Raw genomic sequence first — 115,343 nt, forward strand, 5'->3', positions numbered from 1 at the left:
TGCCTGTAACAGGAACCAGCTTAACATGGTTCCTGCAATTCCCTGCCCTATGATAAGGTAATCTGCTTTCCTCATATCCTCAAAAATAGCAATAAAAAAAGGGCTGATGGAGATGTCCATCAACCCTTCTGAAACTATATGGCAATAATTTACTCGGTTACTTTTACATTAAGACCGCTGCTATGTGCCGAAAACTCCGGCGCATACATACACTGGGCGGTGCTGATACCGTTGGAAAATTTACCCTGGTGGGTAACAAACAACGAGTATTCAAACACATAAGTTCCCTTGGGCAGATAACTGAAGAAGAAATCTGTGGAGGCATCCCGGGTGCTTTCATAGTAGCTTAATCCATCCTGCCATTTGCTGGCGCTGATTACATTGACAGGCTCAAAACAGGCCGCCCGCATGTCTTTCAGGTGGATGTACTCCATTTGCCTGTCGGCGCGTAATACGATCCGCACCTTCACCTTATCTCCTACTTTCAGCTCATTGCCATCGGTGATTTTGGTAAGCACCGGTCCTTTGTCGCTGTTCACTTCTTTGAACAGTTCTTTTTCCAGCACCAGTGGTGTGGCGGCGGCGGTAATTTTATCGAGGTCTTCAAAGTACTGCCAGTACACGGCGCCCCAGGAAGGTTGTCCTTTGCTGCCGCTCACCGTTACACTGATGTTGCCCATATCCGGCTTTACTGCTTTGGCGTCTATCCTTTCTTTAAAATAGCCGGTACCTGCTTCTGTGGCGGCGGGTTTCACGGTAGTATTTCCAAGTTGTATAGTTACTTCCGGAGAAGCGGCCAACCAGTTACTGCCGTGCAGCAGCATAGCATAGCAGGCATCTGCAGTAGATTTGGTGGTATGCCAGTTATTGGTTTGTTTGTTTTTCAGCAACCAGGTTTTCATATCCGCCACTGCATCGGCGTCTTTCCCTGCCACCTGGAAGGCTTCAATCAGCAATGCCTGTGTTTCAATAGGCGCCTGGTACCAGTTGTAACCACCGGTTACATCTTTCCAGTACATACCCATTTCTTTACTGTTCATAGCATTTTCCTTCAGCGATTTTAATATAGCCGCCGGCGTTACCTGGTCGTTCTTTTTAAACTGCGATAACGCAATCATGCCTTGTGCATAGCGGCTTTGCTTTGTCCAGTATTTCTGCTGTTGTGCTATGAAGAAGTCAAACGACTTCTTCATAGCAGCTGGTATGGGTTTGTCGAAGAAACTGCGGGCATACAGGTAGTGGATCTGTATCTGGTCGATCTGTTCTTCTTTCAGGTTAGCCTTTGCTTTGATTAACTTATAATAATCTGCATCAAGCTCTTTATCGAGATAGTCGATGGCCTTCAACGCCATGTCGGTAGCCAGCGGATCTTTTTCTGTTGTAAGCTGCTGCAAATGACCTAAGCCTGCAACAATGTATTGTGTGAGGAAGCGGTCTTTCCACATACCGGTAAACCAGGGGAAAGCGCCATCCGGCAATTGTTTCGCCGCCAGTTGATCTAAGGAAGATTTTTTTTCCTTCTGCATGCGTTGCAGATCAAAGAGCAGGGCGATATTCTTTTTCTGCTGTGTTTCATTTTTTGCTTCCAGCACCCACGGTGTTTGTTGCAGCAACACTGATTTCAGTTCTTCATTCTTTGCCAGGTTGCTTTGTAACGCAGCGGTATCAGTAATCTTCCATTTATCAAAAATGGCTTTTAAACCGGGTGTGGCGTTGGTAATATGTGTAGCCAATGCGTTGGCATAATAGCGGTTAAATACCTGCTCCGCGCATTCATATGGGAACTCCATCAGGTAAGGCAATGCCTGCACGGCATACCAGGCAGGGTTGCTGGTATATTCCACAGTAACGCCATGCTGTACAATTGTTTGGGAAGAATCGCTGTGCAGTAATTTACCGAAGGTAAAGTCATGTTTGCCATCGCCGCGAACCGGTAATGGGAGCGATTCTGTCACCAGCATCCGGTTGGTTAACACCGGCAGTGCATTTTCTTCTCCATCGCTGAAGTTTCCTGCCTGCGCGGTAACCCGGTATATGAGCGCACTCTGGAATCCGTGCGGGATCTGGATCGGGAAGGTTACTACAGTACTTTGTCCTGCTTTGGCAGTAAAGTGTTGCAGCGGGAAAATGTTCTGGAACCATCCGTCTACCGGTTGCATGGTAGTGGCATCCAGCAGTTCCAGGTGTGCCTGGCCTATCAGCTGGGAGTCGGACAGGTTGCTCACTTTAGCCGTGAATTCCATTTTATCTCCTTCGCGTACAAACCGGGGTGTATTGGGCTGGATCATCAGCACTTTCTGCGTAACAATACTGGTGCTGGTATAACCGAAAGCCAGTTCTTTTGTATGTGCCAGGCCCTGGAAGTTCCATTTGGTAAGGGCTTCCGGAACAGTAAACTCAAAGGTGATATTGCCGTCTTTATCCGTGCGGAGATCCGGGAAGAAGAAAGCAGTTTCCTGGAAGTTTTTACGGATAGAAGGAGCAGTAGGTTCCTCTCCGTGTGCCGGCTCTTTTTCTCCGGCAGTTTTGTTAGCGGGGGCTGTATCAGTAATTCTGTCGTCAGCCAGTGCTGCTGCCGGAGCGGGGGCCATTTCCTGCACTGCTATGCCACCTACCGCTGCAGAGGCCTTCATTCTTTTTGTGCCTGCAGCCCCCCTTATCAGGATCCGTTGTCTGCCGGCGCCATCCATCATGTTCCAGTCGAACAGGTTCAGCATTTCATAAGTCTTTTCCTCAGTAGGATGCGCTTTCCCCTCGTGGTCATACAGTCCTGTGGATACATCCATTTTGAAATTCTCCCTGCCGTTGAACCTTAGTATATTATTTACATAAGGGTAGATAGCCGGCTGATACCATTTGTGTGGTATGAATTCATCCAGGGATGCATCATACATAGAAGCCAGCATCTCAGCGGCTGCTTTTTCATTCTTATAACCTGATATCTGTGCGGTCCACTTTTCCTTTTCTCCCGGTAATAATTTATCACGATGGGTGCCCAGCTTTATTTGCAGGTCTTTGTTGTCCCAGGTGACCGTTACCGTTGGTTCAACAGTAAATACCCGGTTATCTTTTACAAACACATACGCCAGCGATATATTTCCGCGATCGTTTTCTGTTACAGGGAACTCCAGTTGCTTTACACCGGAGAGTTCCAATGTGGAAAGTACTTCGGGCGCAACTACCGTTTTCTTTGTTTGAATCACGTGCACATTACCGGCAGAAGACCCCAGCAGGATAGTGGCCGTTTTACCCGGCGACACCACAGCAGAAGAAGGATACGACCATAAATATGCAGGCGCCGGTAATGTTTTCGGATGAACGTCTATCAACTCGAAAGTTGTTTTCTGCACCACCAATTCGTTGTTCTTGTCTTTCGCACTTACTTCCAGTTCATAAAATCCCGGGGCCAGCTTTTTGGTGTCCAGCACTACTTTTCCTTCCGGGTTACCGGCAATGGTTTGCTGGAGCACTGCCGCCTGGCGGGGCCAGTTTTTACGGTCGTCTTCTGCCTTGTAGATATCTACCGGGAACGCCTGTACGTAACTGGCTTCGTCCATTACAAACTGATCAGGCGCTTCCCAATAGCGGGGACGCAGCAGGCGCTTGTTAGGAGTGAGCGGTTTTATCTGCACAGTAAGGTTCGCAGGTTCAAAGGCGCCGTTCAGGTTGCGGGAATAGATCTTCAGCTCCTTAAAATCTTCGGGTTGCAGGCGGTCCGGCGCATTCACCACAATTTCCATCGACTGGTAGCCCACGCTGATGGATTGGTCACCGCTGCGGGTTTCGCCGTTAAGATCTGTTACATCTGCATGTACTACGTAGGTAAATACCGGTTTGGTGGCGGGGTCTACAGATTTGTCGCTGAGTGCGGGAAACTGTACACGGAAGGCGCCGTTGGCGTCGGTAGTTGTTTCTCCATGAACAATTTCACGGGAGGAACCATACGGCGCGGCTATCTTATAAAATAACCATGGGTAAGGATAACGTACCTGTCGCTCTACGCGGTAGGTCACTTTGGCGCCGTCGATATTGTTACCGGCAAAGGCCAGGGCTTTGGCATTGGCAGTAACGGTGTCCCCTATACGATAAGTGCTTTTTATGGTATCAAACTGCACATAGAATTTAGGGCGCTTGTATTCTTCTACCTGGAAAGCGAGGTATCCGTTGCCATCTTCATCTCTCAGGCTGTAACCTCCGTTCATGCGGCCTTCCGGCAATATAAATTTCCCGGAATAGGCGCCGAATTCGTTGGTGGTTACTTTAATTGAGTCTGCTTTATCACCATTGGCGTCGTACAACGACAAGGTGGTTTTGTAATTAGTGAGTATATCGCTACCGGTTTCATTGACGCGTTTCTTTAAAACAATCCCTTTAAAATAAATGGTTTGTCCGGGGCGGTAAATGCTCCTGTCGGCAAACAGGAAGGTTTGTGCCTTTGGTTCTTCCTCTCGTTCATAGTTGGTATAATAGTAACTGTGTGAGTCGATATACAACTCATCCTGTCCATTTTTCCAATGCAGCCGCAGGTTATTATTTTGCTTGAGTGGAGCAGACTTTACGCGGCCATCGTTACCGGTGGTAAGGTTTTCCACCAGTACCCATTCTTCTGTATTATTGTTATTCTTATTTCTCAGCAATTGCAGGTTGATGCCTGCCAAAGGTTTACCAGTGGTACGATGCAGGGCATAATACGTGTTGCCGTTTTCTATATAGCTTATATTGGATACCCAGGTCATTTGCATGGCCATAGGATTGTTTTTCAGGGCAAACTGCGGATCCGCACTGGATAACAACATATAATGGCCGGCAGGCAGGGCGTCTATTTTAATTTCTGCTTTATGGGTGATATAATCCTGCGGATCGGGCAGGGCCTGTTCCCATGATTTTATGGTGGAGCGCGACAACATCAGCTGCCAGTAGGTATTGGCCTGGTCGCGGTAGTTACTCTGTGCCTTGCGCAACAGCTTCAGGAAGGTTTCATCCACTTTAAAAACGCGCAGATAGATCTTATTAAGATTCTTATATCTTACCAGGGTTCTGAATGGCAGCTCCGGAACATTCACGGTTTCTGTTGCCAGCTCCAGGAATTGCTCGCTGATCTGGTCCAGCATGTAAGCGCAGGACACACCTCCGGTAGATTTAGGAGCCAGTGCTACTGCTTTTTCGCAAATGGCTTTCGCTTTCCTGATATTATCTCCTTTGTCGTCCTTAGCAGCCTCTCCTTTCTGCATGTAATAAGAAGCCTGCATTGCCATGACGGAAGTCACTTCTTTTTCACCGGCGTAGGCCAACGCCATCTGGTCGAGCGCCTGGAGGTAAAGCGCATCTTTATTTTCCGTTACTGCCACCTGGTTCATCCAGGCAACTCTTTCCACATCCACATCCAGCAACGCGGCTTTATTGCCGGCATGCAGGCGGATCAGTTCCTGCAGGATCAGCAGGGCCTGATATTGCAGGGAAGCACTATCGGTGCTGGTGAAGTGATGCGCGGCAAAAGTAGCGGCAGGCGCAAAGGCGGCAGGGTCGTTAAGTTCAAACTGGTTGGTGGGATTGGTAATGGTGGCTTCTCCCGATTTAAAATAATCCAGGGCGCGGTGGGCCAGCAAATCGTACAGGGTTGGCCGTAGTTGCCGGGTAGTCCCTTTAACGATAACAGGTTCAAAGGCCGTGAGGCTTGTTTTTTCAAGCATATCCCGGTTGGACAACGATGCCTGGTAGGCGGCAGTAATTTCCTGGTGCAGCCGGTCGGCCCCCCAGGTGCTTACATCCGTTCCCTCGTCGCCGGCAATGGCGGTGCGGTTATAAAACCGGTACCGGTTATTCTGAAAATACCGGTACAGCATTTCGGCTTTGATGCTTTGGAGGATGGCCTTCTGTGCGCCGGTAGCAGCGGTGATTTCCCCGTCTATTTTCTGCATATTGAGCAGGGTGCTGCTATCGTTGATCTCCGCGTTGTATTTCATCTGGTAGATGAGCGCTTTGATCTGTTGTGCCGTAGCCTTGGCCTTTACAGCGTGGGCATAAATGTCATTGACTACTTCCAGGGCCGATTTAGGCAATCCCTTTTCTTCCAGCGTGGTAATTTTCTTCCAGGAGTTATCGTAGTTGAACTGGGCCATCATCTTGTTGCTGCTAAAGATTAAAACAATGAATATTCCAATGAATAAACGCATATAGGATCGTTATTTACAGTAAGTTACTTTTTTTACTGAGGATGCCGGTGCGGGCATGGTTTCCATAAAGGGGAACAAAAAAGGTGAAAAGTGTTGGAATAGATCTCCTTCACTTTTCACCTTATATAATTTTACCGGCAGATAATTATGCCAGGACTGCTGCTTTGCTTAATACTTCTGCCATTGTTTTACCAATGTTGGCAGGGCTTTCCACTACGTGAACACCACATTCTGCCATAATCTTCATTTTTGCAGCGGCGGTATCTTCAGCACCACCAATGATAGCACCTGCGTGACCCATACGGCGTCCCGGAGGCGCGGTTTGGCCGGCGATGAAACCAACAACCGGTTTAGTACCGTTTGCCTTGATCCACTGGGCTGCTTCTGCTTCCATGCTGCCACCAATTTCACCGATCATGATGATACCTTCTGTTTCAGGATCGTTCATCAGCAGTTCCACAGCGTCTTTGGTAGGGGTACCGATGATTGGATCTCCACCAATACCGATGGCGGTAGAAACGCCTAAGCCGGCTTTTACCACCTGGTCGGCTGCTTCATAGGTTAAAGTACCGGATTTGGATACGATACCGATCTTACCTTTTTTGAAGATAAAGCCAGGCATGATACCTACTTTAGCTTCATCTGCGGTGATAACGCCAGGGCAGTTTGGTCCGATGAGGCGGGTAGTTGTACCCTGCAGGAAATTCTTCGCCTTGATCATATCCTGTACAGGAATACCTTCTGTGATACATACCACCAGAGCAATACCAGCTTCGGTAGCTTCCATGATTGCGTCAGCTGCAAATGCAGGAGGTACAAAAATGATAGAAACATTCGCACCGGTTGCCTTTACTGCATCGGCTACCGTGTTGAACACCGGGCGTTCCAGGTGCGTGCTGCCACCTTTACCGGGTGTAACACCACCCACTACCTGGGTACCATATTCGATCATCTGTGTAGCGTGGAAAGTACCTTCAGTACCGGTAAATCCCTGAACAATCACTTTGCTATCCTTATTAACTAAAACACTCATCGCGCTTGTTTTATTGGTTTAATATTATATGTCTGATTCTTCTGGACGGCAAAAATAAGCCGATTTCCATAATTCTGCAATTTAGTGCCTTTAAGATAAAGCTACCAATTGGTTTGGAAAATAATTGGCAATAAATAGGAGTATTCGCAAGCCAGCAGTGCCAATAATAACAGATCTAAATACTATATATTATCTTTTTTACTGATAATCATATACTTTACTGTTCCCCTTGTTCCTTTTTCAGCTGCTCCCGCCACTTTCCGTCTTTAAATAATTCCAGCTGCCGCATTTCTTTTGCTTCCCGCAGGAACTCGGAGGCGAAAATGAAGTCGTTTAATTTCTGGTCCTTGCTGAATACGATATCTTTATTACTACCCTCCCACTGCTTCTGGCCCTGGTACATATATACAATATGGTCGCCGCTTTCCATTACGGTGTTCATATCGTGGGTGTTAATAACAGTTGTGATATTATATTCCTGGGTGAGTTCTGTAATGAGCTTATCAATAAGCAGGGAGGTTTGCGGGTCCAGACCGGAGTTGGGCTCATCGCAGAAAAGATACTTCGGGTTGAGCACAATAGCGCGGGCAATGCCCACCCTTTTCTTCATCCCGCCGCTGATTTCAGCGGGGAACTTTTTAGCGGCTTCTTTCAGCTGTACCCTTTCGAGGCACTCTGCTACCCTGGCTTTTTTCTCTTTCAGCGTGCCTTTGCCAAACATTTCCAGGGGAAACATCACATTCTGTTCAACGGTCATACTATCGAACAGGGCGGAACCCTGGAACAGCATGCCTATTTCCTGGCGTATTACCTTCTTCTCTTTTTCATCCATCGCGGTAAAGTCCTGTTTATCGTACAGTACTTTACCTTCGTCCACCCCCATCAGTCCTACAATGCACTTCATCATCACGGTTTTACCGCTACCGCTGGCGCCAATGATGAGATTTACTTTACCGGGTTCCATTATTGTTGATACGCCCTTCAGTATTTCCTTATCCCCAAAACCCTTTCTTATGTCTTGCAGTTCAATCATGATTACAGTAATATGGCCGTTAATGCGTAGTCCATGAATAATATCAGCACGCAGCTTACCACTACGGCAGTAGTGCTGGCTTTACCTATTTCCAGTGCGCCACCGGTTACGTTATAGCCGTAATAAGCAGATACGCTGGCAATAATAAACCCGAAAGTATAGGATTTGGCCATCGCAAAAAATACGTTGTATGCCTTGAACTCCTGCCGGAGCCCCTGCATAAACTGCTCGGAAGAAATAATGCCCGAAAGCTCACCTGCTTCCTTGCCACCCCAGATACCCAGGAAACCCGCAATGGCTACCAGTACCGGTATCATCAGCACTGCGGCCATAATTTTAGGCGCTATCAGGTATCCTTTGGTATTGATCCCCATAATTTCCAGGGCGTCAATCTGTTCAGATATCCGCATATTACCCAGTTCCGAAGCTATTTTTGATCCGATTACGCCCGCCAGTACAATACAGGTAAGCGTTGGCGCAAATTCCAGGATAATAGTATCTCTTACCACCTGTGCGATGGTACTTTTTGGAATGATAGGACTTACCAGCTGATACGCCGTTTGTAAGGTAGTTACCCCTCCCATAAACAGGGAAATAATAAATACTATCCCAAACGACCCTACGCCGATATCCACACATTGCTGCATAAATTGCTTCCAGTACATCTTCATGTTTTCCGGGCGGGAAAACATGCCTTTGAGCATGAGCAGGAAGTTTCCGAAATGATAGAAGAATTTGAACTCCATAACTGATCAAAGATAGGAAGGATTTTTTCAATCATATCCTAATTTAAGATTTAATGCAGGGCTTAACGTAAACTACTCACCAGCAAACGCTTCAGGCTACGCTCAATAATCTCCCCCATCGTTTTACAACGGGAAAATACGGCATCATGATAATATTCCGCCAGCTCATCGCCCAGCTGCTGGATCTTTTCGGGGAAAGAAACGCGGTCGGTCATGATCACATCCCGCAGGTCTTTAATGCGGTGCCGCTGCACTTTAATACGGCGGGCAATTACCGCACGTTCTTCCTGCTGATACTGTTTTACTACTTCTGCATTGAGATGTTTAATGGCGAGGTCCACAAATACCCGGTTCTCTTTAAAGTACTGTGGCATATATAAAGTACGCCTGCCTTCGTAAAACTGCTGGTCAAAATCAATGGCGCGGATACGGAACTGTACATCATCAAAATCCGGGGTAATATCAAAAATGAAGTTATAGGAACGCATGTCGCCCAGCAGCCGTACAAAGCACCGTTCATTGAACTTTACAAATTCCTTGGCGATACGTTTCGGGTTAAATTCGGGCCTGTTCAGATAGTGCAGAATAAACTGATCGCCGGGCACCCCGGCAATATGTTCTTCCACGAGGGTATTACCATCGATCAGGAAGTTCATCCAGTAGGGAGATAAAATATGCTCCAGTTCCAGGCCGTAAATACGGGAGGCATCGGCAATCTTGATATAAAAATAGTCGTATACTTCGTTGTAATTATTGACAATCTTAATCCGGAAAGGATGGGAATTCCCAAAAGTGCAGTAGTCGATCCGCTCAATATGCAGGTGCTCTTCCGCTGTTTGGTCGCCACCGGCCTTCAGAATGGAGTACACCCGCTTTAACCCTGCGTGGATAGACCCCACCATACTCTGGGGATAAAAAACGGTTTCCCACAAAGTATCTTTCCCTTCCTTGTCGTACACCGATATCGCCTGATCATAATACCGCAGCTCCTCGTAAGATATAGGCAGCTTCACTTCCCGCTCATACATTTTAAGGTAATTGCGGAAAGCGGAGTTGATCGGAAAAAATATCTTCTTTCGGGAAATAGTTTGCATAGGATAAATATAGCGGATTTTGTCTTTCTCAGGATTAAACTGATTTTACTGATTTAGGGATTTGATCACTTTTGATTTTAAAAGATTCGGGGAGATATAAGCGGGTATATTCGCTTATATCTCCCCAAATCTTTTAAAAATCTGAAAAACTAAATCAGTAAAATCAGTTTAATCCTGAGAAAGACAAAATCCGCATCGCCGAAGGCGATTTACTTCTTTTTCTTCTTCTTGCCCTTCTCTTCTTTCTGCTCTCTGCAGCATTTCTCCTGGGCGTCTACCACGGCGATGTTCACCATGTTAACAATTTGTCTTACTGTGCTGCCCAGCTGGAGGATATGCACCGGCTTCTTCATCCCCAACAGGATAGGACCGATGGCGTCAAATCCGGCCACTTCCTGCAACAGGTTATAAGCGATATTACCAGCGGCCAGGTTAGGGAAGATGAGGGTGTTTACTTCTTCTTCCAGTAACTCCGTGAACGGATAATTATCTTTCAGAATTTCCTTATTGAAAGCCATTGCTGCCTGGATTTCTCCATCTACAATGAGGGAAGGATCACGTTGTTTTACTATTTCACGTGCTTTGCTCATGGTTTGCGCTTCCGGCGTCTGGCTGCTGCCAAAGTTGGAATACGACAGCATGGCAATGCGCGGCGTCATATTAAAATGCTTTACTTCCTTCGCTACCATCATGGTGATATCCGCCAGTTCTTCTGCCGTAGGGTTGAAGTTGACAGTGGTATCCGCGAGGAACAAAGGTCCGCGTTTGGTTTGGATGATATACATACCGGCTACACGTTTCGCGCCTTCTTCCATACCAATTACCTGCAAGGCCGGGCGGATGGTATCGGGGTACTTACGGGTGAGGCCGGAAATGAGCGCATCCGCCTCCCCGGTTTCCACCATCATACAGCCAAAGTAGTTACGTTCGCGCATAATTTTACGCGCTTCGTAGAGGTTCAGCCCTTTGCGCTGGCGTTTCTGGAAAAACAGATCTCCAAAGCGGTGACGCATTTCCTTCATCTCTTCACTCTTCGGATCTATGATCACCACATCATCAATTTCGATGGCGTTTTCCAGCATCAGTTCGCGGATACGGGCTTCATTACCCAATAAAATCGGGTAGGCGATGCCTTCGTCATTCACTACCTGTGCGGCTTTCAGCACTTTCAGGTTATCTGCTTCCGCAAACACAACCTTCCTCGGATCGCGGCGGGCTTTGGTACCGATTACCCTGAAGAGCTGATTATCCAGCCCGAGGCGGTGATTCAGTTCATTCCGGTATGCTTCCCAGTCGGTGATGGGGTGATGCGCCACGCCGCTGTCCATTGCTGCTTTAGCTACGGCAGGTGCTACGGTGCTGAGCAGGCGTGGATCCAATGGTTTAGGAATGATATATTTCGGTCCGAAGAAAATATTTCTTTCGTTATAGGCCAGGTTCACGATATCGGGTACCGGCGACTTTGCCATATCGGCCAAAGCCCTTACTGCGGCCAGTTTCATGGCCTCGTTAATTTGTGTGGCTCTCACGTCGAGGGCCCCACGGAAAATGTAAGGGAAACCCAGTACATTGTTCACCTGGTTGGGATAATCGGAACGGCCGGTAGCCATGATAATATCCGGGCGTGCCGCGATGGCTGTTTCATAAGCAATTTCCGGATCGGGGTTTGCCATTGCAAATACGATCGGGCTTTTAGCCATGCTCTTGATCATTTCGGCTGTCACCACATTACCTACAGATAAGCCCAGGAACACATCTGCTCCCTTCATGGCTTCTGCCAGTGATTTAACTTTCGTGCTGGTAGTGAATTGTTTATGTCTGTCGGAAAGATCCTGGCGGTCTTTATTCAATACGCCGTCTTTATCAAACATGATAAAGTTTTCCGGTTTGGCGCCCAGTGCCACATACAGCTTTACACAAGCCATAGCAGCGGCTCCTGCGCCATTTACCACTATTTTTACTTTCTCTATTTTCTTTTTTACCAGTTCCAGTGCATTCAGCAATGCGGCAGAGGAAATGATGGCCGTACCATGCTGGTCATCGTGCATGATCGGAATTTTCAGTTCCTTCCTGAGCCTGTCTTCGATTTCAAAGCACTCGGGACTTTTAATATCTTCCAGGTTGATCCCCCCGAAAGTAGGCTCCAGCGCCTTTACAGCGGCCACAAAGGTATCCGGATCTTTTGCATCCAGTTCTATATCAAATACGTCAATATCAGCGAATATTTTAAACAATACTGCTTTCCCTTCCATCACCGGTTTGCCGGCTTCAGGGCCAATATCTCCTAAGCCCAATACAGCGGTACCATTGCTGATAACGCCCACCAGGTTGCCTTTCGCGGTATATTTGTAAACGTTTTCTACATCATTGAAAATTTCTTTGCATGGCTCTGCCACTCCGGGAGAGTATGCGAGTGAGAGATCCCATTGTGATTTTGTGTCTTTCGTAGGTATGACTTCTATTTTGCCCGGCCTGCCCTTTGCATGATAATCCAACGCATCCTGCTTATTCAGTTTCTTTGCCATATAAATATAAGATTGTTATTGGGCGTGCAATATACGAACTATTGAATTAAGGGCAGCCACCCAAATAGTGGGATATCCTCTCATAATTACGCCTGCTAACCATTAAAATTACTTACTTTTACAGCGTTAAACATTCGTAAATATCATGATACAACGCATCCAGAGTCTCTATCTGCTATTGGCTGCCGCCGCAGGCGCTGCTGCTCTGTCTTTCGATTTGTGGAGAGCTACCCTTTCCAATGGCGTAAAGCAATCTGTAAACGCTTCCAGCAACTATCTCCTGTTTGTACTGTACATCATTATTATCCTGCTGGCCCTCGTCACTATTTTCCTTTTTAAGAAACGTAAACTGCAGTTCCGGCTGACAATATTTAACATTCTTTTTGGGTTCGGAGCGCTGGCATATCAATATTATGTGGTGCAGCAAACGGCCAATAAGCTGAACACCGGTGGCATTACCATTACCTCAGCGTCTTATTTGCCCGCATCTTTCTTACCCATCGTTGTCATCATACTTTTATTCCTCGCTGCCAGGGGAATTTATAAAGATGAGAAACTGATCAAATCACTGGACAGACTCAGATAAACAGGATGTAAAGTCCTTCGCATAAAAAAGCCATTGTCTTTACGTGTGTAAAGACAATGGCTTTTTTAAATCTATATCCTTATTTCAGGAACTTCCCGGTATAACTTTCTTTTACTTTTTTCAATCCTTCCGGTACGCCGGCATACAGTAAATTACCGCCACCAGCACCCCCTTCAGGCCCAAGATCAATTACCCAGTCGGCACTCCTGATCACATCCAGGTTGTGTTCAATGACCAGTACGGTATGTCCCTGTTCAATAAGGGCATTGAAGGAGTCCAGCAATTTTTTAATATCATGAAAATGCAGGCCGGTGGTAGGTTCATCGAAAATAAACAGGATATGTCCCTGGGCTTTTCCTTTACCCAGGAAAGAGGCCAGCTTCACACGCTGTGCCTCGCCGCCACTCAGCGTATCACTGCTTTGTCCGAGTTTTACGTATCCCAGTCCCACACTGCTCAACGGGCGTATTTTATTGCACACATCTTTTTCCTCTTTGAAAAAGTCCAGCGCTTCGTCTACTCCCATTTCCAGTACTTCGTAAATATTTTTCCCTTTATAGGTTACTTCGAGTACTTCGTCTTTAAAGCGTTTACCACCGCAGCTTTCGCAGGTAAGATGTACATCTGCGAGGAACTGCATTTCCACAATCACTTCCCCTTCGCCTTTACATGCGTCGCAACGGCCGCCATCTACGTTAAAGGAGAAATGTTTTGGCTGGAAGCCGCGCATCTTGCTCAGTGGCTGTTTGGAGTACAGATCCCTGATCTCATCATACGCTTTAATATAAGTTACCGGGTTGGAACGCGACGATTTTCCGATTGGGTTCTGGTCAATCATTTCCACCTGTGTAACGTCATCCAGCGCACCTTTGAGGGCTTTGTGATTCCCTACCCTTTCTGCAAATTCACCTTTCAGTTTCATCAGCGCCGGGTACAGGATTTGTTTAACCAGCGTGGTTTTACCCGATCCGCTCACACCACTGATCACGGTTAATACCTGTAAAGGAAAATCAACGGTAATGTCTTTCAGGTTATGTTGACGGGCGCCTTCAACGGTAATTGCTTTTTTCCATTTACGCACTTTCGCCGGCGGATCAATCGTAAACTGGCCGCTGAGATATTTACCGGTAAGGCTTTTACCATCTTTTAAGATCTGCGGATAGGTGCCTTCAAAAATAACTTCACCACCCAGGTGACTCGCCAGTGGCCCCATATCGATGATATAGTCGGCTTCCTCCATCATCTGCTCATCATGTTCCACTACCACCACGGTATTACCGAGGTCACGCAATTCTTTCAGTACCGCAATCAGGCGGTGGGTATCCCGCGCATGCAGTCCTATGCTTGGTTCATCAAGAATGTACATGGAATTGGTGAGGTTACTTCCCAGGGTGCGGGTAAGCTGAATACGCTGACTTTCGCCCCCACTGAGGGTATTGGCCACACGGTTCAGGGTAAGGTATCCTAAACCTACATCCAGTAAGGTTTTAATCCGGTGATTAATTTCAAGCAGGATACGCTTTCCGATCTGTTGTTCGAACTCATTGAGTTGCAGGTTGTCGAACCATTCCTTCAGGTTAGACACCGGCATATCTACCAGTTCGGCGATACTGCGGTCACCTACTTTTATATAAAGTGCTTCTTTGCGTAAACGTCCGCCGCCACAATCCGGACAAACGGTGCGTCCGCGGTAGCGGGCCTGTAACACGCGGTATTGCACCTTGTACAGGTTTTGTTCCACCATTTTAAAGAACTCGTTCAACCCGTAAAAGTGTTCGTTACCCGTCCAGAGTAATTTCACCTGTTCATCGGTAAGTTCTGCGATGGGCTTATGCACCGGGAAACCAAACTTGCGCGCGGTTTTAATGAGCGCTTCTTTGTATTCGCCCATTTTTTCCCCGCGCCACGGGGCTACGGCGCCTTCAAATACGCTTAACCGTTTGTCGGGGATCACCAGGTCGGCATCGATGCCCAGCACCTGTCCGAAACCTTCACAGGTAGGACATGCACCGTATGGATTATTAAAAGAGAACAGGTTGGGGACAGGTTCTTCAAACTGGATACCATCCAGTTCAAAGCGGTTGGCAAAATGCTGCATCTCCTTACCATCAATTTCCACGTAGCAATCGCCTTCACTTTCATAAAAGGCGGTTTGTACGCTATCGGCTATACGATGTTTATCATCTTCCTCAAAATCCTTTGCTACCAAACGATCTATGAGCACCCATGCATTATCGGGAACCGTTATTTTCTTCTGTTCCAGCAGTTCTTCTATACGTACCAGTCCGGAGCCTTCACTACCGGGCATGTATAAACGGGAAAAGCCTTTCTGCACCAGGATGTTCAGTTCTTCTTTTACCTCTCTTTTGGCATGCCTGCGGAAGGGAGCAAGGAGTAACACCTTTGTGCCATTTTTCAGTTTTGTGATATAATCCACCACATCACTTACTTCATGTTTTTTTACCAGTTTTCCGGAGATGGGGGAATAGGTTTTACCCACCCTTCCATACAGCAACCGCAGATAGTCATAAATTTCCGTCATCGATCCCACGGTAGAACGGGGTGTACGGGTAATCACTTTCTGCTCAATCGCAATCGCGGGACAAATTCCCTTGATGTAGTCTACATCCGGTTTGTTCATCCGCATCAGGAACTGACGGGCATAAGAACTTAAGCTTTCCGCATACCTGCGCTGGCCTTCCGCGTACAGCGTATCCATAGTGAGGGAGGATTTCCCGGAACCGGACACACCAGTAACAACTACCAGCTTACTGCGGGGAATGGAGACGCTTACATTCTTAAGATTATGTACCCTGGCTCCTTTTATGAAAATATGGTCCTGTGGGCTAACTTCCTGAGGATCAATTATGCTTGTTTGTTTCTTTACTTTTGTTGCCATGACAGAACAAATTTAAGGGAAAAGATGTTAGTTCGGCGGCTTGCTTTTTACAGATGTCCGCAATACGCTAAAAGCTAATACCTATGCGCTGAAAGCGATTTTTTATTATTTGTTTTATTGAACTAATCTTTTATATTTGCATAGGACCAGATCTATCTCGCTGGACAATCCAAAAATCATCATTAACTAAAACTGTTCAATATCGCTTAAACTCTACTTAATTAAAACAACCAAACTGGCTGTAAAGTCTGTAATTATTTACTAACCCGCCTAGTTGTAGAAGTTTATGCAAGTAATGTACAAATTGTGCGATGAGCAGTTGATTACCCTCTTTAAAAAGGGGCATTCTTCCGCATTAGAAGAGTTGGTTCACCGTCATAAAGATAAGGTGTTCACTTCTATCCTGTTACTGGTGAAAGATTCATTCCTCGCGGAAGATATTTTCCAGGACACCTTCATTAAGATTATTGACACCATCAGGGCCGAACGTTATACTGAAAAGGGAAAGTTTTTACCCTGGGCGATGCGCATTGCGCATAACCTGTGTGTGGATCATTTCCGGAAGATCAAGCGTACACCAATGATCAGGACCGGAGATGACAAAGACATCTTTGATGTGCTGGGCTTCAGCGACAGCTGTGCAGAAGAAAAGCTCATTACCCGTCAGAGTCATGACCGCGTTCGCAGAATGCTGGACATGCTTCCGGAAGAACAGCGGGAAGTAATTATCCTGCGACACTATGCCGAATTAAGCTTTAAAGAAATTGCCGATCTCACGCAAGTGAGTATCAATACCGCACTAGGTCGGATGCGTTATGGTCTGATCAATCTCCGGAAAATGATGACGGAGAAACAAATCTGTCTATGAGGAACCCTTTTTTTTGCTTGCCAGCAACGAGCGGCCGGATGTAATGTCCGACCGCTCGCTATTTTAGGGAAGGTCTGTTTTTATAAACGTTCAAATATCATAGCAGCGCCCTGCCCCACTCCTACGCACATGGTAGCCAAACCATATTTAGCTCCGTCCCTTCGTTTCATTTCATGCAGCAGCGTAGCCGTAATCCGCGCACCACTACACCCCAGCGGGTGACCAATAGCAATAGCGCCCCCATTTACATTCACGATATCCGGATTTAATGCCAGGTCGCGCATACAGGCGAGCGACTGTGCCGCAAACGCTTCATTCAGTTCAGCCAGGTGCAGCTGGTCCGCCGTGATGCCCGCGCGCAGCAAAGCCTTCTTCGATGCCGGCACCGGGCCTATCCCCATAATTGAAGGATCTACTCCCGCTACTGCCATGCTTTTTATTTGCGCCAGCGGCTGAAGATTAAACTGCTTCAATGCCTTTTCAGATACAATTAATACCGCAGCTGCGCCATCGTTGATACCGGAAGAATTACCGGCTGTAACAGAGCCGCCTTTTGCAAATGCAGGACGTAAGCCGGCGAGCTTCTCCAGTGTGGTATCGCGCGGATGTTCATCTTTAGAAAAAATCACCTGCTCTTCTTTATTGGGAGTGATGGGCACCGGGATAATTTCATCCTGCCATTTACCGGCATCCAGGGCTTTCCTGTAAAGCGTTTGACTTCTTAACGCAAAAAGGTCCTGCTCCTCCCGGCCAATATTCCACTGGTTCGCTACATTTTCTGCGGTTTCTCCCATAGAAAAAGGATAATACATATCGGCCAGTTTTTTATTGGTGAAACGCCAGCCAATAGTGGAATCATACATCTCTGTTTTACGGCTGAAAGCACCGTCAGATTTACTCATCACAAAAGGCGCACGGGTCATGCTTTCCACGCCGCCGGCCAGGTACACGTCTCCTTCACCACACATCACTGCACGGGCGGCATCCATGATCGCCTGCATACCGGAAGCGCATAAACGATTTACAGTATTACCGGCAACAGTTACCGGCAAACCAGCCAGCAATGCGGCCATACGCGCCACATTCCGGTTATCTTCACCGGCCTGGTTGGCAGCGCCGGCAATTACATCTTCTATTACAGCAGGATCGAGAGAAGGATTTCTTTCCATCAACGCCTTCAGCAGATGAGCCAGCAGATCATCCGGGCGGACGGTACTTAATGCGCCCCCGTAACGGCCTATCGGCGTACGCACCGCATCTACAATATATGCAACTTGCATGTGGTTGTTTTGGTTTATATGCAAATAAAACACATCCCGCCAACTCAACCAATAAAACATAACGTCCCTTTTGCACAGAAATTCGCAAAAACCGCCAGATATAACCGGATTCCCGCCTTTCAGTAATTGTCGCTTGACTCCTCCCCTTGCCGGGCCTAGTTTTGCCGCTGTCATTAATTCTATCAAAAAATAACCCCAAAATGAAACACCTAAGTAGCGTGGTGTGGCTGGCAATCTGTTTGCTCAGCACTACACCTGTAATTGTGAAAGCCCAACAACCCGCGGGTGAAAATGAGGCGAACCTCTCCGAACTTTTATACAGACCCATTAAATCCACCGCCAAAATCATGGAAGGCCCGGAACCTTCCCGGCAGGTAGCAACACCCCGTGGCGCCGTAAACGTAAGAAACCTCCGCGCCGCCCCCAGATGGAACCTGGCTGCAGACAACACCACCGCACGGCAAATCAATATCGATAACCTCCAGTTGCTGCCGGACAAAGTGATCACCGTTAAAAAAGTGAATGCACCGCTCTATTGCACGCCTCCAACCGTAACTATCGGCTGCTGCAGCTATTCCATCAAAGATGAAGTAGCCAATAAAAGCCTGATGTACGCCTCTCCTGCAGCGGTGTTCAGCAACGAAAACGATGCACGCACCTTTGCCAGCAGCCTGTCGCCCAAAGTTCCTTTCTTCCTCCCGTATACCAACAGCAAAGTGTATCCGGCAGGCGCCTGGAAGTATGATAATGGCAATGGCCACGGCTCAGTGGATTACCTCAAAACCAGCGACGCCTATGGCCCTGGCATCGACCCAACCTTTGGCGTATACGCTTCCGCCGCCGGAAAAGTGGTGACTGCCATGTGGGACCCGTTCTTCGGAAATGTGGTGATCATAGAACATAAAGCAGCAGACGGAACATCTTATCGCACCGGCTACTTCCACCTCCGTGGCGGTTTTGATCATGATGTGGCGAACGCAAAAGTCATTAAGGTGAATGACCCCAACGACAAAGACGCCCGCGATACCAAGTATAAAAAATTTGCCAACCTGCCCAACCCGTCACAATTACTGTGGGGTACCAACGCCCAAAAGCTGAAAGTAAAAGCAGGAGATTATGTATACGCCGGCCAGCAAATTGCCTGGGCTGGTAACACGGGCTTTGGTGGCGCCGGCTGGGGACTTAACCAGGACGGCACCCCTACCAATCCCAATACCGGCAACAACCACCTGCATTTTATGCTCTGGGTGAAAAGTCCCGGTACTGGCGCCGACTGGATGGAAGTAGACCCCTATGGCGTGTATGCTACTTCAGAAAGCAGCAACAGCTCCTGCTATGAAATAGGCGCCAACGGCGGATTTAACCGCTTCTTTGCACCTTTCTATCCTTCTTTCCACAATGTACCGGTGCAGTATATCACCCAATACTGGGGCTACTATACCGGCATGGGCATGGCACTGCAAACTTTGAGCGTACATAAATCCGGTAACCAGTACCTCGCCTCCGGCTCTTTCCAGCAGGGACTCCCCGGCGCCTGGTATTGCCGCATTAACATGAACAGCACCCAGTACCAGCAGTACTTCGACGAATATTATGGCAAAGGATATATTCCCCGGCAGATCTCCATTACCAACGATAACGCCGGCAATCCATTGTTTACCGCTATCTGGCAGAAAAGAGGCAATGAAAACTTTGCCGCTGTACACAATGCTACAGACGAAGTATACGCCGCCAAATGGAAAACCTATGTGGAACAGCAGAAAATGCGCGTAACCGAGCACGTGGTATACTATGCCGGTGGTAAACGCTATCATGCCGGGGTATTTGGCAGCAGCAATCCCGGAGGGTTTTACATGTATTATGGCATGAATACCAACGACTTTACAAAGAAGTTCGAGGAATTAAATAAAGCAGGTCTGATGACTGTGAATGTAAACATCGAGGAAAACGGGAGCCAGAATAACGTAGGTGGGCTCTGGTGGCCTAAGAACAAGGCGTACTATTCGTATATGAATATGACTCCGTCCGACTACCAGGCTAAGTTCACCGACCTGACAGCCCAGGGATACCGGTTGTTCAGGATCCAGGGATACGACAATTCCTCCCATTTTGCCGCTATCTGGATGAAATAAGCCGAATACGCCTTTATAAGCGGATGCCACAGCTGGAAACGGCTGTGGCATTCAGTTTTAAAGGACATTCTGTCAGTACGCCAATATTACGTATCTTTGCCGTTACTTTCCGACTGCCGTAAGGCAGCCAACTGCTCAATTAATGATAATGAAGTCTGACAATAAAAATATCCGGCATTTAAGTTTACCGGCTTTACAGGAATATTTCGGGTCAATAGGCGAAAAGCCTTTCCGTGCAAAACAGGTATACGAGTGGCTTTGGCTGCGGCATGCCGATAGTTTTGAGGCAATGACCAACCTCTCTAAAGAATTACGACAAAAATTAACGGAGCATTTTTCCCTTCCTGCTGTAAAGGTGGATACCGTACAGCAAAGCAATGATGGTACCATCAAGAGCCGTTTCCGCTTACACGATAATCACCTGGTAGAAGGTGTGCTGATTCCGACCGACAGCCGGCAAACCGCTTGTGTATCCTCACAGGTAGGCTGCAGCCTGAGCTGCAAGTTTTGTGCTACCGGCTACATGGAGCGCAAGCGCAACCTCGATTACGATGAAATTTATGATGAAGTGGCGCTGCTGAATAAGCAAGCCCTGGAATCATCCGGCAAAAAGCTGAGCAACATCGTGTTCATGGGCATGGGCGAACCCCTGCTTAACTACAAGAATGTATTACAGGCCATTGAGCGTATCACTTCCCCCGACGGACTGGGCATGTCGCCAAAACGTATTACCGTTTCTACCGCCGGCGTGGCCAAAATGATCCGCCAGCTGGGCGACGATAAAGTACGCTTTAACCTGGCACTGTCTTTACACGCCGCCAATGATAAGAAACGCAGTGAAATTATGCCTATCAACGATTCCAACAACCTGAAGGAATTGATAGACGCGCTGAACTACTTCTACAAGGCTACTGAAAACGAAATTTCTTTCGAATATATCCTCTTCAAAGATTTTAACGACTCAAAAGAAGATGCTGATGAGCTGATTAAAATATACAGGCAGGTTCCCGCTGATCTGGTAAACATCATCGAATACAACCCGATTGATATGGCCCGGTTCCAGAAACCGGACGCCAAAAAAGCAGAAGAGTTCATGGAATATCTTGCCAAAAACCGGGTGAATGCAAGATTGCGTCGCAGCCGTGGTAAAGATATCGATGCGGCATGCGGACAACTCGCCAATAAAGGCTGATACTATAACAATATTCCTATTGGTCATGCACGCATGATCATCAATCAATAATAATTTATGAAGAAAAAACAACCTGCTAAAAAAGGGTTTGGTCCATCAAGGGATAACAAATTTGGTAAAAGCGACAAACCAGCAGGCAACCGCAACCGCTCCTCCGCTGATGGCGAAAGGCCAGGAAGAGCATCTGCAAAAGATAACCGCAGCGCTGACGACAGCTCCTCATCCCGCAGGCCCCGTTTCGGTGGCGAAAGCGCCGGTGATGAAAAACCTGCTTTCCGCAAACGCACTTTCGACAGCAACGGCAGACCGGCCCGCAAAAAAGGACCAGCTACCGATAGCTTTGGAAATGATAAACCTCAACGCGGCAAACGCAGCACCGGCAGCAGCGAAGAGAAACCTCCGTTCAAACGCAGCTTTGGCGAAAAAGGCGAAGAAAAACGTTCTTTCGGCAGAAGTGATGATAAACGCTCTTTTGGTAAAAGCGACGACAAACGCTCTTTCGGCAGAAGCGATGACAAACGCTCCTTCGGCCGGGATGAAAAACCAGGCGCCCGTAAACGTTTCGACAAAGACGAAAAGCCTTTCCACAAACGCAGCAACGATAACGACTTTAAAGACAAGAAAGATAAACCCGATGGCGAACGCGCATTCAGCGCTTTCAGAAAAGATGGTGAACGTCCGGAACGTGTACGCAGCTTCGATAAAGAAGAAAGCCGTGAAAGAGCCCCGCGCAAACGTACCTACGGTGCAGGCGCCGCTAAGAAAACGGACGACAACAGCGCTTTTCACTTCCACGGAGAAAAGAAAAAAGGCGGAAAAGAAACACCCAGTGGCTTCAACCGTAAAAAGTTCTTTGATAAAACCAACGAACGCTTCGCCGATAAACAGGATAAAAAAAAAGGCACAAAGGTAAGAGGCGCTAACGATCACGAACATACGAACGAAGGCAAAGAAAGCATATTTGGCCCCGGCGAAATGCCGCTGAACAAATTTGTGGCCCATTGTGGTCTTTGCTCCCGCAGAAAAGCAGTAGACCTGATCAAGGAAGGCAAGGTAACCGTGAATGGCAAAGTGGTAACAGAACCCGCTACCAAAGTAACCAGCAGCGATGTGGTAACTATGCAGGATAAAAAAATTACCCCGACTAAAAACCTGGTATACATTCTCCTGAATAAACCCAAAGGCTACATTACTACCACCGATGATCCGGAAGGCCGCAAAACTGTAATGGACCTGATCCAGGATGCTGCAGAAAACGAAAGGGTATACCCTGTAGGACGCCTCGATCGTAATACCTCCGGCCTGTTGCTGCTCACCAATGATGGTGAACTGGCACAACGCCTGGCTCATCCCAAACATAACATCAAAAAGATTTACCAGGTAGAACTGGATAAACCACTGACTAAAACCGACTTCGAGCAAATCATTGCAGGTGTAACCCTGGAAGATGGCGTTGCCCTGGTAGACGCGCTGGGTTATGTGGATCCGAAAGATAAAAAACAGGTGGGCATTGAAATTCACAGTGGTAAAAACCGCATTGTCCGCCGCATCTTTGAACACCTGGAATATACAGTAGAAAAGCTGGACCGCGTAATGTATGCGGGTCTTACCAAAAAAACACTGAACCGTGGACAGTGGCGCTTCCTCAATGAGAAAGAAGTAATCCTGCTGAAACACTTTAAAAAATAACTGCCGATTTACGGAATGCGATTATCAGAACATATTATACTCGAAACGCCTGATTTTGTTGTAGTCAACAAGCCTTCAGGAATGCTTACGTTGCCCGACCGTCATGATAATGAGCTTACCTCCCTGATAGCCATCATGAAAAAAGCTTACGGGGAAATATTCACGGTACATCGGCTCGACCGCGAAACCAGTGGCATCATCCTGTTTGCACGCAACGAAGCAGCGCATAAATATTTCTCGCAGCTTTTTGAAAGCAGGGATGTAAAGAAGTTTTACCTCGGACTGGTAAGTGGCCAACCAGTACCTAAGCAAGGCAATGTGAGTGAAGGGATCATGGAACATCCTGTACAAAAGGGTAAGATGGTGACTAACCGCAAGGGTAAGCCATCCTCTACAGATTATGAAGTACTGGAAGAATTTGGCCTTTACAGCCTGGTAAGGATGCAGATCCATACCGGCCGTACCCACCAGATCAGGGTACATATGAAGTACCTGGGACACCCCATTGCGGTAGATGAATTTTACGGCAGCGCGCAACCGGTGCTGTTATCTTCTATCAAGAAAAAATTCAAGTTAGGCAAACATACAGAAGAAGAGCGGCCATTACTCAGCAGGCTGGCCCTGCATGCGTCTATGCTGATCTTCAAAGATCCTTCCGGCAAGGAATATACGATTGAAGCACCGCTGCCAAAAGATATGAGTGCCCTGCTAACGCAACTACGGAAACACCGTGGTAAGCAGCCCGCAGGCGAAGAATAAAATTAAAAGAGCCGTGTATTGTACACGGCTCTTTTAATTTTATTTTACCAGCTCTGTTATCTTCCCCTGATTGGCTGTTATGGTATGACCGTTTTCAAGATAGATCTTACCATCCCTGTAAACAGCCGGGTAAGTTTTTCCATCTCTGAAATAATTCCCGGGAACCGGGATATCTCCTTCTTTCCCAAGCTTTACCGGTTCTTTAAACCTGTCAATGATCCATTCACCGGTGGAAGGACGAAACACCGCCATTTCTGCTCTGCCATCGCCATCGTAATCACCGGGAACAGGAATGTCGCCGGGGATATGCTTTACCTGCAACGGAATATTACCCAAACTTGTTTGCCATAACGAATTGTCTGTACGAAATACGCCTACGTCCAGCACGCCATCTCCGTCATAATCCGCCGGAACGGGAATACCATTTTTATGTCCGAACCGGATACTGTCCAGGCCATCAAAATACCAGGTAAGCGTAGCTGGACGATATACCGCCACCTCTGCAAAACCATCGCCGTCGTAATCTCCGCACACCGGGATATCACCTGCTTGTCCAAGTGTAACTACTTCCCCTCCCTGGAGATAAAACTTACCTTCGGAAGGCCGGAATACAGCTAACTCCGTTTTACCGTCACCGTTATAATCCGCCGGTGCAGGAATGTCTCCTTCTTTTCCAAACGCTATATCGGGCTGCCCTGCTATCTTCCATACACCACGGGAAAAGAAGGCAATGTCGGTATGCTGGTCATTGTCGTAATCATGATAACGGGCTACGTTGGTATGATGAAACCACGGCAGTGTAAACTCACTATCTGCATCCTTTTCTTCTTCACCTGTGTAAGGCGAAAAAGTACGTACACTGATCAGGTCTTTCGATTTCGAAAACTTCATCAAACGCATTAACCCATGACCACCATCCGGCCGGCTCTGGTAGTCGGATAAAAACGACCGGATAATATTCCCGGCGTAGCCATCCTGACGGTATCCCTCGCCGTTATCGCCCACATGTCCTGATAAGGTTAACATCACGTTAGGGTAACTTTTCAGCCGGTCGAACACACGTTGCGCCTGTTTTGAAAATTTCGGAAAACCCTTCTTGTTAGTACCTGTTGTTTTATTAAAATGAATAATAGAATGACTCACAAGAATTGCCTTCCTGTCGCTGTATTTCTCCAATAGCTGGCTGGCCCATTTGTTCATCCCCTCAATATCTTCTCCATAAGAATCATACTCTAAAAAGATGCTGATAAATTTAATACCACCGGCTTCAAAAAGATCGTAGTGACTATCATTATTATCGCCATAGTGCCCCCCGTACCATTTTTTACCCTTAAAATGTTCGATGCCGAAATATTTGTTGTATTGATCTGTTTTACCACTCAGCGGATATTGACTTTTAGTCTGGTCGTGATTTCCTACGGCCATGCCATACGGAATACCCTGCGGATACCCGGGTTGCGGTTTCTCCAGCAAATACATGGATGCCGCTGCATTGACCCATTGTTGCGGAAATTTTTCACCGTCCTCAGAGATGTCTCCCAGATGGATCACATATCTGATGTTTTCCTTTGCCGCATTTTTTACGATCCACTCCGTTTGTGCAGTAAACATTTCTTTCTTTCCACCATTTTTCTCTGCAGTGTAATACTGGGTATCCGGGATTACGGCAATAGAAAACTCATCTTCTCCTTTTTGTTGTGCATTACTAAAGCCACCCATCGTTAACAGTAGCAGTATACAAAAGCCTCTTTTCATCGTCATGATATGCTGGTTTGAAAACTATTAAAAGTAGCCGGGGTTCTGGATGATCTTTGGATTGAGTCCCACCTCATTCTGAGGTATGGGAAATAACAGGTGATGCTGATCAATCACGTACGCATCTGATGAAAGATATGGCAGTTGTTCCCTGATCTTTACGCCAAAGGCATTGATCACAGATAGCGCCTTACCGCTTCTGAGCAGATCTGTCCAGCGATGGTTTTCAAATGCCAGTTCCACCCTGCGTTCATGAAAAATAGCGGCACGCAGCTGGGCGGGATCTGTATTAGTGAAATCGGCCAACCCTGCTCTTCTCCTTACCCTGTTCAACGGTGTTAGTGCATCGGAAGATTTTCCCTGTTCATTTAAGGCTTCTGCCAATAAGAGCAACGCATCAGAAAAACGGTAGATAGGAAAATCATCACCGGAGCCGGTAGGTGATTCCAGCGGAGCATGCAAATACTTTTTTATGTAGGGCACACCAATTTTTCCCGTGGCAGGAACGTAATTGATAATGCTTTTTGCGGCTGAATATTTAAAGTAGTTGCTGGCATCATAGGTACCTTCTGCAATACCGATAGAGGCTTCCAGGCGGTTGTCGCCGGCTTCAAAATCACTGATCAAATCATTGCTGGGCGTATTCCATCCACCTGTGCCGGTATTGTCAATAGAAATACCCGTTAGCAGTTTAGTGTCTTTACTTCTTGGTAAAAAATGAAAAGACAACACATTGGGCGTAGCACCTGTTAATGTACCTCCGAGAAACTGGATTTCAAAAACCGATTCCTTACTATTCTTATTCGCTGGCATAAAGGCATCTGCGTAGTTTGCATTAAGATCGTAGCCCATAGTCAGCATACTGTTTAGCAGTTTCTCCGCATCTGCCCATTTTTTCTGCGTGGCATACACTTCGGCAAGCAGTATAGTCGCAGATCCTTTGGTGGCCTCTCCTGTTTGCGGGAACTTTGCTGGTGGCGCCAGTTCAGCGATAGCGTCCTGTGCATCCGCAATGATCTGGGCATATACTTCTGCTTCGGTGGCACGGGCCTTAAATGCCTCATCTGCCGTAGTCACTTCTTTTATAAACAGAGGAACGCCACCGTATAAACGCACAAGTTTAAAGTAGTTGAGCGCCCTTAAAAATTTGGCCTGTCCATCGAGGTTTGCTTTTACTTCGTTGTTAAGATCAGCGCCTTTCAATCTTTCGATAATGATATTACAACGCGAGATGCCGGTGTAACTATGCTGCCAGGTGGCCGCTACATAAGCATTGGTAGAGGTATTGGTAAAGTCGGAAATGTTTTCACGTTCCACAATAGAAGTACCCCTGTTACCTGGTATAGCCTGATAAATGGTGTTATCAGAGTGCATTTCTGAAGTAAAATAATCATTCACCAGCACATCCCGGAGAGGTGCATAGGCGGCCACTACAGCCGATCTGAATTGTTGCTCTGTTTTATAAAATACGTCGTCGGTATATGCATCTTCAGGCGACCGTTCGATAAAATCCTTGCTGCAGGATATTGTCACTGCACACAAAAGGACCATCACTGTATATAGCTTTTTCATATTTTGTCAGCGTTAAATGATTATTTAAATGTGGTGGTGAATCCAAGAGAAAACGTTCTTGGTATAGGATAGGCATTTTCATCTACACCAACACCCGACGTAGGATCAGAGCCGCCCACATTTATTTCCGGATTCATACCTGAATAGCCCGTTAATACAAACGCCTGTTGTATAGATGCAAAAACCCTCAGGTTTTTTATCATCGCGTTTCTTAAAGGCACGGTATATCCAAGTGTTATATTTTTAGCAGTGAGGTAAGATCCATCTTCTATCCATTGACTGTTTACCTGTCTTCCCATTGCGGTGGTACCTGATTTGGTACGCGGATAAACGCCCGATCCCGGGTTTTCTTCTGAGCGCCAGCGATCGGCAGCTGCGGCCAGCGGAAGACGGGAACCATCCATATTTGTTTGATAGGCCCATTTAGCCGCGTTCAGGATTTTTCCGCCAACAGAAAAGGTCATGTCAATGTTCAGGTCAAAATTTTTATACCTGAAGTTGTTCACGATACCGCCGGTAAATGTTGGCGTAGGATCGCCAATAAAGGTGCGGTCGTTCACATCATCAATAACGCCATCACCGTTGATGTCCTTCACCTTGATTGTTCCGATATCGGAGTTACCATTTGGCTTGGCAGTAGTACTTAAATACTTGGGAGAGTTGGCAAGGTCGGCAGCATCTTTATATAATCCTTCAAAAACAAATCCGTAAAACTCACCCAAATGATGTCCTACCTGCTGACGGTAATAATCTGAACTCACCGTTACATTTCTCCTGATATAACCGGGATCTACGAGGTTGGTAATCAGGTTCCTGTCGAACGATAAAGCCAGGCTGGTATTCCATTTCAGGCTACCGGTGAGGTTTTTAGAACTCACAGAAAATTCATGCCCCCACATTTTAAGTTCACCCACATTAAAAATGATTTGGTTAAACCCGGATGATGTAGGTATGGAGCGTTGCTGAATCAGTCCGTCCGTTAATTTGCGGTAATAATCGTAGGTAAAAGTGAGGCGGTTATCCAATACGCCCAGTTCCAGACCGATATCGAACTGCTTGTTGCGCTCCCATCTCAAATCCTTATTAGGCAGCCGGTTGATGGTTTGTCCCTGGGTGATTACGTTATTAAAGTTGTAGTAATAAGTGCCGATAGTGGCCTGTGGATCATAGTTACCGGCGAAGAAGTTATTACCGGTAATCCCGTAACTGGCCCGTAGTTTAAGGAAGTTAACGCCTTTTACATTCTTCATAAATGATTCATCACTAACGATCCAACCCGCAGCTACTGACGGGAAGCTGCCCCACTGTGTATTCTCTCCGAATTTTGAAGAACCATCGCGTCTGAGTGCTGCAGACAAAAGATACTTCCCTTTATAATTATAATTCACCCGGCCTATGGTCGACAATAATGAATAGGATCCCGCACCACTGCTACCGGTAACACTGGTGGCGGCACCGAGGTATTCAATATCATCACTGGTGAAACCGAGGCCTGTCAGTGTGTTATTATAAGTGCTGAATTCCTGCGCCGAGTAGCCTACCAATGCTTCTATATTATGATCTTTAAAGAAGGTTCTGTTATACACCAGGTTTCCTTCTGCAGTCCATGAGCCGTTATCAACCGCCGAGCTGGTTCCCGTGGTTTGTCCCTGTGTGCCAGTAACCAAACCCGACTGGAAATACTTGCGTGTTTCAGCGCCTTTATCTGCCGCCAGATTGCCCTTGATGCTTAATCCCGGCAGGAATTCATAGTTCAGGTAAATGTTACCGAGTATGCGGGTTGTTTTATAATCGTCGTTGGTTAATTCATAGGTAGCGAGTGGATTGATATAGGCCACCATACCGGGAGAAGAAACGTTGCGCGTGTAGGAACCATCTGCATTGTAAGGACTTACCAATGGACTGGCCTCGAAGAACCTTTCAAAGTATCCGCCCACACCGTCACTATTCAACCTGTTGTTATGATCCATCCGGTAGCTTGGCGCCAGGTTAAAACCTATTTTGAGCTTATTGTTTTCGGTAGTAAAATCCTGGTTAAAACGCATTGAATATAACTTGGTGCCGGTATTGATCAATACACCTTGTTGCTCCTGGTAGCCTGCTATTACAGTGGATGAAGAGTGTTCACGCGCTGTTCGCACAGTGAGGTCATAGCTTTGAATAGGCGCCGTTCTCGTTAACAGCTTAAACCAGTTGGTGCCTTCTCCATACTGCTCCGGGTTGTCGTAAGCGGCGTGATAATCGGCAGAAACGGAATAGCCAGGTTCATACTTCAGTCCATCTTCTGCACGCTCTTTCATGAAGGTAGCAAACTCTCTTGCAGTCATCATCTTCGGCAGTTTACCGGTAGGGATCTTCTGTAAACCATAGTAGCTGGAGAATTCAATTTTTGCGTCGCCTGGTTTTGCATGTTTGGTAGTAATAAGCACTACACCGTTTGCGGCTCTTGATCCATACAATGCAGTGGCGGATGCGTCTTTAAGAAAACTATAGCTTTCTATTTCTGCAGGGTTGATGTTATTGATACTTCCTGTAATGGGGTTACCATCAATTACAAAAAGCGGTTGATTGCTTGAGTAAAAAGATGCCGCGCCCCGGATAATAAACCCCATACCGCGCCCGGGCTGGCCGCTGGTTTGAGATACCTGAACACCGGCTACTTTTCCCTGCAGTTGCTGGGCAAACTGGGTTACCGGCATGTCCTGCAAAGACGACGCATCAACGGTGGCAATCGAGCCTGTAATTTCGCGGCTTTTCTGCTTACCATAACTCACCACTACTTCTGTCAGTTTGTTATCGGCCAGCTGCATGGAAAAATCAAGCGAGGTGGTTTTTCCTTCTTTTATAACAACATTATTCGATTTCTGCGACCTGAAAGAAACGTAAGTTACTTCAAGTGTATAGTTGCCTGGTTTAAGGTTGAATGTGTAATCGCCGTTAGCGTCACTTTGAACAACCTGGCCGGTTTCCAGCGCCCTGATTGTTGCGCCGGGCAAAGGCGCGCCTTTTTCGTCCACCACTCTTCCTGATAATTTACCGGGCGCTTGTGGAACAGGTTTGGTATCAATCACCACATAGCCTTCTACCAGCTTATAGTCGAGATTGGTTGACTCCAGCACCTTTTCAATCAGGTATTTTACGGTTGAGTGGTCTGAATCAATAGTGATTTTTTGTTTGAGTCCTGCCAACAACTTTTCCGGCAGTACAAACCTGATTCCGCTCTTTGCCTGAATAGTTAACAGGCTTTCTTTCACGCCGGCGTGATCCAACTTAACAGCAATCACTTTGTCCAGTTGCTGGCCACGGGCGTTTCCGGCCAGCAGTACGCCAATAAAAGTAAGTTGCGCGATTAAAAGTATACATGAACATCTCATCATAAACTTAGTTGTGGGATGTAATCCTTTTTGCATTAATTTTTGTATTAAGGTTGGCCGGCGTTAGCCGGAATCGTTGTTAATTTCCTTTCGCTTTATCCTGTTGCCTTTATGGGCGTGCAGTTTCACGACATCACATGCGACGTCCCTATCCAATGATGGACAGCTTTTTTTTAATACATATCGTTTGTTTATTTTAAGTTTAGCGAATAACGATTTCCCCGTTTTTCATTTCGTAGCTGAAATGGCCTGCGGCGGCCAGCACGTTTAATATTTTATCTATTGGCACCCTGGCGTCCAGTGTCAGCGTCATTTTTTCCGCTGATTTTGTGTGTTGTTTAAACGTGATTTTCACATTGTACCACCGCTGCAATACCTCTGCAATATCATTGAGCGAAGCATTGTTGAATGTTAACCGGGCTTCCTTCAGGTCCTGTACTTCTTCCGGATCAACTGTTTCTCTTTTAATTTCACCATGATCAAACAGCACTTTCTGCCCTGGCGTTAAAACGGCCAGTGATCTGGAAAAATCGGCAGCTACCTGGTCCACCTTTACTTTCCCGGTGGCGACTTCCACCAGTAAGGGTTTATTTTTAAATGCTTCTATTTTAAAAGAAGTCCCTAATACTTTGGTTTGCACATCGCCGGTATGAACGGTGAACGGCTTATGTTTCTCTTTCGTTACTTCAAAAAAAGCTTCTCCATACAGATAGATATCCCTGGTATCTCCGGAAAAATTCTCAGGATATTTCAAACGGCTGCCTGCGCCCAGGTATACCACACTGCTATCAGAAAGAATTATTTTTGACCGCTGCCCGTTTGGGTTGTTGCTTTCCACAAAAGCCATCTGCGTTCCTCTTTTATTACTTAAATAACTGATGGTATAAATACCCATAGCTGTCAGGATCAGGCCAATCCAGATGGCAGCATTGCGCAGGTGCAATAAGTTCCTGCTACGCGCAATATTCACATGGCCTATCCTTTCCTGCATGGATTTTTTCAACTCCTGCTGCCGGGGATGAACAGATTTGTCGTTCTCAAATACGATCCAGTCTTTACCAGCATTTGCAGACAGGATGTCCTCCAACAATTTTTCTGATGCAGGATCTTTCAGAAACAGGTTTACCAGTCGCTCCTCCTCGGCAGAACATTTGCCTGCTAAAAATTTCTCAATTAATTCCCGGTTTATTTGTCTTGACATGCTGGTTTAACAGAGCATAAAAGGTCCCTGTTAATCATATAGGGACAAAAAAGAAGACGAAGGGCTATCCGATGTTGAAGAAAAAACAGAAACATAATTTACCGGGGGGACCGGGTATTATTATATGTAAAATAATTATTCTGTATGGGGTATAAAAAAGGGGGTAAGTGTATTGGGAGTGTATGGGAAGTGTATCATGAGTGTATGGTGAGTGTATGGGAACAGTATGGGGAGTGTATGGGAAGAGTATAGGGACTGTATAGGAACTGTATGGGGAATACAACACATACACGACTCCTAAGTATCCGAGAAGTATCAGAGAAGTATGGGAGAAGTATGCAGGAAGTAATGCCAACCGCCTGCTTAAATATTATTTTTAATATATTATGAATGCAGAAAAAGCAGTAAAACCCCGGTAAGCGCCGGCAACACCGTATCGCTATGGTTATTGAGCTGCTTTCTGAAATGATTCAGGGAGAATTTAATATGGTTCTTAACGGTATTAATAGAAATATTGAGGTCGTTGGCAATTTCGGCGTGGGAGAGGTCGCCTTCCCTGCTCATTTGAAATACAATTTTACGCTGGGGGCTTAATGAATCAAGATGGAAATGATATTTTGCTTCCAGTTCCCTGGTGTCCAGTTGGTGGTCGGCCGGGGTAGCCACAAAGGAAAGGTTATTCTCAATAAATTCTATCGGGGCTATGGAAACGGCTTTTTTACGGATCGCCTTGATAGTGGCGTTTTTGGCGGCTCTGAAGATATATGGTTTAAACTCGCCTTCTATCTGTATGGTATGTCTTTTATCCCATATCCACATCATCAGGTCCATGATGGCTTCTTCTGCAAAGTATTCATCCTTCACATAGCCAAGTGCGTAGTTATACAATCTTCCAAAATAACGATCAAATAAAGTATTAAATGCTTTGAGATTGTTTTTGGTACATTCTTCCAGTAGCTGCTTATCTGATTGTAAACGATATTCCATAAAAATGGATTGAATGTATTTTTCAGCAAAACTAGAGACCAGAGTTTGTTTTTCTGCTACGTGGGATGTTAACTGTGCATTAATAAACTGTTACCTCAGTAATAATATCTGGCAGGGGTAGGGGCATAAAAAAAACGGGGAGAAATCCCCGTTTCGTAAAAATCAAAAACCAACCATTAAAAAATCTTTATAGCAAAGCCTTACGGCTCTTTAAATATTATTTGTTGGGCTGTGGTGTTGTTCTCAGGTAAGGCTTGATAATTTTGTGGCCTTTCGGAAAACGTGCAGGAATATCTGCTGTTGGCACCGCTGCCGTAACGATTACGTCTTCACCATCTTTCCAGTCGGCTGGTGTAGCTACGCTGTATTTAGCAGTCAGCTGCAGGGAATCCAGTACACGGAGCACTTCTACGAAGTTTCTGCCGGTAGAGGCCGGGTAAGTGATGATGAGTTTTACTTTTTTATCCGGTCCTATGATAAACAAGGATCTTACTGTAAATGTTTCAGAGGCATTTGGATGAATCATATCATACAGGTTTGCCACTGTTTTGTTTTCATCTGCAATAATAGGAAAAGTTACGTCACACTGTTGTGTTTCGTTAATATCATTTATCCAGCTCAGGTGTTTATCTAATGGATCTACGCTGACAGCCAGTACTTTAGTATTACGTTTTGCAAACTCTTCCTTTAATAAAGCCGTTTTTCCCAATTCGGTAGTACATACCGGGGTAAAATCTGCCGGGTGGGAAAACAAGATACCCCAACCTTCGCCGAGGTAATCGTAAAAATCTATTTCCCCTAAAGTGGTATTGGCTTTGAAATTAGGAGCAACATCTCCCAGTCTTAAACTCATAGTTCTACGATTTAATTGACCAAAAATAGCATTTTCCTACAAAATTTATAGACTTTAAGGGATTTTTTTCAGAATTTTGCGCTTTTTTTTTCCGGGGCAAAGGTTTTGGGGGCTAACAAACAATGGAAATTGGGGGTTCATTCAAACGGATACCAGGGGCTAACACCAATGGGTATCAGGGGTTAACATAAATGGATGCAAGGCTTGGCGGTTAACGTAAATGGATACCGGGGTTAACATAAACAGATGTCCGGGAATTAACATACATGGACACCGGGGCTAACATAAATGGATTCTTTTTCATCTTTGTGTCTTTCAGGGTTAACATAAATGGATCATCAGGGTTCATCAACGGATAGAAATATGGTTATAAGTATTTATGTATTTGAGGTGTACAGCTGCCAGGCATAATATGCCATACTGAACTTGTTATCGTCTTCCAGGGCGGCCATTACCCGGGCAGCGTCTTCCCCCAATTCTAATTCGATAAAACCGAGATACAGGTTATAGGCGTCATGAAGCATTTGAATGCAATACTCCATTTTCTCATTGGCGTCGTTTGAGTTGTACCGGGCGGCAGGCGGCAATGTAGGCACGGTGGGTACCGGCATCTGGATCACACGCTCTATATAATAACACTCTTCATCGGCATATGCCTCCCAGTTATCGTCCTGCTGCAAACAGGGCCGCCTCATGTGAAATACGAGGTGATCAAACACTACGGCGCCACCCAGTTCCGCTTCCAGGTCAATAATGTCCGGCGTGCGGCGCATATCTTCCAGTTTTTTCACAATCGTCATCTGCACCGCATCGTGCTTGTCCTGGCTGAAACGCAGCATGGTGTTCATTACTTCGTAAGTAGTTACAAAATCGCAGGGATACCACACCTCATCCAGTAGCGCCTGGCCCCAGAGCGTCAGGTAATTGGAATCATCCATAATGATCTGCCCAATTGAAATGGCCTGTACCTGCGTAATTGCTGTAGTTGTATTTACCTTATTCATAACCATCAGGTTTTAATAACACTACAAATTTATCGGCGCCGCACGCAAGGGATTTGCGTAGTGATCTTTTGATGATAATTTTTTTAATCCTCGTCGCAAAAGCGGGAATTGTTTATTTTTATTATCTAAATTTTATCTTTTGCCAAAGAATAAAGACGCGGTGTCGCGCTACCGCTGGATCGACGAGCGGTTGCGCAGTAAGCAGAAACCAAAACCTACCCTGGATAACCTGATTGAATATGTATCGGACAAGATGGGAACTGCAATTTCTACCCGCACTATCCAGAAAGATATCCAGGATATGCGCCAGGACCCTGAACTGAACTATATGGCGCCTATCGTATATGAGCGCAGCAGCGGCACCTACCGCTACTCAGACGATAGCTTCTCCATCAGTAATTCCCCTATAGAAGAAGCAGATCTGCAGGGGCTGGAAATTGCCATTGGCATACTGGAACAATTCCGGAGCCTCCCGGTAGTACAGCAGTTTGAAGATGCTATCCTGAAAATTGCTGCCAGTCTCAAAATGAACAGGGAAGCCCTCCAGCATAAAGGACTCATCAAATTTACCCGGGCATCCCACTACAAAGGCGCAGAACATATCCCCGAAATAGTAGACGCCATCAAAAACCTGGAAGTGATCCGCATCGCCTACCAGAGCTTCGACCGCGATGAGCCTAAGGAACACTGGGTGGAACCCTATCACCTCCGCGAATACCAGCACCGCTTTTACCTCATCGGGAAAAGCCAGAAAACCCGCGGTGGCGCTGTAGTTACCTTTGCCCTCGACCGGGTGGTGAAACTATGGCCTACCAATAAACACTTTGATGAAAAGAATTTCGACGAAGCCAGCTACTTCCAGCACGCAGTAGGCATCACCGTACACGACGGAGATCCCGAAAATGTATTGCTGAGCTTTACACCACGACAGGGGAAATATATTAAGTCGCAACCCATCCACACTTCCCAGGAAATAGTGGAAGACAACAGCGATGAATGCCGTATATCCCTCAACGTTGTTATTAACCCGGAACTGACCATGACACTGCTGAGTTATGGCGCCCAGGTGAAAGTGCTGAAACCCGCACACCTGGCTAAGAAAATGGCTGAGGAAGCCAAAGCGATGGCGGCGTTGTATAAATAATACCGTATTCCGCTATTGCGCCACAGGAAATATATCCCCCGGCCCAATAGCGGAAATGTTTCTTAAGGATTTGGTTTGGTAAACAAACTATCTGCTACCGGCTGATTCATTTCTATCTTCAGAATATTAACTTTAACCCCACCCGGGTCCTGCTCTGTAACACCCGGATAAGTAAGTCCCTCCGGCGTTTTCTTATAATCAGACAACAACGTTACCAACTCCATATCCTGTCCCTGTACGTTCATATGATTGGTAGCCTTCACCAGCAGGTAAGTGTTGGCATCCAGGTAAGCAATACCCGATGTACCATCCGCAGCAGTGATCTTCAGCTTATACGCCGGCGACCCGCTCACGGTATCCTTTCCTAATAATTCTATCTTTTTTCCCTTGCTCTTGTAGTCATACAACTCTCCTCTCACATCCAGCTGGGTTTTCATCAGCTTCAGCATTTCCGGGTTCATTTCCTGCGGCGTTGTTTGCTGCATCACCGGCATCAGGCTCCAGCCTGCATTACGGGTTACTACCTGCACATTGCTGGTGCCATTCACGGTAAACTCCAGCCGCATCGCTTCATCCTGCTTCACCCACCGCTTAATGGGAACGGTTTGCCCCTGCACTTCCATATTTCCCTCTACGTACTGCGATTTAATCCCTTTCAACTTCGCCTCACCTCCCATCGCTACAATATTCTTTGCTATCAATTCATCGGCAGATTGTGCACTGGTGCAATAACCGGCAATCAGAAAAGCTGTTAACAGCGTATAAAACCTGGTTCCTGTCATCATAAAAATTAATTTTCCGTTGATAAATAAGATATCCTAAAACAACTCCGGCATCTCTTTTCAAAAAATACGCCAGCATTGAAAATACGACCTATTCCTTAGCTTTGCAACATGAATACATTCCAGCTCTCAGGCAACCTGGTAGATATACTGCAACAGGAAATATATCCGGCCACTATACATATCACAGATGGCTATATCAACCGCATTGAACGCAACAACAATCAATACACCACTTACCTGCTTGCGGGCTTTACGGATGCGCATGTACACGTGGAAAGCTCCATGCTCATCCCTTCAGAATTCGCCAGGCTGGCCGTTGTGCACGGTACTATCGCCACCGTGAGCGACCCGCACGAAATAGCGAATGTGATGGGCGTAAAAGGCGTGGAATACATGCTCGAAAATGGCAAAAAAGTTCCCTTCCGGTTTAACTTCGGCGCCCCATCCTGCGTACCGGCCACCGTTTTTGAAACCGCCGGGGCAGTAGTAACCGTGGCCGATATTGAAACATTCCTTCAGAGAGATGATATCAGGTACCTCACAGAAATGATGAACTTCCCCGGCGTGCTGCACAAAGATCCGGAAGTACTCGCTAAAATAGCCGCCGCCCAAAAAGCCGGCAAACCCGTGGATGGCCACGCTCCCGGCCTCCGGGGCGAAACCGCCGCCGCATATATTGCCGCCGGTATCAGCACCGATCACGAATGCTTTACCATCGAAGAAGCACTTGATAAACTGCAATACGGCATGCATATCCTCATCCGCGAAGGAAGCGCTGCCAAAAACTTTGAAGCATTGTACCCGCTGCTGCACGACCATGCTTCACATATCATGTTTTGCAGCGACGATAAACACCCCGATAACCTCGTGGAAGGCCATATTAACCTGCTGGTGAAGCGCGCCCTGGCCTATGGTGTTGATCTGTTCAAAGTGTTAAGGGCGGCCTGTATTAACCCGGTACTGCATTATAAACTCGATAATGGATTACTGCGGGTAAATGATCCGGCAGATTTTATTGTGATAGATGACCTGCAAAACTTTAACATTCTCACAACATATATCAACGGCGTGAAAGTCGCGGAAAACGGACATACGCTGATACCTTCCATCCCTTCATCTCCCGTAAATAATTTTATAGCAGATCCTGTAACGGCTGCCGATTTTCGTATACCCGTTAACGATAGCAATGCAAAAGAAATAACGGTGAAGGTAATCGGCGCGATGGATGGACAACTGATCACCAACACCCTCACCGCGGTACTACCCGTTGTTAATGGCGCTATAGAAAGTAATACACAACAGGATATACTCAAACTGGTAGTAGTAAACCGCTACAAAAAGGCGCCGCCGGCAGTGGCATTTATCCATGGCTTCGGTCTGCAACATGGCGCCATCGCCTCTTCTGTGGCACACGACAGTCACAATATCATTGCAGTGGGTACCGATGATGAAAGCCTCGCAGCTGCCATCAACAGCGTGATTGCCGCACAGGGCGGCATCAGCGCAGTGGGGAATAATACAGTGCAGGAACTGCCACTACCCGTAGCCGGACTAATGAGTAACCTCGACGGATATACGATAGCAGCCCGGTACAGCGCGCTGGATAAAGCTGCAAAAGAGTTGGGATCCACACTGGCATCGCCTTTCATGACATTATCATTTATGGCGCTGCTGGTAATACCGCATTTAAAACTGAGTGACCTCGGGCTGTTCGACGGAGATAGTTTTCAATTCACGACAGCTCACTAATACATAAAAAAAGCAGCGGTTACATCCGCTGCTTTTTTTATGATTGTAGTAATCTGTTAATGGGTTGTCCACAACGCACCGTTAATAGAGTCGCGGGAAGCCCCGGTAACCCCGCTCAGCACATTATCTTCCTGTCTCCAGCGCAATGTTCCGATAAGCGCCATGATCAACGCCTCCTTGAAACTAACGGTTTGCTCATCCGGCACCTCCACCGTAATGTCCAGTGGCTCCAGCTGTTGCCGGATCGTATTCACCAGGAAAGTATTAAACGCGCCGCCACCGGTTACCAGCATCTTGCCAGGCCCTTCCGGCAGCTGCGCTTTCAGCGCTTTTACAGCTTGCGTGATCTGTGCCGCAATATGCTCTACATAGGTGCGGAGCTTGCCCTGTACAGAAATGCGCAAAGGCGCTATCAGCGGCAATATGGTATCGGTACCAAAATCGTTGGCCAGTGATTTCGGCCAGGGTTTGGTGTAATAATCCAGTTGATTCAGTTGTTCCAGCAGGTTGCTGTCGGCCACTCCACCCGCCGCCAGTGCGCCGCCATCGTCATAAGGTTTATTCAGTGCGGCTGCCAGGGCATTCAATACCCTGTTGGCCGGGCAAATATCAAATGCCACAAACTGTTCGGGCAGCTGCGCCGAAATATTAGCGATACCGCCCAGGTTAAGCCAGTACTGGTATCCGGGCAACAGGTACTTTTCACCAATAGGAACAATGGGAGCTCCCTGCCCGCCCAGCGCCACATCTACCGCCCGGAGGTCGCTGATAACGGGTAATCCTGTTACGGCGGCAATGGCTGCACCATCACCCAGCTGGGCGGTCATTTTCTGCGCGGGTATATGAAAAGTAGTATGACCATGTGAGGCGATAAAATGAATTTTATGATCCAGCTGGTTCTTTTCAATGAAATTCAGGATACGCCGGCCGGTGTAATGCCCGTATGCGGTATGTAACAGCAGGTAATCCTTTGCCGGCAGGGAAGTGGCCTGCGACAGCTGCTCCACCCACTCCGGCTCGTAAGGCAGGCTTTCCGACGCCCTGATAACATAGGTCCATTGTCCGCGTATCTCGGTCAGTTCTGCAAAAACTATATCTAATCCGTCTAATGAGCTACCAGACATGGTGCCAATCACGTTATATACCATCGACAAAAAATTTCAGCAAAGGTAGTTTTAAAATATTTTTTTTACGATTTATGGAAACCGGACCGCCCGGCACATCCTGCAGGTAGAAAAACTACTTCGCCATGAAAAAATATCTCTCTTTACTATTGCTCAGCTGCCTGGTGGCATTTACTGCCTCCGCCCAACAGGTACGGGTTATTACAGGTATTGTAACAGACAGTTTGCTTAAAAGCCCCCTCGCCAATGTGGTAGTACGGGTAAAAGGTACAGATGTATTAACGGCCACCGATAAAAAAGGGCAGTTCAGCCTGAAAACCGCCACAGGTGCGCTAATCCTGGAAGTAAACGCTGCCGGCTACCCGGCGGTTGACGTAGCTGTGAAAGACGGGCAGAATAAAATAACAGTACAGCTTACCAAACTGCAGCCACTCGATAAAAAAAGGAACCAGTATGTGATGCAGGGCAATACCAACGATGCATTGCAGGGCAAGGTGGCCGGGGTTAGTAGCTCCGCGCTGTCTGAAGTAGTGGTGGTGGGCTATGGCGCACAGAAACGAAGAAATGTAACCGCTTCTGTTAGCACTATCAGGGGTACCAGCAAGAACTACGCCCCCTCCCCTGTTTACAACACAGAAGACTACAGTCCGATTAACGAAAACATTTTCCACACAGCTACAGACCAGCCCCTCAGCACCTTCAGCATTGATGTGGACAGGGCCTCCTACAGCAACGTACGCCGTTTCCTGAACCAGGGCATGATGCCGGAGGCGGACGCAGTGAGAGTAGAAGAGATGATCAATTATTTTGATTACCAATACAAAGCGCCTGAAGGAAAAGATCCCGTGGCTATTTATACCGACATGGCGGTTTGCCCCTGGAATACTGCCCATCAGCTGGTACGCGTGGCCCTGAAAAGCAAACAGGTGGATACCCGGGAACTTCCTCCTTCCAACCTTGTTTTCCTGATAGATGTGTCAGGCTCCATGTATGGTGAAAACCGGTTACCACTTGTTAAGCGCGCGTTTGCGGTTTTAACAGAACAGCTCCGCCTGGAAGATAAGGTAGCCATTGTAGTATATGCCGGTGCAGCAGGCGTAGTACTGCCAGCCACCAGCGGCAGCGATAAGAAAAAGATCCTGGCCGCACTGGATCAGTTAGAGGCCGGCGGTTCCACTGCCGGTGGTGCAGGCATACAACTGGCCTACACCATTGCCGGTGAACTGTATTCCAAAAACAGCAATACCCGCGTAATACTCGCTACCGACGGCGATTTCAACGTAGGCGTTTCCAGCGATGGAGAACTTACCGGGATGATCGAAAAGGAAAGGGAACGAGGTATATCTCTTTCTGTGCTGGGTTTTGGTATGGGTAATTATAAAGATAACAAACTGGAACTGCTGGCAGATAAAGGTAATGGCAACTATGCTTATATCGATAACTTTGAAGAAGCCCGCAGAACCTTTGTAACTGAATTTGGCGGTACCCTTTTTACCGTAGCAAAGGATGTAAAACTGCAGATAGAATTCAACCCGCAATTCGTGCAGTCGTACCGGTTAGTAGGCTATGAAAACCGGGTGCTCGCCAATGAAGATTTCAACAATGATAAGAAAGACGCCGGGGATATGGGCGTAGGCCATACCGTTACTGCCCTGTATGAAATTATCCCTGCCGGCACAAAGGGAACCGCCGTGAACTGGGTAGATCCGCTGAAATACCAGGAAGGCAAAGTGATTGGCAATAAATCCGAAGTGCTCACCGTAAAATTGCGGTACAAACAACCGGATGCCAACAAGAGTTTATTGATGGAGAAAGTGTTGCATTACAGCAACCAGGAGATCACCGCCGCGCCGGAAGATTTCCGGATGGCCGCTGCTGTAGCCGCTTTCGGGCAGTTGTTGCGCAATTCAGCCTTCAAAGGCACCGCCACCTACGACCAGGTGTTATCCTGGGCCGGTAATTCCAAAGGAACGGATACAGAAGGCTATCGCGCTGAATTCATCCAGCTGGTTAAAAAAGCGATGCTGCTGGACAAAGAGTAGTTCCACTATTTTTCGGTAATTTGCGGCCTCAAAGGGATAGCTCATGATTATCAATTTAAGTGAAACCAATTCATTGGTGGGAGAATGGTTAAGCGAGATCAGGAATATAGATGTTCAGCAGGACCGTATGCGCTTCCGGCGTAATATGGAACGGCTGGGAGAAGTAGCGGCATATGAAATCAGTAAAACACTGAGTTACGAAGAAAAGGAAGTGACTACCCCTATGGGTATTGCTACCTGCCGGGTGCTGAAATCACAACCGGTGCTGGCTACTATCTTACGCGCAGGACTGGCACTGCATCAGGGATTGCTGCACTACTTCGATAAGGCAGATCATGCCTTTGTTTCTGCCTACCGCAAACATAATCACGACGGTTCTTTTGATATCAGCCTGGAATATGTAAGCACTCCTTCTATCGACGGGCAGGTGCTGATCCTTTCCGACCCGATGCTGGCTACCGGCTCTTCATTGGTGAAAACCATAGAGCACCTGGAAGAAATAGGCAAACCCAGTCATATACACTTGGTGGTGGCCATTGCCTGTACCGTAGGAATCGAATATGTATTACGCAATACCAAAGCGAGTCTGACCATCTGGGCCGGCGATATTGATGATGAATTAACCGCTAAAGGCTATATAGTACCGGGGCTTGGAGATGCCGGCGACCTGGCTTTCGGAAATAAATTACAACAATAACCTGGAATAATCGTTTTACGGATAGCAGTTTTGTATCTTTAAAGAGAACAAAGCTGCTATTTGTTTTTTGCTAAGCCGGATCGTTTATACATGAATTTAATTTGAGATATGATTTAATTGATGTACCTTCACCCGTATTGCATAAACCCTATGCTATAAGCTTAATGATATGAAAAGAGCTTTACTATTCCTGGCCATATTACTTTATTTTAATCCTTTGCGGGCGCAGGACCCGCACTTCTCGCAGTTTTTTGCGTCGCCGCTAACCCTTAACCCAGCGTTTACAGGTTTATTTTCAGGAGATTATCGTTTATCCGGTAACTACCGGTCGCAATGGAGGAGTATTTCTACCCCCTTCGTAACAGGTACCGCTGCCATTGATTTTGGCATTTTGAAAAACGTAATTTCCTATACCGATATCTGGGGCGTGGGTCTTATGGCGATGTACGACAGAAGCGGCGGCGGTGCGCTCACCTCCAGCTACCTTTCCTTCAGTACCGCGTACCACAAAGGACTGGACCCTGAAGGCAACCACACCCTGGCCATCGGCTTACAGGGTACGCTGGTGCAGAAAAGAATAGACAATACCAAACTGCAGTTTGAAAACCAGATCGATAACAACGGGTATAACCCAATGATTCCCAGCAATGAAACACTGGTAAATCCTAAAATATCCTACTTCGATCCCAACATCGGTATCTTATACAACGGCTTAATCGGCGAAGCGTCCAATATTTACATGGGTGCCTCCTATTATCATATTACCCAACCTACCGAATCATTCATGAACCTTACCCAGAACAGGCTCAGCTATCGCTGGACCGTACACGGAGGAGGTTCAGTTCCGGTAAACGGGCAAGACAGGTTTCATGGCAGCATCCTCTACATGAAACAAAGCACTGCTTCTGAATTCACCTTTGGTGGCGCCTATGGCTTCATGCTCAACGACATGGACGATAATCCCACCACTTTTTACCTGGGTAGCTGGTATCGCCTCAAAGATGCCATTATCCCCTATGTGGGCCTTGAAATCAAAGGCTTCCAGATTGGCCTTACCTACGACACCAACGTATCCAGCCTGAAACCAGCCTCCAACTACCGCGGCGGCCTGGAAATTTCACTCATCTATATCCACACCCGGAACGAAAACAATAAATATAAAACGCTCTGTCCACGTTTCTAGGACAATGGCTTTTGTGATATAATAATTATCCTGATTTAGGAGTTCATAACATCTTATGATCTCCTAAATCAGGATAATCATTTAAAATCATGATAATCATTGTTAATTTTGCGTTAGTTTCGTTACTCTTTCATAAAACCAGGAAAAACACACATTCAGTTACAATAAAATATTCAGGCGTTGTTTTCATTCAGAGAAGTACTGTCGGCGATCCAGTCTTACGGAAAAGCCCACCAATTCATACTACAGCATAAATTATGGAAATGGATACTGATTCCTGGAGTGATCTATTGCCTGTTATTTTTTGCAGGATTTTACTTTGTATGGGGCTACTCTGGCGACTTTGTGGAATACCTCACCCGGCTTATGCATATCACAGAATGGGTACAGGAACTGGAAAGCAGCTGGCTAAGTTTCCTCTTTATCCTCGTCGCATTTTCCATCCGGATTGTATTTGTATTCTGGTACTTTTCCTATTTTAAATACCTGTTCCTGATAGTAGCTTCCCCCGTGTTTTCTTATTTATCTGAGAAGACAGAAGCCATCCTGGATCATAAAGACTTCCCGTTCAGCTGGTCGCAGCTGGGCCAGGATATCCTGCGCGGGATCAAAATGTCGTGCCGGAATATTGTTTATCAAACCGCCGCCATCCTCATTCTCTTACTGATCTCTTTTATACCGGTGATCGGCTGGCTTACCCCGATGCTCGGGTTCTTTATTGAATCCTATTTTTATGGCTTCTCCATGATGGACTATAGCTGTGAAAGACATCGTTTAAATATGTCGCAGAGCATCGACTTTATCCGCCAGCACCGCGGCATGGCTATCGGTAACGGCATGGTGTTTTACCTGTTCATGCTGATCCCCATACTGGGCTGGATGCTGGCCCCTTCTTACGCAGTCATTGCAGCGACCATTGACTTACAAACAAAAAGACTGAAATAATGAATACCACCGGCAAAGTGTACCTGGTTCCAACTGTTTTGAGCGCCGACGCCCTATTCAGCATTCCCGCTTATGTAACCGCTATCGTGCAGCAATTATCTGTTTTTTATGTAGAAAATGAAAGAACAGCCCGCAGGTATCTGAAGTCGCTGGACAGAAACATCGTGATAGATAACCTGCAGCTCCTGCTGATGAATGAAAACCAGGCGCCCGATCTGGTTCTTGCAAAAAAATTATTACTCGAAGGAAAAGATATCGGCATTCTCAGCGAAGCCGGATGCCCTGCTATCGCTGATCCCGGCCACCTCATCGTAAAGCTGGCACAGAGCATTGATGCCAGGGTGATCCCGATGATTGGCCCCAACTCCATGCTGCTGGCCCTCATGGCCTCCGGTATGAACGGACAGAATTTCCAGTTTGTAGGATACCTTCCCATCAAACCACCCGAAAGAACAAAGATGATCCGGGAACTGGAACAGGAATCGGAAAAGAAAAAGCAAACACAATTGTTTATTGAAACGCCTTACCGCAACAACCAGCTGCTGAAGGATATACTGGATAACTGTAAAGACTATACGCAGATTTGTATCGCAGCAGATATCACTGCTCCCACGGAGTATATTAAAACAAAAACGGTAAAGGAGTGGAAGAAACAATTACCTGATCTTCATAAACGACCGGCTATCTTCCTGCTGTACGCAGGCAACGAATAAAAAAAGGGGAATTACGGCTTTCGTAATTCCCCTTTATATTTTAAGGCAGCTCCGACTTCACCGGATCCTTGATGGAAATAATACTGTCTACAATAAATGCGCTGTATCCCCTCCATGGAATGGCTCCCAGGTACTCTTTGTAGTGCAGTTCCACCATCTTTCCGCTGGCCGTCATCAGCTGCTGTGCAATCCGTTCGCTGCTCACGGAAAATTCAAATTCGTTCGACTGGATAGTACCGGCTACCTTGCCCCGGTAACCCGACTGGATCACTTTGCCTTCATAGGTTTTAAAGATGTATCCCTTCTGCACAAAATAATTCAGCTCCCCGGCTTTAACGCCCTGTCCGAAAACAAAATAGTATTTATAGAAGAAAATACCTCCCAGTACCAGTATAATAACAGATACAATGATAAAGACAAACCGACCCATAGTTAGTTTTTAGTGATGGATGATCAGAAATTCTGATCTACAAGATAAATGAAACCTGCCATACCAAACGCACCCAATTCCAGTTCTCTTTTATTCACCGCTTCAAACACATCGTTCGCGGCATGATGAATATCAAAATAACGCTGCGAATCAGGAGAAAGTTCAGCCATCGGCGTACCGATTGCCTCATTTAACTGGCCTACATCCACCCCGCCCCCTGGTTCGTCAAAGTCGTAAATGCCATAAGGCGCAAAAAGTGGTTTCCAGCTGTTCATTTTTGCTTTGTGGGCAGCGTCCATTGTGGTAGTGAAGCCACGTGGCGTAAAGCCGCCGGCATCGCTTTCCAGGGCAAAAACGTGCTTCTCCTGGCGGGTTTTAGCTACTTCCGCGTATTTCTTACCGCCACGGGTACCGTTTTCTTCATTGGCAAACAACACCACGCGAAGGGTATGCTCCGGCTTCATGCCCAGTGCCTTAAAGGCACGCAGCACTTCTATGGACTGTACACAACCGGTACCATCATCATGCGCACCTTCCGCCACATCCCATGAATCAAGATGCCCGCCAACAGTGATGTACTGATCCGGGTATTTGCTGCCTCTCAGTTCAGCGATCACGTTATGCCCGATGGTGTCTTTCTTCATTTCGCAATTGGTGCGCAGAAATACGCTGGCGCTGTTATCATCTTTTAAGCGTTGGCTCAAACGGTCGGCATCTTCCAGCCCGATGGCCACCGCCGGAATTTTGGGGTACGCGCTGTCGTACTGCATAGCCCCGGTATGCGGGAAGTTATTGGCGCCATGCGTCATGGATCTTACAATAACTGCCACTGCGCCGTATTTGGCGGCCCGGCTGGCGCCCTGGCCACGATACTTTACGGCATCGCCATAGGAGTAAAATGTTTTTATGAACGTAGGGTTGAAATGATAGTTATAGAAAACGATCTTTCCCTTTACCTGGTCCTTTTTGGCTTCGAGGTCGTCGAACGAGGCCACTTCCAGTACCGGTGCGTTTACGCCATCCGGTCCGCTGCCCACCGAGTTGCCGAGGGCCAGTACTTCCAGCGGCGGTATAAAGTCGCGGCGTTTGGAGATAATACGGGCTTCTTCTTTGGCGCCCCTTATCCAATGCGGCACAATACATTCCTGGAGATAAACGGTATCCGCGCCGGCGGCTTTAAGCGCCTTTACGCCCCATTGCTCGGCTTTCACCATTTGCGGGGACCCGGCCAAACGGCCGCCTATCTGCTTCGTGAGGATCCGCAGGTTTTCGTAGGCAGTGCTGTGGGTTAATACCTCATCAGCCAGTTTTCTCAATGTTACTGAATCCTTCTCCTGTGCCACCGCCAGGGCCGGCAGGGTACAGGCTAACAAAATTGGCATTATATAGTTTCTCATGCAGCAGGTTAATTTATGGTTAAAACTACTAAAAAAGCTGAAGGAGAAAAGCATAAAGGTATCAAGTGGCCAACTCTTTTGCCCGGCAGCCCTCCCGGCTACCGCTTATCCCTCTCCTCAGGCATTATGCGATATCGTTCTGCTTTTTAGTACCTTTGCAGAATGCAAAAAATTAACTCATGCGCATAGGAATAGTATGTTACCCCACTTACGGTGGTAGTGGGGTGCTGGCCACAGAGCTGGGGAAAGCCCTGGCCGACAAAGGCCATATGGTCCACTTTATTACATATCAACAGCCGGTAAGGCTTAATGCATTTCACGCTAATATATATTATCACGAGGTTCAGGTTCCTACATACCCGCTTTTTGATTTTCCACCTTATGAATCTGCCCTCAGCAGTACTATGGTAGACGTTATCATTAATCAGAAACTGGACCTGCTGCACGTTCACTATGCCATTCCACACGCATCTACCGCCTATATGGCCAAACAGATCGTAAAAAAGCATGGCAGAACAGTGCCTTTTATCACTACACTTCACGGTACAGATATCACCCTGGTGGGTAAGGATAAAACCTACGAACCGGTGGTTACCTTCTCCATCAACGAATCAGATGCTATTACCGCCGTTTCCGAGAACCTGCGGGATGAAACCTATAAATCGTTCCCGATAGAAAAGGATATCACGGTGATCTACAATTTTGTGGATACCCAGCGCTTCAGCCGCCGGGAACTACCTCATTTCAGACAGGCTATTGCTCCCAACGGTGAAAAGATCCTCCTGCATGTATCCAACTTCCGTAAGGTAAAGCGGGTACCGGATGTGGTAAAGATTTTTGCCCAGGTACGCAAAGAAGTGCCGGCCAAACTGCTGCTGGTAGGCGATGGCCCGGACAGGCCGGCTATTGAATGTCTTTGCCGGGAATTAGGTATTTGTGATGATGTAAGATTTGTAGGTAAACAGGAGCAACTGGAAGATGTAATGTCTATCAGTGATCTGTTCCTGCTGCCATCGGAATATGAAAGTTTTGGTCTTGCAGCGCTGGAAGCAATGGCGGCACGTGTGCCTGTGATCTCCTCCAATGCAGGTGGTTTACCGGAAATCAATATCCCCGGACAAACCGGTTATATGAGCAACGTAGGCGATGTGGACGGAATGGCTGCCCATGCGATCAAACTGCTGAAAGACGAAAAGTTACTGGAGCAGGTACGGCAGGGAGCATGGGAACAGGCACAACGCTTCCATATCGATAATATCATTCCACAATACGAAGCTTTATACGAAGAAGTGCTGCAAAAACAAGTGCAGTTGCTTTAACGGGCACGTATCCATTTTTCCGGATTCTGTTTCACCATATTGCGGTATATCTGTAATTCTATCTCCCCGGTATTGCTACCTGCACCCGGTGCGGCCACACCAAGTGTTTGTCCACGTTTTACAGAAGCTCCTTTGCTGACACGAACATCCAGTAATCTCACATAATTGGTAAAATATTTTCCGTGGCGCAGGGTTACCATATACCCTGCGCCCGGTACCATAAATACCATAATTACTTCCCCGTCGAAAATGGCCTTCACTGCGGCGCCCCTTGCGGTAGCGATGATAGTGCCGTTGTGATCCACTTCAATTTTACCAACCCTGCCAGCACCGAAATGACCCGTAACACGGCCAGCATCTACCGGCCAGGGCAAACGACCACGGTTGGCTTCAAAATCGCGCGACAGGGAAAGCGCCTCCGGAGTGGCTACCAGCGCATCTTCACTGGAAGTTTTAGCTTCCGGTGCATCGTCTTCTTCCGCTTCTTCTTTCTCCACTTTTGCAGGCGGTTTCTTACCTGCTTTTTTTGCAGCAGCAATAGCGGCTCTTCTGCGGGCAGCGGCCTGTTCGCGCCGACGGGCATCCGCAGCCTTTTTACGGGCCAGCGCCTGTGCGGCCGCCTTCTTCTGCGCCGCAGCTATTTCCCGCCGGATGGCATCCTGGATGGCCTGGTCTACCTGCCGCGCCTCCGCTTTACTTTTATTGATACGCTGCTGTAATTCCTGCTCCTGGTCTTTCAGCTGGGCAATGGTTTTATCTGTCTCTTTCTTATCCTCCAGCAGATCGGTCCGCTGCCGTTGTTCTGTTTTCAATACCCCCGTTTTCTGCGCCCGTTGTTGCTCTAACACCGCCAGCTTCTCTCCCAGCAATGCTTTGGTAGATAGCAGGCTTTCTGCTTCCTTGCGCCTGTTTTCACGGTATTGCTGCAGGTATTGATACCGGCGGATGGCGTCATTAAAACTGGTGGCAGAAAAAAAGAAGTTCAGCACCTCATACGAATCACGGGTTTTATAAGCGTATACTACCAGCTGTGCATACCTTGCCCTGAGAGAATCCACTTCTCTCTCCAGCGTTTGTACGTTGCTGTTAGTATGGCTGATATCTCCTTCTATTAAACTGATTTCGTTGTTAATGCTAACGATCTGCGCGTTGCGGGTAGAAATTTTCTGGAGTAGTTCCCGCTGCAGGGCAACATTTTGCCGGGTGGATTTCCTGGTTTGCTGCAAGGATTTGTTCGCTTCTTCTATTTCTTTCAATAGCTCCTGTTTACGGTTTTCCAGTGCCGCGCGCGATTGCTTACTACCCCGCTGAGCATACAACAGCGCAGGCAGTAGCCACAGAGCCATCAAAAGAGGGATCAACTTTCTCAAAAAAAATGCATTTGGTTAGTAAGCGCAAAGCTGAAAGCATCCTTAAAATGCTTTCAGCTTTATCTCGTATAGTTTCAGCTATGTTTAAATTATCTTCTCCTGATCCACTGTTCAGGATTCTGTTTGGTAATGCCTTTCCATATCTGCAGCTCCACTTCACCGGTATTTTCAATATCGTTGGTGCTGGCAGTACCAATTACCTGCCCTGTTTTCACATTATCGCCTTTCTTCACACGGGTAGTTTGCAAACGTACATACGTAGTAAAGTATTGTCCGTGACGGATAATAATTACATATCCTGATCCCGGCATTACCACTACCGATTTCACTTCCCCGTCGAAAATAGATTTCACGGCGCCGCCCTTATTGGTGGCAATCACAATACCATCTGATGGTACCTGTATATGTTCCATTACCGCATGCTGGTGTATACCAAAATGCTCGATGATATTACCTGCATCCACCGGCCAGGGCAATTTACCCCTGTTGGCTTCAAAGCTCTCCGACAATGCCAGCGCTTCCGGTGTTGCTTCCAGCACGTTTTCTGTGCGGGTTACTGTTTTTTCAGGTTCCGGTGCGGGCTCCGGTGCTTTCACAGGAGGTGGTGGCGGTGCCGGCGTATTGTTGGCAACGTTGTTATTGTTGTTATTGGCGGCAGCAGCTTTTGCTCTTTCTGCAGCAGCCAGTGCAGCGGCTTTACGGGCTTCTTCTTCACGGCGGCGTTTTTCTTCCGCTGCTTTACGGCGGGCCGTTTCTTCTTCTATTGCTTTACGACGCGCTTCTTCTATTTCCCTGCGGATTACCGCTCTGATTGCCAGCTGTACTTTCTGGGCATCTTTCTTACGCTGGTTAATATCCGCTACCAGCTCTTTCTCACGCCCCTTCAGCTTATTCAACACTTCATCTTTCTCTTTCTTATCCACTTCCAGCGTATTGCGTTGCTCCTGCTCTGTTTTAAGCGCATCAGAACGCCTTACCCGCTGCGACTCCAGGTTCTGGATCTTCTGATTCAGCTGCTCCTGTGTAGACACAATGTTATCTGCCTGCCGGCGACGATACTCACGGTACTGCTTTAAATACTGAAAACGTTTTACTGCATCGTTAAAATTCTCTGCAGAAAATACGAAGTTCAGCATATCATAAGAAGAACGGTTTTTATAAGCGTAGATCACCAGCTGTGCATACTGGGCCTTGAGGGTATCGAGGTCTTTCTGCAGGGTTTTAACATCCCGCGCAGCAGTATTGATATCCCCGTTAATGAAGTTGATCTCCTCGTTGATGTTATTGATCAAACGGCTGCGCAGCGTAATCTTATCGCGCAATGCACGGAGTTGACCAAGACTTTCTTTGGTAGATTTCTTGGTTTCCTTCAGTTGTTCGTTTGCCTCATCTATTTCTCTTTGCAGCTCCTTCTTTCTTCGCTCCAGTTCTTCCCGCGACTGTTGCTGCTGCCCAGTATTCTGAGCAACCAACATGGCTGGCATTAACCATAGCACCAACATAAACGGGATAATCTTCTTCAAATACAACATGACTAAATTTAGTAACTGCAAATTAAATAAATATACAACGTTTATTAGTTTAATGAATACGACATTTACTCAATTAACATTTTACATACGTTTATAGCTGGCGGGCATGCTGAATGGAAAGGTGAGCGGCACATCAAAATCATAGCGTGTAAAGTCCAGTGCAACTTTCGTCACATTCTTTTCTTCTATGTAAATACGACGTGTAGTAGGGAATTTGCGGCCGGCTACTTTTGTGTAGTCGCCATAGGTCAGCTCACAGGAACGTTTTGCAGCACCGCTGCTGTCTTTATCCATCACTTTGCTTTGCTGCAATCCGTAGTCATCCGCAAACACATTAAAGAGACTGATAAACTTTGCATGATCGCAGCTGAAAGAAATAATGGCCGGCGTTTTCACTACCTGGTACACGGAATCCGTAAGATATACCGGGTTACCGATCAGCATGTCCTGAAGGGTATTGAAATCGAAGGGGATATTCAGCAACTCTTCAGCGTCCGACATCCTCCGGAGAAATAACTGTTTATCCAGGCGGTTATACATTTTAAGACTATCCGGTGTGATCACAGCCCTTATCACTTCGTCTACAATCGGCGCCGACACGGATATCCATATGATGCTGTCTTTCTTAATACGGAAAGTAGCATTCAGGTTATTATGGCTCTTCTTGTCTGTTTCAAATGCCAGCTTCATTTTGCCTGAAAAAGTATTAAACTCAATATGATTGGCATGAATACCTTTCAGCATTTCGCTGGTAAAACGGGTCAGTTCCTCGTTTGTGGAACTATCTTTTCCCAGGGTTACTTTGTTGGTATCGGCGGCCGGGAAAGACGTACGGGCCAACTTTTTAGGATGGCGGCAAGCCATCATTCCCAAACCGACAGTTATAATTAAAAGTGTGACTTCTATTTTTCTCTTCATTGAGCGATGACTTATAGCAAATGCTTATTGAATATATCTTTTTTCAGCGATCTTTCGGGCCAGGTCTACAGAGGATGCTCCCTTGTCTTTAGCCATCTGCCAGTATTCCACCGCTTTTGTAACTTCTTTCAGATTAAACAGGATATCACCGTAATGCTCCAGTACGTTCGGATTTTTCTGTGCTTCCGGGTATTGCAGCGCTTTCTCGATCCACTCTTTTGCTTCTGCAAATTTTTCCTGGCGGAAAAGGATCCAGGCGTAGGTGTCCATGTAGGTTGGACTTTCCGGTTCCAGTTCCAGCGATTGTTTCGACATTTCTGCTGCCCTCTCGAGGTTCTCTCCTCTTAACGAAAGATAGTAGCTATAATTGTTCATGATCAGTGCATCTTTCGGACGGAGCAGTAAAGCGCGTTCGTAGCTGCTGTCCGACTGCCGGTGCTGCCCGGTAGCATGATAGGAATCTCCCAGCAGGGAATAAATATCTCCCAGGAATTTCTTCTCTCCATTACCTATTTCCAAGGCAGTATTCAACGAACTGATCGCCGCAGGATACTGTTGCAAAAGAAAACTGGCCACCCCTTTAAAGTAGTAGCCCATAAATTCTTTCGGGAACTTGCCGGTTACATTGTTGCTGAGCGCCAGTAACGCAGTGGGATCATCTTTGCGGGAATAAATCCACATCAGCTGATACCATACCGAGAAACGGCTGTCATCGAGGCTCAGGGCTTTTTTATAGCTTACTTCTGCACTGTCCAGCATATCGGCCTGTGAAAACATATCACCGCGGAGGGCATATGCTTTTGCATCCGACGGGTGTGCTTTAATGATGAGGGAAGTAAGCTGCAATCCTTCTTCCAGCTTGGTAGTATCCATGTTCATCATCTGCAGGTACGGATATACATACGCTACTTTTTCATCGATGCTGTAACCCGGATTGGCAAATGCTTTGGTAAGATTTGCCCAATAAGTAACGGTGTCGTTGTTTTTCTTTGCGTAAGAAGCCAGTGCAATCAGGGCTCTTGGATTATCAGGATCTTTGGTAAGAATGGTATGATACACCTGCGCTGCTTCCTGCACACGGTCGTTGGCATCATATATTTCTGCCAACAAATAATAATACCTGATTTCCTCCGGCTCCTGGTTGATGAGTTTTTTTATTTCTGTTGCCGCTTCATCCACCATGCTCATTTTCAGCAGCAGTTTCTGTTTCTGGTAAATGAGTTCTTCCACTACGCCCACCTTTTTTTCCAACTGGTCAAAGGCAGCAAGTGCGGAGGCAGGTTTATTGGCTTTTGCCAGTAAAATTCCTTTGTTATAAAGATAATCTTCGTTATCGGGGTATCTGCTGGTAAGGCCCTCAAAAACATAGGCAGCGCTGTCAAATTTTTCATTAACTGCGTAGGCATCTGCAAGGGTTACCTGGAACCAGTGATTCTGCGGGTCCAGTGCTGCAGCGCGACGGGCAAAGATGAGCGCATTACCGGCATTTTGTACTTCTATAAAAAGACGGGCTAATTCGTAATTAACGGTAGGATTATTTTTATTCAGCCGCAGATAGTCTGCATACTGGGTGATAGCCGTACGGTAGTCACCCAGCATTTTGGAACGCTGGGCGGCAAAAAAGAGGCTATCCGCCCGCTGTGACAACACAGTGGCGTTATTAATGGTTGTGTCTTTACGTGATGCTGATGATTTGGCACCACTACAGGCTCCCATTAATAAAATACCAGCCAGCCCTATAACGGTGAAGTATATCCGCATTTATCAGGATTTACCGGTATGTCCAAATCCTCCTACACCTCTAACGGTTTCTGTCAGCACGGTTACCGGTTCTATGACCGCCTGAACAAAAGGAGCGATGATCATCTGAGCAATACGGTCGCCAGGTTGTATGGTTTGCGGTTCGTTGGATAAGTTGATCATGATAATCTTAATCTCTCCACGATAATCTGCATCTATCGTGCCAGGCGTGTTTAGGAGCGTAAGTCCCTGTTTGATAGCCAATCCGCTACGGGGGCGGATTTGCGCCTCATAGCCAGCCGGCAGTTCCATGAATAAACCGGTAGGGATCAGCATCCTTTCCAGTGATTGCAGGGTAACTGCTGTTTCCAAATGTGCGCGGAGGTCCATTCCTGCCGCATCTGCCGTTGCATAAGCCGGTAATTCATTACCCGACTTATTGATTATTTTCACAATGATATCCGCCATTGAACAAAGATATTTTAAAATAATTATGAATGGTGAATTACTGGGTGATATGCTCCAGCAATACCACTGCGTGCGCTGTAACCCCTTCCTCACGGCCTACAAAACCCAGTTTTTCTGTAGTAGTTGCCTTAACGGACACGTCTTCTGTACTCACATGCAGGATTTTGGCAATCACGGCCTGCATTTCGGGCACATATGCTTTTATTTTAGGCGCCTCCAGGCACAGGGTACTGTCCACATTTACCACCTGGTATCCTTTCTCCCCGATCAGCTGCGCACACCGGGCTAATAATATTTTACTGTCGATATTCTTGTAAGTGTTATCGGTATCCGGAAAATGTACCCCGATATCTCCCAGGGAAAGCGCTCCCAGCATCGCATCACAAATGGCATGTAACAATACATCGGCATCGCTGTGCCCCAGCGCTCCTTTATGATGTGGTACCAGTACGCCTCCAAGCCAGAATTCACGTCCTTCTGTCAGCTGATGGAAATCTACTCCCAATCCTATACGTATCCTACTCATATTTGTAATAATTTAATCATTTTGCCAATCCGCAAGGTAAGCCAATAAATATAAAAATCCCCCCGTTTTGCGGAGGGATTAAACCAGATAATTATTTAATGCTTCAATCATTTATATAATTAAACGACTAAATATGTGTTACCATCCTGTACGGCTTTCCTCATCTCTCGGCCCCAGGTCGAATGTAAGGGTGAAGCGCAGTGTATTGGAAAGCGGGTTACGCTGTATCCCTGATCCCGAAGGAACCAGGTAAGAGAAATTGAGACCGAAGATATCGTACTTAACACCGATACCTGCAGTAAAATATTTGCGGTTTCCTTTGTTCTTGTTTTCGTTGAAATAGCCGGCTCTCACTGCAAATTGCTGGTTGTACCAGTATTCCATACCCACAGAGTACATCAGTTCCTGTATTTCTTCCTTGAGAGGAGCGTCGCCAAAGGAACTGAACATTCCTTCCAGTGTGCTTTTCTCTTTATACAATCCGGCAGAATCCGGGGTAGGTACCAGTAATTTATTGATATCCAGTGCAAAGGTCAGCTGATTGGCCTCATCCAGTGATACCGTATAGGCGGTACCGATACCCAGGTTGGTGGGAAGGAAGTCTTTATTGGCAGCAGAACTGGTGTAAGAAATCTTGGTACCGATATTTGTAATAGCCATACCAATATTCAGCCTGTTTACCAGGCCATCATCTTTCTCAAAATCCTTGGTGTAAAATCCTGATAAATCGGCAGCAAAGGCTTTGCCTGGCTTAATGCTTACGCTACCATTGCTTTGTCCGCCTGCCAGGTTGGAGTAAATATAACGGGCGGTTAAGCCAATACCAAAATGATCCGACAATTTACGGGCATAACCCGCATCCAGTGCAAATTCCCGCGGACGGAAATCGCCGGTAGGCGTACCAGTTATATCTGTGAAATTGATTGTTCCGAGAGAGAAATATCTCAAGGAACCGGAAATGGCCTGCTGCTCATCCAGCTTGGTATAACCAGACACAGTAGCCAGGAAAACGTCGTTTACCAGTTCTTTTAACCAGGGAGTATAAGTAACTGCCAAACCGCCATTTTTTTCCGCAAAAGGAAGTTTGGAGAGATTGTTATAAATGGAAGATGCGTCCGGGGATATGGCTACTCCCACGTCGCCCATAGCTCCACTGCGTGCATCCGGTGTAATTCTCAGAAAAGGAACCGCGGTATTTATTGCATTTGTACGCCCGTCTCTTTCACCGGAATTCATTTGAGCTGAGGTTTGTAAACTTATGAAAGTACCGTAAATGAACACAAGGCCCATTGTTACCTTTCGGATCATGCAGATTTTGTATTTGATAAGGATGTAAAAATAATCTTATTTATTAATATAACACAGAAAGGGGTTTATTTGGGATAATGGTAAAAATTATTTTCCTGCATAGGCTATAATAACACCAGCTTACCGCCCTTTATCTTCGTACCTGTGGAAGTCCTGATTATTAACCTGTACACGTACAGTCCTGAGGACAGTTTTGCTCCCGAATCATTACGACCATCCCAGGGCATGCCCTCAAAACGGCCGGCTGTGGAAATTATTGTGCTACGCATAGTTTTTACCAGTCTTCCTCCCAACGTAAACACCTGTAATGTAAGTTCCAGTTCTTCTCCCTGCCGGTTATGCAAAAAGGAAAACCGTGTTACATCATGAAAAGGATTCGGAAAGTTCCTTACTTCATCTACAGTCAGTATTCCCTGCTCCGCTACTTTAAAATAAATGGTTGTAGTAGCCCCATTGTTCCGGGAATCCCATGCTTTGATTGTAATCCGGTGTTCTCCTGTTGACAATCCCTTTAACGGGAAAAGTACGTTACCTTTTTTATAGCTATCCAAAGATGCCCCAAAATAATCATTTAACACAATATATTCTGTACTATCCAGAATTGCCGTGAGCTGGTAAAGCCCGTTATTCCCCGAAATATTAATACCGCTGCTATCTGCCAGATCTACTATCAGCAAAGGATCAGGGCCTGTAATATCTCCGCTCCGGAAACTGCGGCTATCGAGCCAGGCATTTACCGACGGCCCATTCACATCAGCTACCGGCGGGGATGCCTGCCCCCCGGTGGTGAAATTATCAAAATAACCGTTACCATCCAGCTGCTCATTACTGGTATAATAACTGATTTTTCCTCTACCATCACCTTCCCTGATATCCACGGGGGCCACAAATGTAAAAGAAAATCTGCCACTATTCACAGTTTGTGTACCCTGGAACAATACATTGCGCTGCAACTTATAGCCCGCCACCTGGCTGCCGGCATCGTTACCACGGGTTTTTAACAGGGCCGGCTGATCATATACGGTTGTATACAAAACACCATTATAGGCTGTTACCCGGTTGCCCTGTGCATCTTCTATATGGCCTTTCACGGTGTACATACCCAGTCCTTTCACGGTATCGGGTTGCGCTGTGGCAGCCCTGCCGTTAATAGAATCCGTGATTACGCGGTAAGTTGGGAATGCCAGGGTGAGCGCCGGATCTCCCAGCAGCTGGAACTTCCGGTTATTCACCGCATCGCCGGAACTACTATAGGTAAGGTTCTTGGCCAGCATCGCAGCTGTTCCGAGTGCAGGCATACGCCCATCCGCTAATGGCGTGAACGCCACCTTCATATAATTGGCGTTCATCAATTGGTTCGAGGCCGAAAAAACCGCGCGGGTGGTGGTCATCAGTGCAATAGCGCCGCTGGTGTGCTGCAGTAATACTTTATGCCCCAGTGAGGTGATACCCGGATCATCATATGGTGCAAAATCGCAGGTGGCAGTAATAAACAGCGGGAGTTTATTTTCATTATGCCAGTCGCTGATACTGCCCGCATCCATAATATTTTCCGCGGCCAGGCGCGAGTTGCTGCCATGACCGGTATAATTCAATACCAGCGTTCCTTTATTAATTTTCCGGGCAATTGCTTTGTTTACTTCCGGGTAGATGGCGCCGGAGCTGCCCGTTTCCTGCGGATAGGCATCTGCATAGATCTTATCTGTATTCAGCAGCTTCGCATCAGCGGAAAGAATGGCGCCCATTTTTTCTGCATCTTCAAAATGCAGGTTATCATCTTCATCATCTGCCAGTAGCGTTACCTGGTTGCGCCATGCGCCGAATGCAGCAGGTTGCCGGTACCGCAGGATCTTATCCACTGCCAGCCGGGCTTCCGCTTCATTACGCGCAGGAATGCGGCCAATACCAATATCCAGCAGATCGGGTTTAGCCGTTCCCGTGATATCCCCCTCATCTTTCAGTATACCAAAGTAATCATCGGATACGTACGACCGGATAGCGTCAAGGGAAGCCTCGCTTTGCCAGGAGGGGATGTCGTTGGTATTATTTTTTACCCGTTGCCGGTAATCATAGGAGGCGGCGCCAAACAACAACAGGTAGCGGGGCGCGGGCCCCCGGTCATAAAACATTTTTACATAATCCCGCAGGGCGGTGGGATCAGGCGTTCCGGATGCAAACTCCTGGTACACCTGGTCGATGGTGGTTACCTGCACCGACAGCTGATCAGCCGCCCTGTGCATGGCCGCCAGCCGCTCTGCCTGTGGCAGGAGCGTGGGGGTGGTAACAATCAGCATATCTGCCGGACCGCTGCCATGCAGGTCCTGGTTAGGTACTGTTCCGGCGAAGTCCGGCCGGCCTGCGGCAGCAGCGCGGAAAGCGATGTATTCATGCAGCCGGTCGTTTTTGCCGGTAAAGAGCAGGGAATCGCCCTGCAGGGTTGTTTTCATCACCACCGGGTTCAGCGGATCCGTAACGTCCCAGATATACGTTTGCGCGTTGGCGTTATGCACGGCAAAACGGCCGGGTTGCCCGCTGCCGGCGTAACGGGTACTGCGGAAATCCAGCACCCCGGCGGCCGGCAGTACCGGCGCGCAACGCGTCTGCACTTCCAGGTAGTCCAGCCAACCCTTGTCGTTGATATTTCCCGGTAGAAACTCTACCCCTATTTCCAGGTCCGGCTCACCCACATCCGCCCCGCCGGTAGCGGCGGCAGCGGTAGCCACTCCCTCAAAAATATTACCGGTAACCGGCAGCAGGTACATATTGGTTATTGCCGGCACTTTATTTACAGTAGCATTGAAGTTACTCCCGGCGCTGCTCCGTGCGGCTGCCCGCATAGTTACCCACACTTTTCCTGCTGCGGCGGAAGGTAGGTTAAACCGGTAGCCGCGTGTTAAGCCCACTACTTTACTGAACTCCTGCCCCCACCATTGTTTACCGCTATTCAGGAAATTCAGGCTGTCTCTTTCATAAAAGGCATGATAATCAAAAGTATATTCCGGCACTGCTCCCGCCGGCTCATCGCCTGCGGTGGTTACCCGGAGCCCTGTTCCGGTAGTGGTGATGTAATACCAGGCGGTATCTGCATACAGGTGCTGCTGATGGGTAAAGGTTTTGGTGCTGCTGTTATACAGCCAGCAATGCGGACCGGGGGCATAAAAAAGGGCATAATCGCTGCCATCCAGCACCCCGTCGCCGCCGTCTTCCACCTGCAGGGCTATTTCCGGCAAATCGTCGTACCGCGGGGCTGCATTAGGCTCCCCCAGCATCTGGCCTCCGGTTCCAAAAAGCCGCAACCCGGCAGATGGCAGCCCCGTGATCCCCATACTTTGGAGGAAGGCGGCATCTATTTTATAGATCCCGGCGGCGCTGATACCTATCTTATACCAGCTGCCTGCTGCCAGCACAGAATTTTTTTTATACTGCCGAAGGCTGCTTTGGGCATATATTTCCCCTCTTCCTAAAAAAGAAAGCAGGAATACACCTATAAAAATATAACTGAGTTTCATTACCTTAATCGCAGTTTTTCGGCCGGTTGATGTAGAAAGACCCTTATCAGCGGGAACGATTGGCAGCAAATTACAAATTAATTTTTTTCGCCATAAAATAAAAAAGAGTACATTTGCGTTTACTGTAAATATACTAGACTAAAGCTGTATCGCATGCGTAGATTAACCTCTTTATCATTGCTCGTAGGTACCAGCGTAATGCTATCCATGAGTGCCTGTCATAAGGACGGCGGGGGACTTTTCGGCAAGAAGAAGGAAGCTTCTTCCGCTACGGGCTGGAACTATAACGACCAGAAAATGGGCGGTTTCAGCGTAGCTAAAAACGTGAACCAGCAAACTGGTCCGGGCCTTGTTTTTGTACAGGGTGGTACATTCGCTATGGGAGCCACCGAACAGGATGTAATGGGCGACTGGAATAATATTCCGCGCCGTATTACGGTTTCCTCCTTCTATATCGATGAATCTGAAGTAGCCAACGTACATTACCGCGAATATCTCTACTGGCTGAACCGCGTATACGGGGAATCATTCCCGGATGTATACCGCAACGCAATGCCGGATACCCTGGTATGGCGTAGTGAACTCGCCTACAACGAGCCACTGGTAGAATACTATTTCCGTCACCCGGCTTACAACGACTATCCCGTAGTAGGTGTTACCTGGAAACAGGCAACCGACTACTGTAAATGGCGTTCTAACCGTGTGAACGAAAAACTGCTGATGGATAAGGGTCTCCTCTCCAAAGCAGATGTGGGCAACCAGTCAGACGACAACACCTTTGACACCAAGTCTTACACAGCCGGCTTATACGAAGGTACGCCCGGTAAAATGTCGAAGAGTGCAAAAGACCAGTTCAAAAATTCCGACGGTACGCCCCGTAATGCTGCCTTTGAAGATGGTATCATGTTACCAAACTACCGTCTCCCGACAGAAGCAGAATGGGAATACGCCGCACTGGGTTATATAGGTCAGAACCCTGGCCCTTCCAAAAAAGAAGGCAAACACGGGGAAGAGCTGATCATGAACAAACAGGTGTACTCCTGGGGCACCAACACCAGCGGCTTACGTGATATCCGCCGCGGTACCATGCAAGGTCAGTTCCTGGCCAACTTCAAGCGCGGTTCCGGTGATAACATGGGTGTGGCCGGTGGTTTGAACGACCGTGCTTCTATCCCTGGTCCTATCCGCTCCTTCTACCCTAACACATTCGGCATCTATAACATGTCCGGTAACGTGGCAGAATGGGTACTGGACGTATACAGACCACTGAACCCAATCGATGGGGAAGATTTCAACTACTTCCGTGGTAATAAATTCCAGACTGTTTACCAGAACGAAAATAAAGAGTTCGAAAAAGATAGTCTTGGTCACCTGAAAATGCGTGATGTAACAGACGAAGAAAGTGCTAACCGTCTTAACTACCAGAAAGGTGATGTAATCAACTACCTCGATGGTGACTCCCTTTCACAGGTGGAATATGGTTATGGTATCACTACCCTGATCAATGATAAATCACACGTGATTAAAGGTGGTAGCTGGAACGACCGTGCTTACTGGCTTTCACCCGGTACACGCCGTTACATGCAGGAAGATATGGCCACTAACACCGTTGGCTTCCGCTGCGCGATGGACCGCGTAGGTAGCCCTGAAGGTAACAAGTTCAAAACAGGTAACCTGTTTAAGAAACAACGCCAGAAGAGATAACACTCAACAGATATAAAAAGAGAAGGGAGATAGTTTCGCAACTATCTCCCTTCTCTTTTTTAATATCCTCTTACTTCCACAATTCCAGGATCTCTTCTGTATGATTTTTTGTGTCAGGCTTTTTGATGATGTGTGCAATCACACCGCTTTCATCAATGAGGAAAGTAGTACGATGAATACCATCATACGTTTTACCCATCATCTGCTTTTCGCCATACACACCGTACTGGTGTACAATCTTTTTATCTTCATCTGCCAGTAAGGTAAAAGGCAGTTCGTATTTCTCAATAAATTTCTGGTGACTCTGCTCGCTGTCGGTGCTTACACCTACTACCGCATATCCTTTTTTCAGCAGGGTGTCATAGTTGTCCCGCAGGTTACATGCCTGGGCCGTACATCCCGGGGTCATATCTTTCGGATAAAAATACAGCACTACCCGTTTGCCTTTAAAATCAGTCAGGGATACGGTTTTGCCATGCTGATCTTTTCCTTTGAAAACGGGGGCTTTATCGCCTTCTTTTAAGTTTCCCATATTTACGGTTTTAGCTGTTTGAAATGATATCTTAACGTTTGAATGATAATCTGTAGATGCCTTCATTTCCTGCCACATCGGTTACTTTCAATACCAGCATATGCGCTCCCGGCGGACAATGTTCATCAAACGTATAGGTAAGTACGTTACCCCTCCGGGAAAACAACAACCATTTGCCATCCAGTTCTGCACGGTAGCTTTTGATACCGCTGGCATCATTCATGGCAAAAGACAGTTTAGCGGCTTTTGAAAGAACAGCGCCCGGCTTCACGCCCAGTGGCGTTACCTTTGGCGCCACGGTATCCACTTCCAGGTGGAAGTTGCCGAAGTCGCGGAAAGTGCCTTTGTACCAGCCGTTTTCCAGCGTGGTGGCGGAAGTGCTGTTGCTGCCCTGTGCCTCTCTCACCATCACTATTTTCGATTGCAGGTTTTCCGGAACAGCCCGGGTAGCGCGAAGACGTACATCAAAGAAATCGTGTACGGGCACCAGTGCGTTGTGCAGGTGGTACACGTTGGAATATGCTTTGGTGCTTACAGACGCTGTTTCCAGGTAATTGAAACACACCTGGTCGTACAGCGCGGTTTCATCCAGGTAAAACTCCACCTGGTTGTTTTCAAAGATATTGCGTGAATCGGCGTACATGGTATTGGCGCATGCTTTCTGCGCGTCGTCCACGCCTGACTGCTGCAGGGCCAGTTTCACGGTGGAAGTATTGCCGTATGCATCCTTTACCAGCAGCTTTACATTATGCACGGCACCGTCGGACAAGTGGATGGTACCATCGCCTTTCAGATCGTGGTAAATATCCAGTTTATTGCCGGGCAGGGAAAACACCAGCTGGTAGTACGGACCGCCATCTTTTTTTGTTTTATAATCGATGTGTGCATTCAGGTAACGGGTTTCCTCGTAGCCGATGTTATCCAGCTGGAAGTCGATATCCGGTTCATTATTCTGGAACAGGGTCACTTCATAAATGCCGTAGATATTACCGGTGTTCATCCGGTCGATAGCACTTACGCCGATGCCTGCCTGCGCAGCGTTAATTTTAACCACCGGCTGGGTGGTAACATATTCGCCGCCCACTTTTTTTAATGCTACTACGAGCGGCTTTTGTTCATAAATACTTTTTTCACGGTCGTATATCGCCAGGCGGTATACATCCGGGGCTTTGGTATCTGCAATGTCAAAACCAAAGAGCAGTGGGTTCAGTGGTTTTTCTGTTGTGGTATTCCTGATTTCAAAGTGCAGGTGTGGTCCTGCAGATCCGCCTGTGTTACCGCTCCAGGCTACAAAGTCACCTTTTCTTACAGGAAACATGCCGGCGGGGATGGTGAGATCGCTGGCCCAGCTTTCGGCCTGGTATTGCTGCTTCTTCACGTACTGCTGCAGGGCAGGAAAAAAGGCGTTAAGGTGGGCGTAAACCGTCGTATAGCCATTAGGGTGAGTAATGTAAAGTACATTCCCGAAACCGGTATGCGATACGCCGATGCGGCTTACATAACCATCTGCCGCAGCGTGTACCGGCAGATTTTCTTTTTGTTGCGTTTTAATATCCATTCCTGAATGGAAGTGGTTGGGCCGCAGCTCCCCAAAGTTACCGGCCAGTATGATCGGAACATTCAGCGGGTTCCTGAAATAGCCTTGCGGATAGTCCTTTACCGGGATGGATTGCGCCTGTAATAGTTGCGGAAGCAAACAAAGTAGACCGATGACTCTCTTCATAATATGCAAATGTAGGGAAAAGCGGATTTATGCGGATTTTGTCTTATTCAGGATCACACTGATTATGCTGATTACTTTGATTTTATTTTTATTTTCCGGGAGATAGGAAAACAAGGTTCATGCCAGTGGCCGGCAATTTATTTTCGTATGCACGTATACGTATTAAGCATGCCTGTTGAAAAGCCCGGAAATGAGTGCCAGCATATCCGTTATCCATCTCCCTGAAAATAAAAACAAAATCAAAGTAATCAGCATAATCAGCGTGATCCTGAATAAGACAAAATCCGCATAAATCCGCTTTTTTAAGTACATTAGTTCCCGCAAAACGTGCAAGCATACATGTCTATCCAGGTATCAGAACTCAGTAAAGTATACGGCGAACAACGGGCAGTGGATGCTATTTCCTTTGAGTTAAAAAAGGGAGAGATCACTGGTTTCCTGGGGCCCAACGGCGCAGGGAAATCCACTACCATGAAGATGATCACCGGTTTCCTGCCTCCAACGAGCGGGAAGGCCAGTGTGTGTGGTTTTGATATTGTATCGCAATCGCTGGAAGTACGGAAAAGGGTAGGATATCTGCCGGAATCCAATCCCCTGTATTATGATATGTATATCCGGGAGTTCCTGGAGTTTGTGGCGGGCATCCATCAGCTGGGAAAGGCAGGCGCACAGCGGATTACCTCGGTAATTGAGCTAACAGGACTGCAACCTGAGCGGCACAAAAAGATCGGCGCATTATCCAACGGCTATAAACAGCGGGTGGGGCTGGCACAGGCCCTGCTGCATGATCCGGAAGTACTGATCCTGGACGAGCCCACTACCGGGCTGGATCCCAATCAGCTGGCCGATATCAGGCGGCTGATCAAAGAGCTGGGCGCCAACAAAACAGTGATCCTCTCCACGCATATTATGCAGGAAGTAGAGGCGCTGTGCGACCGGGTAATCATCATTAACAAAGGAAAAATCATTGCAGACGATAAATTATCGTTAATCCAGCAAAACAACAGTGGGAATGGTTATTTACAGGTTACCTTTGCGGAGCCGGTAAGCGAAGCCGAATTGATGGCAATTCCCGGCATAAGCCGTGTGGTGGCCAGGGAAGACCATAGCTGGCAGTTATTTACCAGCCAGGTAGATGAGGTGCGAAAAAACCTGTTACAATTTGCTTTGATTAATAACAGGAACATACTTTCTTTGCAGAGCAATTCACAAAGCCTGGAAGCAATATTCCGGGAACTGACATTGACAAAAGCTTCCGGCAACTAACTGTGGCCTTTGGCAACCCGAGAGTGGTGAGGGACTAACAGCTGCAGCAAACGCCAGATGCTAATTAAATAGCTAACAATAATAACTTTTCGAATTATGAGTATTATTTCAGAAATCCATGCCAGGCAGATCCTCGACAGCCGTGGTAATCCTACAATTGAGGTTGATGTAACCACAGAAGACGGACATTTTGGCCGCGCAGCAGTTCCATCCGGTGCTTCTACCGGTAAACACGAAGCAGTAGAACTGCGCGATAATGATAAGGCTGTTTACATGGGCAAAGGCGTACTGCAGGCTGTAAGCAATGTAAATGATATCATCGCTGAAGAACTGATTGGCTGGGAAGTAACGGATCAGGCTGGTATCGATAAAATGCTGATTCAACTTGATGGTACTCCTAATAAAGCTAAACTGGGTGCTAACGCTACCCTGGCAGTGAGCATGGCGGTAGCCAAAGCTGCTGCTGAAGAAAGCAACCAGCCACTGTACCGCTACCTCGGCGGTGTAAACGCTTTCACCCTCCCTATTCCTTTAATGAACATCATCAATGGTGGTGCACATGCGGATAATAAAATCGACTTCCAGGAATTCATGATCGTACCGGTAGGCGCTCCTTCTTTCTCTGAAGGCCTCCGCTGGGGCGTGGAAATTTTCCACCACCTGAAATCCGTACTGAAAAAGAAAGGATACAGCACCAACGTAGGTGACGAAGGCGGCTTTGCTCCTGAAATCCAGAGCAACGAAGAAGCTATCGAAACCGTACTGGAAGCCATCAAAGCAGCCGGTTACGAACCAGGTACCCAGGTAGCTATCGCCCTGGATGCCGCCAGCAGCGAAATGTACGATGACGCTACCAAGAGCTATAAATTCTACAAAAGCTCCCAGAAAGTAATCAGCAGCGACGAAATGGTGGCTTACTGGACTGAATGGGTAAATAAATATCCGATCGTTTCCATCGAAGATGGTATGGCTGAAGACGACTGGGATGGCTGGAAAAAACTGACTGAATCAGTAGGCAACCGCGTACAGCTGGTAGGCGACGATTTGTTCGTAACCAACGTACTCCGCCTGAAAGAAGGTATCGATAAAGGTATCGCTAACAGCATCCTCGTAAAAGTAAACCAGATCGGTACCGTAACAGAAACCATCGATGCGGTGAACATGGCGCACAAAGCCGGTTACACTTCCATCATGAGCCACCGTTCCGGCGAAACTGAAGATACCACCATCGCTGACCTCGCCGTAGCCCTGAACTGCGGTCAGATCAAAACCGGTTCCGCTTCCCGTACCGACCGTATGGCGAAATACAACCAGTTACTCCGTATCGAAGAAGCACTGGGTGAAGTAGCGATCTATCCTACCAACTCTATCAGTGTTAAAAAATAATCCTTCGGGAAAAACTTTTGGATCTCGGATATCCGGCAACATCACCGCCGGATATCTGAAATCCAAAAATGATTTGTAAATTGCTGTATGTCCGGATTAAAATCTATAAAAGTGCCAAAGGTCCTGAAGAATAAGTTCTTCATAGCTTTTGCTGCCTTTATCATCTGGATCGCCTTCCTGGACAAAACCAACCTCATGTACCAGTACCAGTTCCAGTCGGAGGTTAATAAACTCGAAAATCAGAAGGAATTCTTTATCCAGGAAATCAAACAAACCCGCGAAGAGCAGCAGGAACTGCTTTCCAGCCCGGAAAAACTGGAGAAATTTGCCCGCGAAAAATATTATATGAAGAAAGATAATGAAGACCTGTTCATTATCACCCCTGCCCCCGCTCAATAGCTCTTCCTTTCCCCCTTGTGCATCTTAAAAATTTATCTTAAATTAACAATAGATTCCGGGCAAAATCCGTTATAAAAGAGAACCTATTATTAGTATTAAAATAATAATGCATGAGTAATTTTACACTTTCTGTACTTTCAACCCTGTGTCTTGTTACCAAAAGCGATATCAAACATCACCAGGAGGATCTTTCTTTAACCCGGGAAGAACAAGCCAGCTTTGACGACACCAAAGCAGCCCTGAACACTGTACGTTATGCGCCAAGAGTGGCCACCCTCCAGCTGATTTTCGACTATGCCGCCAATAAACAAAAAGCGGAAGAGCAGTAACAACGACCATACTTTTTTCATTTTTCCTATCTTTATGGCATGACTCAAAAAGAGCGTTATGCATTTGTTCTCAAATACTTTGAGACACATGCTCCCAATGCCGAAACGGAACTCATCTACGACAATCCTTACCAACTGCTGGTAGCCGTTATCCTGTCTGCACAATGCACCGATAAAAGGGTGAACATGACCACCCCTGCTATCTTTGCGCAGTACCCGGACGTATATGCCCTCAGCACCGCCACCTTCGACGACCTGTTCCCGCTCATCCGGAGCATCAGCTATCCCAACAATAAAACCAAACACCTCATCGGGATGGCGCAAATGGTGGTGGAAGACTTTAACGGGGAAATACCCGCTACCGTACCGGAACTGATAAAACTGCCCGGCGTAGGCCGTAAAACAGCCAATGTAATCACTTCCGTAGTACATCAGCAACCCAACATGGCAGTAGATACGCATGTATTCAGGGTATCCGCCAGGATAGGACTCACCGTCAACGCCAAAACACCACTGCAAACCGAACTGCAGCTGCTGAAAAATATTCCGGAAGAAAAAGTACACATCGCCCATCACTGGCTCATTTTGCATGGCCGCTACATTTGCGTGGCCCGCAGCCCTAAATGCGGCGAATGCGGACTAAGACCCGCCTGTAAGTATTATGCAAAACTGGTAAAGGCAAGCTGATATGCGCCCATTCCTCACCGCCGCCTGGAGAAACCTGCTGATGATCAACTTTGAAGCAGATCCCGCTGTACTCAACGCTTATGTACCGGCTCATACAGAACTGGACACCTGGAACAATACCACCTACATAAGCCTCGTGGGCTTTCTCTTCCAGGACACGCGGGTGAAAGGATTGGCCTTTCCCGGCCACCGTACTTTTGAGGAAGTGAACCTCCGCTTTTATGTGCGGTACAAACAGGCCGGTGAATGGAAACGCGGGGTAGTATTTGTAAAAGAACTGGTGCCCAAAGCACTCATCACCTTTGTAGCCAATACACTGTACGGGGAAAAGTATGCCACGCACATCATGACCCACTCCTGGGAAAACCCGGATGCAGCCACGCTGAAAGTAGCTTACCGCTGGAAAGTGAAAAACGAATGGAATCATTTATCGGCCACTGCTCTGCAGGCAAGTCAGCCTATTGTTGCAGGCAGTGAGGAACAATTTATCACGGACCACTACTGGGGCTATACCCGGCTTGATCACCAAACCACCGGCGAATACCAGGTAACTCATCCGCAATGGGAAATTCATCCGGTCACCGGATTTGATTATCATTGCAGTACCCGGATACTATACGGCGCCGCGTTTGAAAACATGCTGCAACAGGCGCCTAAAAGTGCTTTACTGGCGGCCGGTTCCGGTATTTCGGTAATGCCCGGTAAAAAGATCAGAAACAATACTCTATGAACCGCAGGAGTTTCTGTTATCCATCAATAATTTCATGCTGCAATTATGGAATTTTATTATCTTAAGCGGTTCATCAAGATTCAATCAATAAAGCATTAGTCGTTATGAGATCAGCTGTTAGGGTACAACTATCATTTATGATGTTCCTGGAATTTTTTATCTGGGGCGCATGGTTTGTGACATTAGGAACATTCGTATTAAAAAATCTGCAGGGCGCCACCGATACCCAGGTGGGTTATGCCTTCCTTACACAATCTATCGGTGCAGTGATAGCGCCTTTTATTGTAGGCATTATTGCCGACCGGTTTATTTCCGCACAGGTCATCCTCGGAGTGATACACCTCGCTGGCGCAGCGCTGCTATGGACCTGCTCGGGCATGACCAGCTACGACAGCTTCTATCCCGTGTTGCTGGTTTATATGATCCTTTACATGCCCACGCTGGCACTGGTGAACTCTATCTCCTTCCGGCAGATGAGCGACCCAAGTAAAGAGTTTTCTTTTATCCGTGTATTCGGCACCGTAGGATGGATCATCGCCGGCTTACTCATCGGGTGGCTGCAGTGGGAAAAAACCAACTCGCTGGACCTTACCTTTAAAATGGCTGCAGGCGCTTCCCTCCTGCTGGGATTGTTCAGCTTTACCCTGCCTAAAACACCACCGGCAAAAAAAGGCACCCAGATCTCTGTAAAAGAAATCCTCGGCCTGGATGCCATCCGGATGCTGAAAAACCGCTCTTACCTGCTGTTCTTCCTGGCGTCTATTGCTATCTGTATTCCACTGGCATTTTACTATAATTTCACCAATCCATTCCTGAATGAAATAGGCATGAACGCCGCTGCCGGCAAGCAATCTATGGGACAGATGTCGGAGTTCCTGTTCATGCTGGTAATGCCGTTGTTCTTCGCCAGGTTAGGTGTGAAAAAGATGCTGGCATTAGGTATGCTCGCCTGGGTAGTACGCTACGCCCTGTTCTCTTTCGGCGACATCGACGCCAACTACTGGATGCTGATTGTAGGGATCATCTTACACGGTATCTGTTATGATTTCTTCTTTGTAACCGGGCAGATCTACACCGATAAAATTGCAGGTGAAGAATTCAAAAGCTCTGCACAGGGTTTTGTAACACTGGCTACTTATGGCGTGGGAATGTTAATTGGTTTTATCATCTCCGGGCCTATTGTAGACGCCTATAAAACAGGCGCCAACAGCCACAACTGGCATACCATCTGGCTGATTCCTGCGGGTATTGCTGCAGTAGTATTAGTACTGTTCATGTTGTTTTTCAGAGATAGCAATAAGAATACGGTTGTTAAACATTAATCATCGGCAAAACGATTATTATGGCAAAAATAGCAATGCTTGGTTCAGGTTTTATTGCGCGGTTCTATGCCGATTCCCTGCAGGGACAGCGTAGCCGCGATAAAATTGTAAGTGTATATTCCCGCCGGGAAGAAAGCGCGCAAAAATTCGCCACAGATTATGATGTTGCTTTTCAAACCACGGAAATGGAAGCTGCCATTGCCCGTCCGGAAGTAGACATAGTTTGTGTATCTCTTCCCAATAACCTGCATGAAGCGGCGGTTAGTCTTTGTTGCAAACACAAAAAAGCAGTGATCTGCACCAAGCCGCTGGGACGTAATGCGCAGGAAGCAAAGCGGATGCTGGAAGCAGTAGAAAAAGCGGGCATCTTCCACGGTTATCTCGAAGACCTGGTGTATACTCCCAAATTCCTGAAAGCGCTGCAAAGCGTGAAAGACGGCGCCCTGGGAAGGATTCTCTGGGCCAAGTCCAGGGAAACGCATCCCGGCCCCCACAGCGAATGGTTCTGGGATAAAGAACAGGCAGGCGGCGGCTGCATCCTGGATCTGGGCTGCCACTGCGTGGAAATTGGCCGCAACTTTATCGGGAAGGATATTAAACCGGTAGAAGTGATGTGCTGGGCAGATACACAGGTAAAACCTATTGATGCAGAAGATCATGCTATTGGCCTGGTGAAATATGAAAACGGCGCCATCGGCCAGTTTGAAGTAAGCTGGACTTTCCGCGGCGGCCTCGATCTGCGCGATGAAGTAATGGGTACCGAAGGAACCATCTGGCTCAACAGCTTCCTGCGTACCGGCTTTGATATGTTTACTACCGGCAAAGGCGCTGATTATGTGGCAGAGAAAGCTGAAAGCAATTCCGGCTGGCTGTTTCCCGTAGGCGATGAACTGAATGAACTGGGTTATAATCACATGTTCACCAATATGTTTGATGCAATGGAAGCCGGTAAGGAAGCCAATGAAACATTTTACGACGGCTATGTGGTAAACGCTATTCTCGATGCTGCTTATAAAAGTGCAGCCACCAAACAGTGGGAACCAGTGCAACTGGAAATATGGCGCGGACAGGAAGGGCTTACCAAAGCAAAAACCTTAACGGAGTACAACGACCAATATTACCTGGTAAAAGAAGAGATGACGCATTTCGGGGCGAAGAAGCTGATCCTGAAAGATAAAGCGAGCGGTCAGATCATTGAACAGGTATTGTAATTTTTATGATAGATGTGATTGTCCTGGTAAGCTATCAGGATAATCACATCCTTCGCAGTTAGCTTATTTTTACAAACAAGGCTTTGCCCAGTGTATGATTTACTTCTACCTGTTTTAAGATACCGTTTTCATATTTGAATACATTCTTTTTTCCCTCCGGCAATATAAGCTCATACACGCCCCCTCCCAGCGATTTCACAGGCAGGAAACGGCCCAGCGTTTCAGAAAACACACGGTTCAGTTGCCGGGGTTCCATAAAATAAAGATCCGCCACACACTCTTCTATTTCCGTATCTATTACTGATTTTGCGCCGTTAACTATTATCGTATATTCCTTACCGTTACGATGGATAGTAGTCTGTTTATCTTCGCCTGATTTACCGGATACCCGTGAAACCTTTGCAGTGGTGAGTACATTATTGCTGTATTCATTCGCAATGTCGCTGTTGATCTTCGATAACATGATCTGGATCCGTGTTTTGATAATGATGCTTTTGGCGTTTCCGGCGAGCTTGCGGTTAGCTTCAATGGTCCCTACTGCGTGATTGGCAATACGCACTTCGAAAGTATTGGTTTGGGCTTTTGCCTGTAAAAACAATACAGCTACTGTGAAGGTGATAAACAATAACCTAAAAAGACTATTCATAATAGTTGACTTAAACTAACAATATTTTCCCGGGGAAGTAGTAGCTGTAAGTGTTCCTCCCATCAAGGAAAATACAAAAAATCCTGCCACTACGGACAGGATTTTTTATTGTGTACTTTAAAATAATATACGGCAGTAGCTTATGCCAGCATTTCCCTGATCTTTGTGATCAGTTCACCTTTGGTAATAGGTACGCCCATAATTTTATGATAGCCCTGTGCATCAATCAGGAACTGATCACGGATAATTTTGATCAGCTGGCCGTTATTGATTTCAGGAATCAGCACTTTATCATAGCTGTGCAGTATTTCGCCCAGGTTTTTGGGGAAAGGACGGATGTAGCGGATATGTGCATGCGCTACTTCATGTCCTTCTGCCAGCAGGTCCAGCACAGCGCTTTTGATGGCGCCATAGGTGGAGCCCCAGCCCAGTACCAGGATCTTTCCTTTTTCCGGACCGAGTTCTATTTTCTGCAACGGAATATGATCCGCAATCTTATCTACCTTTTCCTGGCGGATTTTCACCATCAGCTGGTGGTTTTCCGGATCGTAGCTCACGTTACCGGTGATGTTCTGTTTCTCCAGGCCGCCAATACGGTGTTCCAGGCCAGGTGTGCCGGGTACTGCCCAGGGGCGCACCAGGTTTTCATCACGGTGATAAGGCAGGAATTGTTCCTCTCCTTCTTCCAGTCCCTTCTTGAATTTCACTTCAATTGCGGGCAGGTCCGCAGCCTTAGGGAAGCGCCATGGTTCAGAACCATTGGCGATGTAGCCATCACTGAGGAAAATAACCGGGGTCATGTGCTTTACAGAGATCCGGAAGGCTTCAAATACTGCTTCGAAGCAGTCTGCCGGTGTGGATGCAGAAACAATCGGCATCGGGCACTCTCCGTTACGGCCATAATATGCCTGTAACAGGTCGGACTGTTCCGTTTTGGTAGGCAACCCGGTAGAAGGGCCGCCACGTTGAATATCAACGATCATTAAAGGTATTTCCAGCATTACTGCCAGTCCCATTGCCTCACCTTTCAGTGCCATACCGGGGCCGGAGGTAGTAGTAACGCCCATATGACCGCCATAGGAAGCGCCAATAGCGGAGGTGATCCCCGCAATTTCGTCTTCCGCCTGGAAGGTACGGATACCAAAATTCTTGAAGCGGCTCAGTTCATGCAGGATGTCGGAAGCCGGCGTAATCGGGTAAGTACCGAGAAACAGGGGCAGGTTTGCTTTCTGAGATGCTGCCACCAGGCCATAAGCCAGGGCGGTGTTACCGGTAATACTGCGGTAAGTACCTGGTTCCATCCGGGCTTTTTCCACACGATAGCGGGTAGTAAAGGCTTCTACGGTATCAGCAAAGTTGTAGCCGGCATGCAGTACTTTCAGGTTACTGTCCAGGATATCCGGTTTTTTGCCGAATTTCTCTTTCAGGAACACTTCTGTATTTTCCATGTTACGGTCGTACAGCCAGTAGAGGAATCCCAGCACAAACATGTTTTTTGCACGGTCTTTTTCTTTCATACCCAGGGTAGTATCCTTCAGCGCTTCGCGCGTCATTTTGGTTACATCCATTGTATGCAGCTGATATGGCGCCAGGGAACCATCTTCCAGTGGATTTACGCCTTCCGGGTAATTGGCGAGGCGAAGGTTTTTAGCATCAAAACCATCGGTATTGGCGAGGATAATGCCGCCTTTTTTAAGTCCTTTCAGGTTAGCCTTCAATGCTGCCGCGTTCATCACTACCAGCACATCGCAGGCGTCGCCCGGGGTGAATATTCTGTTAGAAGAAAAGTGTAGCTGGAAACCGCTCACGCCTGGTAATGTACCTATCGGGGCACGGATCTCCGCCGGAAAATCCGGGAATGTGCTCAGGTCATTACCGAATAATGCGGTATTGTTTGAAAACTGGGTACCTGTTAACTGCATCCCGTCTCCACTGTCGCCTGCAAATTTTATCACTACATCCTCCAGCTGTTGAATCGAAGTATTAGGCATCTATTTATTCTTTTTAAGATATTCTTTTTAAAGATGTAAATTTAGGTAATCGGGAGGTAGGAACCCACAGCCCTGCAATATTATTCCCGATCCGATTACAAAAGTACACAACTTTAGTAGACTATTCTTACCGGAATAAAGCATTCCCATTACTTATAGTTATGGCTGATAACGGGAAGTTATGGTTATAGAAATGCTAATTTTGCCCTTTTTCAGTGGTATAACTGTCCCTGATATCAAATCAAATCGTATTTTTAACCCATAAATTTAAACTATACTTTATGGCACTCTTTCAATCGAACAACCCTGTACTGAAGCAAAGTGTATTTGATAAAGCGCCTCACATCGCAGGGGAGACCATGACCATCCGTGGAACCGTTAACAAAATGTCTTTTATGCTCCTGCTGTTAATGGCGGCTGCAGTTTTTTCCTGGGGAGAATTTTACAGAAATAGCGGCAGCGTAATGCCATTGGCATTTGGTGGCGCCATCGGTGGATTTATACTGGCATTGGTAATTATTTTCAAAAAAGAATGGTCGGCTTACCTGGCCCCCGCATACGCGATAGCAGAAGGTTTATTCCTGGGTGCTATTTCCGCCATGTTTGAGGCCAAATGGCCTGGCATTGTGATGCAATCCGTAGGTTTAACCTTTGGTACTTTCATTGCCATGCTGATCCTCTATCGCACAGGGGTGATCCGGGCAACGGAGCGTTTTAAATCAATTGTGATGACTGCTACCCTGGGTATCGGTATCTTTTACCTGATTGCCATTGTACTGCGCATGTTTAATATTGAAATGCCGCTGATTCACAGCAGTGGTACCTTTGGAATCATATTTTCCCTGGTGGTGGTAGCTATTGCGGCCCTGAACCTGATCATGGATTTCGATATGATAGAACAGGGAGCTTTACAGGGCGCGCCTAAATACTTTGAGTGGTATGCCTCCTTTGGTCTGATGGTGACACTGGTATGGTTATACCTGGAAATACTGCGCCTCATGAGCAAGTTAAACAGAAGATAAGTATTACAGATACAAACGTCTTAGAAAGGCCGCCACAGCGTATGTGGCGGCCTTTCTTTTTAAATATATGTTCCATCGTTTTTGTTAATGTCTTCCAAAAGATATGTTAAATGGCAAGGCTTCAAAACAGTATGGCATCGTAATTGCAAAATCGGGCTATAACAACAAGTTCTTTTACATCTTAAAACAGTAATAAAAAAAATGCTAACACCTTTACTTACCATGTAACCTTTATTGTTAAACCGTTTAAAATTGTAAGCTATGAAGAAGATAAAAGTAAGCATGTTAGCACTTGCAGCTGTGGCGATTGGAGCCTTCGCATTTAAGGGCGTTGATGGTGGATCCATAGCAGGTAAAGTAACACCGGCAGATGGGGCTACTGAAGCCTGGGCCATTCAGGGAACAGATACATTAAAATCGCCCGTTACTGATGGCGCGTTTAGTTTTCAGGCAGCGAAGGCTGGTGCATATACGGTTATAGTAGGAGCGAAAGCGCCGTATAAGCCTGCAACTGTTACAGATGTTAAAGTGGAGGATGGAAAATCCACCGATTTAGGAGAAATTAAATTAGCACATTAAACAAGAGCAATAGTTTGTTTTCATAGGGGTTAATCAAAAAGCCGGTTCCGTACGTCTGTACGGCCGGCTTCTTTCATTTATAGCCTCCCTGCCTTCCCAAAAAACTATCTTTTTTCACCCCATAGGGGTAAGTGTTTCTCTAAACGTCATTTCTTTAAGCACCCCTTTTTTTAAAATGATGTTTATGAAAAAGCAGTTTATTATAACGTATACAAGTTTGAGTATTGGATGGCTGCTGCTGATGATTGCCATCTTTAGCATTATTTTATCCGGCTGTACCAAAGAAAACATTTCAGGCTCCGGTAATGTGGTAACGGAAACCCGCACCACAGACCCTTTTACGGATGTGGACATATCAGGACCATTTGAGGTACACCTGTTACAGGAAAACAATGCGAAGGTGGAAATAAAAGCGGAAGACAATATTATAGGCGTGATAGAAACAGGCATGCGCAGCAACACTTTATTCGTCCGGGTAAAAAACGGGGTCAATATCCGGCATCATCAGCCCATGAAAGTATATGTTCACAATCCTCTTTTTCAACGGGTAAAGTTTGATGGTTCGGGATCCTTAGATAATCAGGATACCATACATACTTCCTTATTTAAGTATGAACTAAACGGCAGTGCCGATGCGGCGCTTATACTGGATGCCGCCAATCTTAACACTACTATTAACGGTTCGGGCAACATTAACATGCGTGGATTTGCCGGCTCGCTGAACAGCGATATTAACGGCAGCGGCAACATTGCCGCAATGAACCTGGAAGTGCAAAATGCCAGTATTACTATCCGTGGTTCCGGCGGGCATGGCGTGTATGTAAGGAAAAACCTTGACGCCAGGATCTATGGCAGCGGAAATATTGTTTATACCGGTGAAGCGAAAGTGGTAGCGGAGGTAAAGGGTTCCGGTAAGGTAGTAAAGCAGTAATGATGTAAACTTCGTATATCCTACACTGTTATACTGTCTGTGTTTAAAATGAAAAGGCCCCTGCACTTGCAGGGGCCTTTTATTATTTTAAAGATGGGCATTTATCAGGCGCCACCTAATTTGCATTTCTGCAGCACTTCCCATGATTTACCGTTGTGACGGAGGAAGTAGAGGTTGTTTACTTTAAAAGTAGCCTCGTATTCCTTGTTCTCATATTCAGGCCATGCTTTGTTGAACTGATCATCTTCCAGGTCTTTAAATGCCACGGTAACGTGTGGGGTAAATCCTGTACGTGCCAGCATGGTGCTGAAGCCAAATTCCTTACGCAGGAAGTTGATCAGCTGACGGTGCATAGCAGACATGGTTTCACTTTTTTCCACGTTGATGAACAGTACACGGTTCTGTTTATTCGGGAAAGTACCGAAGCCTTTCAGGGAAACTTCGAAAGGCGCCTGTGTTTTGGCAAATTCCGTCAGTTCATCACAGAAAGCTTTTTCCAATGCCGGATCAGCAGTGAAAGGTACCTGCAGGGTAATATGTGGCAACACTTTCAGTGCGTACATAGGACCGTATTGTTCTGCAAATTCCTGTTTGATCTTTATAATTTCTTTACCTACTTCTGCAGTTGGCAGCAGTGCGATAAAGTATATTTTGTTATCTGGTTTTGGCTCAAAGCGTTGAGGTCTTCCACCTTGTCTTGGAGCGCCGCCGCCACGGTATCCACCGCCGCCGCCACCGCCGCGATTGTAACCACCGCCACCGCCGCCGCGATCGTAACCACCGCCGCCACCGCCGCGATTGTAACCACCGCCGCCACCGCCGCGATCGTAACCACCGCCGCCACCGCCGCGATTGTAACCACCACCGCCGCCGCCACGGTCGTATCCACCACCGCCGCTTCCGCCGCGATCGTATCCACCGCCGCCACCGCCGCGATTGTAACCACCGCCGCCACCGCCACGGTCGTATCCACCACCGCCGCTTCCGCCGCGATCGTATCCACCACCGCCACTGCCGCCGCCGTAGCCACCACCACCACGGTTGTAGCCTCCGCCACCGCCGCCGCGATCGTATCCACCGCCGCCACTGCCGCCGCCATAGCCACCACCACCGCGGTTGTATCCACCACCGCCGCTTCCGCCGCGATCGTATCCACCACCACCGTTGTAGCCGCCACCTGCGCCATCACGGTTGTAATTGCTGCCACCACCATCTCGGTTGTAGCCACCACCACTGCCGCCATCACGGTTGTAACCACCACTTCCGCCTTCACGGTTGTAGCCGCCACCTGTGCCGCCATCACGATTGTAGTCTGTGCGCGGACGATATCCGCCTTCTCGATTGTAACCAGTGCGCCCTTCTGAGCCACCACTGTTGTAGTCGGGTTTGCCGCCTTCCCGCTCGTTATTTAAATTGGGTTTGTCATCGCCTTTCTCCTTATTGGGATCATTCTCTTTGTTGGTATCAGAAGAATAAGGCCTGCGGGGGCGTTCGTTTCTCTCAAAAGTCATCTTACTTAATTAAGCGTTTGAAGCAATATTAGCTATGATTTCATAAAAATGAAATACGTCCTGATAGGAGTTATATAAGGGTGCCGGTGATACCCTGATAACTCCGGGCTCTCTCCAGTCAACGATTATACCGGCATCGGTCATCCGTTGATGTATCTCTTTACCTTTGTCTAGGAACAACAAAGATAACTGAGCGCCGCGTTCATTACAATTTTTCGGTGTTATAATCTGGAAATTTATGCCTTTTAACTGTTGCAAAAGAAATTCAAGATAATTGGTCATTCCTTCACTTTTGATACGTAAAGCGCCGATACCGGCCGCTTCAAATAATTCCAGGGATGCTTTCAGGCTAACCATATTAAACACCTGAGCGGTGCTCTGTTGCCATCCTTCAGCTTCTTTTTTAGGCACAAACCCTTTTTCCATTTTAAAACGTGCACTCTCTTCATTGCCCCACCAGCCACCTAGTCTAAGAAAATTACGGTTGCTGGCGTGTTTCTCATGCACAAATGCGCCTCCTACTGCGCCGGGACCACCATTCAGGTACTTATATGAGCACCAAACGGCAAAATCTACTTCCCAATTGTGCAATTCTACCGGTATATTTCCTGCTACGTGTGCCAGGTCGAAACCTGCGTAAGCGCCGGCCTTATGCGCAGCTGCTGTTATAGCGGGTATATCAAAAAACTGTCCGGTATAATAGTTTATACCTCCAAACAAAACCAATGCTAAGCTATCACTTTCTGTGTTAATAATCTCTAAAATATCTTCCAATCTTATCAAATGTTCTCCGGGTCGCGGGGAAACTTCTATGATGGCACTTTCCGGATCGTAGCCGTGGAACTTTACCTGGGTTTCAACTGCGTACTGATCGCTCGGAAAAGCTCCTGCTTCCATTAACACTTTAAACCGCTGTTTGTTTGGCCGGTAAAAACTAAGCATCATCAAATGCAGATTCACCGTCAGCGTATTCATCACCGTCAGCTCCTGCTGACTCGCACCCAAAATCGCCGTTAAAGGCTTACTGCAATACTGCTGATAATATAACCATGGATTCTTAGCCTCCCAATACCCCTCTACCGCACATTGCTGCCAATCCGCCAACTCCTGTTCTATCGCCGATTTCACATTCTTTGACTGTAATCCGAGCGAGTTGCCACATAAATAAATAGCATCCTTTCCGTTACGTTGTGGAAAATAAAACTGGTCTCTGAATTTGTTTAAGGGATCCTGTTGGTCCTTCTCCTTAGCAAACGCTAATGATGCTACATACTCCATGGTCTTCCAATCTTTCGCCTTAGTATTCTTTTAATGGCGGTGCTGCTATTGTCAAGAAAGCTGTGCTGATTATCTTATTTCTCTACTTACTGATTATTACAGGCTAAATGCCCTAACTGTTCAAAACAGGCGTCTCTTATTATATATTATTTCTTATTTTATCATATGGCATATAAGGCTAAGGCTGTATATGGCTAGTAACGTGTCAACAACTGTCTGAGGGGTCAAAAGTAATAAAGGCTTTCCAAATGCCACTCATTCCAAATGTTAAAATTTGTTAATGAAAGAAAAAAAGTCCTTCCGGCCGTAATATACGAAAAAAATCCGTCCCGAAGAATCGGGACGGAGACTGTTAACCTACAACTGTTACACTGTATTGAAAAAAACTTAATTAACGGAGATACCATCCACTTTCTTCTTCCCCAATACCGGCTCCTCTTCAGCAACCTCCGGCTCCGGGAAGAAATCATATGGTTTTGGCGACAGGTACTTCGGATCGTGCATTTTCCTCACCTCATCCCGTTTCATGAACACCGCTTTGATGATCAGCACCAGGAAAGGCACGTACTTCAGCCACCGTGGCATGTTAAACCTATCCAGCACGTCAATGGAACGCTTGTTCATCGCGTACATCACCGGCACCAGTACCAGGGTCAGGAAGGTCGCAAAAATCAACCCGTACACCATTGTCCAGGCCAGCGGGCCCCAGAACGCCACGTTATCCCCACCAAAGAAGATATGCGGCTTAAACTCACTGAACAACGCGGCAAAGTCGATGTTAAAGCCCACTGCCAGCGGGATAAGACCCAAAATAGCAGCAATAGCCGTTAATATTACCGGCGTCATACGGGTACGACCCGCTTCCACCACCGCTTCATATACCGGCATCTTCTGCTGGATTAATAAATCCGTGAACTCTACCAGTACAATACCATTACGTACCACAATACCCGCCAGGGCCATAATACCCACACCCGTCATTACAATGGAAATATCCATTTTAAAGATGGAGAAGCCCAGGAACACGCCTATAATACTGAACAGGATCTCCATAAAGATGATCATCGGGCGGCCGATGGAGTTAAACTGGGTCACCATGATCATCAGGATCAGCCCAAATGCACCCAGCATCGCCATCATCAGGAAGTTCATGGTTTCCTGTTGGTCTTCCTGCTCACCGGTCATCTTAATAGTCACAGAATTCGGATGGGTAAAGTCCTTCAGGGATGTTTCAATATGCTGCACCACTTCATTCGCATTCGCACCGGTTAAGATGTTGGAATACAGGGTAATTACGCGTTTCTGGTCGATACGCTTAATACCCGCATAAGTATTGGAATAATGAATATCCGCTACCGCCGACAATGGCACCTGGCGTATTGCCCCGCCCATATTCATGTCGCGGTATACCAGGTTGAGGTTCATCAGGTTATTGATATTATTCCGCTGATCCTCATTTAATCTTACCATAATCTTATACTCATCCTTCGCATCACGGATCTTGGAAGCCTCAAATCCAAACAGCGCTGTACGGAGGGCGCCACCAATCTGACGGGTGGAAATACCTTCTGCATTCGCCCGCTCACGGTCAATATTCACCACGATCTCCGGTTTATTATCTTCAAAATCGCTCTTCAGTTCCTCCACACCCGCAATCTGCAGGGAATCGAGATAACGTTTAAGTCTGAACGAAGAACTGGTCAGCTCATCAAAATTATCGCCGCTGATTTCAATATTGATAGGCTTACCGGTTGGCGGACCACCCTGCTCCTGCTCTACCGTGATATTGGTACCCGGGATACCTTTTACCGCGTTACGGATTTTATCAAGATATTGTACGGTCGACTGCCCATCTCTCGCACCAAATTCCACAAAGGCTACCGTTACTTTACCTTTCTGCGGCTGCACGCTGAGATCCATCTGTGAAGGATCGCCGGCGCCTTTGGCCACATTGGAAATAATAGATTCCACTATCGGGTTCTTTTCACCCACTACCTTAGTGATACGCTTTTCTACCAGGTTGGTGATAGAATCGGTATACTTCTGATCAGTACCATTGGGTAACTCTATATAAGTATAGATGAAGTTGGGATCTGCCTGCGGGAAGAACACCACTTTCGGATTTCGTATAGCCGTTAGCATAATACTGAAGATCAGCAATCCAAACGTGGCCACCACAATCCATACCGGGCGCCATCCCAGCAAACACCACTGCAATATGCGTTTGTAACGATCCTGCACTTTGGGCCAGAATCCGTGCTGGAAGCGGCGTGCCACGCCACCTAACCAGAAACGTTCCAGTACAATCACCAGGTAAAGGAATACCACAAAGTTGCCCACACCCATGCTGCCATTGGCATAACCCACCAGGGCCAGGAAGGCAAACACGGCGGAGAGGATCGTGAATTTCTTATCAAACTTAGGCTTGGGATGATTTTCCCCTTCGTGCCTGTCCATGAAATCCACCGCAAACACCGGGTTAATGATATAGGCCACCACCAGGGATGCACCCAGTGTAGTGATCAGTGTAACCGGCAGATAGAACATGAACTTACCGATCACACCAGGCCAGAACAGTAGTGGCACAAACGGCGCCAATACCGTAAGGGTACCGGAAAATACCGGCAGGAACACTTCTCCCGCAGCTATCTTTGCTGCCTTCACAATGCCCAGGTCCTTTCGCTGGTTATAAATACGGTGTACGTTTTCTATCACCACAATGGCATCATCCACCACAATACCTAATGCCAGCAGGAAGGAGAACAGCACCATCATGTTTAGCGTAAACCCGTACATCGGCATCAGTAAAAATGCAATGAACATGGAAATAGGTACGGATAATGCCACGAAGATCGCGTTCACCGCTCCCATGAAAAACATGAGGATCACTGTTACCAGCAGGAAGCCGATAATGATGGTATTGATCAGGTCATGCAGGGTTACACGGGTAGATTTAGATTGATCTGCCGTGATGGTTACTTCCAGGTTTTTAGGGAAGTAATTTTCCTTCATGTCTTTTGTAATCGCCTGGATTTTATCGGATGCGTCGATCAGGTTTTTACCACTCTGTTTAATAACGTTGAGGGTGATTACATTTTTACCGCCGAGGCGTGCATAGCTTTCCTGTTCCAGGAAACCATCTACCACGTTGGCTATATCTTTCAGGTATACTGTGGCACCGGACTGGCCGCGTACAATGATGTTGCCTATTCTTGCCGGGTCTTTATATTCTCCCTTTACACTCAGGGTACGTTTCTGACCATCCATCGCAACAAGACCACCGGAGATGGTGATGTTTTCTCCCTGGATGGCGCCGATGATATCTTCGAAGCTGATCTGCGCCGCGTCCATTTTGTATTTGTCCACGTTGATCTGGATTTCGCGTTCCAGTTCACCTACGAGGTCTACACGGGTAATTTCATTCAGCGCTTCAATCCGGTCTTTCATGTCATCTGCATACTTTTTCAGTGTTTGCAGATCGAAGTCGCCGGAAAGGTTTACGTTCATGATAGGAATCTGCGACACATCTATCTTCACAATCTGTGGTTCCTGGGTCAGGTCCTTCGGCAGATCTTTCTTCGCATCATCTACTTTTTCACGCACCTGCTGACGGGCAGCTTCAATATCTTCATTGGCATTGAACTCGATGGTGATCGCAGAGAAATCCTGCATGGAAGTGCTCTTGATCTTCTTTACACCGGAGATGCCGTTTAATTGTTTTTCTATCGGTTTGGTTACCGTTGTTTCCATATCTTCCGGGGAAGTACCGGCGTTGATGGTATTGATATAGAACTGCGGGAACACTACCTCGGGGAACTGTTCCTTCGGCAGGTTAATATAGGAAAGTATACCTGCCAATGCAATGATAATGGTGGCTACGTATACGCTCACCTTATTATCAATGGACCAGCTGGTAGGCTTAAATTCTTTATGGAGATTGTCTTGCATACACTTGGTTTTAGCTGTTTGAATCAGCTTTATAATTTAATCAGGTCGTTATCGTTCAACCCCTGAAAACCGGTGGTGATAATTTTATCACCTGTTGTCAAACCACTCTTTATTTCAGCCTTATCGTTGTATGTGCGGCCCATATCTATTGTTTTGCGTTGTGCCACCATTTTACCGTTGGCATTCTGCGCTACCATTACATATGGTTTTCCGGAGGTGTACTGGATCACGCTTACCGGGATCACTACCGCGTTTTTAGCGGTATAATCTACGATCCTGATGCGGGCAATCATGTTAGGACGCAGGCCTGCGTCGGGTTTCAGCGGCACTTCAACTTTGATGGTGCGGCTCAGCGGATCAATAGTCCTGGAAGCAAAACCAATAGTACTGCGTATTTCACGGTTAATATCCGGGAAAGACAAGATCACTGCATCACCTGATTTCAGCAAACCGGCGTAAGCTTCTGCTACGTTGGCAGTTACTTTCAGGTTGTTGGCGTTTACCACGCGGAAGGCAGGTGCGCCCGGTGCTGCATTGTCGCCTACTTTAGCAATTACCGCATCTACGGTACCGCTGATAGGTGCAATGATGCGGGTTTGCGATTGCTGATCCTGCAGGGTAGCCATCTTCCTTTCCAGGCTTTCCTTTTGGTTTTTGGCGTTGAGATACTGTACTTCAGAACCTATTTTCTGTGACCACAGGTTTTTCTGTTTTTCAAACAGGGTGTTAGCCAGATCCATCTGGGTGCGGAGTTCGGCCATGTTGGCTCTCAGCACCTGGTCGTCTACCTGGGCCAGTGTTTGTCCCTGTTTTACTGCCTGTCCTTCTCTTACAAAAATGTTGGTAATTACTCCCGGTACGCGGGCGGAAACGTTTACGTTTTCACGGGCGTCCACACTTCCCTGTACATCTATATAATGTTCAAATATGGTATCCGTGATAGCGGTTACGGTTACATCTTTCATTTTCTGCGCCGTGGTATCTTTCACACCCACTTCTTTTTCCAGCGCGGCTATTTTTTTGTCGATGTCTTCGTTATATTTTACTTTCTCCTGTTTCAGCTTCTCCAGCTGTTCAGCTTTATTTCCACCACCGCAGGCTGCGAGCACCAGGGTAATAAAAGGGATCAGGAAAGAATATTTTTTGATCATATAGTTAGTAGTGAATGGTGATTGAAATAATGAAGCTTATAGTTTGCCGTACGATTTCAGCAGATCTACTTTGGCTACAATAGCGTTAAACAATGCAGTGAAATAATTATTCTGTGCAGTGAGCAGATCGTTTTCAGCGGTGGTCATTTCCAGGCTGGAACCTACGCCCTCCCTGTATTTGATCTGGGTGGTGTTATACACGTCCTGCGCCAGCTCCATGTTTTTCTCCTGTGCTTCCAGCGTGAGTACGTTGTTGCGGAAAGTGGAGTACGATTGTTCCCTTTCCAGGTCGATGCCCAGCTTTGCGTTTTCAATGGCCACTTCACTTTTCTTTACTGCCAGCCATGCCTGGTCTACCTGGCGTTTGCGCTGCATCCCACTGAAAATAGGAACAGAGAGGTTCAGTCCTGTGTTTACATAACCGTACCACATCTGGTTCTGGAAGTAATCAAGCTTTTCGCTACCCCGGAGTGCGCCGGTAGAACCGAACAGCTGCAGGGAGGGTAAACCTTTCAGCTTATATCTTTTCAGATCATATTCATTTGCTTTCTTTTGCGTTTGCAGCAACTGGTATTCTATCCGCTGTGAGTAGTCGAATTTATCCATGTCCAGCACATCTGCAGCAATCCTTTCTGTAGAAAGTGTATCCGTTAACGTTATAGCCTGTTTCAGTGGCATGCCCATCTGGTATTTCAGCGAAGCGGTACCAATTTCAATCAGGTTACGGAGTTTGGTTTGTTCTGTTTGCAGGTTGGTGTATTGCACCACCAGGCGGTCTACATCCAGTTTTTCCGCGAGGCCGTTTTTATAGATCTCTTTGGTTTCATTGAGGATCTTTTCCAGGGAACTGATGTTTTCGGAAAGGATGGTCAAAGCCTTGTTGGCCGACAGTACATTGTAATAGGCCTTGTACACGGTGGATTTTACATCTATTTCCGCTTTTGTCACGCCTTGTGATACGAGTTCTTCCAGTGTTTTACGGGCCTGTAAAGCTACGAGTACGCTGGGATCGAAGAGCGTTTGTGTAAGTCTCACTTCACCGACCATATTATGGGTCAGCTGGAAGGAAACTACGCTAAAGGAATCTTTGGGTCCGCCAAAGTTCGCTGTACTAAACATCTGTTTCTGGAGAATCGGGTTGTACTGGTAAGAACCGGTACCAGCGATGTTGGGCAATGCCAAACCGCTCACCTCCTTGTTCTTGGCCAGCTGGATGAGTTCGTCCAGTTTAGCGGTTTTAACGGTGCTCTGATTAGCCAGTGCGTAGTCTACCGCTTCTTTGGCAGACAAACGGATGGGTTCAGGCGAAACCTGCTGCTGGGCGCCGGCGATGGTGGCCAGCGACAACAGCCACACCCCAAAAGCCATACTGGTGAGCCTTTTGATTGATAGCATAGTGTTATTTATTTTGCGATAGTTGTTTATATTCTTCAATAAGCTGGTATCCTTTTACGGAAGCCACCCCATATAAAAAATTCTCCAGCAACACTTTCTGCACTTTGTTCATATCATTGGCGCCAGGGAACACTTCCGGTTGAAAACAGATCATACAAGCGTATATCCTGTATTGGGTCAGTATTTTAATGTCGATGTCGGGCCGGTATACTTTTTCACTGATGCCTCTTTCCATATTTTCACGGATCATGGTGGCCAGGGTATTGTTCCGGTAGTCGAGGAACAGCTGGTAGGCTTTGGAGTGAAATTTCTGCAGGTCCAGGAGAATGACAGGGTTCATATTGCGCAGGCGGCGATCCAGCATGTCCATCACCAGGAATAACTCATCAATGGCGTCTTTCGATTTTTTCCGGTCTTCAATACAGTCTTCGGTAACGATATTTATGAACCGGCCGATGGTTTGGCAAACCATATCGTCCTTATCGGTGAAGTGGGCGTAAAGCGTTTTCTTCGAGATCCCCATTCTCTCAGCGATGTCATCCATCGTAATAGAGCGGGTACCAAACTGACGAAAAAGGCCAAAAGCCGTGTCCATAATACGTTCCTGTACTTCCATAAATTTACAGCATTAACCCTGTTGTTATGCAGGACAAAACTATGGAAACTTTCCAAACTTCCAAAGTTTCCAGTATTATTTTTTTAAATGTGGCAACATTCAATTAACCGCCCTTACTTCCTCCTTTAAGCTTTATTGTCTAATTTGCAGCCCTAATCACAAACCATGTCGCCAAAGCTTAGATTAAAAGTATTTGCATCAAGATTGCTGCGTTACTTCTTTCAGGGATTGCTCATTCTGGCGCCCATTGGTATTACTGCGCTTACCTTGTACTGGGCCTTTATTACTATTGATAATATTATTCCGAAAGAGCTGATTCCGGAAGGCGCCTCTTTCAGTTTTCTGAAGTACAAAGGAGTAGGATTTGCACTGGTACTGCTGCTGATCATCGTGGTAGGTTATCTCAGCTCCTCCTTTATCATCGGGCGGATCTTTGATTTGTTCGACCACCTGCTGGAGCGTACGCCTTTTATCAAATACATCTATACTTCTATCAAAGATGTTTTTGATGCGTTTGTAGGGGAGAAGAAAAAATTTGACCATCCGGTGCTGGTGCAGATATACGGAGTGGATGTTTGGGAGATGGGGTTCATTACGCAGACGGATGTCAGCAACCTGGGCCTCGAGGGATATATGGCAGTATATGTACCGCACGCCTATGCCATTACCGGTAAGGTGTTTATGGTGCCGAAAGAGCGGGTTAAACCACTCACCAACGTTTCTGCCGGAGAAGCGATGAAGTTTGCCGTAAGCGGTGGCGTTACACATATCTGATCCGGGGATGCGTCGTAGATGAAGCGTAGATACCTCGTAGTTGAAGCGTGCTTAAATTATCTATTTGTATAACAATGCTGATATTTTATTATCCCTGGAGATAAAATATCAGCATACTTTTTTTCGCTATATTCGTCTTCCCAAAAATATAGTGACATGTTAACCCACACCTGGCTACGGATTCCCGTATTATTTACTGTAATCATATTTTCCTGTACAGATGTTTGTGCATGGGGATTTTTTGCGCATCAACGAATCAACCGGCTGGCTGTATTTTGCCTGCCGCCGGAAATGATGATCCTCTACAAGCCGCAACTGGAGTACATCACGGCGCATGCCACCGATCCGGATAAGCGCCGCTACGCAGTTGCCGCAGAAGGCGCGCGGCACTACATTGATATCGACCTGTTCGACAAGCCGCCCTACGCGCAGATTCCCCGCAACTGGACCGATGCGGTGGCTAAATATTCCGCCGACTCCCTCAACCGCAACGGTATTCTGCCCTGGCATCTTGAAAAGATGATGGCCATGCTCACCGCCGCATTCCGGGAAAAGGACCAGCAGCGCATCCTCCGGCTCTCCGCTGAACTGGGGCATTACATTGCAGATGCACACGTGCCCCTTCATGTTTGCTCCAATCATAACGGCCAGTTTACCGGCCAGCAAGGCATTCATGGCCTGTGGGAATCCCGCATCCCGGAATTACTGGCAGATAAAACGTTCGATTACTGGGCCGGAAAAGCCGTGTATATATCCGAACCCCGTAAATATATCTGGGACATTATCAGGGTAAGCGGAATGGCCGCAGATACAGTACTGGCTTACGAAAAGCGGCTTAGTGAAAAGTTTCCGCCGGGCAGGCGTTACGGATATGAAAACCGGAATGGGGTATTAATCCGTACTTACGCAGAAGACTATACGAAAGCATACGCGCTTTCGATGGGCGACATGGTTGAACGAAGGATGAAAAATGCAATAGCCGCCGTGGCTGCAGCCTGGTATACCGCCTGGGTAAATGCGGGACAGCCCTCTTTGCAGGAGCTGAACCACACCGTCCTTACCCCGGAGGAGGTACAGGAGATGGAGCTGCTGCAGCGTCAATGGCTGGAGGGTAAGCTGCCGGTGAGGGAGGAATGAGCCGGTTAAAATATTTATGCTAATACTTAATAATTAGAAAAGAAATTTTATCTTTGCCCGTACCATCTTTTAGCCTGTCCTACACCACGCGCCTTACTGGTTTTAAAACACCCGTGCCGTTTTTTTTCCGTTTCCTTAGAAAAACCAAAACAAAGTGGAAAGATCAAAAAATGAATTTAATCTGAATCGCAACATGAAGGTGCATAATTTTAACGCAGGTCCTTCTGTATTACCCAACGAGGTATTGTACAAGGCCAGTAAAGCTCTGATTGACTTTGAAGGGTCAGGGATGTCTATACTGGAAATTGGCCACAGAACGCAACCGTTTATAGCGGTGATGGACGAGGCGCGCAACCTGGTGAGGGAACTGATGCAGCTTGATGACGACTTTGAAGTACTCTTTTTACATGGCGGAGCCACCACGCAGTTTATGCAGGTGCCAATGAACCTGTTGGAAAGCAGCGAATCTGCCGCATATGTGGATACCGGAGTATGGTCCAACAAGGCCATCAAAGAAGCAAAATTGTTTGGCTTCGCCGACGTTGTGGCGAGCTCCAAAGAAAGCAACTACAATCACATTCCCAAACAGTTCACCATCCCCCCAAAGGCAAGTTATCTGCACATTACCACTAACAATACCATCTATGGTACACAGTGGCAAATGACACCTGTTACCGACGTACCCCTGGTAGCAGATATGAGCAGTGACATCATGAGCCGCAGCATGGACTTTAACAAGTACTCGCTGATCTATGCCGGTGTACAGAAAAACATGGGCGCCGCAGGCGCTACAATGGTAGCTGTACGCAAAAGCATACTGGGCAAGGTAACGCGCAAAATACCAGCCATACTGGATTACAGGAACCACATAGAAAATGGTTCTATGCTGAACACCCCTCCCGTATTCGCTGTGTACATTTCCATGCTCACACTCCGCTGGCTCAAAGAGCAGGGAGGTATCCCGGCCATTGAAAAAATCAATGATAAAAAAGCAGCACTCCTCTACGATGAAATCGATCACAACCCGCTGTTCCGCGGCACTGTAGTGAAAGAAGACCGTAGTAAAATGAATGCCTGCTTCATCATGGATAAACCGGAAATGGAAGAAGAATTCCTGAAATTCTGCAAGAAAGAAGATATCGTTGGTATCAAAGGACACCGTCTCTCCGGCGGATTCCGCGTATCTATGTATAACGCATTGCCATATGAAAGCGTTGAAGTAATGGTGGAAGCCATGAAATACTTCTCCCTGAAAAAGGCATAAGAAAATATCCTTATTGTATTACGGAGTTGCAGACAGATCCCCTGACTGCAACTCCGTAATTCGTTAGCGGTAATCCGTAATTTTTTTATTATTACATTTACCACTCACACATATCTACATCATGGCTATTATCAGACCCTTTAACGGATTAAGGCCTACAGAAGATCTGGCAGCAAAAGTAGCTGCAAGGCCGTACGACGTACTCAGCTCGGAAGAAGCCAAAGCAGCGGCATCCGGTAACCCCTACTCATATTATCATGTTTCAAAATCCGAAATAGATCTGCCCGAAGGAACAGATACACACAGTCAGCCGGTATATGATAAAGCAGCGGAAAACCTGCACCGCATGGTTCAGGAAGGTACCCTTTTCCTGGAACCACAAGCGGCCTATTATATCTATAAACTGGTGATGAACGGCCGTGCACAAACCGGACTGGTATGCGTTTCCGCCATATCAGACTATAACAACGGCATCATCAAAAAACACGAGTTTACCCGACCCGATAAAGAACTGGACCGCATTAATCATATTAAAACCACCAAAGCGCAAACCGGCAACGTATTCCTCGCCTACAACGATGTACCGGAAGTAAACGCCCTGGTAGACCACTGGCAGGAACACAACAAACCAGTGTATGATTTCACCGCCGAAGATGGCATCCAACACACCATATGGGTGATCAATACTCCCGCTGCCATCCAGGACATCACTACCCTGTTCGCCGAAAAAGTGCCCTGCACCTATATCGCCGACGGCCATCACCGCGCCGCCTCCGCCAGCCTCGTACAGGCCGCATTTGAAAAAGAAGGGAAGATCACTTCGGTGGATAACCCCGTTAACTATTTCCTCACCACCATTTTCCCGGCCAGCCAGCTGGCCATCCTGGATTATAACCGCGTGGTGAAAGATCTTAACGGCCTGAGTAAGGAAGCACTCCTCTCCCGCCTGGACTACGATTTTACCGTGGAAGAAATCGGGCACCTGCCGCAACAGCCCTCCATGCTGCATGAATTCAGCATGTACCTCGATGGCAGGTGGTATCGCCTGGTAGCCAAAGAAGGGACCTACACCACCGATCCCATCGGCATCCTGGATGTAACCATCCTTTCCAATAACATACTGGACAAACTGCTGGGCATCAAAGACCAGCGCACCGATAAACGCATCGACTTCGTAGGCGGTATCCGCGGATTGAACGAACTGGTGAAACGCGTAGATAGCGGCGAAATGAAAGTAGCATTCGCCCTTTTCCCGGTAACCATTCAGCAATTGTTTGACATTGCCGACAGCGGAAATGTAATGCCACCAAAAAGCACCTGGTTTGAGCCTAAGCTACGCGATGGACTGATTACGCATATTATTTAAATATACTATACGCTTCCCCGGTGATTTATCCGCCGGGGAAGCTTTTTATTTCATCACCCCCTTATACCCAACCCATGAAAACAACTGACAACACCCACTCTATCTTTGATGATGATCCCTTACTCGCAGAAAAGAAAAAGTTTTATCCCACACTGGGGCACGCATGGCTGATACCCGTTTATAGTCTGGTAGTGTTCATCACTTTTTATATTGCCGCCACGCTTGCCTACCCGGGCATTATAAACGACAAGTTGCTGAGCAGCCTGATCACAATACCCATCTATTGCAGCCTGCTACTGGTGATGCTGATTTACAGCTACAACAGGAAAAAGAAAATAGAACCTGATTATATACTCCCCTTCAGAAAGCCTTCTGTGGCCGTATTGCTGACAGGTCCCTTCCTGATGTTTTCTCTCTATTTATTTGCATTTGGCGTCCAGGAATGGATTCATCTGAGCGCATTGCAGGAATGGGACTCCGTTTTTTTACTGATCCGGGAAAAACCGGTATTCTATTGCTTTATTTATTTCCTCATTGATCCATTTATCCAGGAAAGCCTGATGAGAGGAGTGATCCTGGATAGTTTCCTTAAAAACTATTCCCCGGTAAAAGCCCTTTTAAATGTAGCTGCTATCAGCTTTGCCTTCAGCCTGTCTCCTTACACATTGCTATATACCACCTCTTTTTCCCTGATGCTGTCGTGGATATATCTGAAAACAGGCAACCTCGGTAATACCTTTTATATGCAGGTATTATGCGGTCTTATACCCGCCCTGCTGGTATTTATCCTGCAGGATCAATTTAATACATATGTACAACAGGCATTACGTTCGCCTGTTTGGGTGGGCGCCGCCGGTATTATTGCCATCCTCTGCATTATTGTTCTGCAAACAAGTCTCCCGTCAACAAATAAAGCAATAAAGTAATATAAGAAACATATCCCTTCTATCTCCCGTCTCATAGATTGATCTGTGGGACATTACCCCATTTTCCTTACTTTTACAGCAAACGACAGACAGGGATGAACATACGGTCTTCTTTATTGAAAGCACTTTTTGTTGCGGGAGTTTTATTTTCACAGGTTGCAGTTGCACAGGATGCCAAAGAGCTGTATAATACAGCCACAGGCTTTATTCGTGGAGGAGATTATTCCAATGCCATACTGGTACTGAACCAGGCGTTACAACTGGAACCGGATAATTTTGAATTAAAGAAACAACTTGGTTTTACTTATTACCTGAAAGGAGACCTTGTAAAAGCAAAAAGCATCATTGAGCCACTACTTGGCAGCAAAGAAGCAGACGTACAGGTATTCCAGATTGCAGGAAATATTTATGTGGGAAGGGAAGAGTGGAAAACGGCACAACGCATGTTTGAGCGCGCCATCAAAAAGTTTCCCAACAGCGGCGAGTTGTACAACGATAACGGCACACTGCTGATGAACTTCAAAATGTATGACGGCGCCCTCCGGAGCTGGATCAAAGGTATTGAGCAGGATCCCGGGTTTCCCGGCAACTATTACAATGCCACCAAAACATACGACTTCAGCAATAATCCGCTGTGGTGCATACTCTACGGCGAAACCTTCATGAATATGGAAAGTTTCACCACCCGCACAGCAGAAATCAGGAATATTGTATTGGAATCTTATAAAAAATTATTCAACGACCCTTCGCTGTTTGAAAGCGCCATCCCAGAGGATAAGAAGGGCAAAAAAGGCAGCAACGCATTTGTAGAAGCATATAAAGCCTGTATGGGCAAACAAATCAGTGTAGTAACGGGTGGTATAGATCCTGATGTGTTAATTATGGTACGTACCCGCTTTTTACTGGACTGGTACAACTTTTACGGTATGAAATATCCGTACGCCCTTTTCGACTATCAGCGCAGCCTGCTACGGGAAGGAATGTTTGAATCGTATAACCAATGGCTGTTTGGCCCGTCAGCCAACCAGGCCAGCTACAAAGCGTGGGTAGGATTACATAAAACCGACTATGATGCTTTCCTGAAATTTCAGCGCAGCAATCCATTAAAGCCGAAACCTGATGAATATTACAACGATGGAAGGTTTACGCTGATCAATTCCGGGTATTAGTATTTAGATATTTTTTGATTTACCGGTTTAGTCAATTAGTTGCTGTAGCAACTGAATGACTAAATCCGTAAATTGTAAATCTCAAAATCTGAATATGCTCGTTAACAAACACCAAAACATTATCGACAATGCTGTAAAGGCGAACCACGAACGAACCTTCTATTCGCAATACCCGGAGCATCCCAAAGCTTACGGTGAAGAAGCCCATGCCAAAGGCGTACAGAGCTATCAGCAATTACTGGGGAAACCTTTCAAACAATTACTGCAAACCGGCGAAACCGGCTGGAGCGGAGAAGAAGTATCCCCTTACACCCGCGAGGTGCTGGGCGTTACCTATCCCGTTTTTGCTATAGGCGACCTGCTGAAGAAGGCCACTGAAGCCGGCAAAAGCTGGGCAAAAGTACCGGTAGCCGAAAGAGCCGGTATCCTCACCGAAACGCTGGAAAGGATAAAGGACTACTTTTTTGATATTGCCAACGCCACCATGCACACTACCGGCCAGAGCTTTATGATGAGCTTCCAGGCTTCCGGTCCGCATGCGAACGACCGCGCACTCGAAGCAGTAGCCACCGGCTATCACGAACTGCAGCGATACCCGCCCACATTGACCTGGGAAAAACCAATGGGTAAAACCAGTATCAAACTCTACAAAACTTTTAAACCAATACCCAAGGGGCCGGGTGTAGTAATTGGCTGCTCTACCTTCCCGGTGTGGAACACACTTCCAGGCGTTTATGCCGACCTGATCACCGGCAATCCCGTGATTGTGAAACCGCACCCGAAAGCAGTGCTGCCTATAGCCATTGCCGTGAGCGCCATCCAGCAATCACTACAGGATAACGGCTATGATCCGAACCTTTGCCAGCTTGCAGCAGACAGCTCCGATCATCTTATTGCAAAAGAGCTGTGCGGACACCCCGACGTGAAACTGATCGATTATACCGGCGGCAGCGCCTTCGGTAATTATGTGGAATCACTTCCGGGCAAAACAGTATTTACTGAAAAAGCCGGCGTTAACTCGGTGATCCTCGACAGCGTAACCGACCTCGATGCCGTAATTCAGAACCTTGCCTTTTCTGTTAGCTTATATTCCGGGCAGATGTGTACTGCGCCGCAAAACTTTTTCATCCCCGAACAAGGCATCAAAACCGCCAATGGCCAGGTGCCTTTCAATGAAGTGGTGCAAAAGTTCAAAGAAGCAGTAGTGGGCCTGGTAAACCATCCGAAGATGGGCGCAGGTACATTGGGCGCCATACAAAACGACAGCACCCTTACCCGCGCACAGGAAGCACGCCACCTCGGAGGAAAAGTGATCCTGGAAGGCACCCCGGTAGTGAATGAAGAATTCTCCAATGCAAGGGTATGCGCTCCCACTATTTTGGAAGTAACCAGCGCCGATACTGCCATCTATGAGAAAGAACTTTTCGGACCGGTAATCCTGATCATCAAAACCAGGGACACTGCACATAGTATACAACTGGCCAAACAAATGGCATCGAAATACGGCGCCATTACCTGCGGGGCTTATACCACAGATCCATCTGCCAAAGAAAAAATAGCAGAAGAAATGAACAGCGTTTTCACACCGGTATCTTTTAATCTTACCGGGTTTATCTGGGTAAACCAGCACGCTGCATTTTCCGATTTCCATGTTACGGGCGGTAATCCGGCAGGTAATGCCAGCTTTACCAACCAGGAATTTATTGTGAAAAGGTTTGTGTGGGTAGGCAACCGGGAGCTGGCGGAATAGAGCAATTTCCTGACAAGCGCCCGTTTAAAAGGGCGCTTGTTTCAAAGCATATAAGTATTTATGAAGAGCATCTTATGTATAATATTCGTTGTTACCTGTGGCATCATGGCATGCGAGCAGGCGCCTAAAGCAGATAAGGCCCGGATCACCGATGCACAAACCGTGCAGGCCGGCACCGGCAATGCTTATCTTCCTGATACCGCCGTAAGCGTGGTACGATGGGTGGGTACAAAGCCCACCGGTAAACACCACGGCAGCCTGAAACTGGCCGGTGGCGCATTGTATCTAAAAGACAGTCTCATTACCGGAGGCCAGTTCATCATCAATATGAGTTCCCTCCAGGATATCGACCTGGCAGGCGATTCCGCTATGAAACGCAAGCTGGAAACTGAACTGAAGGGAGAAATGTTTTTTGATGTAAAAAAATATCCCACCGCTACATTTGAAATAACCGAAGTAACTGCCTTTCATCCCACTGATGGCGATGAACTCACCCTCAGGAATGCTACCCATATTATCAAAGGGAACCTGACCCTTAAATCCGTTACCAAAAACATCTCCTTCCCTGCCAGGGTAATATTCAAAGACAACAGCATAAGCGCAATAGCCAATTTTAACATCGACCGCACCGAATGGGGCATCAGCTACCGCGCAGATAAATCATTACAGGACAAACTCATCAATTCACAGGTAAATATCTCTTTCGATATAAAGGCCAGCCGTTAGGCCCTCTTTTTTCGTTTTTTCTGCGTGAAGCCAATAAAATATTTTAAATTTAGTACAACCACTAGTACCTAAAACTGACTTCCATGGAAACAAATCAAGAAAGAGATAACCGACTTTGGCGCATCGCAAAAGCCAGGGCAGGATTTAAGTCCCACCTGATCATCTATCTCGTGATTAACCTGGGACTATGGGCAGTATGGTTTCTGACAGACAGTGATAAAACAAGCGGCACTCCCTGGCCCGTATGGCCTGCACTGGGATGGGGCATCGCACTGGCTTTCCAGTATTTCAACGCATACCACAAAGATCCTTTCGGTGACGCGTTAGGGGAATATGAAAAGCTAAAAGAACAGGAACACACGCGTATCTGATATTTGAGCCAAAACAAAATTACAGCAGCATGGACCAACCGCAACGACTATTTGATGTGATTTCTTACCAATTAGCCAACTTTCCTAAAGAGGATATGCTGGCCGGAAAAGAAAACGGGCAATGGAAAAAGTATAGTACAAAAGAAGTAGCGGACCTTACCCTCAGATTCAGCTCCGGCCTGCTCAAACTGGGCATCAGACCGGGAATTAAAAAAAATGAGGAGAAAGATAAAATAGCCATCATTTCACCCAACAGACCGGAATGGATCATCACCGACCTGGCATGTCAGCAGCTGGGCGCCGTGCTCACACCCATTTACCCCACCATCAGCGAAACAGAACTCGCCTATGTACTGAATGACGCGGAAGCGCGCATTCTTTTTGTGAGCGACAAAGACCTGCTGGAAAAAGTAAATGCCATGAGGGATAAATTCCCCTCCATCCGTGAAATATTCACCTTCAATAAAGTAGAAGGCGCCCGCCACTGGACAGAAATCCCCGCGCTCGCCGACACTACCGATTTTGACCAGATCAATGAAATAAAGAAGAACATTTCCCCGGAAGAACTGGTAACCATCATCTATACTTCCGGTACTACCGGTACACCCAAAGGCGTAATGCTCAGTCATCACAATGTTATAAGCAATGTACTGGCCTGCCAGCCTTACCTCCCCGTTAATAAAGAAGCAAAGGCCCTTAGCTTTCTGCCGCTGAATCATATATTTGAAAGAATGGTGACCTACCTGTATCTCCGCGCCGGCGTACCGGTTTATTACGCGGAGAGCATGGAAACCATTGGCGATAACCTGAAAGAGGTAAAGCCCACCATCTTTACTACCGTTCCCCGCCTGCTGGAAAAAGTCTACGAAAAGATCATGACTACCGGTCTTGAACTCAAAGGCATAAAAAGAGCCCTGTTCTTTTGGGCTGTAGACATCGGCAAACGGTATGAAATCAATAAAGACCAGGGCGCCTGGTATAACCTCCAGCTCAAACTGGCCAATAAGCTGGTGTTCAGCAAATGGCGTGCAGCCCTGGGTGGCAACATCCAGTGTATTGTAAATGGCGCTGCTGCCTGCCAGGTACGTTTACTGAAGATATTCACCGCCGGTGGCATTCCCATCCTGGAAGGGTATGGCCTTACGGAAACGTCTCCGGTGATCAGTGTAAACCGCTTCAATGAGGAAGACCGTATGTTTGGCACCGTAGGACCTGTTATTAACGGTGTGGAAGTAAAACTCGCGGAAGATGGTGAAATCCTCTGTAAAGGCCCCAATGTAACTATTGGCTACTATAAACGCCCGGATCTCACGGCCGATGCCATCAAAGATGGTTGGTTCCATACCGGGGATATCGGCGTAATGATCGATAACAAATTCCTGAAAATAACCGACCGGAAAAAGGAACTCTTTAAAACCTCCGGCGGCAAATTCGTGGCGCCGCAACCCATCGAAAACAAGTTTAAGGAGTCGCCTTACATTGAACAAATCATGATTGTGGGAGAAGACCGCAAATTCACGGCTGCGCTGATTGTTCCCTCCTTCAGTAACCTCCGCAACTGGGCACAGAAACGCGGCATTACCGCCACCTCCAACGAAGAATTGGTGAAAAACCCGGATGTACAGGACCTGTACAAACAGGCAGTAGACAAATACAACCAGTTTTTCAGCCATATTGAGCAGGTGAAAAAATACATCCTCCTCCCCCACGAATGGACGGTAGACAATGGTGAACTCACCCCTACCCTCAAGGCAAAACGGAAGGTAATCCTGGAGAAATTCAAGAAGGAAATCGACAGTATTTACGCCCCCGCCGGTGGAAAAGTAGATATAGAAAGTCTTTAAATATTAAATTAAAACCCTTACTTTTGCCACCCGATCCCAGAATTGGGGTTAAAAAGTGCTGGCCTCATAGTTCAATGGATAGAATAGAAGTTTCCTAAACTTTAGATACAGGTTCGATCCCTGTTGAGGCTACAAAAAAGGAAAAGTGATTAATCACTTTTCCTTTTTTATTTTGAGGCAATCCGTTACTAAGTAAGCTTATTTCACTGAGAAGGCATTAGCCATACCACCATCCGCTAAGATATCGGCGCCTACAATGAATGTTGAATCGTCGGAGGCTAAGAATACAGCCGTTTTCCCAATCTCAGCCGGCGTCCCTTGCCTGCCAAGCGGCGTAAGATTTATCCAGACTTGCTTCACCTGGTCCACGAACTCCTGTGGTACCATCTTTCCAAAAACCGGCGTATCAATTGAGCCAGGTGAAATGGAATTCACCCTTATTCTCCTCGACAATAAATCGAGCGATAAGCCTCTGGCCAATGAAATAACAGCTGCTTTTGCGGCGGCATAGATTGTTGCTCCGGGTGCAGCCCGGTGTGCGGCGTTCGACGCGATCAGTATAATGGATGCGCCGTCATTTAAATAAGGAAGCGATTTTTTCACGGTGAAATAGGCGCTTTTTAAATTCAGCTCCATGTAGCGGTCGTAACCTTCTTCCGTTACATCGGTTATGGTCATCAGGGGAATCCCGTCCACAACGCCACCTGCATTCACTACCAATGCGTCTATCTTCCCAAACTTATCAGCTGTAGTCCTATACAGGTTCTCCAGGTCATCAAGATTGGTTACATCTCCTTTTACACCTATAAAATTACCCCCCAGGGTTTCAACAGCCTTGTTTAACGTAGTTTCATTCCTTCCGGCGATTGCACCAACTGCGCCTTCGTTTTTAAATGCTTCCGCAATACCAAACCCTATACCGCTATTGCCGCCTGTAATCACGGCAACCTTGTTTTTCAGTCTACTCATTATTTCCATTTTTAAATGATTGAGCGACAAAGCTAGACTATCAAAGTTATTTTTAGTAACTTTGTACCTAAAAGTAACAGTAACACAGGTGTAACAAAGTAACATTATGGGGTGTAAAATAGAAGAGTTCCAACAGGAACAAAAGAAAAGGATAAAAGCCGTTCAGGATTCAATGGACGTGCTTAATGGGAAGTGGAAGATTGCTATTATCTCATCTATTTGCTGTTACGGCCAAAGGCGGTTTTCAGACATTTTGAATGATATTACCGGAATTTCCAACAGAATGTTGAGTAAAGAATTAAAGGAATTAGAAATAAACCAGTTGGTAAAACGAACCATTTTGGATACACAACCCATAACGGTTCAATATGAACTTACAGAACATGGCAATACACTACAAACAATAATCACTAATCTTACAGATTGGGGAATTGTACACCGAAAGAAAATTGTCGGGAAGTAGTAACAGTCCTTTTTTGCCTGGATGTTCTTCACATTACCTCTGCTGCACCAGGTGCCACAAATCAGGTCATTTTTGATACGCCACATTTCCGCTTTCAATTACCTGGCAATGCCTGGGGAAGCGTAGGCTTCGAATAAGAAATATCATTGGGGGAATAAGCCGGCGTGCATCTTATTATGTTTTTTATATCTTCCTGTACCCATCTATTTAAGGCTAATAAATTTAAACTTCGAATTCTTCCTGACAAATTCAATGTTCCTTTCCTCCAGAGAAACTGCAACTGCTGTTTCCTTTACCAATTTACCGTTATAATAAATCTTCATAATTCCTTTATCTGAATCAAGCTCAACATTGAAACCAATCTTTGCTTCAACGGGTACATAGCCGTAAAATTCCGCGTACCCCTGACTCAATCTATATGGGAACATGACAGATTGCACGGTATCTGCAAATTCACTTTTATTTGTTGTCAAAACCGAAATTCCAATTATCCCATAAGCATGATTTCCAGATACATTCAGAGAGATAATTTTCCCGGAGAATTTCACGTGATTCAATACACGGGTATTAGCCTTCATATATTGGTCTGATAAGCAGCTCCAACAACAAACGCTAATAAGAAGCATCATGGATAGTAAAATCCATACCCCACATTTTGTCATAAATTTTAATCTAAAAGTTTGTTCGCATTCGTATAACCAGCATTTTGTAAATGCAAAAGTGGAAGGATGTGTGCCATATCTCTTCGTTGGTAACAAAAGTAATAGATTAGCTAACTAACCAACACTTATTTATTTTGCTCCCATTTATTATTCCCCATACCCCCAAAAACAAAAGAATCCTGCAAATCATTAATTTTGGAAGATTTAAGTTCCCACATATGCTATCTTCCAAAATGCAGCACCAGGAATTTGAACCTCCTGAAGAATTACGGGATACCATTAAGTGCTTTTGGCACAACAAAATAGACTTTGGAGAACTACCACCGGATTTTGAGGTAGTACCTGATGGCTATGCTGAAATTATTTTTTATTTCGGGAACCTGTTTAGCAGTTCTTACAAGGAAGGCCAGGAGCCATTGCCCTCACCGTTTATGATGGGGCTGCTCAATCAGCCTGTTCATTTTTTTTCGAAAAACCGTTTAGAGATTATTGCTGTCAGGTGTTTTCCCTGGACGGTGTTTGACTTGCTCGGACTGCCATCCGGGAAAGGCGGCATGCGCACATTTGATCATCCTATTGCCCAGCTTCAATCCACGCTGAATAAGTATGTTGAAGCCGGTAAAATAGAGGAAGCGCTGACCCGGTTAAAACAGTACTTCCTGCAAGCACGGTCGCAGGTTGCTACTGGCAGCATGCTATTCAAAGCGGGAGCTGCTATGACGGCTGCAAACGGCACTATGCCGGTAAGCCAGGTAGCGGCAGCGGCGCATGCAACGGTTCGTACACTGGAAAGGAATTTCAAGCAATCGTCCGGTTATACTGTTAAAGACGTGTCTGGTCTGATGCGCTTTGAGCAGGTACGAAACCGGTTATGGCACTATCCGGATTCCAATATCGCAGGCCTGGCTCATGAGCTGGGCTATACAGATCAATCCCACCTAAGCAGGGAATTTAAACGCTACAGCGGCACTACACCAGCGGCATTCGCGCGGAAAGCAAAGAAAGGGAAGCAGGCTGTAAGCAACGATTTTGTCGCGTTTGTACAAGCCTAGTGCAAAAGCATTTCAGAATTTTGTGCTTCAATCATACTAAATGAAAGCAACATCTGAAAGCAATACATCTGCACAAAATCATACTATTTACGATGTAATCATTTCCGGGGCCGGCCCGGTAGGACTTTTCCTCGCCTGTGAACTGGCCTTAGCCCAATGTTCAGTTTTGATACTGGAAAAAGAAGAAGATCCACACTCTCCATTGAAGCAACTTCCATTCGGGATACGGGGACTTTCAGCGCCTACTATTGAAGCGCTTTACCGCCGTGGATTGCTCGATGAACTGGAGATACATAAGCGTCTTAAAAATCCCCACTCAAACGCTGTACAAGGGCCACGCCGGCAGGGAGGGCACTTCGCCGGCATTCCGTTTCTTGACGGCAATATTGATGTCTCACAATGGAAATATCGCCTGCCAGGTTCCACTGATACCAATCTGATTTCTGAAATAGCGGAGCTTGAAACGGTGCTGGCCCGCCGCGCAGCATCCCTGGGAGTAAGCATCAAACGCGGACTTGCCATTACGGGCTTTCATCAAACCACCGACGGGGTAACAGTGCTGGCAGGTGACCAATCTTTTCAAAGTAAATGGCTCGTAGGCTGCGATGGCAGTCGTAGTGCTGTTCGCAAGGCCGGCGGTTTTGAATTCGCCGGTACGGAGCCGGAATTTACCGGCTATTCCACGCAGGTGGACATTGCCGACCCGGAAAAGCTCAACCCGGGCCGGAATGTAACACCAAGAGGCATGTACATGCAATCGCAGCCGGGTTACTTATTAATGCAGGATTTTGATGGCGGGGCATTTCATCATTCAAAGAAGCCAATCACGCTGGAATATGTGCAGGAGGTGCTACGCCGCATCTCAAACACCAACGTGACCATCAGCGCCCTTCATATTGCAACCACCTGGACTGACCGGGCACGGCAGGCCACCACGTACCGCAACGGACGGGTACTTTTAGCCGGCGACGCCGCGCATATTCACTCGCCATTAGGTGGCCAGGGACTCAACCTGGGGCTGGGCGATGCCATGAACCTGGGCTGGAAGCTGGCCGCAACCATTCAACACAAAGCGCCGGAAGGCTTATTGGACAGTTATTATACCGAACGGCACCCAATTGGTGGCCAGGTACTGGATTGGTCACGCGCACAGGTGGCCATCATGAAACCAGACCCCGGCGCGCATGCGCTGCATGCAATTATCCGCGACCTCATCAATACGCGCGATGGCGCTACCTATATCGCAGGAAGAGTGTGGGGCATTGCCACGCATTACAACCTGGATGGCCACCACCCTCTTGCAGGCTACAGCCTTCCCAACTTTGAACTGGAAGACGGAACAAGGATTGGTGAACTCATGCACGACGGCAAAGGGATGCTGCTTGACTTCGCCGGGAATTCTTCACTTAAAGCTTTGGCGGATGAATACGGCGACCAAATCAGGTATGTAGCAGGCCGGGCTAAAGAACAATTGGGCCTGAGCGCTGTACTGGTACGCCCCGATGGGGTTATCGCCTGGGCTTCTGATAACGGGCCGGATTACAACGAACTTCAAAAGGCCGCCGGTCGCTGGTTTTGTTTGTAATTCAGGAGGCAGGCATTAGAAAAAGCTGAATAATGGGACTATTACTTCCCGGATACATCTCCGATACTTAGGACCTGCGTATGTCATGGATCATCTATGCACTATCCATACAGTCACCATACTGTTCCCATACTGTCCGCATGGACTCCTCATGCACTCCTCATGCACTATTGATGCACTATCCATGCACTATCTATGCAGTACCAATACTGCTGCGCCTGCTATCTTCCTCACCAAACCAACCCCGCACCTGCTTTGTTATTAAGTTATGCCACGCCGCCATCATCCTGACCAGTTGACCTTATTTCCGCTGGATACCATTCCTACCACAATGGTATCCTACGCGGTTGTTATTTCACCACCCCGTAACATAGTGGATCATGTCAAAATCATGGAGAACAAGGTGTATGATTTCATCCCGGAGGCAAAACACGAACAATATCTGAAAGCACATATCTCCCTGTTAAAATTAACATCACAAGAGGATGACACGTGGATCATTCAACTGGTTAAAAATGCAGTAGCTGCTTTACAGCCCTTTGAAGTGCGGTTGAATGGCTACGATATTTTTCAGCACGGATATACTTCCGATTCACTGGTATTACAGATCAGTAACCCTCAACCAATAATTGAGCTTCATAAATTACTGTTTAAAGCGCTTAAACGGAAAACACCAAGGATAACACCACACATGACCATTGTGAAAGAAGTACCACACCATAAGCTTCGCAAAATTGATCTCTCCCCATTCAATTATTATGATTCCTTCCTATGCACCCAAATTACTATTCTAAAGAAAATACCTGGCGCTAAACAGTATGATAAACTCTTTGAAGTATTATTATCTGTTTAATAACTCGCCTGCCCGATATCCAGCCGGTTAATCTTACCGTTTTTATCGATATGAAACTTAAAATAGGTTTTAAAATCGCCCCATTGATCGCTGTGAAACCGGCCATATACATCCAGTCCGTTGTTCTCTACTTTATCGATACTGGTAAAACGTTCGTGACCAACGGCCTTCTGCCAGAAAGATTTGAAATCCATTTTATTTCCATCATCAAACATTTCTGCTTTATCGGTAAATAAAGCAAACCATGCTTTGCTGTCGTTTGTTTGCAGGGCATTGATGGCCTGCTTCACGGTTGCGTGAGTGAGTTTATCTGTGTTCATGGTACGATTGTTTTGCTGTGCAAAGAGTATCACCGGCAGGAAGCCGATAATTGCCAATAACAATGCTTTCATTTTGCGAGCGGATGTTGCAGATAAATGATAACAAGATTCAGGAGAAAGAAAGGCACTTCAATAGCAGCACCTTTCAGATCACGCCCATACAAAGAAAAACAGATGATCATCAGGATAGATGCTGCCATCAGGAAGTTACCCAACAAAAACGTTCTGGGAAACAAGATCATTAAAGCACTCAACACCGTTACCACTCCATTGATGATGATAGCTGTTTTACTAAAGTGCCACCGGCTGAACATGGTGATCATTTCCGGCTTCTGGCCAATCATAGCAAGTCCTTGTTTCAGGCCCATGAATACAGTAAAAATTATCAGAACGGCATTGAGTACTTTAATTATCATAGTGGTAGATTTTTTAGTTGGTGGCGCCTCCGTTCACCAGCAGGTGCTGACCGGAAACGAAAGAAGATAAATCGCTGGCGAAAAACTCTGCCAGGTTAGCTACATCTTCCACTTCTGCGAGTCTTCCCATCGGGCAGCTATCCAGTAATTGTTTTCTCAGTTCAGGATAAGCTGCAGGGTCCACAAAAATACCGGAGTGATCTACTGCAAAAGGGATAATCGAATTTACGGTAATTCCTTTATGTCCTATTTCTTTTGATAAAATATCTACCAGGTATCTTGGAGTGGTTTTGCTGCCACCATAAACAGCCATACCGGGAACCGGGAAAGAAGTGGTGCTGGAAGCGATATAAATAATGCGGCCATTGTTCTCCACATGTTTTGCGGCCTGCTGCATGGTAAAGTAAGTTCCTTTTGTGTTGATGGAAAATACGCGGTCAAACTGTTCTTCTGTAAAATCTGTTACCGGTACTTCCACCATTTCAATACCTGCGTTGGCCACTACTATATCTATCTTGCCAAATGCCTCTTTTGCGGCTGCAAATAATTTCTCCAGGTCGGCTACTTTACTTACATCTGCCTGTACGGCTATTACACGGGCGCCCATAGCAGTAATGTTACTCACTACTTCATCGGCAGACGACTTATCTTTTGAATAGTTAACCACTATATCCGCGCCCAGGGCAGCATAGCGTTCTGCAATGGCTTTACCTAATCCCCTGGCTGATCCTGTGATCAGCGCTACTTTATTTTTTAAGCTGTTCATGATATTTGTATTTAATAATTTTTTGAGAGATGTATTGAAAGAAGGATACCTGATCATCAGGCCATGCCGCCATTTACACCAATGTTCTGCGCGCTGATCCATTTAGCGTCGTCACCTGCGAGGAATACCACTACCTGTGCAATATCATTGGGTTCACCAATGCGGTTGAAGGCAGAAAGGGAAGCCAGGCGGGCAATCACTTCTTCTGATTTACCATTGGTAAATAGTTCTGTGTTAGTAGGGCCGGGAGAAACGGAGTTTACATTGATACCCCGGGCGCCTACTTCTTTGGAGAATACGCGGGTGAGTTGTTCCACTGCTGCTTTAGTGGCTACATAAGTGCCATAGCCAGGCAGCATAATACGGTTTACAGAAGTGGAGAAGTTAATGATACTGCCTTTGTCGGCCAGGCGGGTAGCGGCTTCTCTCATGGTATTGAAAGTGCCTTTTACATTGATATCAAACTGACGGGTGAATTCTTCATCGGTAGTATCCTTAATCAGTTTGGTGATCATGATGCCGGCGTTGTTCACCAGTACATCAATACGGCCATAATGCGCGATAGCGGCGTCGAATAAAGCTTTCACTTCTTCGCTTTTGCTTACATCCCCCTGCAGGGCGATGGCGTCGCCGCCTTGTTGTTTAATGTCTTCTACTACCTGTTGCGCGGCATCTTTACCACCGGCGTAGTTAACAATTACTTTCGCGCCGGCAGCCGCCAGCTGACGGGCAATAGTAGCGCCAATACCTCTTGAAGAACCGGTAACCAGGATGATCTTATCTTTTAAAGTGCTCATGTTTTTGTGTTTTTATTTTGATAACACAAAGATGAACCAACGGCCGCCCTAAAAAGTATAAGAATTACACTAATAGTTACAAATATCTAAGATGTATGTTGCTTTCTGTATAAAACGGGGGAAATACCGGTTTGCTTCTTAAAGTAATTACTGAAATGCGTAGCCTCTGTAAAGCCCAGCTGACCTGCTATTTGCTTAATAGATGCCGGGGAATGCTGTAACAACGTACGGGCTTCGGTAATGGTTTTCTCCGAAATCCAGGTACCTATGGGTTTCCCTGTTTTACTTTTAATCACATTGCTGAGGTAATTGGGATGCAGGTGTTGTGCAGCTGCATAATCCTGTACCCTGAATACCTTATCCGCCTTCCCGTTTACCAGGTCGCGGTAGTGCTGCTCCAGGGTTCTTTTAAACTGTTTTACAATCTGCGAGCTGCGGTTACCTTCATAGATAGGATTATAGTCTTCCCAGAAGTATTCTTTGATCTTCAGCAGCAGCACCACAAACAGGTTACCTATCATCCGCGTTCTGTAGGTAGAAGAGGAAAAATATTCCTTTTCTATCTGCAGATATAATTGTTCAAACTCTGCAAACACTTCCGGCTGCAACGTTCTGGGCGGAACGGTTTCTGCGAGGAGAAAAGGGAATTCCTCAAAGATCTTCGGGTGTACGTTTTCTTTGAGAAAAGATTCGCTGAGTGTAACCAGGTGTACATCGCGGATCTCCTTCCATTCGAAAGACTTAAAATGCCCCGGGTTAGTGAAATAAATAGTTCCGGGAGAAGTGTTAAAAGTTTGCTCATCGGTGGTATACTTGCCTATCGCATCTTTCACAAAAACAAAAGAAAAGAAATTAGTACGGTATACAATGGAGGTATAAGGCAGCTCGAGATGAATGTCCTTCAGGTTATGAATGGTAAAGGCGGTTTTCGCGTCGATGCTGTCTACCGGCAAACCCTGGTAGAGATACTGTTCCAGCAGGTTGTTAAATATGATCCGTTCTTCCTGGCGTGCTTTCTTTTCTGACATCCGGTGTTGCTTTATGTGAAATTAAATAAAAAAGACAGGCGGGTAATGCCTGTCCTTTCTATTTAATTTCACATCACACTACTCCCTGATCGTATTCTTATCCGCCAGCGCCATCTTCGCAATATCATCTTTCCTTTTAAACGCCACGCCGGCATGCTTTTTCATGTAAGCAAACAACTCGCTGGTGGCTTTTACCAATTGCGGGGTACCGCCTATTCTATCATGAAAACTAATAGACATCATGCGTTTGCGGCGGGCAGATTCTTCGTACAACTGGTCAAATTCCATTTTTATCTGTTGCAGGAACTGATCGGTAGAAAACCACTGGCCTGCTACCAGCTGGATATCATTACAGCGTAAAGTGTAGGGCACTACTACAAAGTCGCCGCCATTCACTTTGGTGATAAAAGGCTCATCACGGCTCAGGTCATCGATATGATACAGGAAGCCCAGTTCCTGCAGGATATTAAGCGTATTATCGCCGCGGCGCAGCCAGTTGGCGTTGTAGCCTACCGGTGTTACGCCGGTGGCTTTTCTTACTGCTTCCACGCCATCCTGGATAAATTGTTTTTCTTCTTCGTAGGGCAGCATGTATTGCGACGACCAGTCGCGGCCATGTGCGGCGGCTTCATGTCCGCGTTGTACAATCTCTTTCGCCAGGGCCGGGTGTTTTTCCACCGCGCTGCCTACCATATGGGAGGTTACTTTAATACCGTGTTTGTCCCAGTTATCCAGCATGCGGGGGATACCTTCCTTGAAGCCGTACTCGTACCAGGTGGTGGCGGGAAGGTCTTTATAGCCGTTGAGCATGTTCTGCGGGAAGGGACTTTCGGGCCTGTCCGGCTGGCCGCCGGCTTCAAACTGCATGGACACCGATACCACCAGGCGGGAGCCATCGGCCCATCCGGGGCCGGACTTAACTGCCGGCGTGGCATTTGTTTGCGACAGTACAGTTCCCGGCAGTACCATGCCTGCCAGTCCTGCGAGCCCGGCTGTTTTCAGGAATTCTTTTCTTGTAGCCATTATTTTTTTATAAGATGATCAACAGCGATGGTGTTGTATTGGATAAAGGCCAGCAGTACAGCGAAGAAGGCCGCGTGGATCAGCTGGGAGGGCAATGCTTCCCAGTTTTCTATCATAGCGGTGCCAAATATCAGGATGATCATTACTGCGCCGCCGCCAATAAGGGAAGCACGGGTAAATAAGCCCAGCAGGAGCAGCAGGCCGATTACAAATTCAGCAATGGGTAAAGCATAGCTGAAAGGTACCACCAGCAGGTCGGGCAGCATGGACTTTTCAAAGCTTTTTACCATCCAGGCGCTGAAGCCATTCAGCTTAGGGAGTCTTACCAGGCCGTGGCCAAACATACTGGCAGCTACCGCCAGCCGGAGCAATAGAAATACGATAGGATTGTTTTCCATTTGTTTGATTTTTTGTGACACAAAGATCAGGCAGATCCCGGGAAATAATTTGTACTTTTTTAGGATCATTCTGTAATTTTGCAGGTATGTTACAAGAGAACTTATATCAGCCTTTTGAGATAGAATACCGCGAATGTACAGAATGCCCGATAGATCCGCATAAACATAACTTTTTTGAACTGGTGTATATTGTGGAAGGCAGTGGGATGCAGTGTGTGAACAAGAACCAGCTGCCATACAGCCCGGGAAAACTGTTCCTGGTAATGCCGCAGGACTGCCACTCGTTTGATGTACAGGAATCCACCAAATTCTTCTTCATCCGCTTCAATAACATCTACCTGCAAAATCAGCATAAAGACTGGATACAGCAGCTGGAATTTATTTTCCAGAATCATAACCACATGCCGGGGTGTATCTTAAAAAATAAAAATGATAAGCCGCTGGTAAAATCACTGGTAGAAGCGCTGATCCGTGAACTGGTGAACCAGCAGCCCTATCACCGGGAAATGGCCCAGCAGATTGTAAATACCATGATCATGGTGATTGCACGGAATATCCTGCTGCAAATGCCCGAACAACCCAAACATCCCGCCAGGCAGGATGCTTCCATGAATATACTGCATTACATCCACGAAAATATTTACACCCCTGAAAAGCTGCGGGCAGAGCAGATTGCATCCCACTTTAATATTTCGCCAACTTATCTGAGTGAATACTTCAAACGTAACAATGGCGACAGCTTACAGCAGTATATCACCCAATATAAACTGAAGCTGGTGGAAACAAGGCTGCAGTACAGCAGTATGCGGGTGGGAGAAATTGCGGATGAACTGGGCTTTACAGATGAAAGTCACCTGAACAGGATGTTTAAAAAATATAAAGGCGTAAATCCTTCTGCTTACCGGAAGGAGCTGCAGGCGCAGGATAACTGACGGGCATAAAAAAGCGCCCGTAGTATGCGGACGCTTTTTTACAATACCTTTTCTTTGTTACTATTCTTCGTCTTCTTCTTCCTCACCGTCATCTTCCAGCCACTCCATGTAAGAGTAGTACCAGTCTTCCAGCTGTTCCAGCAGTTCCTGTTTCTTTTCCGGAGCGCTTCTGTAGAATTCCTCTACATTATCGATTTCGTGAATGATATCGATGTAGGCAGTTTCTTCATCTTCTTCTACCCGTTTGGCAAAGAAGCGGGGTTTCTCGGTATGAAAAATATATTCATTTTCCGGATCTGTTACAGGATCGTCTGCAATCAGAAATTTAGGTAACTGTGCCATAAAGGAGTTATTTACTTTTAATGATGTTGTACTCTTTTCAAGAGCTACAAAATTATTGATAATTAGCTTATAAAAAACATGCAGTGGGAATGAATAAATTTATTGATTAAATTTCACATCTTTATAGTCGTTAAAACCCATACCATATGCAGCAATATTGGCTCAGATGGGAGAACTGGATGCAGCAGCACGCCCCCAGGTTGCTTAACATCCTCCATCCCGGCGTTACTTTTGAGGCGGTGGAATCTCTTGAAAAACTAATAGGAACGGCCATGCCGGCTTCCTTTAAAGCATTTTATGCTATTCACAACGGACAACAGAAAGCCAGGGCCGGGCTGGTAGATGCGGATCAACTGCTGAGCGTGGAAGACATCACCACCCAGTGGCATCACTGGAAAGACCTGCTGGATGCCGGAACTTTCAACTATCATGACGAACCCGTACTCTCCACACCGGATACCGGCATAAAAAACGACTGGTGGAATCCTTTATGGATCCCTTTTACCGGCGATGGCTTTGGTAATCACCTTTGTATTGACCTGGACCCTGCGCCGGAAGGTAAACGCGGACAAGTAATTACGTTCTGGCACGATGACAGTCACCGGGCCATTGTAGCGGGTTCTTTTGAAGAATGGCTGCAGGATTATCTCACCGCCCTGGAAAAAGGAGAATATATTTTTGTGAAGAAATGGGGAATCGTGCACAAAGACACCTTCCTGAACTACAACGATTGATTATACTGTACCGGCGAACTGCCCGTCCACCGCTTAAAAGCCCTTGTAAAAGCACTTAACTCATTATAACCAAGCATCCAGGAAATATCTTTCAAGGGGTAATTACCGGAAGAAATATAATACACCGCCAGTGAATGCCGCACCGCATCTGCAATATCCTGATATTTTACACCTTCTTCTTTCAGTTTACGTTGTAAACTCCGGGGACTCAAATTGAAGTTAGCCGCCATGTCGTTCAGCGACGACACACCAAGGTATGAATTGGCCAGCAGGTAATTGTAGATCCTGTTTTGTAAGGTTTTCTGCTGACCAGCCGTTTGAGGTAAACTGCTTACCTTTTGCAGCAGCAGGTTCTGGAGCTCATAATTGGCCGTTAACAGCGGTTCGTCCCAATACCTGCTGTCAAATACCAATACATAGTCTCCCACCCGTTTTGAAGGTTTACAACGAAAAACGCGCTCATATTCAGCCGGGTCAGGAACGGTATAAGCCAGCCGGGCTGCCTGCGGCACTATTTTCTCCAGCAGCAGGCCATCCAGTTCGTGAATCACCATCATCAGTAAAAGATCGATCAGTTGACGGAAAGCATACGGTGGCGCGGCGCCATAGTCGACCGCCGGCAGCAGCCGCACCGTGAAACTTTTAGCGGAGCGGGTTACTTCCATCCGGCACTGGTCCGTTACCAGGTGTGTTAGCGCCGCGGCATGCGTTAATGCCTCCCCCACGGTAGCGCTGCTCCGGATAATTTCTCCCACCACCCCCAACGCAGCAGGTTGCAGGGATTCACCGAAGTGCAACCCAAACAGGGGATCGTTGGTTAGCCGGGCTGCATTCAGCCACAGGTCCTGCAACTGCTGCGCAGTAACAGGCGCAGTATGGCTTTTTTTCAACGCCACCAGATCAATACCGGCCAGCTTACAGAGCTGTGCCGCATCTACATCCCGCTGCACAGCATATGCGATAATACTTAATACCAGCTGTTTCATATAGCAAAGGTATTTCGTACGGTGTTTACAAAAATCATTATGTCGGCAAATGGTAAGTAATTGTCGTGTAAAGGTAAACGATAAAGAGGTGCCGGGTAATAGCTTTGCATTATCAATTCATCAACAACTAAAAAGTATAAAAATGGAACAGCAAACATTACAGGTAGTAACCGATTTTGTAAACGCCGTACAACAGGTAAACCTTGAAAAATTAGGCGCACTGCTACACCCCGAAGTAAGCTGGGAACAACCGGGCAGCAACCGCTTCTCCGGTATCAAAAAGTCCAGCGGGGAAGTATTCCAGATGGTAGGCGGTATGTTTGAAGTATCACAAAATACGATGTCCCTGTCGGCCATCAAAACCATTGCGGTGAACGGCAACCAGGCGTCTGTAGTACTTACCTGGAAAGCATCCCGGCCGGGGGCAGAACTGCATACCGATAACGTAGACGTATATACGGTAGAAGATGGTAAAATTGTGGCAGCGAAAATATATGCGGAAGATATCAGTCAGGAAGATACTTTCTGGGGCAATTAATTGTAAGCATTCAACACGGGCAACACCTTCCGGACTACGGGCAGTCCGGAAGGTGTTTTTTATGCATAAATAATCCCCCTGCTGTTACGGATAACAGTCATTTTTTTTAGCATCAGTTAATAAGGAGAAATCAACTACCGGTTATGTTACAGCTACGCGTTACTTTAATTCTCCCTGTGAGGTGTAGGAACAGATAGATACAGACCTTTCGATTACTTCACAGGCAGAGGGCTTACCGTAAATGAATATACGAAATTTTAATGACCCCGTCCCGGGAAAATCCCCGGTATGTACCAGCAATACGGTAAAAAGTACATCTGTAAAAAACTGTATTTCAATAAACAAATCAAGTGGCATTATTGTTGAATAATAACCAGCGTCAGGCAATCATTTTTTTTAAACTAAAATTAAAAACAATAAACATGAAAACTCCAAAACTGCTGATAGCTGCGGCCATAGGCGTAGCGGTAACACTGGCCGGCCAGCACACATTTGCGCAAGGAATTGATAGTACCGCCAAAAAAATAGGGAACAAAACAGCCTCTATAGCTGTTAAAGGAGCCTCCACCATTACAGATAAAACCTTTAAAGGCAAGGAAGGCCCCAACGGAGAAACCGTTTACATCGATAAAAAAGACAGGAAATACATTGTAGACGGAAAAGGCAAAAAGGTATATCTGAAGAAATCGCAGATACATGACAAGAAAAAAGACTAGATCTACACTGCCATAAAGTAAGCCGGCCAGGGAAACCTGCCGGCTTTTTTGTTGCCGGTAAAAACAGATATTGTTACGTATATTCATATTGCCAATAAATACCCGCTTATGCAACTGAAACCAGGCACCTGTTACAAGGTAAATACCAGGACTATTGCAGCGCTGCAGCAATTCGGGGAGTACGAATTTGTGGTAGCGGTTATCCACGCCAACGACACCTCCGACAGCGTGGTGTTTGAACTCAAAAAACTGCTTGGACACTACAGCACCGAACAGGAACTAGCCACCCGGCAGGCCATCGAAACCCATGCCGATGGTTTTTCACTGGAAGATATCACCGGGCACCAGCTTAACCTGCTGCAATTTGAAAGAGAAAGCGCTTTTATAAAATGGATCGCGGAGGGCATCGCTGTTCCGTACGACTGTAACGCGTAAATAATTACTCGTAACGCAAGGCTTCAATAGGATCCAGCCGGGACGCCGCCTGCGCGGGATAGTAGCCAAAAAACACCCCCGTAAAAGCACATACCACAAAGGAAAGTATAATAGAAGACTCCGATACCAGCGTAGGCCAGCCAAGCGTGAGCGTAATTACTTTGGCAGATGTAATCCCCAGCACCACCCCTATTAAGCCACCCGTTACGCTAATAATAATGGCTTCCACCAGGAACTGCAGTAAAATATCAATGCCCCTGGCGCCGATAGACATACGCAACCCTATTTCCCGGGTGCGTTCTGTAACAGATACATACATAATGTTCATGATACCAATACCACCAATCACCAGCGAAATACCGGCAATAGCGGTTAACAGGATGGTGAGCAAACTGGTGGTGGAACTCAGCGTTTTTATCAGCTCTTCCATTGTTCGTACCTGGAAATTATTTTCGTCGGCAGGCCGCAACCGGTGCGTGGTTCTGAGGATGTCTATAATTTCATTGGTAGCCTGATCCGAAGCGCCTTCGCTCACCGCGGAAGCATAAATACTCTGGAAATAAATGGTAGCCAGGATACGCTTTTGCACGGTAGTGTATGGTGTCAGGATAATATCATCCTGGTCCTGCCCGAAAGAGCTTTGTCCTTTTGGCGCCAGCGTACCTATTACCTGTAACGGGATGGAACCCAGGCGGATCACCTTTCCTACGGGACTTTCCCCACTGGGAAACAGGTTCTTGATCACGGTTTGGCCCAATACGCACACCTTTGCGGCGGTAGCCACGTCGGCATCAGAAAAACTGATGCCGTCGTTCACCGTAAGCTTCCTGATATCAAAATAAGAAGGGGCCACTCCCTGCAGGGAAGTGGGCCAGTTCAACGCCCCGTAAATGGCCTGTCCTTTGGTAGACGCCACCGGCGACACTGCGCTTACATATTCCGCATTCTTTTGTATGGCTAAAACGTCTGCAATGGTAAGCGACTGAAAGCTTTCTCCTCCTATTCTTACTCCACCGGCTACGTTACTGCTGGGCAAAATGGTGATCATATTAGACCCCATGCTGCTCAGTTGCGTCTGGATACTTTCCTTTGAACCCTGCCCGATAGCCACCATCGCAATAACGGCGGCCACACCGATGATGATCCCCAGCATGGTCAGGAATGCCCGCAGCTTATTACGCTGCAACGCCTTTAACGCTATCATTATGAGATTGATTGCACTCATGCTTTCGGTTAGTTAATAGTCTTCGGCCGGAGGCAATGCTGCCAGTGCTTCCTTTGCCGAGCGTACGTTTTCGTTCTTGCTGTCTTTCACCACTTTTCCATCACGCAGCATCACCGTTCTGCTGCTGAATGCCGCTATATCCGGTTCGTGTGTAACGAATACAATCGTTTTGCCTTCCTGGTTCAGGTCCTGCATCAGGGCCATGATTTCGTAAGAAGTACGGGTATCCAGGTTACCGGTGGCTTCATCGGCCAGGATCATTACCGGCTGATTGACCAACGCCCTCGCAATGGCTACCCTTTGCTGCTGCCCGCCGGAAAGCTGGCTGGGGGTATGGTCTTCCCGGTCTGCCAGCTTCACCGCCTGGAGGGCGCCCAGCGCCCGGTCGCGCCGCTCCTGCACAGATAGCTCCGGGTTGTAAAACAGCGGCAACTCCACGTTTTCCAATGCAGAGGTACGTGGTAACAGGTTGTATGCCTGGAACACAAATCCTATTTTATGATTCCGCAACCGCGCCAGTTCGTTGCGCGACAGGCCACTCACATTCACGCCATCCAGCAGGTAACTGCCCGAAGTAGGTTTATCGAGGCAGCCGAGAATATTGAGCAGCGTGGTTTTTCCGGAACCACTGCTTCCCATGATGGTGACAAACTCCCCGGCAAATACGTCAAAAGACACACCCTTTAATGCGCGTACCGTTTCGGTTCCCATCACAAATTCACGCTTGATCTGCTGTAGTTCCAATATCTTGTTGCTGTTCATCGTCTTCGCCCTCCCATTTTTGGTAAAAACGGACTGGTACCACCCGCTGCCGCTACGGCTCCCCCGGCTGTGATACCTGTCACTACAATATCATTTTCGTTTAGCCCTGAGAGTACTTCAATATGTGTATTGTCGTTCAGTCCTGTTCTCACATGTTTTTGCACCAGCGTATCCCCGCGCAGTATCCATACATAATTGGAGGAACCTATGCGGGTGGTGCTTTTGAACTTACCACCCGTAGTATCTTTTGTTTGCGCAGTATTGCGGGTTCTTCTCACTGCGCTTTGTATCACATAATCTTTTAACTGTACGGAGTCGGGAATAAATTTAAGCGCCTTTACAGGCAGCAGCAGGGCAGAGTCTTTCTCTGCCGTATAAATAGTAACGTTGGCGGTCATGCCTGGTTTCAGCTTCCTGTTGTCATTCGGCGCATTGATAATGGTATTGTAGGTAACCACATTGGAAGAAACCGAGGGCTGCAGCCTGATTTCCTGCACACGCCCGGCAAAAACATCTTCCAGGTAGGCATCTACGGTAAAGGTTACACGAAGTGAATCTTTTACATTCCCGATATCTGCCTCATCCACACTGGCTTCTACCTGCATTTTGGTGATATCCTTTGCAATTACAAACAAAGTAGGCGTGTTGAAACTGGCGGCTACTGTTTGTCCTACGCTTACATTCCGGTTAAGTACCACGCCGTCGATCGGTGAATGGATTTCTGTAAAGGAGAAGTTCTTTAATGATGAATTCAACTGGGCATTTACACTGGCAAGATTTGCTTTGGCCTGTCCTATCTGGTTGGCAGCAATGTCATAGTCGGCTTTGCTGATGGCGCCTGTTTTATATAGCAGTTCCTGCCGCTGAAAATTATTCTTCTGGTATTCCAGGTTGGTTTGCGCTACCTGCACGTTGGCCCGCAGCTGGTCTACCTGTGCCTGGAAAAGATCTTTATCCAGTTCCGCCAGCAGTTGCCCTTTCTTCACCTGGGTGTTAAAGTCCA

At 46.9% G+C, this 115,343-nt stretch carries 97 protein-coding genes and 1 tRNA gene (2 of these 98 only partly in view); 46 read left to right on the forward strand and 52 right to left on the reverse strand.

From position 1 onward, the window contains the following. The 7 genes from PV783_RS00720 to PV783_RS00750 all read right to left on the reverse strand — a co-directional run. Positions 1 to 75 carry the start of an NAD(P)/FAD-dependent oxidoreductase gene (locus PV783_RS00720; protein WP_420986869.1) on the reverse strand. 960 nt of this gene lie to the left of the window's left edge, so the window shows 75 of its 1,035 coding nt (coding positions 1-75); it begins with the start codon at positions 73 to 75; its stop codon lies beyond the left edge, outside the window. Positions 76 to 149: 74 nt separating this feature from the next. Beyond that, positions 150 to 6,173, reverse strand: coding sequence for an alpha-2-macroglobulin family protein (locus PV783_RS00725; protein WP_420986870.1), 6,024 nt, complete (start codon positions 6,171 to 6,173; stop codon positions 150 to 152). A gap of 145 nt (positions 6,174 to 6,318) precedes the next feature. Next, a complete protein-coding gene (gene sucD / locus PV783_RS00730) occupies positions 6,319 to 7,206 on the reverse strand; it encodes a succinate--CoA ligase subunit alpha (RefSeq protein ID WP_079471030.1) in 888 nt (295 codons plus the stop codon). A 217-nt stretch (positions 7,207 to 7,423) separates the two neighbouring features. Then, entirely contained in the window at positions 7,424 to 8,239 is an 816-nt protein-coding gene (locus tag PV783_RS00735; protein ID WP_079471031.1) for an ABC transporter ATP-binding protein, read from the reverse strand. Between the two features lie 2 nt (positions 8,240 to 8,241). Continuing rightward, the gene (locus PV783_RS00740) at positions 8,242 to 8,985 is read right to left on the reverse strand and encodes an MlaE family ABC transporter permease (RefSeq protein WP_079471032.1); all 744 of its coding nucleotides are present in this window, start codon (positions 8,983 to 8,985) and stop codon (positions 8,242 to 8,244) included. Positions 8,986 to 9,047: 62 nt separating this feature from the next. Further along, entirely contained in the window at positions 9,048 to 10,079 is a 1,032-nt protein-coding gene (locus PV783_RS00745) for a hypothetical protein (RefSeq protein ID WP_079471033.1), read from the reverse strand. 209 nt (positions 10,080 to 10,288) lie between these two features. Continuing rightward, on the reverse strand, positions 10,289 to 12,604 hold the full coding sequence (locus PV783_RS00750; protein ID WP_079471034.1) for an NADP-dependent malic enzyme: 2,316 nt from the start codon (positions 12,602 to 12,604) through the stop codon (positions 10,289 to 10,291). A 145-nt stretch (positions 12,605 to 12,749) separates the two neighbouring features. Between PV783_RS00750 and PV783_RS00755 the strand changes: the two genes are divergently transcribed. After that, a complete protein-coding gene (locus PV783_RS00755; protein WP_079471035.1) occupies positions 12,750 to 13,190 on the forward strand; it encodes a DUF4293 domain-containing protein in 441 nt (146 codons plus the stop codon). 79 nt (positions 13,191 to 13,269) lie between these two features. Here the strand turns inward: PV783_RS00755 and uvrA are convergent, their stop codons facing one another. Continuing rightward, on the reverse strand, positions 13,270 to 16,089 hold the full coding sequence (gene uvrA, locus PV783_RS00760) for an excinuclease ABC subunit UvrA (RefSeq protein ID WP_181785024.1): 2,820 nt from the start codon (positions 16,087 to 16,089) through the stop codon (positions 13,270 to 13,272). Between the two features lie 286 nt (positions 16,090 to 16,375). Here uvrA and PV783_RS00765 point away from each other — a divergent pair, with 286 nt between their 5' ends. Next, positions 16,376 to 16,957 (forward strand): RNA polymerase sigma factor, encoded by a 582-nt coding sequence (locus PV783_RS00765; protein ID WP_235015960.1) that lies wholly within the window; start codon positions 16,376 to 16,378, stop codon positions 16,955 to 16,957. A gap of 80 nt (positions 16,958 to 17,037) precedes the next feature. Here the strand turns inward: PV783_RS00765 and PV783_RS00770 are convergent, their stop codons facing one another. Beyond that, on the reverse strand, positions 17,038 to 18,237 hold the full coding sequence (locus PV783_RS00770) for a thiolase family protein (protein WP_420986872.1): 1,200 nt from the start codon (positions 18,235 to 18,237) through the stop codon (positions 17,038 to 17,040). 200 nt (positions 18,238 to 18,437) lie between these two features. Between PV783_RS00770 and PV783_RS00775 the strand changes: the two genes are divergently transcribed. The 4 genes from PV783_RS00775 to PV783_RS00790 all read left to right on the forward strand — a co-directional run bounded on the left by PV783_RS00775 (position 18,438) and on the right by PV783_RS00790 (position 24,009). Beyond that, positions 18,438 to 20,369: a hypothetical protein gene (locus tag PV783_RS00775; RefSeq protein ID WP_420986873.1), complete on the forward strand. Its 1,932-nt coding sequence runs from the start codon at positions 18,438 to 18,440 to the stop codon at positions 20,367 to 20,369. Positions 20,370 to 20,517: 148 nt separating this feature from the next. Beyond that, positions 20,518 to 21,561 carry a 23S rRNA (adenine(2503)-C(2))-methyltransferase RlmN gene (rlmN, locus tag PV783_RS00780; protein ID WP_079471037.1) on the forward strand — a complete coding sequence of 348 codons (1,044 nt, stop codon included), beginning with the start codon at positions 20,518 to 20,520 and terminating at the stop codon, positions 21,559 to 21,561. 57 nt (positions 21,562 to 21,618) lie between these two features. Further along, a complete protein-coding gene (locus PV783_RS00785) occupies positions 21,619 to 23,250 on the forward strand; it encodes a pseudouridine synthase (protein WP_336389016.1) in 1,632 nt (543 codons plus the stop codon). Positions 23,251 to 23,265: 15 nt separating this feature from the next. Further along, positions 23,266 to 24,009 (forward strand): RluA family pseudouridine synthase, encoded by a 744-nt coding sequence (locus PV783_RS00790; protein ID WP_079471038.1) that lies wholly within the window; start codon positions 23,266 to 23,268, stop codon positions 24,007 to 24,009. Positions 24,010 to 24,048: 39 nt separating this feature from the next. Here the strand turns inward: PV783_RS00790 and PV783_RS00795 are convergent, their stop codons facing one another. From PV783_RS00795 to PV783_RS00825, 7 genes are all read right to left on the reverse strand, one after another. Then, on the reverse strand, positions 24,049 to 25,770 hold the full coding sequence (locus PV783_RS00795) for a metallophosphoesterase (protein ID WP_420986874.1): 1,722 nt from the start codon (positions 25,768 to 25,770) through the stop codon (positions 24,049 to 24,051). A 21-nt stretch (positions 25,771 to 25,791) separates the two neighbouring features. Beyond that, positions 25,792 to 27,336 (reverse strand): RagB/SusD family nutrient uptake outer membrane protein, encoded by a 1,545-nt coding sequence (locus PV783_RS00800; RefSeq protein ID WP_420986875.1) that lies wholly within the window; start codon positions 27,334 to 27,336, stop codon positions 25,792 to 25,794. Between the two features lie 20 nt (positions 27,337 to 27,356). Beyond that, on the reverse strand, positions 27,357 to 30,713 hold the full coding sequence (locus tag PV783_RS00805; protein ID WP_235015962.1) for a SusC/RagA family TonB-linked outer membrane protein: 3,357 nt from the start codon (positions 30,711 to 30,713) through the stop codon (positions 27,357 to 27,359). A 199-nt stretch (positions 30,714 to 30,912) separates the two neighbouring features. Beyond that, positions 30,913 to 31,911, reverse strand: a complete 999-nt coding sequence (locus PV783_RS00810; protein WP_420986876.1) for a FecR family protein — start codon at positions 31,909 to 31,911, stop codon at positions 30,913 to 30,915. A gap of 384 nt (positions 31,912 to 32,295) precedes the next feature. Then, entirely contained in the window at positions 32,296 to 32,898 is a 603-nt protein-coding gene (locus PV783_RS00815) for an RNA polymerase sigma-70 factor (protein ID WP_420986877.1), read from the reverse strand. A 217-nt stretch (positions 32,899 to 33,115) separates the two neighbouring features. Beyond that, the gene (locus tag PV783_RS00820) at positions 33,116 to 33,751 is read right to left on the reverse strand and encodes a peroxiredoxin (RefSeq protein ID WP_079471044.1); all 636 of its coding nucleotides are present in this window, start codon (positions 33,749 to 33,751) and stop codon (positions 33,116 to 33,118) included. A gap of 377 nt (positions 33,752 to 34,128) precedes the next feature. Further along, the gene (locus PV783_RS00825) at positions 34,129 to 34,755 is read right to left on the reverse strand and encodes a hypothetical protein (RefSeq protein WP_420986878.1); all 627 of its coding nucleotides are present in this window, start codon (positions 34,753 to 34,755) and stop codon (positions 34,129 to 34,131) included. A 139-nt stretch (positions 34,756 to 34,894) separates the two neighbouring features. On the opposite strand from PV783_RS00825, the gene PV783_RS00830 reads away from it, so the two are divergent. Then, the gene (locus PV783_RS00830; RefSeq protein WP_079471046.1) at positions 34,895 to 35,899 is read left to right on the forward strand and encodes a helix-turn-helix transcriptional regulator; all 1,005 of its coding nucleotides are present in this window, start codon (positions 34,895 to 34,897) and stop codon (positions 35,897 to 35,899) included. Positions 35,900 to 35,961: 62 nt separating this feature from the next. Here PV783_RS00830 and PV783_RS00835 read toward each other — a convergent pair whose 3' ends face one another. Further along, positions 35,962 to 36,684 carry a LolA family protein gene (locus tag PV783_RS00835; protein WP_143313644.1) on the reverse strand — a complete coding sequence of 241 codons (723 nt, stop codon included), beginning with the start codon at positions 36,682 to 36,684 and terminating at the stop codon, positions 35,962 to 35,964. 108 nt (positions 36,685 to 36,792) lie between these two features. Here PV783_RS00835 and ade point away from each other — a divergent pair, with 108 nt between their 5' ends. Continuing rightward, positions 36,793 to 38,433 (forward strand): adenine deaminase, encoded by a 1,641-nt coding sequence (gene ade / locus PV783_RS00840; protein ID WP_420986879.1) that lies wholly within the window; start codon positions 36,793 to 36,795, stop codon positions 38,431 to 38,433. A gap of 56 nt (positions 38,434 to 38,489) precedes the next feature. Here the strand turns inward: ade and PV783_RS00845 are convergent, their stop codons facing one another. Beyond that, positions 38,490 to 39,581 carry an anhydro-N-acetylmuramic acid kinase gene (locus PV783_RS00845; protein WP_079471049.1) on the reverse strand — a complete coding sequence of 364 codons (1,092 nt, stop codon included), beginning with the start codon at positions 39,579 to 39,581 and terminating at the stop codon, positions 38,490 to 38,492. 101 nt (positions 39,582 to 39,682) lie between these two features. Between PV783_RS00845 and PV783_RS00850 the strand changes: the two genes are divergently transcribed. From PV783_RS00850 to PV783_RS00870, 5 genes are all read left to right on the forward strand, one after another. Continuing rightward, a complete protein-coding gene (locus PV783_RS00850) occupies positions 39,683 to 41,599 on the forward strand; it encodes a YfbK domain-containing protein (protein ID WP_420986880.1) in 1,917 nt (638 codons plus the stop codon). Between the two features lie 43 nt (positions 41,600 to 41,642). Further along, positions 41,643 to 42,296, forward strand: coding sequence for a uracil phosphoribosyltransferase (gene upp, locus PV783_RS00855; protein WP_079471051.1), 654 nt, complete (start codon positions 41,643 to 41,645; stop codon positions 42,294 to 42,296). Between the two features lie 169 nt (positions 42,297 to 42,465). Further along, on the forward strand, positions 42,466 to 43,479 hold the full coding sequence (locus PV783_RS00860) for a PorP/SprF family type IX secretion system membrane protein (RefSeq protein WP_111579907.1): 1,014 nt from the start codon (positions 42,466 to 42,468) through the stop codon (positions 43,477 to 43,479). Between the two features lie 180 nt (positions 43,480 to 43,659). Further along, the gene (locus PV783_RS00865) at positions 43,660 to 44,424 is read left to right on the forward strand and encodes an EI24 domain-containing protein (RefSeq protein WP_420986881.1); all 765 of its coding nucleotides are present in this window, start codon (positions 43,660 to 43,662) and stop codon (positions 44,422 to 44,424) included. Beyond that, complete coding sequence (locus PV783_RS00870) at positions 44,424 to 45,137, forward strand: SAM-dependent methyltransferase (RefSeq protein WP_079471054.1); 714 nt, start codon at positions 44,424 to 44,426, stop codon at positions 45,135 to 45,137. The genes PV783_RS00865 and PV783_RS00870 overlap by 1 nt, the downstream gene beginning before the upstream one ends. 40 nt (positions 45,138 to 45,177) lie before the next feature. Here the strand turns inward: PV783_RS00870 and PV783_RS00875 are convergent, their stop codons facing one another. Then, positions 45,178 to 45,567 (reverse strand): hypothetical protein, encoded by a 390-nt coding sequence (locus PV783_RS00875; RefSeq protein ID WP_079471055.1) that lies wholly within the window; start codon positions 45,565 to 45,567, stop codon positions 45,178 to 45,180. 23 nt (positions 45,568 to 45,590) lie between these two features. Then, complete coding sequence (locus PV783_RS00880; protein ID WP_420986882.1) at positions 45,591 to 46,964, reverse strand: M20/M25/M40 family metallo-hydrolase; 1,374 nt, start codon at positions 46,962 to 46,964, stop codon at positions 45,591 to 45,593. Positions 46,965 to 47,143: 179 nt separating this feature from the next. Here PV783_RS00880 and bshA point away from each other — a divergent pair, with 179 nt between their 5' ends. Beyond that, positions 47,144 to 48,283, forward strand: coding sequence for an N-acetyl-alpha-D-glucosaminyl L-malate synthase BshA (gene bshA, locus PV783_RS00885; protein WP_079471057.1), 1,140 nt, complete (start codon positions 47,144 to 47,146; stop codon positions 48,281 to 48,283). On the opposite strand, the gene PV783_RS00890 is transcribed toward bshA, so the two are convergent. The 8 genes from PV783_RS00890 to porU form a co-directional block, all read right to left on the reverse strand. After that, complete coding sequence (locus PV783_RS00890) at positions 48,280 to 49,629, reverse strand: murein hydrolase activator EnvC family protein (RefSeq protein WP_420986883.1); 1,350 nt, start codon at positions 49,627 to 49,629, stop codon at positions 48,280 to 48,282. The two genes, bshA and PV783_RS00890, sit on opposite strands and share 4 nt — an antisense overlap. Before the next feature lie 113 nt (positions 49,630 to 49,742). Beyond that, positions 49,743 to 51,176 carry a murein hydrolase activator EnvC family protein gene (locus PV783_RS00895; RefSeq protein ID WP_159454358.1) on the reverse strand — a complete coding sequence of 478 codons (1,434 nt, stop codon included), beginning with the start codon at positions 51,174 to 51,176 and terminating at the stop codon, positions 49,743 to 49,745. Positions 51,177 to 51,266: 90 nt separating this feature from the next. Then, the gene (locus PV783_RS00900; protein ID WP_420986884.1) at positions 51,267 to 52,103 is read right to left on the reverse strand and encodes a DUF4292 domain-containing protein; all 837 of its coding nucleotides are present in this window, start codon (positions 52,101 to 52,103) and stop codon (positions 51,267 to 51,269) included. 24 nt (positions 52,104 to 52,127) lie between these two features. After that, entirely contained in the window at positions 52,128 to 53,864 is a 1,737-nt protein-coding gene (locus PV783_RS00905; protein ID WP_111579903.1) for a tetratricopeptide repeat protein, read from the reverse strand. Between the two features lie 3 nt (positions 53,865 to 53,867). Further along, entirely contained in the window at positions 53,868 to 54,311 is a 444-nt protein-coding gene (gene dut, locus PV783_RS00910; RefSeq protein WP_111579902.1) for a dUTP diphosphatase, read from the reverse strand. Positions 54,312 to 54,348: 37 nt separating this feature from the next. Beyond that, complete coding sequence (gene ispF / locus PV783_RS00915; protein ID WP_079471063.1) at positions 54,349 to 54,837, reverse strand: 2-C-methyl-D-erythritol 2,4-cyclodiphosphate synthase; 489 nt, start codon at positions 54,835 to 54,837, stop codon at positions 54,349 to 54,351. Between the two features lie 138 nt (positions 54,838 to 54,975). Continuing rightward, the gene (porV, locus tag PV783_RS00920) at positions 54,976 to 56,145 is read right to left on the reverse strand and encodes a type IX secretion system outer membrane channel protein PorV (protein WP_339546670.1); all 1,170 of its coding nucleotides are present in this window, start codon (positions 56,143 to 56,145) and stop codon (positions 54,976 to 54,978) included. Between the two features lie 104 nt (positions 56,146 to 56,249). Then, positions 56,250 to 59,654, reverse strand: coding sequence for a type IX secretion system sortase PorU (porU, locus tag PV783_RS00925; protein ID WP_420986885.1), 3,405 nt, complete (start codon positions 59,652 to 59,654; stop codon positions 56,250 to 56,252). A gap of 153 nt (positions 59,655 to 59,807) precedes the next feature. Between porU and PV783_RS00930 the strand changes: the two genes are divergently transcribed. Continuing rightward, on the forward strand, positions 59,808 to 61,358 hold the full coding sequence (locus PV783_RS00930; RefSeq protein ID WP_079471066.1) for an SUMF1/EgtB/PvdO family nonheme iron enzyme: 1,551 nt from the start codon (positions 59,808 to 59,810) through the stop codon (positions 61,356 to 61,358). Between the two features lie 70 nt (positions 61,359 to 61,428). Here the strand turns inward: PV783_RS00930 and bcp are convergent, their stop codons facing one another. Then, a complete protein-coding gene (gene bcp, locus PV783_RS00935; RefSeq protein WP_079471067.1) occupies positions 61,429 to 61,890 on the reverse strand; it encodes a thioredoxin-dependent thiol peroxidase in 462 nt (153 codons plus the stop codon). A 31-nt stretch (positions 61,891 to 61,921) separates the two neighbouring features. Beyond that, positions 61,922 to 63,613, reverse strand: coding sequence for a M23 family metallopeptidase (locus PV783_RS00940; protein ID WP_420986886.1), 1,692 nt, complete (start codon positions 63,611 to 63,613; stop codon positions 61,922 to 61,924). A gap of 339 nt (positions 63,614 to 63,952) precedes the next feature. Here PV783_RS00940 and gldA point away from each other — a divergent pair, with 339 nt between their 5' ends. From gldA to PV783_RS00980, 8 genes are all read left to right on the forward strand, one after another. Beyond that, the gene (gldA, locus tag PV783_RS00945) at positions 63,953 to 64,879 is read left to right on the forward strand and encodes a gliding motility-associated ABC transporter ATP-binding subunit GldA (RefSeq protein WP_079471069.1); all 927 of its coding nucleotides are present in this window, start codon (positions 63,953 to 63,955) and stop codon (positions 64,877 to 64,879) included. A gap of 96 nt (positions 64,880 to 64,975) precedes the next feature. Further along, positions 64,976 to 66,265, forward strand: coding sequence for a phosphopyruvate hydratase (gene eno / locus PV783_RS00950; RefSeq protein ID WP_079471070.1), 1,290 nt, complete (start codon positions 64,976 to 64,978; stop codon positions 66,263 to 66,265). 87 nt (positions 66,266 to 66,352) lie between these two features. Then, on the forward strand, positions 66,353 to 66,664 hold the full coding sequence (locus PV783_RS00955; protein WP_079471071.1) for an FtsB family cell division protein: 312 nt from the start codon (positions 66,353 to 66,355) through the stop codon (positions 66,662 to 66,664). Between the two features lie 110 nt (positions 66,665 to 66,774). Continuing rightward, complete coding sequence (locus PV783_RS00960) at positions 66,775 to 66,993, forward strand: hypothetical protein (protein WP_079471072.1); 219 nt, start codon at positions 66,775 to 66,777, stop codon at positions 66,991 to 66,993. Between the two features lie 39 nt (positions 66,994 to 67,032). Next, positions 67,033 to 67,680 carry an endonuclease III gene (nth, locus tag PV783_RS00965; RefSeq protein ID WP_336388999.1) on the forward strand — a complete coding sequence of 216 codons (648 nt, stop codon included), beginning with the start codon at positions 67,033 to 67,035 and terminating at the stop codon, positions 67,678 to 67,680. A 1-nt stretch (position 67,681) separates the two neighbouring features. Next, entirely contained in the window at positions 67,682 to 68,410 is a 729-nt protein-coding gene (locus PV783_RS00970) for a YqjF family protein (protein WP_420986887.1), read from the forward strand. Between the two features lie 104 nt (positions 68,411 to 68,514). After that, positions 68,515 to 69,732 carry a nucleoside permease gene (locus PV783_RS00975; protein WP_079471075.1) on the forward strand — a complete coding sequence of 406 codons (1,218 nt, stop codon included), beginning with the start codon at positions 68,515 to 68,517 and terminating at the stop codon, positions 69,730 to 69,732. Positions 69,733 to 69,752: 20 nt separating this feature from the next. Then, positions 69,753 to 70,943: a Gfo/Idh/MocA family protein gene (locus tag PV783_RS00980; protein WP_420986888.1), complete on the forward strand. Its 1,191-nt coding sequence runs from the start codon at positions 69,753 to 69,755 to the stop codon at positions 70,941 to 70,943. Between the two features lie 58 nt (positions 70,944 to 71,001). Here PV783_RS00980 and PV783_RS00985 read toward each other — a convergent pair whose 3' ends face one another. Continuing rightward, complete coding sequence (locus PV783_RS00985; protein ID WP_420986889.1) at positions 71,002 to 71,589, reverse strand: DUF6134 family protein; 588 nt, start codon at positions 71,587 to 71,589, stop codon at positions 71,002 to 71,004. A gap of 140 nt (positions 71,590 to 71,729) precedes the next feature. After that, on the reverse strand, positions 71,730 to 73,580 hold the full coding sequence (locus tag PV783_RS00990) for a 2-oxoacid:acceptor oxidoreductase subunit alpha (RefSeq protein ID WP_079471078.1): 1,851 nt from the start codon (positions 73,578 to 73,580) through the stop codon (positions 71,730 to 71,732). A 281-nt stretch (positions 73,581 to 73,861) separates the two neighbouring features. Here PV783_RS00990 and PV783_RS00995 point away from each other — a divergent pair, with 281 nt between their 5' ends. The 3 genes from PV783_RS00995 to PV783_RS01005 all read left to right on the forward strand — a co-directional run bounded on the left by PV783_RS00995 (position 73,862) and on the right by PV783_RS01005 (position 76,112). Beyond that, positions 73,862 to 74,602 (forward strand): Bax inhibitor-1/YccA family membrane protein, encoded by a 741-nt coding sequence (locus PV783_RS00995; RefSeq protein ID WP_420986890.1) that lies wholly within the window; start codon positions 73,862 to 73,864, stop codon positions 74,600 to 74,602. A gap of 261 nt (positions 74,603 to 74,863) precedes the next feature. Further along, complete coding sequence (locus tag PV783_RS01000) at positions 74,864 to 75,181, forward strand: carboxypeptidase-like regulatory domain-containing protein (protein WP_079471080.1); 318 nt, start codon at positions 74,864 to 74,866, stop codon at positions 75,179 to 75,181. A 184-nt stretch (positions 75,182 to 75,365) separates the two neighbouring features. Further along, the gene (locus PV783_RS01005; RefSeq protein ID WP_420986891.1) at positions 75,366 to 76,112 is read left to right on the forward strand and encodes a head GIN domain-containing protein; all 747 of its coding nucleotides are present in this window, start codon (positions 75,366 to 75,368) and stop codon (positions 76,110 to 76,112) included. A 104-nt stretch (positions 76,113 to 76,216) separates the two neighbouring features. Here PV783_RS01005 and PV783_RS01010 read toward each other — a convergent pair whose 3' ends face one another. The 6 genes from PV783_RS01010 to PV783_RS01035 form a co-directional block, all read right to left on the reverse strand. Next, positions 76,217 to 77,623, reverse strand: coding sequence for a 2'-5' RNA ligase family protein (locus PV783_RS01010; protein WP_310009996.1), 1,407 nt, complete (start codon positions 77,621 to 77,623; stop codon positions 76,217 to 76,219). 9 nt (positions 77,624 to 77,632) lie between these two features. After that, positions 77,633 to 78,901 (reverse strand): kynureninase, encoded by a 1,269-nt coding sequence (gene kynU, locus PV783_RS01015; RefSeq protein WP_079471082.1) that lies wholly within the window; start codon positions 78,899 to 78,901, stop codon positions 77,633 to 77,635. A 387-nt stretch (positions 78,902 to 79,288) separates the two neighbouring features. Beyond that, complete coding sequence (locus tag PV783_RS01020) at positions 79,289 to 82,849, reverse strand: efflux RND transporter permease subunit (protein ID WP_336388997.1); 3,561 nt, start codon at positions 82,847 to 82,849, stop codon at positions 79,289 to 79,291. Between the two features lie 29 nt (positions 82,850 to 82,878). Then, the gene (locus tag PV783_RS01025) at positions 82,879 to 84,000 is read right to left on the reverse strand and encodes an efflux RND transporter periplasmic adaptor subunit (protein ID WP_420986892.1); all 1,122 of its coding nucleotides are present in this window, start codon (positions 83,998 to 84,000) and stop codon (positions 82,879 to 82,881) included. Between the two features lie 36 nt (positions 84,001 to 84,036). Further along, entirely contained in the window at positions 84,037 to 85,395 is a 1,359-nt protein-coding gene (locus tag PV783_RS01030; RefSeq protein WP_079471085.1) for a TolC family protein, read from the reverse strand. A gap of 4 nt (positions 85,396 to 85,399) precedes the next feature. Next, entirely contained in the window at positions 85,400 to 86,011 is a 612-nt protein-coding gene (locus PV783_RS01035; protein WP_111579892.1) for a TetR/AcrR family transcriptional regulator, read from the reverse strand. Between the two features lie 165 nt (positions 86,012 to 86,176). On the opposite strand from PV783_RS01035, the gene PV783_RS01040 reads away from it, so the two are divergent. The 11 genes from PV783_RS01040 to PV783_RS01090 all read left to right on the forward strand — a co-directional run bounded on the left by PV783_RS01040 (position 86,177) and on the right by PV783_RS01090 (position 97,470). Beyond that, positions 86,177 to 86,785 (forward strand): DUF502 domain-containing protein, encoded by a 609-nt coding sequence (locus tag PV783_RS01040; RefSeq protein WP_079471087.1) that lies wholly within the window; start codon positions 86,177 to 86,179, stop codon positions 86,783 to 86,785. 156 nt (positions 86,786 to 86,941) lie between these two features. Continuing rightward, positions 86,942 to 87,922, forward strand: coding sequence for a zinc dependent phospholipase C family protein (locus PV783_RS01045; protein WP_420986893.1), 981 nt, complete (start codon positions 86,942 to 86,944; stop codon positions 87,920 to 87,922). A gap of 193 nt (positions 87,923 to 88,115) precedes the next feature. After that, the gene (gene serC, locus PV783_RS01050; RefSeq protein ID WP_079471088.1) at positions 88,116 to 89,186 is read left to right on the forward strand and encodes a 3-phosphoserine/phosphohydroxythreonine transaminase; all 1,071 of its coding nucleotides are present in this window, start codon (positions 88,116 to 88,118) and stop codon (positions 89,184 to 89,186) included. 121 nt (positions 89,187 to 89,307) lie between these two features. Next, entirely contained in the window at positions 89,308 to 90,552 is a 1,245-nt protein-coding gene (locus tag PV783_RS01055) for a DUF1015 domain-containing protein (RefSeq protein WP_420986894.1), read from the forward strand. 74 nt (positions 90,553 to 90,626) lie between these two features. Further along, positions 90,627 to 91,478 (forward strand): CPBP family intramembrane glutamic endopeptidase, encoded by an 852-nt coding sequence (locus tag PV783_RS01060; RefSeq protein ID WP_420986895.1) that lies wholly within the window; start codon positions 90,627 to 90,629, stop codon positions 91,476 to 91,478. Positions 91,479 to 91,573: 95 nt separating this feature from the next. Beyond that, positions 91,574 to 92,647 (forward strand): tetratricopeptide repeat protein, encoded by a 1,074-nt coding sequence (locus tag PV783_RS01065; RefSeq protein WP_079471091.1) that lies wholly within the window; start codon positions 91,574 to 91,576, stop codon positions 92,645 to 92,647. Between the two features lie 94 nt (positions 92,648 to 92,741). Next, positions 92,742 to 94,397 (forward strand): phenylacetic acid degradation protein PaaN, encoded by a 1,656-nt coding sequence (gene paaN / locus PV783_RS01070; RefSeq protein WP_420986896.1) that lies wholly within the window; start codon positions 92,742 to 92,744, stop codon positions 94,395 to 94,397. Positions 94,398 to 94,457: 60 nt separating this feature from the next. After that, complete coding sequence (locus tag PV783_RS01075) at positions 94,458 to 95,123, forward strand: YceI family protein (RefSeq protein WP_420986897.1); 666 nt, start codon at positions 94,458 to 94,460, stop codon at positions 95,121 to 95,123. An 83-nt stretch (positions 95,124 to 95,206) separates the two neighbouring features. Next, positions 95,207 to 95,494, forward strand: a complete 288-nt coding sequence (locus tag PV783_RS01080) for a 2TM domain-containing protein (RefSeq protein WP_079471094.1) — start codon at positions 95,207 to 95,209, stop codon at positions 95,492 to 95,494. Positions 95,495 to 95,523: 29 nt separating this feature from the next. Continuing rightward, positions 95,524 to 97,338, forward strand: coding sequence for an AMP-dependent synthetase/ligase (locus tag PV783_RS01085; RefSeq protein WP_079471095.1), 1,815 nt, complete (start codon positions 95,524 to 95,526; stop codon positions 97,336 to 97,338). A gap of 60 nt (positions 97,339 to 97,398) precedes the next feature. Next, positions 97,399 to 97,470 (forward strand) — tRNA-Arg (locus PV783_RS01090). Between the two features lie 66 nt (positions 97,471 to 97,536). Here the strand turns inward: PV783_RS01090 and PV783_RS01095 are convergent. Further along, complete coding sequence (locus PV783_RS01095; protein ID WP_079471096.1) at positions 97,537 to 98,307, reverse strand: SDR family oxidoreductase; 771 nt, start codon at positions 98,305 to 98,307, stop codon at positions 97,537 to 97,539. A gap of 106 nt (positions 98,308 to 98,413) precedes the next feature. Here PV783_RS01095 and PV783_RS01100 point away from each other — a divergent pair, with 106 nt between their 5' ends. Further along, positions 98,414 to 98,770, forward strand: coding sequence for a winged helix-turn-helix transcriptional regulator (locus PV783_RS01100; RefSeq protein WP_079471097.1), 357 nt, complete (start codon positions 98,414 to 98,416; stop codon positions 98,768 to 98,770). A gap of 203 nt (positions 98,771 to 98,973) precedes the next feature. Here PV783_RS01100 and PV783_RS01105 read toward each other — a convergent pair whose 3' ends face one another. Continuing rightward, positions 98,974 to 99,348: a hypothetical protein gene (locus tag PV783_RS01105; protein ID WP_420986898.1), complete on the reverse strand. Its 375-nt coding sequence runs from the start codon at positions 99,346 to 99,348 to the stop codon at positions 98,974 to 98,976. 302 nt (positions 99,349 to 99,650) lie between these two features. On the opposite strand from PV783_RS01105, the gene PV783_RS01110 reads away from it, so the two are divergent. The 3 genes from PV783_RS01110 (at position 99,651) to PV783_RS01120 (ending at position 102,922) form a co-directional block, all read left to right on the forward strand. Next, positions 99,651 to 100,484 (forward strand): helix-turn-helix domain-containing protein, encoded by an 834-nt coding sequence (locus PV783_RS01110; protein WP_235015965.1) that lies wholly within the window; start codon positions 99,651 to 99,653, stop codon positions 100,482 to 100,484. A gap of 40 nt (positions 100,485 to 100,524) precedes the next feature. Next, positions 100,525 to 102,069, forward strand: coding sequence for an FAD-dependent monooxygenase (locus tag PV783_RS01115; protein WP_420986899.1), 1,545 nt, complete (start codon positions 100,525 to 100,527; stop codon positions 102,067 to 102,069). 268 nt (positions 102,070 to 102,337) lie between these two features. Continuing rightward, entirely contained in the window at positions 102,338 to 102,922 is a 585-nt protein-coding gene (locus tag PV783_RS01120; protein ID WP_420986900.1) for a 2'-5' RNA ligase family protein, read from the forward strand. Here the strand turns inward: PV783_RS01120 and PV783_RS01125 are convergent. From PV783_RS01125 to PV783_RS01155, 7 genes are all read right to left on the reverse strand, one after another. After that, positions 102,919 to 103,314, reverse strand: coding sequence for a hypothetical protein (locus tag PV783_RS01125; RefSeq protein ID WP_363432925.1), 396 nt, complete (start codon positions 103,312 to 103,314; stop codon positions 102,919 to 102,921). The two genes, PV783_RS01120 and PV783_RS01125, sit on opposite strands and share 4 nt — an antisense overlap. Continuing rightward, the gene (locus PV783_RS01130) at positions 103,311 to 103,658 is read right to left on the reverse strand and encodes a hypothetical protein (RefSeq protein ID WP_079471101.1); all 348 of its coding nucleotides are present in this window, start codon (positions 103,656 to 103,658) and stop codon (positions 103,311 to 103,313) included. The genes PV783_RS01125 and PV783_RS01130 overlap by 4 nt, the downstream gene beginning before the upstream one ends. Positions 103,659 to 103,671: 13 nt before the next feature. Further along, complete coding sequence (locus tag PV783_RS01135) at positions 103,672 to 104,424, reverse strand: SDR family oxidoreductase (protein WP_079471755.1); 753 nt, start codon at positions 104,422 to 104,424, stop codon at positions 103,672 to 103,674. A 56-nt stretch (positions 104,425 to 104,480) separates the two neighbouring features. Further along, positions 104,481 to 105,221: an SDR family oxidoreductase gene (locus PV783_RS01140; protein ID WP_420986901.1), complete on the reverse strand. Its 741-nt coding sequence runs from the start codon at positions 105,219 to 105,221 to the stop codon at positions 104,481 to 104,483. Positions 105,222 to 105,307: 86 nt separating this feature from the next. Next, positions 105,308 to 106,249 carry a helix-turn-helix domain-containing protein gene (locus PV783_RS01145; RefSeq protein WP_079471103.1) on the reverse strand — a complete coding sequence of 314 codons (942 nt, stop codon included), beginning with the start codon at positions 106,247 to 106,249 and terminating at the stop codon, positions 105,308 to 105,310. Positions 106,250 to 106,327: 78 nt separating this feature from the next. Beyond that, on the reverse strand, positions 106,328 to 107,272 hold the full coding sequence (locus PV783_RS01150) for a polysaccharide deacetylase family protein (protein WP_111579879.1): 945 nt from the start codon (positions 107,270 to 107,272) through the stop codon (positions 106,328 to 106,330). Beyond that, positions 107,272 to 107,670: a DoxX family membrane protein gene (locus PV783_RS01155; RefSeq protein ID WP_111579983.1), complete on the reverse strand. Its 399-nt coding sequence runs from the start codon at positions 107,668 to 107,670 to the stop codon at positions 107,272 to 107,274. Before PV783_RS01155 ends, PV783_RS01150 begins: the two co-directional genes overlap by 1 nt. 86 nt (positions 107,671 to 107,756) lie before the next feature. Here PV783_RS01155 and PV783_RS01160 point away from each other — a divergent pair, with 86 nt between their 5' ends. After that, a complete protein-coding gene (locus PV783_RS01160) occupies positions 107,757 to 108,602 on the forward strand; it encodes an AraC family transcriptional regulator (protein ID WP_079471105.1) in 846 nt (281 codons plus the stop codon). A gap of 60 nt (positions 108,603 to 108,662) precedes the next feature. On the opposite strand, the gene PV783_RS01165 is transcribed toward PV783_RS01160, so the two are convergent. After that, complete coding sequence (locus PV783_RS01165) at positions 108,663 to 108,944, reverse strand: hypothetical protein (protein WP_079471106.1); 282 nt, start codon at positions 108,942 to 108,944, stop codon at positions 108,663 to 108,665. A gap of 146 nt (positions 108,945 to 109,090) precedes the next feature. On the opposite strand from PV783_RS01165, the gene PV783_RS01170 reads away from it, so the two are divergent. Continuing rightward, positions 109,091 to 109,678, forward strand: a complete 588-nt coding sequence (locus tag PV783_RS01170) for an SMI1/KNR4 family protein (protein WP_079471107.1) — start codon at positions 109,091 to 109,093, stop codon at positions 109,676 to 109,678. On the opposite strand, the gene PV783_RS01175 is transcribed toward PV783_RS01170, so the two are convergent. After that, complete coding sequence (locus tag PV783_RS01175; protein WP_420986902.1) at positions 109,666 to 110,664, reverse strand: AraC family transcriptional regulator; 999 nt, start codon at positions 110,662 to 110,664, stop codon at positions 109,666 to 109,668. The genes PV783_RS01170 and PV783_RS01175 overlap by 13 nt on opposite strands. A gap of 142 nt (positions 110,665 to 110,806) precedes the next feature. Here PV783_RS01175 and PV783_RS01180 point away from each other — a divergent pair, with 142 nt between their 5' ends. The 3 genes from PV783_RS01180 (at position 110,807) to PV783_RS01190 (ending at position 112,353) form a co-directional block, all read left to right on the forward strand. After that, positions 110,807 to 111,202, forward strand: a complete 396-nt coding sequence (locus tag PV783_RS01180) for a nuclear transport factor 2 family protein (RefSeq protein ID WP_336388983.1) — start codon at positions 110,807 to 110,809, stop codon at positions 111,200 to 111,202. Between the two features lie 422 nt (positions 111,203 to 111,624). Beyond that, positions 111,625 to 111,918 carry a hypothetical protein gene (locus tag PV783_RS01185; protein ID WP_111579877.1) on the forward strand — a complete coding sequence of 98 codons (294 nt, stop codon included), beginning with the start codon at positions 111,625 to 111,627 and terminating at the stop codon, positions 111,916 to 111,918. A 108-nt stretch (positions 111,919 to 112,026) separates the two neighbouring features. Beyond that, positions 112,027 to 112,353 carry a hypothetical protein gene (locus tag PV783_RS01190; protein ID WP_133256261.1) on the forward strand — a complete coding sequence of 109 codons (327 nt, stop codon included), beginning with the start codon at positions 112,027 to 112,029 and terminating at the stop codon, positions 112,351 to 112,353. 4 nt (positions 112,354 to 112,357) lie between these two features. Here the strand turns inward: PV783_RS01190 and PV783_RS01195 are convergent, their stop codons facing one another. The 3 genes in view from PV783_RS01195 to PV783_RS01205 are tightly spaced (at most 12 nt apart) and all read right to left on the reverse strand, a layout consistent with a single transcriptional unit that may run on beyond the window. After that, the gene (locus PV783_RS01195) at positions 112,358 to 113,578 is read right to left on the reverse strand and encodes an ABC transporter permease (protein WP_079471113.1); all 1,221 of its coding nucleotides are present in this window, start codon (positions 113,576 to 113,578) and stop codon (positions 112,358 to 112,360) included. Positions 113,579 to 113,590: 12 nt separating this feature from the next. Further along, on the reverse strand, positions 113,591 to 114,340 hold the full coding sequence (locus tag PV783_RS01200) for an ABC transporter ATP-binding protein (protein WP_336388981.1): 750 nt from the start codon (positions 114,338 to 114,340) through the stop codon (positions 113,591 to 113,593). Continuing rightward, positions 114,337 to 115,343, reverse strand: the 3' portion of a protein-coding gene (locus PV783_RS01205; protein WP_111579876.1) for an efflux RND transporter periplasmic adaptor subunit. 223 nt of this gene lie beyond the right edge of the window; only the last 1,007 of its 1,230 coding nucleotides appear in the window; the start codon falls outside the window, past its right edge; its stop codon occupies positions 114,337 to 114,339. The genes PV783_RS01200 and PV783_RS01205 overlap by 4 nt, the downstream gene beginning before the upstream one ends.

This window comes from Chitinophaga sp. CC14, assembly GCF_048957795.1.
Taxonomy (GTDB): domain Bacteria; phylum Bacteroidota; class Bacteroidia; order Chitinophagales; family Chitinophagaceae; genus Chitinophaga; species Chitinophaga ginsengisegetis.

Excerpts from the sequence above, each read along its gene's own strand:
- PV783_RS00795 (WP_420986874.1), bottom strand. The coding sequence starts at position 25,770 with ATGACGATGAAAAGAGGCTTTTGTATACTGCTACTGTTAACGATGGGT.
- PV783_RS01000 (WP_079471080.1), top strand. The coding sequence starts at position 74,864 with ATGAAGAAGATAAAAGTAAGCATGTTAGCACTTGCAGCTGTGGCGATT.
- PV783_RS01030 (WP_079471085.1), bottom strand. The coding sequence starts at position 85,395 with ATGCTATCAATCAAAAGGCTCACCAGTATGGCTTTTGGGGTGTGGCTG.
- PV783_RS01055 (WP_420986894.1), top strand. The coding sequence starts at position 89,308 with ATGGCTATTATCAGACCCTTTAACGGATTAAGGCCTACAGAAGATCTG.
- PV783_RS00970 (WP_420986887.1), top strand. The coding sequence starts at position 67,682 with ATGCGCCCATTCCTCACCGCCGCCTGGAGAAACCTGCTGATGATCAAC.
- PV783_RS00845 (WP_079471049.1), bottom strand. The coding sequence starts at position 39,581 with ATGGTATATAACGTGATTGGCACCATGTCTGGTAGCTCATTAGACGGA.
- ispF (WP_079471063.1), bottom strand. The coding sequence starts at position 54,837 with ATGAGTAGGATACGTATAGGATTGGGAGTAGATTTCCATCAGCTGACA.
- upp (WP_079471051.1), top strand. The coding sequence starts at position 41,643 with ATGATTATCAATTTAAGTGAAACCAATTCATTGGTGGGAGAATGGTTA.
- PV783_RS01180 (WP_336388983.1), top strand. The coding sequence starts at position 110,807 with ATGGAACAGCAAACATTACAGGTAGTAACCGATTTTGTAAACGCCGTA.
- PV783_RS00810 (WP_420986876.1), bottom strand. The coding sequence starts at position 31,911 with ATGTCAAGACAAATAAACCGGGAATTAATTGAGAAATTTTTAGCAGGC.
- PV783_RS00940 (WP_420986886.1), bottom strand. The coding sequence starts at position 63,613 with ATGAAGAGAGTCATCGGTCTACTTTGTTTGCTTCCGCAACTATTACAG.
- PV783_RS01195 (WP_079471113.1), bottom strand. The coding sequence starts at position 113,578 with ATGAGTGCAATCAATCTCATAATGATAGCGTTAAAGGCGTTGCAGCGT.
- PV783_RS01045 (WP_420986893.1), top strand. The coding sequence starts at position 86,942 with ATGTTAACCCACACCTGGCTACGGATTCCCGTATTATTTACTGTAATC.
- PV783_RS00880 (WP_420986882.1), bottom strand. The coding sequence starts at position 46,964 with ATGAGAAACTATATAATGCCAATTTTGTTAGCCTGTACCCTGCCGGCC.
- dut (WP_111579902.1), bottom strand. The coding sequence starts at position 54,311 with ATGGCGGATATCATTGTGAAAATAATCAATAAGTCGGGTAATGAATTA.
- PV783_RS00990 (WP_079471078.1), bottom strand. The coding sequence starts at position 73,580 with ATGCCTAATACTTCGATTCAACAGCTGGAGGATGTAGTGATAAAATTT.
- ade (WP_420986879.1), top strand. The coding sequence starts at position 36,793 with ATGAATACATTCCAGCTCTCAGGCAACCTGGTAGATATACTGCAACAG.
- PV783_RS00815 (WP_420986877.1), bottom strand. The coding sequence starts at position 32,898 with ATGGAATATCGTTTACAATCAGATAAGCAGCTACTGGAAGAATGTACC.
- PV783_RS01175 (WP_420986902.1), bottom strand. The coding sequence starts at position 110,664 with ATGAAACAGCTGGTATTAAGTATTATCGCATATGCTGTGCAGCGGGAT.
- uvrA (WP_181785024.1), bottom strand. The coding sequence starts at position 16,089 with ATGGCAACAAAAGTAAAGAAACAAACAAGCATAATTGATCCTCAGGAA.
- PV783_RS01170 (WP_079471107.1), top strand. The coding sequence starts at position 109,091 with ATGCAGCAATATTGGCTCAGATGGGAGAACTGGATGCAGCAGCACGCC.
- PV783_RS00835 (WP_143313644.1), bottom strand. The coding sequence starts at position 36,684 with ATGATGACAGGAACCAGGTTTTATACGCTGTTAACAGCTTTTCTGATT.
- PV783_RS00800 (WP_420986875.1), bottom strand. The coding sequence starts at position 27,336 with ATGAAAAAGCTATATACAGTGATGGTCCTTTTGTGTGCAGTGACAATA.
- PV783_RS01025 (WP_420986892.1), bottom strand. The coding sequence starts at position 84,000 with ATGATCAAAAAATATTCTTTCCTGATCCCTTTTATTACCCTGGTGCTC.
- PV783_RS00740 (WP_079471032.1), bottom strand. The coding sequence starts at position 8,985 with ATGGAGTTCAAATTCTTCTATCATTTCGGAAACTTCCTGCTCATGCTC.
- PV783_RS00785 (WP_336389016.1), top strand. The coding sequence starts at position 21,619 with ATGAAGAAAAAACAACCTGCTAAAAAAGGGTTTGGTCCATCAAGGGAT.
- PV783_RS01005 (WP_420986891.1), top strand. The coding sequence starts at position 75,366 with ATGAAAAAGCAGTTTATTATAACGTATACAAGTTTGAGTATTGGATGG.
- PV783_RS00765 (WP_235015960.1), top strand. The coding sequence starts at position 16,376 with ATGCAAGTAATGTACAAATTGTGCGATGAGCAGTTGATTACCCTCTTT.
- PV783_RS01040 (WP_079471087.1), top strand. The coding sequence starts at position 86,177 with ATGTCGCCAAAGCTTAGATTAAAAGTATTTGCATCAAGATTGCTGCGT.
- bshA (WP_079471057.1), top strand. The coding sequence starts at position 47,144 with ATGCGCATAGGAATAGTATGTTACCCCACTTACGGTGGTAGTGGGGTG.
- PV783_RS01010 (WP_310009996.1), bottom strand. The coding sequence starts at position 77,623 with ATGACTTTTGAGAGAAACGAACGCCCCCGCAGGCCTTATTCTTCTGAT.
- eno (WP_079471070.1), top strand. The coding sequence starts at position 64,976 with ATGAGTATTATTTCAGAAATCCATGCCAGGCAGATCCTCGACAGCCGT.
- PV783_RS00975 (WP_079471075.1), top strand. The coding sequence starts at position 68,515 with ATGAGATCAGCTGTTAGGGTACAACTATCATTTATGATGTTCCTGGAA.
- PV783_RS01095 (WP_079471096.1), bottom strand. The coding sequence starts at position 98,307 with ATGAGTAGACTGAAAAACAAGGTTGCCGTGATTACAGGCGGCAATAGC.
- PV783_RS00725 (WP_420986870.1), bottom strand. The coding sequence starts at position 6,173 with ATGCGTTTATTCATTGGAATATTCATTGTTTTAATCTTTAGCAGCAAC.
- PV783_RS00955 (WP_079471071.1), top strand. The coding sequence starts at position 66,353 with ATGTCCGGATTAAAATCTATAAAAGTGCCAAAGGTCCTGAAGAATAAG.
- PV783_RS00775 (WP_420986873.1), top strand. The coding sequence starts at position 18,438 with ATGAAACACCTAAGTAGCGTGGTGTGGCTGGCAATCTGTTTGCTCAGC.
- PV783_RS00825 (WP_420986878.1), bottom strand. The coding sequence starts at position 34,755 with ATGAATAAGGTAAATACAACTACAGCAATTACGCAGGTACAGGCCATT.
- nth (WP_336388999.1), top strand. The coding sequence starts at position 67,033 with ATGACTCAAAAAGAGCGTTATGCATTTGTTCTCAAATACTTTGAGACA.
- PV783_RS00930 (WP_079471066.1), top strand. The coding sequence starts at position 59,808 with ATGCGTAGATTAACCTCTTTATCATTGCTCGTAGGTACCAGCGTAATG.
- PV783_RS01155 (WP_111579983.1), bottom strand. The coding sequence starts at position 107,670 with ATGGAAAACAATCCTATCGTATTTCTATTGCTCCGGCTGGCGGTAGCT.
- porV (WP_339546670.1), bottom strand. The coding sequence starts at position 56,145 with ATGATCCGAAAGGTAACAATGGGCCTTGTGTTCATTTACGGTACTTTC.
- PV783_RS00790 (WP_079471038.1), top strand. The coding sequence starts at position 23,266 with ATGCGATTATCAGAACATATTATACTCGAAACGCCTGATTTTGTTGTA.
- PV783_RS00770 (WP_420986872.1), bottom strand. The coding sequence starts at position 18,237 with ATGCAAGTTGCATATATTGTAGATGCGGTGCGTACGCCGATAGGCCGT.
- PV783_RS01160 (WP_079471105.1), top strand. The coding sequence starts at position 107,757 with ATGTTACAAGAGAACTTATATCAGCCTTTTGAGATAGAATACCGCGAA.
- PV783_RS01085 (WP_079471095.1), top strand. The coding sequence starts at position 95,524 with ATGGACCAACCGCAACGACTATTTGATGTGATTTCTTACCAATTAGCC.
- serC (WP_079471088.1), top strand. The coding sequence starts at position 88,116 with ATGAAGGTGCATAATTTTAACGCAGGTCCTTCTGTATTACCCAACGAG.
- PV783_RS00870 (WP_079471054.1), top strand. The coding sequence starts at position 44,424 with ATGAATACCACCGGCAAAGTGTACCTGGTTCCAACTGTTTTGAGCGCC.
- PV783_RS01200 (WP_336388981.1), bottom strand. The coding sequence starts at position 114,340 with ATGAACAGCAACAAGATATTGGAACTACAGCAGATCAAGCGTGAATTT.
- porU (WP_420986885.1), bottom strand. The coding sequence starts at position 59,654 with ATGAAACTCAGTTATATTTTTATAGGTGTATTCCTGCTTTCTTTTTTA.
- PV783_RS01020 (WP_336388997.1), bottom strand. The coding sequence starts at position 82,849 with ATGCAAGACAATCTCCATAAAGAATTTAAGCCTACCAGCTGGTCCATT.
- PV783_RS00980 (WP_420986888.1), top strand. The coding sequence starts at position 69,753 with ATGGCAAAAATAGCAATGCTTGGTTCAGGTTTTATTGCGCGGTTCTAT.
- PV783_RS01105 (WP_420986898.1), bottom strand. The coding sequence starts at position 99,348 with ATGAAGGCTAATACCCGTGTATTGAATCACGTGAAATTCTCCGGGAAA.
- bcp (WP_079471067.1), bottom strand. The coding sequence starts at position 61,890 with ATGGGAAACTTAAAAGAAGGCGATAAAGCCCCCGTTTTCAAAGGAAAA.
- PV783_RS00850 (WP_420986880.1), top strand. The coding sequence starts at position 39,683 with ATGAAAAAATATCTCTCTTTACTATTGCTCAGCTGCCTGGTGGCATTT.
- PV783_RS00995 (WP_420986890.1), top strand. The coding sequence starts at position 73,862 with ATGGCACTCTTTCAATCGAACAACCCTGTACTGAAGCAAAGTGTATTT.
- PV783_RS01130 (WP_079471101.1), bottom strand. The coding sequence starts at position 103,658 with ATGATAATTAAAGTACTCAATGCCGTTCTGATAATTTTTACTGTATTC.
- PV783_RS00890 (WP_420986883.1), bottom strand. The coding sequence starts at position 49,629 with ATGGCTCTGTGGCTACTGCCTGCGCTGTTGTATGCTCAGCGGGGTAGT.
- PV783_RS01080 (WP_079471094.1), top strand. The coding sequence starts at position 95,207 with ATGGAAACAAATCAAGAAAGAGATAACCGACTTTGGCGCATCGCAAAA.
- PV783_RS00750 (WP_079471034.1), bottom strand. The coding sequence starts at position 12,604 with ATGGCAAAGAAACTGAATAAGCAGGATGCGTTGGATTATCATGCAAAG.
- PV783_RS00985 (WP_420986889.1), bottom strand. The coding sequence starts at position 71,589 with ATGAATAGTCTTTTTAGGTTATTGTTTATCACCTTCACAGTAGCTGTA.
- PV783_RS00735 (WP_079471031.1), bottom strand. The coding sequence starts at position 8,239 with ATGATTGAACTGCAAGACATAAGAAAGGGTTTTGGGGATAAGGAAATA.
- PV783_RS01145 (WP_079471103.1), bottom strand. The coding sequence starts at position 106,249 with ATGTCAGAAAAGAAAGCACGCCAGGAAGAACGGATCATATTTAACAAC.
- PV783_RS01065 (WP_079471091.1), top strand. The coding sequence starts at position 91,574 with ATGAACATACGGTCTTCTTTATTGAAAGCACTTTTTGTTGCGGGAGTT.
- PV783_RS00960 (WP_079471072.1), top strand. The coding sequence starts at position 66,775 with ATGAGTAATTTTACACTTTCTGTACTTTCAACCCTGTGTCTTGTTACC.
- PV783_RS01075 (WP_420986897.1), top strand. The coding sequence starts at position 94,458 with ATGAAGAGCATCTTATGTATAATATTCGTTGTTACCTGTGGCATCATG.
- PV783_RS00745 (WP_079471033.1), bottom strand. The coding sequence starts at position 10,079 with ATGCAAACTATTTCCCGAAAGAAGATATTTTTTCCGATCAACTCCGCT.
- PV783_RS00875 (WP_079471055.1), bottom strand. The coding sequence starts at position 45,567 with ATGGGTCGGTTTGTCTTTATCATTGTATCTGTTATTATACTGGTACTG.
- PV783_RS01115 (WP_420986899.1), top strand. The coding sequence starts at position 100,525 with ATGAAAGCAACATCTGAAAGCAATACATCTGCACAAAATCATACTATT.
- paaN (WP_420986896.1), top strand. The coding sequence starts at position 92,742 with ATGCTCGTTAACAAACACCAAAACATTATCGACAATGCTGTAAAGGCG.
- PV783_RS01110 (WP_235015965.1), top strand. The coding sequence starts at position 99,651 with ATGCTATCTTCCAAAATGCAGCACCAGGAATTTGAACCTCCTGAAGAA.
- PV783_RS00905 (WP_111579903.1), bottom strand. The coding sequence starts at position 53,864 with ATGCGGATATACTTCACCGTTATAGGGCTGGCTGGTATTTTATTAATG.
- PV783_RS01165 (WP_079471106.1), bottom strand. The coding sequence starts at position 108,944 with ATGGCACAGTTACCTAAATTTCTGATTGCAGACGATCCTGTAACAGAT.
- PV783_RS00900 (WP_420986884.1), bottom strand. The coding sequence starts at position 52,103 with ATGAAGAGAAAAATAGAAGTCACACTTTTAATTATAACTGTCGGTTTG.
- PV783_RS01120 (WP_420986900.1), top strand. The coding sequence starts at position 102,338 with ATGCCACGCCGCCATCATCCTGACCAGTTGACCTTATTTCCGCTGGAT.
- PV783_RS01190 (WP_133256261.1), top strand. The coding sequence starts at position 112,027 with ATGCAACTGAAACCAGGCACCTGTTACAAGGTAAATACCAGGACTATT.
- kynU (WP_079471082.1), bottom strand. The coding sequence starts at position 78,901 with ATGGAGTATGTAGCATCATTAGCGTTTGCTAAGGAGAAGGACCAACAG.
- PV783_RS01135 (WP_079471755.1), bottom strand. The coding sequence starts at position 104,424 with ATGAACAGCTTAAAAAATAAAGTAGCGCTGATCACAGGATCAGCCAGG.
- PV783_RS01035 (WP_111579892.1), bottom strand. The coding sequence starts at position 86,011 with ATGGAAGTACAGGAACGTATTATGGACACGGCTTTTGGCCTTTTTCGT.
- PV783_RS00820 (WP_079471044.1), bottom strand. The coding sequence starts at position 33,751 with ATGAGTTTAAGACTGGGAGATGTTGCTCCTAATTTCAAAGCCAATACC.
- PV783_RS01140 (WP_420986901.1), bottom strand. The coding sequence starts at position 105,221 with ATGAGCACTTTAAAAGATAAGATCATCCTGGTTACCGGTTCTTCAAGA.
- gldA (WP_079471069.1), top strand. The coding sequence starts at position 63,953 with ATGTCTATCCAGGTATCAGAACTCAGTAAAGTATACGGCGAACAACGG.
- PV783_RS01185 (WP_111579877.1), top strand. The coding sequence starts at position 111,625 with ATGAAAACTCCAAAACTGCTGATAGCTGCGGCCATAGGCGTAGCGGTA.
- sucD (WP_079471030.1), bottom strand. The coding sequence starts at position 7,206 with ATGAGTGTTTTAGTTAATAAGGATAGCAAAGTGATTGTTCAGGGATTT.
- PV783_RS01100 (WP_079471097.1), top strand. The coding sequence starts at position 98,414 with ATGGGGTGTAAAATAGAAGAGTTCCAACAGGAACAAAAGAAAAGGATA.
- PV783_RS00755 (WP_079471035.1), top strand. The coding sequence starts at position 12,750 with ATGATACAACGCATCCAGAGTCTCTATCTGCTATTGGCTGCCGCCGCA.
- rlmN (WP_079471037.1), top strand. The coding sequence starts at position 20,518 with ATGAAGTCTGACAATAAAAATATCCGGCATTTAAGTTTACCGGCTTTA.
- PV783_RS00860 (WP_111579907.1), top strand. The coding sequence starts at position 42,466 with ATGAAAAGAGCTTTACTATTCCTGGCCATATTACTTTATTTTAATCCT.
- PV783_RS01125 (WP_363432925.1), bottom strand. The coding sequence starts at position 103,314 with ATGAAAGCATTGTTATTGGCAATTATCGGCTTCCTGCCGGTGATACTC.
- PV783_RS01150 (WP_111579879.1), bottom strand. The coding sequence starts at position 107,272 with ATGGCTACAAGAAAAGAATTCCTGAAAACAGCCGGGCTCGCAGGACTG.
- PV783_RS01060 (WP_420986895.1), top strand. The coding sequence starts at position 90,627 with ATGAAAACAACTGACAACACCCACTCTATCTTTGATGATGATCCCTTA.
- PV783_RS00805 (WP_235015962.1), bottom strand. The coding sequence starts at position 30,713 with ATGATGAGATGTTCATGTATACTTTTAATCGCGCAACTTACTTTTATT.